This window comes from Stenotrophomonas sp. YJH_SMC_105-26, from assembly GCF_059368915.1.
This window is the reverse complement of record NZ_JCAFSD010000002.1, coordinates 108451-221191: the sequence shown is the minus strand read 5'-3', so window position 1 is coordinate 221191 and position 112741 is coordinate 108451. Positions and strand designations below refer to the sequence as shown.

Here is a 112741-nt window from a genome sequence, read left to right as displayed (position 1 = left end):
ATCTACGCGGGTGTACGGATCCTCGGCCAGCGGCCATACGGTCACCAGCACGTTGCGCTCGTCGCCCGGCAGGTCGTCGGCCAGGAAGGCGGCCACTGCTTCGACCTTCTTCGGCTGGATGCGGGTCCCCGGGCCCTTGCTTTCGACGCGATAGCCGACCAGCAGTTCGCCGCGGTTGCCGTTGGCGTCGATGGCATAGAGTTCGCCGGTGGGATTGGGTTGGTCGAGCGAGCCCCACTTCTGGGCCAGGCCGATCAACAGGCGCTCGTTGCTGACCCAATCGAATTCCTGCGCGTGGTTGCGGCTGGGCGGCCAGAAACTGCCGACCACCTCCTTGTCCTTCAGGCGCAGGATCGCGATCGCGGTGCTGTCCTCCCTCGGCACCGTTGCCGCTACGTACTCGCCCCCCGGCGAGATCTTGATGTCGGTGAAGGTCTCCCGGCGCAGGTACTGCGTCAGCTCCACCGCCCCCGCGCTGCCTGCGGCAACGCCCCCGATGACGGCCAGTGCGGCCGCCAGAATCGTCCTGTGCATCCTTCCCCTGCTCCTGTGGACACCTTGTCCTGGTCTCCGATTCTAGGCAGGGCAATGGGTTTCCCGCCAGAGCCGGAAAAGACGACGGCACCGTTGCCGGTGCCGTCGTTGCCACTACCTTGGAGAGAGAGTCAGGACGTGGGTTCGGGGGGCGTGCGCCGGGTCAGTGGACTCCGCGCACCGCCAACATGAGGGCCAGGATGCTGAGGATCACGGCGATGGTGCCGTCGAGCACGCGCCAGGTGCTGGGCTTGGTGAACAGCGGCGCCAGCAGGCGTGCACCGAGGCCCTGCGCGGTCAGCCACAGGCAGCTGGCCGTGACCACGCCCGCAGCGAAGGCCATGCGGGCGTTGCCGAAGTTCTCGGCGATGGAGCCGATCACCATCATGTCCAGCCAGAAGTGCGGGTTGATCAGCGAGAAGCCGACCGCGGCCATCAGCACCGCGCGGCGGCTGCCGTCGTCGCTGTCGGCCTCGCCCATGCCACCGCCGCCGGCGATCGCACGGCGTGCCGACTTCATCGCATACCAGGCCAGGAACGCGACACCGGTCCACAGCACGGCGGTGGTCAGCCACGGCAGCGCTGAAGTGAGCGTGCGCAGGCCGGCCACGCTGGCAAAGATGAAGATGGCATCGATGGCCGCGCAGGTGGCGACCACCGGCACGATGTGCTTGCGCAGGATGCCCTGGCGCAGAATGAAGGCGCTCTGGGCCCCGACCACGGCGAACAGGCCGATGCCGGTGGCTGCACCAGAGAACCAGGCACCGAGGCCGGTGCTGGCGGAGATGACCGAGAACATGGGATTCACTGCCTTGTATTGCTTGGGGGACGGTACCTCGCGAAGGCGGACAGCACCGGAACGGGCGCCATTGTCGCGCCGCAACATGGAAAAGACGAGCTAAACTTCCTAAACCAACATTAGCGGAGCTTAATTCGATGCGCATCGATCACGCCCAGCTGCGCGCCCTGGCCGCGGTGATCCGCGAAGGCAGCTTCGACCGCGCCGCGCAATCGCTGAATGTCACGCCCTCGGCCATCTCGCAGCGGGTCAAGGCACTGGAGGACCGGATCGGCCGCCTGCTGGTCAAGCGTGGCACCCCGGCCACCGCGACCGCCGAAGGCCAGCTGCTGGTGCAGCTGGCCGAGCAGACCGCCCTGCTGGAACACGATGCGCTGCACCGCATGGGCCTGGCGGATGAGGACCTGCCCCAGGCCAGCATCCCGGTGGCAGTGAACCACGACAGCCTGGAAACCTGGTTCCCGCAGGCCGCGGCGCAGTTCGCGCAGGGCACCGGGACCACCCTGGACCTGCGCGTGGAGGACCAGGACCACACCGCCGAACTGCTGCGCCAGGGCACGGTGCTGGGTGCGGTGACCACGCTGGACGAGCCGGTGCAGGGCTGCCAGATCCACGCGCTGGGCAGCATCCGTTACGCGGCGACCTGCACCCCCGAGTTCCGCGAACGCTACTTCGCCAAGGGCGTGACCGCGCAGGCACTGGCGCAGGCACCGGTTCTGGTGTTCAACCGCAAGGACGACATGCAGTCGCGCTTTGCCCGGCGCATGGCCGGCGATGACCTGCCCAGCACCGCACCGACCTGGTGGATTCCCTCCACCCGCGCCTTTGTGCAGGCCAACCTGGGCGGCATGGGCTGGACGATGAATCCGCTGCCGCTGGTCAAGCGGCACCTGGACGCCGGCCGCCTGGTCTACGTACGCCAGCGCGCGTGGGAAGACGTGCCGCTGTACTGGCAGCACTGGAAGGGCGACGTGCAGACCATGGCCCTGCTGACCCGCGCCGTGCTGGATGCATCCTCGGCATTGATCCGGCGCAAGCGCTGACGCACAGCGCAAAAAGGGGACGGAGGGGATTAAGTCGCTTAAGGCCAATACGACATCCAAGGCAAATACGGCTTAATCCCCTCCGTCCCCTTTTTCGGGGCTCCATCGGATCTCCATCAAGCCTACACACCGGGTCCATGCGCGATGCGGATACTGGCGGGCCGACCATTACAAGGATGTCCGGCATGCCCGTGTACCTGCGCGATGCCCGCCCCGAGGATGCCGCTGCCTGCGTCGACCTGCGTGGGCGCACCCGCGAGAACGCCTTCAGCGCCGAGCAGCTGGCCCAGCTGGGCATCACTGTGGACAGCTGGGCGGCCGGCATCGCCCAAGGCGATTCGATCGGCCGCGTCGCCTGGGAGGGCGAGCGCATGGCCGGCTACTGCTTCGCCGACCGCGACAGCGGCGAGGTGCTGGTGCTGGCCCTGCTGCCGGACTACGAGGGCCGCGGCATCGGCCGCCAGCTGCTGCAGGAAGTGGTCAGCCTGACCCGCGATGCCGGCCACCGGCGGCTGTTCCTGGCCTGCTCGGCCGACCCGCGTTCGCGCTCGCACGGCTTCTACCGCCGCCTGGGCTGGCGCCCGACCGGCGGGGTCGATGAGGCTGGCGACGAGATCCTTGAGCTGGTCTGATCCCACCGTCGCCGGGCATCGCCTGCCGCCCATGTGGCAGCACCGCGAAACGTCGGATGCTGCGTTGCATCAAAAAAGGACCGGATCCGGTTAGAATCACCGGTGGATGATGCAAGGCGTTGTTTCTTCACGCCCTTTCCCTGCCCCACGCGCATCCTGACCTCTTCCCCTCCGCCAACGATCCCGCCCCCATGAAGAAATTTGGCAAGGCTCTTCTCGCCCTGCTCGTGCTGCTGTTGCTGGCCGCCGCGCTGTTCCTGTACTGGCCGCTGACCCAGCGCTCGGTGCCCGCCGCCAGCAACGACAAGCCCGTCGATGTTGTGCTGGTCGGCGCCGGCATCATGAGCATCACCCTGGCCACCTACCTGCAGGAACTGCAGCCGGACTGGAACATCCAGGTCTACGAACGCCTCGACGGCGTCGCCGGTGAAAGCTCCGATGGCTGGAACAACGCCGGCACCGGCCACTCGGCGTTCGCCGAACTGAACTACACCCCGGAACTGCCCGACGGCAGCATCGAGACCAAGCGCGCGGTCGGCATCGCCGAATCGTTCGAGGTCTCGCGCCAGTTCTGGTCGCACCAGGTGAAGGAGGGCCGGCTGAGCCAGCCCAGCGACTTCATCAACCCGACCCCGCACATGAGCTTCGTCTGGGGCGATGACAACATCGCCTACCTGCACAAGCGCCAGCAGGCCCTGGTCAAGAACCCGCTGTTCTACGGCATGCAGTACTCCGAGGATCCGGCCCAGATCAAGCAGTGGGCCCCGCTGCTGATGGAAGGCCGTGACCCGAAGCAGAAGGTTGCCGCAACCTGGATGCCGCTGGGCACCGACGTCAACTTCGGCGTGATCACCCGCCAGCTGACCGCCGGCCTGCAGCGCAGCCCGAACTTCAGCCTGCACCTGAACCATGAAGTGAGCGCGCTGCGGCAGAACGCCGACAAGAGCTGGAACGTGACGGTGAAGGACCTCAAGGCCGGCACCGAATCCACCACCCACGCCCGCTTCGTGTTCATCGGTGCCGGTGGCGCCGCACTGAAGCTGCTGCAGATGTCGGGCATTCCGGAATCGAAGGACTACGCCGGCTTCCCGGTCGGCGGCCAGTTCCTCGCTTTCCAGGGCCAGGACGTGACCTCGCGCCATGGGGTGAAGGCTTACGGCATGGCTGAGACCGGCTCGCCGCCGATGTCGGTGCCGCACCTGGATGCGCGCAAGCTGGACGGCAAGCCGGTGGTCCTGTTCGGGCCGTTCGCGCTGTACAGCACCAAGTTCCTCAAGCACGGCTCGTGGTGGGACCTTTACTCGTCGGTGAACCACAACAACGTCGGCCCGATGCTGGAAGTGGGCAAGGACAACCTGGACCTGGTGCAGTACCTGATGGGACAGGCGCGCCTGAACGATGCCGACCGCCAGGCCGAACTGGTCAAGTACTTCCCCAATGCCAAGCCGGGTGACTGGAAGCTGGTCACCGCCGGCCAGCGCGTGCAGATCATCAAGCGCGATCCGCTGAAGGGCCCGGTGCTGCAGTTCGGTACCGAGATCGTGACCGACAAGGACCACACCCTCGCCGCCCTGCTCGGCGCGTCGCCGGGCGCGTCGACCTCGCCGCCGATCATGCTTGACCTGATGGCCAAGGCCTTCCCGGAGCAGATGAAGGCCGGCTGGGAAACCCGCCTGCGCGAGATCGTGCCGTCGTACGGGCGCAAGCTCAACGACAGCGCCGCGCTGGTCAACGAGATCCGCACGCTGACCAGCCAGACCCTGCAGCTGCCCTACCTGGAGGTGCCGGTGGACGCGAACGCGGCATCGCCCGCTCCGGCGGCGGTTCCGGCGCCGGCCAAGGAAAAGCGCAACGCCAACGAGGAACTGCAGGCGCTGTAAGCCCGCAGGTTCCTTTCGATGCAGACGGACGGCCACCTTCGGGTGGCCGTTTGCGTTTGTGCAGGCTACGCCTGTAGAGCCGAGCCCATGCTCGGCTCCGGCAAAAAGCAGCCGAGCATCGCTCGGCTCTACAGAAAGCGATGCCCCGTGCCGGGAACCCTGCGCACAATGACGCGAATTGTAATGTTGTTAAGAATTATTTACATTTGCGTCCTGCGCAGTGACCGCGCCTCGCCCCCAGACGGACCTGACCGTGCCCGAAGCCGCCGCCCCGGGTGCTGGACGACTGTTGCCGCCCCTCCCCGCCTCCACGCTTCGAGCCCACCATGTGCCTGACCTTCGATAACCGCCTGCCCCGCCGCGCGCTGCTGCCGGCCGCCCTGCTCTCGTCGTTGACCCTGCTGGCCACGCCCAGCGCGTTCGCCGCCACTGATGGCGCAGCCGACGCCAAGACCCTGGACCGGGTGAGCGTGCGTGCCGAACAGTCGGCGCCGCCGGCCAGTACCACGCGCCTGCCGATCACCCTGCAGGAAACCCCGCAGTCGGCCACCGCGATCAGCCTGCAGCGCCTGCAGGACGAATCGCTGTTCAGCATCAACGATGTGATGCGCAACGTGACCGGCGTCAGCGTGTCCTTCTATGACACGCAACGCCCGCTGTACTACGCGCGCGGCTTCGCCATCACCGACTTCCAGGTCGACGGCATTCCCACCTACAGCGGCTCGACCAACCAGGAGTACGACACCGCCTTCTACGACCGCATCGAAGTGATCCGCGGTGCCAACGGCCTGCTCAGCGGCGCCGGCGTGCCGTCGGCCACGGTCAACCTGCTGCGCAAGCGCCCCGGCAAGGAATTCGACGCGTCGTTCGCGGTCAGCGCCGGTAGCTGGGACTACCGCCGCATGGAAGCCGACGTAACCGCGCCGCTGACCGCCGACGGCCGCTTCCGCAGCCGCGTGGTCGCCGCCTACACCGATCGTGGCCTGTATTACGACCGCTACAAGGAAAACAAGATGGCCGGCATGGCGGTGCTGGAAGGCGATGTCACCGACAGCACCACGGTTACCGTCGGCTACCAGACCCAGGACAACAACCCGACCGGTTCGACCTGGGGCACCGTGGCGTTCTTCGACAACCAGGGCAACTTCGCCCATCTGGCGCGCTCGACCAACCTGTCGCCGAAGTGGAGCTACTGGAAGCGCGAAAGCAATACCGCCTTCGCCAACCTGGAACAGCGTTTCGGCGACCACTGGCTGCTGAAGATCAACACCGCCTACACCCGCGGCAACGTGCAGAACGTGCGCCTGTACGGCACCGGCAACCCGGACCCGGTGACCGGCGCGGGCATCTACCTGCGCGCGGCCGCCGGTGATTCGAAGGACACCCGCCGCAATGTCGATGCCTACCTGACCGGCAGCTTCCCGCTGTTCGGCCGCGACCACGACCTCACCGTCGGCGCGCAGTGGTCGGACCTGGAAGGCACCACCAATACCGTGGCGCTGAACTTCCCGGGCGACTGGGCGACCTGCGGGCGTGAGCGCTGCTACTACATCCCCAACGTGTTCAACTGGAACGGCGACATCTCCGAAGTGACCTACACCCGCACCGGCGCACGCCGCGTGGCCAAGACCACGCAGAGCGGCGTCTACCTGGCCACCCGCCTGCGCCTGGCCGAGCCGCTGTCGCTGATTGCCGGTGCGCGCCTGAGCCGCTGGGAAACGCTCAGCCGCTCGTACAACGCTGCCGGCGCCTATACCGGCACCAGCGGTGCATACAAGGTGAGCGATGAGGTCACTCCGTACGTGGGCCTGGTCTACGAGATCACCCCGAACGTGTCGGCCTATGCCAGCTACACCGAGATCTTCAATCCGCAAAACTACAAGGACCGCAACGAGAACCTGCTGGCACCGGTGCAGGGCTCGAACCTGGAAGCGGGCATCAAGACGCAGTGGTTCGATGGCCGCCTGACCGCCAATGCGGCGGTGTTCGAGGCCAAGCAGGACAACTACGCGGTGCGTGACATGAGCGTGCCGGAAGGTACGCTGAGCGACGGCAGCTCGGCCTATATCGGCATCAACGGCACCAAGGCGCGCGGTTGGGAGATGGACGTCAACGGCGAGATCCTGCCGGGCTGGACGGTCAATGCCGGCTACACCCGCGTCAAGGTGACCCGCGCCGCCACCGACCTGCTGTACGCCAATCCGCCCAAGGACCTGCTGCAGCTCAACACCCAGCTGCAGCTGCGTGGCGCACTGGAGCGACTGAGCATCGGCGGTGGTCTGCAGTGGCAGAGCCGGGTGCAGGGCTACAACATCGCCTACCCGCTCGGCGGCACGGTGACGGTGAACCAGCCGGCGTATTCGCTGGTGCAGTTCAACGCCAACTACCGCATCAGCGACAACTGGACCGCCACGCTGAGCGTGCGCAACGCGCTGGACAAGACCTACTGGGCCAACCTGGACTACAACAACTTCGGCGAGCCGCGCTTCGTGTCGGCCAGCCTGCGCTGGAAATTCTGAGGCAGGCGGGGTTGCCGGGCTATGCCCGGCACCTTGTAGCGTCGAGCCATGCTCGACTGCTTTTCGATCAGGCGTCGCGGCTGTGGAACGAAGGGCAGTCGAGCATGGCTCGACGCTACAGGGACCTCAATCGCCGCAGCTGCCGCCGTCCCCCCCACCACCATCACTGCTGCAGTCGGAGCTGCTGTAGCTGTGATGGCTGTGGCTGTCACCGGAATAGCCAACGGAGGTGTCATGGCTTGCACCGCCATCCCCCCGGCTGCCTGAGCCATCGGCCGTGGCCACTGCCAGGCACAGGATGGCGCCGACCAGCGGCAGCAGCCAGACCAGCAGCAGCTGCACCGCGCGGCCACCCGCCGACAGGCCATCACGCCTGACGATCACCACGGTAGCCGCCACGTTCAGGCCCAGCACCAGCAGGACCAGCAGAAGGGCAACGATCAACATTCGGCGGCTCCATGCCTGGACTGGAGGGCATTATGGGCCTGCCAGCCCGGCAATGGCCCTGCCCGTCATGAAGATGGGACAATGCAGGGCGCGCCGGCCTGCTTCCAGGCCGCCGGCGCCCCCCGCACCACACGGAAGAAGAAGAACAACAACATGCTGAAAGTCATTTTCGATACCGACCCGGGCGTCGACGACGCCCTGGCCCTGCTGTACCTGCACAAGCACGCCCAGATTGACCTGATCGGCGTCACCACCACCTTCGGCAATGCCTCGGTGGAGTCGACCACGCACAACGCGCTGTACCTGAAGCAGGCCTGGGGCTTCGCCGCCCCGGTCGCGCGCGGTGCCGGTGGCCCGCTGCAGCCGGAAGCCACCCCGGAAGCCTGGCCGGTGCACATCCACGGCCACAACGGCCTGGGCAACCACCCGGTGCCGACCGAACTGGACGTGGCCGCCGACGCGCGCCCCGCTCACCAGCTGATCATCGACCTGGTCCGCGCCCATCCGGGCGAAGTGACCCTGGTCGCGGTCGGCCGCATGACCAACCTCGCGCTGGCCCTGCAGCAGGCCCCGGACATCGCCGGCCTGGTGCGCGGCGTGGTGATCATGGGCGGCGCGTTCCACGTCAACGGCAACATCACCCCGGCCGCCGAGGCCAACATCTGGGGCGATGCCGAAGCGGCCGACGTGGTGTTCACCGCCAGCTGGCCGGTCACCGCCATCGGCCTGGACGTGACCACCCGCGTGGAAATGGACCGTGACGGTCTGGACAAGCTGGCCGCCATCGGCGGTGCCGATGCCGAACTGGTGCGTGCGCTGTCGCAGGATTACGTGGACTTCTACCTGCAGGCCGGCCACAAGGGCATGGTCGTGCACGACTGCTGCGCCTGCATCGCGCTGACCCGTCCGGAGCTGTTCCAGTTCGAGCGCGCCAGCGTGCGCGTGGCCACCGACGGTGTTGCCCGCGGCATGACCATCCCCAAGCCGGAAGGCCTGGCGTTCGGTCCCAGCGTGTGGGACGGCCACGTGGTGCAGTCGATCGCCATCGGCGTGGATGCGGCCGCGGTACTGGCCGACATCGAGCAGACCCTCAAGGTCTGACCCGCTAGCGCTTGGCCCTGCCCGGGACCGTCTCGGGCAGGGTCCACAGCACCGGCAGCACCAGCGCCGCCACCAGCGCGATCATCGCGCCTGGCGCTGCTCCCCAGCCGCTGCGCTCCACCCACCATTGCGCCAGCCATGGCGTTGCCCCGCCGAAGAAGGCCGTGGCCATGGTCACCCCCAGTGCCAGCCCACTCACCCGCCCTTCGCCGGGGAACTGCTCGGCCGTGGCCGGGGCCGCGACCGCGCTCACGCCGCCGGCCACGCAGGCCAGCAGCACCGCCGCCAGCGCAATGCCCAACGGCGGCGCCTGTGCCATCCAGGCGAACAGGGACAGCGGCAACAACGCTGCCAGCAGGGTCAGGCCCAGCAGCATCGGCCGCCGCCCGACGCGGTCGGACAATGCGCCACACAGCGGCGTGATCGCAATCACTGCGACCGCCGCAATTGTCGAAAGCCACAGTGCATCGCCCTCATCGTGGCCCTGCGCGTGCAGGAACGCAGGCACATAGGTGATGCCCACGTAGTAGGTGATCGATCCCAAGGCCGAGATCGCGAAGGTGCGCGCCACCGCCAGCGGGTGGTGCTGCAGCACATGCCGCAGCGGCGTGGCAGGAATGCTGCCTTCGCGGCGCTGGCGCTCGAACTCAGGCGATTCGTGCATGCCCGAGCGCGCGACCAGGATCACCAGTGCCAGCGCAGCGCCGACGAAGAACGGAATACGCCAGCCCCAGCTGTCCAGCTGCGCGGGCGCGAGCAGCGCCACGGTGACCGCCGAGATCGCGACCGCCAGCAGTGCGCCTACTTCACTGGCGGCCGAGGCCAGCGAGGTCACCAGGCCACGCCGCCGCGCCGGTGCGCTTTCCAGCAGGTACGCCACCACGCCGGTGTACTCACCGCCCACCGAAAACGCCATCACGCAGCGCAATACCAGCAGTAGCACGCCCGCCGTGGTACCTGCGGTGGCCGCGGTTGGCAGCAACGCAGTGGCCAGCATCGCCGCCGCCATCAACGCCATCGAAGCCAGCAGCATCCAGCGCCGGCCCAGGCGGTCGCCCAGGTGGCCGAAGCACAGCGCGCCCAGCGGGCGCATCAGGTAGGACACCGCGAAGCCGGCCAGGGTGACCAGCAGCGCCTGTTCGCCGCCGCCGAAGAACACCCGCGACAACACCGTGGCGAAATACAGGTACAGGGTGAAGTCGTACCACTCCACTACCGTGGACAGGCCCGCCACCCACATCGAGCGCTGCCGCGCCGCGGTCATTGCGTGTTCGCCTTCAACAGCCTCGGTCCCGGTTGCGCAGGTTCGGGGCAGGATGTCATGGCCCGGGTGAAATACCGGTCATCGGCCATCCGCTGCCTGCATGTACTGGGTTTCATGGCCGGTGAAGCGCTCACCGTCAAAACCGAAGCAGAAGCGCCCTTCCTCGAACACGCGGTAGACCAGCAACGCGCCATCGAGGCAGAACTGCTGCCGGTCCACGCCCGTCTCCAGTGTCCCGTAGCCGGTAGCATCACCGCCCTTTCCCGCCGGCCCGGTGAAGGCATCGAACGGCAGTGGCGTCGCCCTGCCCGTGCGGGTATCGACCAGCACCAGCGTGCGCTGGAAATACTCCGGACGATCATCGACCTGTACCAGCAGGTAGTGCCGGTTGAAATTGGGTTTCTGATGCTGGAGGGCATCTTCGATGGCTGCGCGGTGCCGCGCATCGCAGAAGTCGACCGGGCTGTAGCGGTAACTGCAACCGTCGTGGTCGTAGGGCAGGTTCATGCCGGAATAGCTGATGCTTCCCTCGCTGTCCACGTCGTGGCCCAGTTCCGGGGTGCTGCACAGCAGCCACGAACGCTGCGCATCTTCGGGATCGGCCATCAGCTTCGGCTCGCGGCCCTCGTCGTAAGCCGCATCACCCGGGAAGTCCTGGCCGAAACGCTGGCGGACGATGGGACGTGCCTTCTCCAGCGGCAGGCCGATCCTGGCCCCACGGAACGAAACGAATGTCATCGTCGGCAGGATCACCTCTTCCACCGGCAGCCCCTTCCACTGCCCCTGCACGCAGAACGTGGCGATCTCGTTCTCCACGTCTTCCTTGCAGGGCTTCGGCGCGTTCGCCGCCAACCAGGGATGGGCCGGGCGCCCGGTCTGCTGATCGATGTACCAGCCGTCCAGCGCGCAGGTCGGCAAGGCGTCGAGCAGCGGAGAGAGATCTGTTGCGGTGGCCGGGGCGGCAGGCGGTGTGCCCGCTGCGGGTGCGTCGGTCGGTGCGTCCGGTATGCGCTGGCAGGCCGCCAGCGCGAGCAGACCGACCAGCAGCGCGACGTGGCGCGGGCGCTGGATTGAATGCTGCGCTCCCTGCATTGCGTGCTTCCTGGTTTTGACACTCCCTGCAGATGATCGCCGATCCCAAGGCCGTGCAGGAACGTCACAGATCCCACATCGGGGTCAGAGCCCTTCGCTCCCGCAAAGGGATCCGACCCCGCCCGTTACCCCGGCAGCTGCAGCTCAGCCATCAGCCCGCCACCCTCGCGGTTGCGCAACCGCAGCGAGCCGCCCAGCGACTGCGCCAGTTGCACCGCAATGGCCAGTCCCAGGCCAGTGCCACCGGTATCGCGATTGCGCGAGCTTTCCAGCCGATGGAACGGCGCCAGCACTGCCTGCAGCTGGTCCTCGGGGATGCCCGGGCCACGGTCGGAAATTCCGATCCATACCCTTCCGGCCTCGTCACGGCCGGCCTCGATCTCGGCAGCGCCGGCGTAGCGGAGTGCATTGTCGACCAGATTGCCGACCACCCGTCGCAGCAGCTGCGGCCAGGTCTGCACGACCAGTCCAGCGGGCGCACCGCCACTGACCGGCTTGCCCATGTCCTCGTAATCGCCGACCACACTGGCCAGGAACGCGCCCAGGTCCATCGACACCGGCGCGCCACTGGCGACGTGGCTGCTGCGCGCATAGGCCACACCCTCGCGCACCAGTTGCCCAAGGTGATCGAGGTCGGCCAGCAGCCGCTGCTGGGTGCTGTCTTCAGGCAGGGTCTCCACCCGGAGCTTCATGCGCGTGATGGGGGTCTGCAGGTCATGCGAGATCGCGGCCAGGATCTGCAGGCGTTCACTGACATGGCCACGAATGCGTGCCTGCAGTGCGTTGAGCGCGGCTGCTGCGCCGCCCACTTCCGCCGGGCCATCTTCAGGCAGTGCAGGCCCGTCCTTGCCCGGCTGCAGATGCTCCACCGCATGCGACAACTGCTGCAGCGGGCGCATGGCCAGGCGCACCGCCAGCCACGCGCACACCAGCAGCAGCGCCAGCTGCACCAGCAGCACGGCGGGCAGCCAGCGCGCCAGCGGCAGGCCCGACGGAGTGACTTCAATGGTCAAGGGAGTGCCGTCGTGCAGGCGCAGTTCCACCTCGAACCGCTCCGGCAGGCGAGCCACCTGGCGCGCCTGCAACGGATAGCGGTGCTGCAGGCTGTCATCGATGATCGCCGTGACCTGGCGTGCACGATCGGTCTGCAGCCCCGGTCCGGCCGCGGCCGGGCGCAGCAGGTAACGGTAGGTGCGCCGCTCCAGCCGCGGCACCCAGGCATCGCGCTGGTCCGCGGGCAGGTGCTCCAGCAGCGCGACACTCACGGCCACGTCTTCGTCCAGGTTGCGCAGCATCATGCTGCGGGTGGACTGGTAGCGTTCGAAGAACAGCAGGCCGAAAGACAGTGCGTGGGCCAGCGCCAGTCCGCCCAGCAGCACCAGCAGCAGCCGCGCCGACAGCGTGCGCGGCCAGCGTGGGCGGCGTGCGGTGGTGTTCATTCGTCCGGCCCCAGCAACTGCACCGGCACGCTGAACACATAGCCTTCGCTGCGCACGGTCTTGATGTAGGTCGGCTCGCGTGCGTCGTCACCCAGGCGCTGCCGCACCCGGCTGACCAGCAGGTCGATCGAGCGGTCAAACAGTTCGGCATCGCGGCCCTGCGTGAGGCTGAGCAGCTGGTCGCGGCTGAGCACCCGATTGGCGTGATCGAGGAATACGCGCAACAGGCGGAATTCGGCGCCACTGAGTGGATACGCGGTGTCCTGTGCATCCAGCAGATGGCGTGCGGTGGTGTCCAGGCGCCACTCGCCGAAGGCCAGCTGGCGACCGGCTTCGCTCACCTGCAGGTTCGGCGGCAACATCCGGGTGCGGCGGATCACCGCATTGATGCGTGCCAGCAGTTCGCGCGAAGAGAAGGGCTTGGTCACGTAGTCATCAGCGCCCATTTCCAGGCCGATGATGCGGTCGGTTTCGTCGTCGCGGGCGGTCAGCAGCACCACCGGCACCGCACGATGCTTGCCGGCGCGCAGGTTGCGGCACAGGCTCAGTCCGTCCTCGCCCGGCATCATCACGTCCAGCACGACCAGATCCACGGCATGGGTATCCATCAGCGCGCGCATGGCCCGGCCACCGTCGGCCTGGCTCACGCGCAGGCCGTTGCGTTGCAGGTAATCGGCCAGCATCTGGCGGATCTCGCTGTCATCGTCGACGACCAGGATGTGCGGTACGTGGTTCATTGCGTTCTCGATGAGGACGAAGGTCAAGGCCGCGCGGTGCGGCCATGGTAGCGCGGCTCAGGGGTTGGCCAGCAGGCGCTGGATCTCGCTTTCGGTACGTGCGTAGTCGCCCTCGCCGTAATGGCGGTAGACCACCCGCCCCTGCCGGTCGAGCAGGTACAGTGCGGGCCAGAAGCGGTTGCCCCAGGCGTTCCAGATCCAGTACTGGTTGTCCTGCACCACCGGCCAGGCGATGTCCAACCGTGCGATGGCCTTGCGCACGTTGCCAGGCAGCCCTTCATAGGCGAACTCCGGCGTATGCACGCCGATCACCCTCAGGCCCTGCGACGCGTAGCGCGCATGCCACTGGTGGACATACGGCGCCACGTTGAGGCAGTTGCTGCAGGTGTAGGTCCAGAACTCGACCAGCACCACCTTTCCCCGCAACTGCTCCAGTGTGAGCGGCGGGCTGTTGTGCCAGGGCCCGCCACCGTCGAACCCGGCGGCGGGAACGGCCTGTGCCGGCTGCGCATCGGCCTCCGGGCTGGGCCAGGCCATCAACAGCGCAGCCCCACCCAGCACGCCCATCAGCAACGGCAGCACGTACGCACGCAGGCCGGCCATCGCTCAGCCCCCCTGCTCGGCCAGTGGCAGTTCCGCCGGCTTCACCCCCGCCGCTTCCAGGATACTGTCGGCCACCTGCGCCGGATGCGAAAGCAGCGAGACATGGCTGCTGCCGATCGATTGCAGCTGCGCGCCAATGCGCTTTGCGGTGGCGGCCTGCAGCTGCGGCGACAGCATGCGATCGTCACGGCTGAGCACGTACCAGCTCGGCTTGCTGCGCCACGCCGCAACGTTCACCACCTCGCCCAGCGCGCTGGCCTTCAACGGGACCTGCGTGCTGTACAGCAGTGCGACCGACTTCTTCATCACGTCCGGCGCGAAGTCCTGGGCGACAGCGTCAGCCGGCAACGTCAGGTAGCCGTCCCTTTCCTGCAGGCGGGCCAGGCCCGGACCGACCGGGAAGCCTTCGCCCTGTTGCGCCGAAGATTGCCCTGCATCCGGTGCGAACGCCGCCACGTACACCAGCGCCTGCACCTTCGGGTCATTGCCCGCTTCGGTGATGACCGTGCCACCCCAGCTGTGGCCGACCAGTACCACCTTGCCAGGCGCAGCGGCAATCGCACGACGGGTGGCGGCGACGTCGTCGGCCAACGAGGTGAGCGGATTCTGCACGGCCACCGCCGGCAGCTTCCAGTCATGCAGGGTGCTGATGACCTTGCTCCAGCTGGAGCCATCAGCGAACGCGCCGTGCACCAGGATGACGGTGGGCGGTGCAGCGGTATCGGCCCGGGCAGCGAAGGCAGGGGCGGCGGCGGCAAGGGCGAGAGCGGCGGCCAGCAAGCAGGTACGGATCATGGGGGGCACTCCGGAGTTGGGAGTGGCCATTTCCGCCTGCCGGTGTATCGGCGCTGTTTCTCCGCAGCGCGGAGTTGTACCGGACTGTAGGGCGCAGGCGGGTTTCTACAGTGGGATACATTCGCGCGCCGGTCCTGGCCGGGCGCTTTCGGGTGGATATCGCTGCCCGCACGCGGGCGCGCAACGCCCCGATGCGCATCAGCGCATCGTCTTTGTATCTGACTGTACGAAACCCCGGCCGCGGCCACAGTCGCTGACAAAACCCCGGGCAACGGCACACGTTGCCGATACCTGCTCCGCCTGGAATGGCTTCCATCGACCACTGGCCCGCAGGACACCACCATGATCAGCACCGCTTCTTCCGTGTATACGCCCCGCCTGGACGCCGTCGGCCGCTGGCTCTCGCCGTTGGCGCTGCGCACCCTGCTGGCCTGGGAGTTCTTTGAATCCGGCCGCGAGAAGCTGGGCGGCCAGAACTGGTTCGCCGACCTGGAAGGCCGCTTCCCGTTCCCGTTCTCCACACTGCCCGCGTCGCTGAACTGGCAGCTGGCCACGTGGCTGGAACTGGTGGGTGCAGTGATGCTGCTGCTCGGCCTGGCCACGCGCTCGGTGGCCTACGTGTTCTGGGTACTCACCATCGTTGCCATCGCCGCCGTGCACTGGCCCGACCAATGGAACGGCCTGGGTGAACTCTGGCAGGGCTATGCGATCACCGACCAGGGCTACGGCAACTTCAAGCTGCCGTTGCTGTTCCTGGCCATGCTGCTGCCACTGATCCTCAACGGCGGTGGCGCACTCAGCGTGGACCGGCTGCTGGCCGGGTCCGGCCGTGCCACGGCACGCAATGACGGCCTGGGTTGGGGCGTCAGCCTGATCGCCCTGCTGCTGCCGGTTGCCGCGCTGTTGCCCGGCATCGGCTTCGGCGGTGCCCTGCTCGGCGGTGTGCTGGTGCTGGGCCATCTGCTGCGCCGTCGCCGCGCCGCCTGAGCCGACTCCCCTGTTCCCGCGCGTTTCGCTTTCCGTCGCCTCTTCGGCGGCGTCCATCCCGCACGCCCCGCGTGCTTTCCCAAGGAGTCACCACCATGTCCATCTCGACCAAGAACACCTCTTCCTCCCGCCTGCCGCGCATCGGTGCCATCGGCATCGCCCTGGCCGGTGGCCTGCTGCTGGCCGGCCAGGCCGCGGCGATCCAGCCGCTGGCGATCAGCGCGGTGGCCATGAGCGCCGCCGCCGAAGGCAAGTGCGGTGAAGGCAAGTGCGGGGCCAACAAGGCCACCACCGGCACGCCCGCCGGCAAGGCCAAGGTGGCCGAGGGCCAGTGTGGCGAAGGCAAGTGCGGCGACGCCTCGTTTGCCCGCACTGATCGCGACCACGACGGCAAGGTCTCGCGTGCCGAATTCAACGCTGTGGCCGCCAAGCGTGCCGCCGAGTTCGACCGCATCGACACCGACCACGACGGTTACATCAGCGAGCAGGAAGCGCACGACTACCTGCGCAGCGTCTACACCGCCAACGGCAAGCCGATGCCGAAGGGCCTGTTCTCCCGCGTTGCCGATTGATCGACGTTCACCCGGCGCCGCCTTCAAGGCGGCGCTCTCTGTGGAGCATCCGCCATGTCCCTGCCCCTGCCCAACCATGCCGCCGGTCTTGGCCTGCGCCGTGGCCTGATCGACGAACTGCTGGCCATGCCGGCCGGTGCCATCGACTTCCTCGAAGTATCCCCCGACAACTGGATCGGCGTCGGCGGTGCACACGGCGACGCGCTGCGCCAACTCAGCGAGCGCCACCCCTTGACCTGCCACGGCCTGTCGCTGTCGCTTGGCGGTCCTGATCCGCTGGACCGCACCCTGCTGGCACAGACCCGTGCCTTCCTCGACCTGCACCAGGTGCAGCTGTACAGCGAACACCTGAGCTACTGCGCCGCCGGTGGCCATGTCTACGACCTGCTGCCACTGCCGTTCACCGCCGAGGCCGTTCACCATGTCGCCGGCCGTATCGCCCAGGTGCAGGACATGCTGGGCCGGCGCATCGCCGTGGAGAACATTTCCTACTACGCCGTTGCCGGCGCGGACATGAGCGAGATCGACTTCATCAACGCCGTGCTCGCCGAAGCCGACTGCGACCTGCTGCTGGACGTCAACAACGTCTTCGTCAATGCCTGCAACAACGGTTACGACGCCTTCGAATTCCTGGCCCACGTGCCGTCCCACCGTGTCGCCTCGCTGCACGTAGCGGGCCACTTCGATGAAGACGACGGCTTCAAGATCGATACCCATGGTGCGCCGGTGAAAGGCGTGGTCTGGGCGCTGTTGCGCGAGGCCTACATGCGGGTGGGCGTGCGTCCCACGCTGCTCGAGCGCGACTTCAACTTCCCGCCGCTGGCCGGGTTGCTGGCCGAGGTCGCGCAGATCCGCCAGGCACAGGCTGAGGCACGTTGGCCGGAGGTGGCCCATGGCTGAGCCGCTGGCTACCCTGCAACGGCGCTGGGCCGATCATGTGCGGGACCCTGCAAAGACCGCACCCGATGGCGTGGAGGCGCGCAGGCTGGCGGTATACCGCCGCCTGTGCATCGACAGCCTGGACACCCTGCTGGCCGGCAGCCTGCCGCGACTGCAACAGCAGTTGGGCACGCCGCGCTGGCGTGACACCGTGGCGCACTACTACGCCCACCACGCCTGCCAGACCCCGTTGTTCCCACGGATCGCCGGCGAGTTCGCGGCCTGGCTGGCAGTGCAGGACACGCTGGCACTGCCGGACTGGGCGGCGGAACTGGCGCACTACGAGAGCACGCAGCAGTCGCTGCACATTGAACCGCGTGGCGCTGGGTGTTTGCTGCAGCGCGTACCCGAGGACACTGATGTGCTGGCGGTTTCGCCGCTGGTGCGGGTGCTTGGGTACCGGTGGCCGGTGCATGAGGACGAGGAGCTGAAACCGGTGCTGGGCGCAGCTCCCACGCTGCTGGTGATCCAGCGCCGCGCCGATTTCAGCCTGAAGGTCGAGCAACCGTCACCGCTGGCCTACGCGCTGCTTTCGGTCTTCGGTGACGACGGCGCGCGTGTGGATGAGGCACTGCAGGCGCTGTCCGAAACACATGACGTGGCAACGGACGCATTGCGTGCTGCCTGCGTGCCCGTTCTGGGCGAGCTGTGCACGGCGGGGGTGCTGGTTGCATTGCCTGCTTTCTGAGGTGCCGGCCAGCGGCCGGCACTACCCGTTCATTGACCGGCAAGCGGCCGGCACTACCCGCCCCCTACTTCGAGGTCTCATCATGGCTGCTTCCAACATTTCCTTCCTGCACGGCTGGCGCCTGTTCGTAGCCATCGCCGTGGTCCTGATCGCGTTCGCACTGACCGCCTTCGCCCTGTATCCCGATGCAGCCGAAGGCAGCCGCGCGGCGATCCGGCTCAGCGCCCGCACATCGTTCCTGCTGTTCCTGGCGGCATTCACGGCATCCTCCTTCGCCACCCTGCTGCCCGACCCGTTCACCCGGTTCCTGCTGCGCGAACGGCGCATCATCGGTCTGTCCTTCGCGTTCTCGCACCTGCTGCACGCAGTCGCCATCACCAGTTTCGGCATCCTCAACCCGGCGTTCTGGCCAGCACGCTCCGCGCTGGCCAACCTCCCGGGTACGGTGGGCTACATCGCCATCCTGGCGCTGGCCATCACCTCGCACCGGGGGCTCGCCAGGCGCATGGGACCCACCGCCTGGCGTCGCCTGCACGTCACCGGCATGTGGATCATCGCGGCGGTGTTCACCTACTCGTACTTCAAGCGCGTGCCCGGCAACTTCTGGTATGCGGTGCCGTCGGCGCTGCTGTTCACCGCCTTCGTGGTGCGCTGGATCGCCAAGCGGGCGCAGGCCCTGCGTCGAAGTGCGCATGCGCGGCCGCCGCTGCGGGCGGCCTGACGGGCCGGGGTCAGATCCCTTTGCCAAAGGCAAAGGGATCTGACCCCACATCAGGTCAAGGCGCGCGGCGCAGCGTGATCAGGGTGATCTCCGAAGGCACGCCGATGCGCGCCGGGAAACCGGCCCAGAGGCCCGCGCCGTTGCCCACGTACAGCGTCATCCCCTCCACGTCGTAGCGGCCGGAGACAAAGCCACCATTGGCCCGCTTCACCAGCTGGTCCATGCCGATGATCTGCCCGCCGTGGGTATGCCCGGACAGCTGCAGCTTCACCCCACGCGCCGCCGCCTCGCGCGCATTGCGCGGGCGGTGGTCAAGCAGGATCACCGGTGCAGAGGGATCGGCACCGGCCAGTGCAGCGTCCAGATCCGGCAGCGGCAGGCCGTAGCGTGCGGCCACCGGATCGGTGACACCGGCGATGGTCAGCGCCGCGTCGCCGCGCCGCACCTGCAGGTGGCTGTTCTCAAGCACCTGCATACGCAGCGCGCGGAACGCCTGCATCCATTGCTGATACTGCGCGTAGTACTCATGGTTGCCGGTGATGGCAATGACGCCGTCCGGCGCCTGCAGATCGGCCAACGGGCGCGCGTCGTCACGGCGGGCCTCGACGCTGCCGTCGATCAGGTCGCCAGTGATCACGATCAGGTCCGGCTTCAGCGCGTTGCTCTCGTCCACCACCCTGCGCACCCAGTCGCCGGTCAGCAGGCGGCTGGCGTGGATGTCGGTCAGCTGCAGCACGCGATAGCCGTCGAACGCAGCAGGCAGATCCTTGATCGCCACGTCGATCTGCCTGGGCTGGGGCACGGCCATGCCCTGGCTGACGCCATAGCCACTCACAAGCAGCGCCAGCAGGCCAGCCAACGGCCGCAGCTTCGAGGCGCGCAGGGCCGATACGATGCGCGGCCAACGCAGCAGGCGCGAAAGCAGCAGGCCCACATCCAGCACCAGCATCAGCAACGCCAGCAGCAGCACCGCCGTGGAGCCGGTGGCCAGGACGGCGATGGCCATCTTCGGGATTTCCGGCGATGCCATCGTGCCCCAGAAGGTGGCCACGATGCGCAGCTGCACGGCCATGGCCACCACCAGCAGCGACAGCACGACCTTCAACCCGATGGGCATGCGCAGCGGCCAGAACAGGCGCCAGGCCACATACAGGCCCATCAACAAACCGATCGTACTCAGCACTGCAACCATCCATGACAGAAAGCGGGCCCGCCATGGTGACGGCTGCGGGTCGTGTTGTGTAGAGCCGGGCCCATGCTCGGCTTCTCAACACGCAGCCGGGCATGGGCCCGGCTCTACAACAACAGGCGGTCAGGCCATTCCGTCGAGGCGCTCCACCCGCAGGCGGGCGATACGGCGCTTCTCCATTGCCAGCACGGTGATGCGCACGCCGGCCACCTCCACCGCGTCGCCGACGTCCGGCAGGCGGCCCAGCTGCTCCAGCACCAGACCGGAGATGGTCATGTAGTCGGCACTGCGGGGCAGCGACACGCCCGCCAAACGCTGCAGGTCGTCCAGGGTCAGCGCACCATCGGCCTCCCATTGATCCTCGCCCTGCGCCACCACGCCATAGCGCTCGTCCTGGGTATCGACCAGGTCACCGGCAATCGCCGCCAGCAGGTCGTTGGCGGTCACCAGGCCCTCCACGCTGCCGTACTCGTCCACCGCCACCGCCAGCGGCACCGGATGCTGGCGGATCAGTTCCAGCGCCTGCAGCGCACTGGCAGTGGACAGAACGTACTGCGGTTCGCGCAGGTTGCCCTCCAGCTGCAGTGGCTTGCCCTGCAGCAGGTCGGCCAGCACGTCCCGGCTCTGCACCACGCCACGCAGGCTGTCCAGGTCACCGTCGCCGACCAGCAGGCGCGTATGCGGCGAGGCCACCAGGCGCGCCACCACATCCTCCTGACCACGCGCCAGGTCGATCCATTGCACGTCGGCACGCACAGTCATCACGCTGGACACCGGACGATCGGCCAGGCCCAGCACGCTGCGGATCATTTCGTGCTCCGCCGGCTGCAGGCGCTCGTCGGCGTCCACCTGCTCGTCCACGCCTTCGTCGTCGTGGCCGTTCGCTGGACGCGCGCCCAGCATCCTCAGCACGGCATCGGCGGTGCGCTGGCGGAACGGCTGGCGGCGCTCGTTGCGCTCACGGTTGAAACGCACCCACTGGTTGAACGCCTCGACCAGGATCGAGAAAGCGATCGCTGCGTACAGGTAGCCCTTCGGGATCTTGTAGCCCAGGCCTTCAGCCACCAGGCTGAAGCCGATCATCAGCAGGAAGCCCAGGCACAGCACCACCACGGTGGGATGCTTGTTGACGAAGCGGGTCAGCGGCTTGCTGGCCAGCAGCATCAGCGCCATGGCGATGGTCACGGCCGCATACATCACGCCCAGGTTGTCGACCATGCCGACGGCGGTGATCACCGAGTCCAGCGAGAACACCGCGTCGAGCACCACGATCTGTGCCACCACCATCGCGAAGCTGGCATAGACCTTCTTGCCATCCTCGTGATGCTCGCGGCCTTCCAGCCGTTCGTGCAGTTCCATGGTGCCCTTGAACAGCAGGAACAGGCCACCGCCCAGCAGGATCAGGTCGCGCCCGGAGAAGCTGTGGTCGAACAAGGTCACCAGCGGCTCGGTCAACTTCATGATCCAGGCCAGCGCCGCCAGCAGCACCAGCCGCATCAGCAGTGCCAGCGCCAGGCCGATCACCCGCGCGCGGTCGCGCTGGTGCGGCGGCAGCTTGTCGGCAAGGATCGCAATGAACACCAGGTTGTCGATGCCGAGAACGATCTCCAGCACGACCAGGGTTGCAAGGCCCATCCATATCGAGGGGTCAGCCAACCATTCCATTTCAGGTCCGTTTCGTCAGTGGGTAAGGGAAAAGGGCGTCCACTCAGTCGGCATCCTGCGCCTGCGCCGGGTCATGCCCAAGCAGGTCGCCGGGCGTGCACTGCAGCTCGCGGCAGATCGCATCCAGCGTGGAAAAGCGGATGGCTCGCGCCTTGCCGGTCTTCAGGATCGACAGGTTCGCCAGGGTGATGTCGATGCGCCCCGCCAGCTCGGACAGGGTCATGCCCCGTGCCTGCAGCATGCGGTCCAGGGTGATGACGATCGCCATCAGATGACACCATCAAGGTCATCGCGCATCGCCGCGCCCACGGCGAACACGCGTGCGAGCACGAACAGCATCAGCACCGCCACCAGCCCGGTGATCGACATGCCGCCGCCCACCTCCATCCAGGTGAAATCCGGGCCCATCCAGGCCGCGTAGGCACCGATCAGGATCGACAGCAGTTCCATTGCCAGCATCAGCCAGGCCATGCGCTGCAGGCGCTGTGCATTGGCATGGGTGAACGGCCGCTCGCGCGCCGCCGACTTCAGCAGCCTCAGCAGATGGCGCAGGAACAGCAGGCACAGCACCAGCAGCGCGACGATCGCGCCCAGGCCCAGGCAGAAGTGCAGGAACAGGTCGTTGCCATGCGCGGTGGCGGCCTCGGCGTCATGCACGCTGTCGAGCAGCCAGCGGCGGTCATGGGCGACCAGGGGCACCGCCAGCAGTGCGGCCAGGATGCCCAGCCAGCACATCGCCCGGACGGCCTGTACGGCGGCCTGGGCCAGGGTGAACAAGCCTCGCGCGGGTCTGGCGCGGGCGGGACGAGCGGTCAAGCGGCCTCCGGCATTGGGGTGGCCTCGCCGCCCCAGGGTGGATTTATCGATAAACGATATAACACATCCTGCGTGAAAGGCTGAATCGCGGGCATGGTCCACCGGCTGGGCGCGGGCCCCGGCAGGCGTTACGGGGTGGGAGCCGCGGGTTCGAGCATCGCGTCCCCCGGCGTCACCGAGGCCATCGCCTGTACGCCGGCCTCGGCCGCCTGCCGCGTCACCAGCCGGAAGCGCACCTGCAGCTTGGCCTGCCCCGGCGTGGCCCAGCCGTATTGGATCGCCACCTGGTCGGCCGACAGCGGACCACGGCCCGGCAGCGAGCGCGCCTGCAATGGCTTCGGTGCCGCCTGCACCAGCCGTGCGAAGCCCTTCTGCACCACCGCCGCATCGGCCTTTTCCGCATACACCGAGCAGGTGCCATCGTCGGCCCAGCTGACCGCATAACGGCCGCTGGCCAGCGACACCATCCAGGCCACGCCCGACTGTCCCTGCAGCAACGTTGCCGCTTCGGCAGGCTGCAGCGGTGACAGCCCGTTGGATTCCATCAGCGACTGCAACCGCGCCGGCGCACCGATGTGCTGCATGCAGGCGGTATCGAACAACTCGCTGAAGGGATCCTGCGCCGGGGCCTTGGCCTTGGGAGTACGCGCGGGTTGCGCCACCGCCAGGGTGGGCAGCAGGGCCAAAGCCAGCCAGAACGCAGGACGCATCGGGATTCCACGCTACGGAAAACAGCAGGGAGGATGGCAAAGCCCGGGCGCGCCGCGCAATGGGTCATGGCTTGACAGTCCTAAGTTGCGGGAGCAACATGAATTAACGAATTAGTTAACTAGCTCTCAATGGACCGCATCTTCGAAGCCCTTGCCTCCACCGCCCGCCGGCAGATCCTGGCCTATCTCAGCGCCGGCGAGCTCAGCGCGGGCGAGCTGGCCGAGCGCTTCGACTTCAGCAAGCCGGCGTTGTCCAGCCACCTGCGCATCCTCGAGGAAGCCGGACTGATCGAACGCGAGAAGCGCGGCCAGTTCGTGTACTTCAGGCAGGTACCCGACCGTTTGGCCAACACGTTGTTCTCGTGGGCGGCCGAAGTCTGCCCGGTCGGCGGCCCGCTCAAGCGTGAAGCCCGCGCCCGCCGCAAGTCCCCCGCCCGCTGATCCGCCCCGCCAAGGAGCATGACGATGCCTGGTTCGACCCGCGATCGCCGTTCGTTTCCAGCAGTGCAGCTTCCGGCACAGGACGGCGGCAGTCCGACCGAAGTCACCCTGATCGCGCAGCTCGGCATCGGTGCCGGCGACGCGCTGGTGAGTGACGCCGGCCAGCGTCAGCGCCACCACCCGGCGTTCATCGATGCGTTGGATGAACCTTCGGCGCGACTGGGTGGCATGCACCTGCAGCACGGGGATGCCTCCTCGCTGTACAGCTTCACCGTCGGTGCCGGTGGCCACCCGTTTCATCGCCATGCAGGCCCGCGCATGTTCACCGCCATCGCCGGCAGCGCGGGAGCCGAGCTGCGTTTCGCTACCGCCTCCGACGCGCAGCTGGCAGCAGGTCCTGGTGCCTTCGCGCGCACGCTCCGGCGCGTCCGCATCCCACCGGACTGCCTGTTTACCGTGCGCTTCGGCGGCGGCACCTGGCACCAGTTCGCGTCGAACCATCCTGCACATCCGGCGCTGTTTGCGCTGTCCTGCCACAGCGATGAACTGGCAGGCCGAATGAGCGAGCAGACCCGTGCGCAGGTGGAGCGCAATGCCGCCGATATCCCCAGCCTGACCGAGGTGCTTCCGGAATCGTACTGGCCTTCGTGCACCTCGCTTGCGGCGGCACCGCTGTTGCAGCTGTCGCTGCAGGCGGCACCTCCCAGCGTGTGCGCGCACCTGTGCGCGCGTACCCGTGCCCTGCTCGGCCCGCTGCGCCGCATCCCCATGCGGCCGCTGCGCGGGTTCGTCGAACGTGCCACACCGGCCTATCCCATCCATTCGCGGCCCGCGCCCACCGATGGCCTGCTGACCACAGCGCTGCCGCACAGCCACTACCAGGACCTGACCACCCTGTGCCTGGAACCCTCGCAGGTGGTCCACCGTTCCGCGTCGGCGCTGCTGGCCGACGTACTGGAGGGCTTCCTGCGCAATCCACCCAGCGGCGTAGGCCAGCTGATGGCGCTGCGAAACCGACTGGTGGCACCGTTGCGGTTGCGCACGTCGCCGCTGGGATGCCCGGTGTCGTCATTGCTGTCGACCGATCGCAGCCGGTTGTTCGCTGGTCGATTCCCGGTGCTGGATTCGCACATCGATACGCAGGACAACGACGCCGAAGTCCTGCTCGGCGCCGACGATCGGCACCTGCGTTTCCGCAGCAGCGTGCGCGTGCAGCGGCATCGCGATGGACATGTCGAGATCAGCCTGGGCTCACGCGTGCAGACCCTCAATGCGTTCGGCGGCATGTACATGGCCCTGATCGACGCCGGGCACCGGCACTATGTCGCACCGGCACTGCTGCGGCGTGCGGTGGAGCACGCCTTGGCACCGGAACTGGCCAACCTTGAGGATCCGGCAGCACACCCTGCGCACTGCTGACCGTGGAACGCGATGCGCCGGGCGCTGCGCGGTTCCGGTCAGATCACGATTTCGCCCTCGTCCTCGCCATCCCAGTAGTGGATGCGGCTGGCGCGCACGTGAATCAGCACCAGTCCCGGTGTATCCACGCCCTGTTCGAACCAGCGCTCCAGGTCCTTCACCCAGTGCTGGCTCATCGTGGCCCGGTCGCGCACCAGCACAGCCCTGCCCTGCACGTGCACGAACAGCGGCGGCTTGCCCAGCAGCGACTTGCTGCCGGAAAAACCCAGCGCAACGGCGGGGTCAGCTTCAATCTCGCGCACCATGTCGGTGTCTTCGGTGGTGAAGAACCAGCTGTCACCGTCATAGTCCACGTCGCCATTGTTGCTCATCGGACGGCCGGCAATCTCTCCACCGGCGTGGGTCTGCAGCAGGCTGAAATCAATGCCGGCCATTTTCCTGGCCAGTTCGGGCAGGGTGAGCTGGGTCATGGCGTCGTCCTTCATGGAATGGAATCCCAGCGTCTGCGCAGCGCGGTGACCTGGGCGTGGAGGGGTAGTTGCGGCCTCTTCACAGGAAACGAGATAGAGCGCATGGCGCGTACGTGACGCATTCCTCACCACCACACTGGCGTTAACGGCAGATGGAGGAACGGCCCTGCAAGCCGCGACACGCCCCTAACGGCGTGCTGCCCCAGAATCGCGCAACCCCGTGGCGCGACCGGCATGGCTGCCGGTACAAACGCGGCCTTTCCTCCGCAACCGCATGGCCTCCACATGGACCTGTCCGCCTGGCTCGCGTTCGGCTGCTACCTGTTGGCGTTCTTCATTGTCTGCCTGTTTGCTGCGGCCTATCTGAAACGCTCCGACTTCATGCCCTACCACGGCCAGGCCGTGGACAGGTCGTGGGCACAGATCGACCCCCGCATGCAGGTGCTGCTGATGGCACTCATCCGCGTGGTGGGCGCTGCCTGGATCGCACTGGCCGGTGCCGGCGTGATGCTGGCCTGGTTGATCTTCTTCGGAGGTCACTTCGCACTGCCGCAGCTGCTGGCGTTCCAGCTTTTCTGCCTGGTCGCCACCCTGCCGCCGGTCCTGGTCGCTTCCGGCGTGCGGCGACGCACCGGTGCGCGTACACCGGTGCCCGCCGGCGCCGCGGTGGTGCTGCTGTCGGTCATCGGATTCGTGCTGGCCCTGTTGTCGCTACCGCAGTGAGTTCTTTTTCTCCCCTCTCCCCCGCGAGGCTCCACGATGAATCCCGAATCGATCTTCTACAGCGTGGTCAACGGTGATCTTCCACGCTCCCAGGCCGGCACCCTGCTCGGCTGGCGCTTCGTCGGTTACGACGATGCACTGCGCCGCATCCAGGTCGAGTTCGAGGCCGGGCCGGTGCTCACCAACCCGATGGGCAACGTGCAGGGCGGTTTCCTGTCAGCGATGCTGGACGACTGCATGGGGCCAGCGATCTACGCCACCCTGCCTGCCAACCGCATCGCGGTCACGGTCGAATCCAAGACCAGTTTCGTCAGCCCCGCACGGCCCGGGCGGATCATCGGCTGGGGCGAAGTCGAGCACAGCAAGGGCAGCATCGCCTTCACCCGCGGCTGGCTGACCGACCCGGCCGGCAAGGTGCTGGCCACTGCCAGCGCCACCTTCCGCGTGGGTGCGCTGCGCTGGCGTGGACTCTCGGTGCCGCGTCCCATCGCGCGCCGGATGATTGCGCGCACGCTGCGGCGCGTGCACGCGCAGATCGGCTGATGGGTGCCGTCAACGTGCGTTGCGGCCGCCGCCAGCCACGCGCACGCGGTCGCGGCCCTGCGCCTTGGCCTGGTACATGGCCGCGTCGGCGGCACGCAGCAGGGTGCGCCAGCCCAGCGCGTCGGTGCCGCCCTCGGCCACACCGAAGCTGGCGGTGACGCGCAGCACCTTGCCACCGACCAGGGCGATGTCCAGCCGCTGCAGCGCCACCCGCAGCGACTCGGCCAGCTGGCGGCCACCGGCCAGATCACCGTCGGCCAGCAACACGAGAAACTCCTCGCCACCATAGCGGGCAATGCTGTCGCTGCGGCGCAGGTGGCGCTGCAGCAGCTGCGCCACCTGCACCAGCACCTCGTCACCGGCGTCATGCCCGTGGCCATCGTTGATCGCCTTGAAGCGGTCCACGTCCAGCAGGATCACCACCGCGCTGTTGCCACCGTCGGCATGACGCTGCTGCACCAACTCGTCCAGCGCGCGCCGGTTCAACAGCCCGGTCAGCTCATCGGTGCCGGCCAGCTGGCGCAGCTCGCTGGTCAATGCCGAGCGCTCGCGCGACTTCTCGCGCAGCACTTCGATGGCATCGAACAGGCGCTGCATCTCGGCCAGCGGGTGGGTCACATGCTGCTCCGGGCCGGGCGCTTCCGAGGCGATCTGGATGACCTGCTTCTGCGCCTGCAGCAGCGGCCGCAGGATCTGAAGATGCGCGATGCGCAGCGCCACGCCCAGCACCACCAGCGTGCCCAGCACCGTCGCCACCAGCACCACCAGGCGCGTCGCTTCGCGATTGCGGGTGCGCTCGAAACGGGCGATGGACACGCTCAGGTAGCCGTCCCGCAGCGCTTCCAGCGACCGCAGGGTCGGCACGTAGCGGGTGGTGAATTCGGCGGTGGTCCACGGCGGCGGCACGCCGCGCCGGCCATCCTCGATCAACTGTTCGATCATCGGCAGCGATTCGCCGAAGAACTGCCGGCGCGCCATGTCCCAATGCCAGGACAGCGCCGGATCACTGCGGAACACCGCTTCATGGCTGCCTGCCAGCCGCCACAGCTCCAGCAGGCGGCCTTCGGTCTGCAATGCCGCCCGCACCTGTTCGTCACGCCAGGCCCCCGGTACCGCCACCGGCGCCATCACGTTCGAGGCCAGGCGGCCGCCATGCTCGCGCAGGTCGATCAGCACCTGGCCCTGCATCGCCGGAATCGCCGCTTCGCGGTCGGCGCTGACCAGCACGTTGATCTGCGCCGAGGTCAGCACGTGCAGGCGATCAACCACGGCGAACATGCTGCTGATCGCGCGCTCCACGTCCTCCACCTGGCGCGCGCCATGCGGCTGTGCCGCCACCCGGTCCACCGCGGCCCGCGCCGATTGCAGGCGACGTTGCGCATCGGCCAGCAGCCCGTGTTCGTCGACCGCGCCCGGGTCAGCGTTGAACACGGTGTCCAGGCGTTGCAGGGCGGTATCGACCCGCTTGCGCGCGACTGCCAGCTCCGCCGCCAGCCGGGCCTGTTCGCCCGCATCGGCCGTGTCGGCCCCGAGCAGGCTGTTGGCGGGGCCGCGCTCGGCCGACACCAGGTTGGCCAGGTCGAAGGTCTGCCGCAGCTGGCGCAGGCTGACCAGGTTGTCCTCGGCGGCAGTGAAGCGCAGCGTGCCCTGCACCAGCGCGATGGCCATCAATGGCAGCGTACAGACTACGAACAGCCCGGCCAGGATCCAGACCCAGGTCCGCAATCCGATGGGCGACGCCTTGCGGGCCATGCACATTTCCCCTGTAGTGCACAACACTGTAGCGGCCGCCTGCACAGGCGCCAAGCCGCTATCGGATCAATCGTTGCCATGGGTATACCGCGCCCGCCGCGAACGCACCGACAAAGGCCGCACGGGTTGTCGAATCGGGGCAAATTACGTCATGCCCCGCCGCGTCAGATCCAGCGCTGGTCGACCAGTTCGCGCTTCACGTAGGCATAGAACACCGGTGCGGCGACCAGGCCCGGCAGGCCGAAGGCCGCCTCCATCACCAGCATGGCCAGCAGCAGCTCCCAGGCACGCGCCTGGATCTCGCCACCGACGATGCGCGCGTTGAGGAAGTACTCCAGCTTGTGGATCACGATCAGGTACAGCAGCGCCGCCACCGCCACATAGAACGAGACCGACAGCGCGACGATGGCGATGATCGTGTTGGAAATGATGTTGCCCACCACCGGCAGCAGGCCGGCCAGGAAGGTGATCAGCACCAGGGTCTTGGACAGCGGCAGGTGCACGCCGAACAACGGCAGCACGCCCAGCAGGAAGATGGCGGTGAACACGGTGTTCAGCAGCGAGATCTTCACCTGCGCGAACACCACCTGGCGGAACGCGGTGGCCAGGCGGCTGGTGCGCCCGACCAGCTCCTGCGCCAGCGGGCCCATCTTCGGCAGCGGCAGTTCGTCATACAGCGCGATCATCGCGCCCAGCACCATACCGATCAGTACGCGTACACCGACCTGTACCACCGAGGTACCGGCCACGCCCAGCTGCCGCTGGTGCTCGGCAGCCCAGTCGTTCAGCGCCGCGCGCAACGCCGGCATGTCTTCGGGAATGTAGGGTTGCAGCAGCGCCGGCACCTGGTGCCGCGAAGTGTTGAGGATCTCCATCAGGCGCGCCAGCAATGCGTCCGGGCCGCCGGTCTCGTTGCGGAAGAACGAGGCCACGCCGATGCCGGCCAGTACCAGCCCGCTGATGATGATCGCCGACAGCACGATCACTGCGATCGCCCGTGCCCGCCCCGGCGGCAGCTTGCCCTCCACGGTGGAGGCCAGCACGTGCGTCAGCTGGAACACCAGCAGGCCGGACAGCAGGGTCACCACCAGGCCCAGCTTCAGCGCCAGCCACATGCCCAGCAGCATCATCAGCCACGCCGCGATCCTTGGAATGGGGGGTTTGGGCTGGGCGACGAGAGCGTCTTGCATGGGAGCGCGTCCGGGCGGGGTGGCCCATGGTAGAGGATTGGCATGCCGATTCCGCGTGCAGGATGAACCGGCATTTCACCCTCGTTCGGCGGCGGCGGTGCCGCACTCACTCGCCGTAGCTGGCCGTGTTCTTGCCCTGCCGCTTGGCGTGGTACAGCGCGCGGTCGGCCAGTGCCAACCAGTCCTCGACACTGCCGCCACGCGGTGTGGCGGCAATGCCGATACTGACGCTGAACTCCACGCCCGGCGTGGCCTGCTGCGCGGCCTCCAGCAGGTGCAGGCGCACCCGCTCGGCCACGTGCATCGCATCGACGGGCGCGCAGTCGCGCAGCAGCACCACGAACTCATCGCCCCCCAGCCGCGCGGGCGTATCACCGGGCCGGGCAAAGGTGCGCAATGTCGCCGCGATATGCCGCAGTACCTCGTCACCGGCGCGGTGGCCATGCGAGTCATTGATGCGCTTGAAATCATCCACATCGAGCATCAGCAGGCAGGCAAAACCGCCCTGGCCCTGTGCCCGGTCCAGCGCCTGCTGCGCACGCAGGATCAGGAAGCCACGGTTGGCCAGCTCGACCAGCGGGTCCATCCGGCTGAGCCGCTGCAGCTGACGGTTCTGCGATTTGACCCGGCGCGCCAGCTGCCAGCTGAGAATGCTGAGGCCGATGCCATACACGAACAGGAACGGGACACTCAGCACGATCGTGCGCTGCGAGGTGACCGGCTGGAAAGGGAAGCCGAGCAGCCACCAGGCGAGAGCGAAACCCAGCAGCAGGGCCAGGGTGGCGCGCATCGCCAGGCGCACGCCACCGGCAGCGATCTTGTCGGCCACCAGCAGTGCGGCGAACAGTGCGCTGGGCACCGCGCTCAACGCCATGAAGGCGATCCAGCCACCGCCGAAGAAGGAGTCGGCCACCATGCAACGGAACTGGACGACCGCCGGCTGGGGGGAGCGCTGGGTCAGCCGCAGTGCCAGTGCCGGCCACGCCAGCGCGTTGAGCAGCAGCAGGACCCAGGCCAGCCCGCCGTCATGGCGTTCAAGCATGATCGAAGCGATGGGGATCGCCCCCAGCCCATTGCCGACGAAACGCATCCAGCCGATGCGACGTGCCGCGCCAATGCCTTCGACCGCGCCTTCCGCCGAATCGGTGAAGAATGGCATTGCCGACCCCCTTGCGCGATCGCACCTGGTGCTACGGCCCTTGCCGGGCTGCCTGCGATGAGTCTGACAGCTTTGCGTCAATTCGGGATCAAGGTTGCGCGATATCGCGCGGGCCGCTGCCGCTGCCCCTCCCGCTCCCCGTGGTTACCCGGGGCGGGGCGCAGCCGTCGAGCCACGCAGCTTGAAGCTGAACTCCAGCGTCTGCTGAAGCGGCACATCGACGTGCTCGATGATGGCGAGCAGCAGGTTGACCGCACGCTCGCCAATCTCCCGCATCGGCTGCCGGATGGTCGTCAGCGGGGGCGTGAGGTAGCGGGAGGACGCCAGATCATCGAAGCCGACCACGGACAGCTCGTCCGGCACGCGGATGCCCAGGTCCCGGCAAGCGGCCAGGGTACCCAGTGCCATCTGGTCACTGAAGCAGAACACCGCGGTCGGCGCGGCCGTGCCATCCAGCAGCGCCATCGCCGCTGCATGGCCGGATTCCACGGAAAAGTCACCCGGCACGATGCTCAGCTGGCGCAGGCGGCCACGCGCCTTGCCGGCCGCGCGGACCCCTTCCAGCCGTTGCTGGTGCAGGGGATTGTCAGGCGGCCCCCCGACCACCGCAATCCGTTCGTGTCCCAGCCCGTACAGATGCTCCATCACCGCGCGTGCGGCGGCGGCGTTGTCGATGTGGACGCTGGGGATGCCCAGCGCGGGGTCGAACTCGCAGCCGTTGACCACCGGTGCGGCGGCGCCGCGCTGCTCGACGATCTCGCGCGCGGTCGGTGGCAGGCGATGGCCCAGCACGATCATGCCGTCGGCCTCGTTGCGCCGGAGCATCTGCGCGTAGCGCTCCTCACGATCGGGTTGATGCTGGGTATCGCCCAGCAGGACCGCATAGCCCACCGCCTGCGCGGCCTCCTCCGCCCCCTGCAGGATCTGCGCGAAGAACGGATTGGCGATGTCCGGGACGGTGACCAGGATCTTGCCGCTGCGCTGGGTCTTGAGCGTGCGCGCCACCGTGTTGGGCACATAGCCCAGTGCGGCGGCGGCCTGCTCGATGCGCGCGCGGGTGGCCGGCAGCACTTTGTCCGGCCGGGAAAGCGCGCGCGACACCGTACCGGCGGACACGCCGACGTGTTTTGCGATGTCGTAGATGGTGGCCATGGCGTTAGTCCTCCTGCCCGCTGTGCACTGCACAACAGGTCCTGCGTAAGCCCCTGCTAGGATAATGCAATCGATTGCATCGAGGGCGAATCACGTTGAAGACGCTCAAGGGTCCAGCGCTGTTCCTGGCGCAGTTCATCGGCGACACAGCTCCTTTTGATCGGCTGGACACGCTGGCCGGATGGGCCGCGGGTCTGGGCTATTCTGGCGTACAAGTCCCCACCTCCGCGCCCCACCTGTTCGACCTGGCGGAGGCGGCGCGCAGCCAGGCGTACTGCGACGACATTGCCGGCATGCTGGCCGGGCACGGCCTGCAGATCACCGAACTGTCGACCCACCTGCAGGGGCAGTTGGTTGCCGTCCATCCTGCCTACGACAGCCTGTTCGACGGATTCGCGCCACCGGACAAGCGCGGCAACCCGGCCGCCCGCCAGGCCTGGGCGGTGGAGCAGCTGCGGCTGGCGGCGCAGGCCAGCCAGCGCCTGGGGCTGACCGCGCATGCCACGTTCTCCGGTGCATTGGCCTGGCCCTACTTCTACCCCTGGCCGCAGCGCCCGCCGGGACTGGTGGAAGAAGCCTTCGCCGAACTCGGCCGTCGCTGGCGCCCGATCCTGGATGCGTTCGATGCCTGCGGCGTTGACCTGTGCTTCGAGATCCACCCGGGCGAGGACCTGCACGATGGTGCGACCTTCGAGCGCTTCCTCGATGAGGTCGACCACCATCCCCGCGCGAAGATCCTGTACGACCCCAGCCACCTGCTGCTGCAGCAGATGGATTACCTCGGTTTCATCGACCGCTACCACGCGCGCATCGGCATCTTCCACGTCAAGGACGCGGAACATCGCCCCAGCGCAAGCAGCGGCGTGTACGGCGGCTATCAGGACTGGATCGACCGTCCGGGCCGGTTCCGTTCACCCGGTGACGGCCAGATCGACTTCAAGGCGATCTTCTCGAAGTTCGCGCAGTACGACTTCCCCGGCTGGGCGGTACTGGAATGGGAGTGCTGCCTGAAGCACCCGGAAGACGGCGCGCGCGAGGGTGCCGCCTTCATCCGCGACCACCTCATCCGCGTGACCGAACGCGCCTTCGATGACTTCGCCGACAGTGGCACCGACGCCGCATCACTGCACCGCATGCTGGGAATCTGAGCCAAGACCGCCCCGGGAGGGCAAGCCATGACGCACGCCATGTCGCGCCTGGGCGCGATGATGTTTCTGCAGTTCTTCATCTGGGGGGCGTGGTTCGTCACCCTGGGCACCTACCTGGTGCAGGGCCCGCTGCAGGCCAGCGCGAGCCAGGTGGCGACCGCGTTCCTCAGCCAGTCGATCGGCGCCATCGTGGCGCCGTTCCTGGTCGGGCTGATCGCGGATCGCTACTTCGCGGCGCAGCGCATTCTTGCGGTACTGCATCTGGCCGGTGCCGCGCTGATGTGGCTGGCGTCCACGGCAACCAGCTTCAGCATGTTCTCTGCGTGCGTCATGGGCTACATGTTGCTGTTCATGCCGACCCTGGCACTGGCCAACAGCGTGGCCATGCGGCACATGCAATCACCCGGGAAGCAGTTCCCGCTGGTCCGCGTGGCCGGCAGCATCGGCTGGATCGTGGCGGGCGTGCTGATCGGCTGGCTGGGCTGGGAACAGGCGCATCGGCTTGAGCTGACGTTCCGGATGGCGGCGGCGGCGTCGCTGGTGCTCGGGCTGTATGCGTTCACCCTGCCGCACACACCGCCACTGGCGCAGCAGCGCGATGCCGGGCTGGGGCAGATCCTGGGGCTGGATTCGCTGCGGCTGCTGAAGTCGCGCGCCTACCTGGTGTTCTTCCTGGCCTCCATCGCCATCTGCATCCCGCTGTCGTTCTACTACAACTTCACCAATCCCTATCTCAACGACCTCGGCGTGCGCGGCGCGGCGGGCCTGCAGTCGCTGGGCCAGGTTTCCGAAGTGCTGCTGATGCTGGCCATGCCGTTCCTGTTCGTTCGGCTGGGGGTGAAAACCATGCTGGCGGTCGGCATGGCCGCCTGGGTGGTGCGCTACGCGCTGTTCGCCTTCGGCGATGCAGGTGGCGGTTTCCCGCTGCTGGTGATCGGCATCGTGCTGCACGGCATCTGCTACGACTTCTTCTTCGTCACCGGCCAGATCTACACCGATGCACATGCCGGCCCTGCCGCGCGCAGCAGCGCACAGGGGTTCATCACCCTGGCCACCTATGGCGTGGGCATGTTGATCGGCACCTTCCTGTCCGGCGCGGTGGTGGAGCACTTCACCACCGAGGCCGGTCCCGACTGGCAGCAGATCTGGCTGTTCCCGGCCGCTGTTGCGCTGGTGGTGCTGGTCGCCTTCCTGCTGCTGTTCCGCGACCGGCCGGCGGCTGCGGCCGCGCCCTCCACACCCTGAGGATCCCCGTCGATGCCCAAGCTTGGAATCGCCATCGTCGGCACCGGCATGATCGGCGCCGTGCACCGCCGCGCGGCCTTGCTCGCCGGCGCCGAGGTACGCGGCGTGGCCGCCTCGTCACCGCAGCGCGCGCATGAGGCAGCGCACTCCTGGAATGTCCCGCGCGCCTACCGGGATATCGAGGCGGTGATCGCCGATCCGCAGGTACAGGTGGTGCACGTTTGCACGCCCAACCATCTGCACCGCGCCATGGCACAGGCTGCGCTGGAAGCCGGCAAGCACGTGATCTGCGAGAAGCCGCTGGCGACGACGCTGGACGATGCGCAGGCGCTGGCGGTACTGGCCGCCTCGACCGGATTGGTTGCCACCGTCCCCTTCGTCTACCGCTACCACCCGGTGGTGCGCGAGGCGCGTGCACGCATCGCCCAGGGTGACCTGGGGCCGCTGCACCTGATCCATGGCAGTTACCTGCAGGATTGGCTGCTGGACCCGGCCAGCAACAACTGGCGCGTGGACCCGGCGCTGGGCGGCACCTCGCGCGTGTTCGCCGACATTGGTTCGCACTGGTGCGACCTGGTCGAATGGGTCAGTGGCGAGCGCTTCACCGAAGTGAACGCGGCGTTTGCCACGGTGATCGCCGAACGCAGCGCCGTCACCGGCCAGAGCTTCAGCACACCGGCAGCGAACGGCGCGACGCAGGCGGTCGCGAGCGAGGACGTGGCAACGGCGATGTTCAGGACCGGCGCCGGTACGCTGGCGTCGTTGACGGTGAGCCAGGTTTCGGCCGGACGCCGCAACCGCCTCTGGTTCGAGATCGACGGCGCCAACGCCAGCATCGCCTTCGACCAGGAGGACGCCGAGCGGCTGTGGATCGGCCTGCCCGACCAGCGCGAGGAAATCTTCGTGCGCGGGCCCGGCGCGGGCACTGCCGAACAGCGCCGGCTGTCGGTGCTGCCGGCCGGGCACGCGCAGGGCTACGCCCAGTGCTTCGAGGCGTTTGTCGCCGACACCTATCGCGCCATCGACGGCGAGCAACCGGACGGCCTGCCCACCTTCGAGGACGGCATGCGTTCGGCGCGGATCGTTGATCGTGTCATTGCATCGGCCAGGTCACGCGCCTGGACCACCATCGGTTGAATCCCGGGAGGATCTGTTGATGAAAGCCCTTGTCCGTCGAAGTGCAAGCCTCGTCCTGCTGCTCGCGGCGCTGCCCGCCTTCGCAGTCGAAGCCGCCAGCGCGCAGAAGCCGATCGCGGTGCAGATGTACACCCTGCGCGATGCCGGCTCGCTCGAGCAACAGTTGAAGATCGTCCACGATGCCGGTGTGCACGCGGTGGAAACCGTCGGCACGCAGAACGTCAGTGCCGCGGAACTGAAGCAGCTGCTGGACCGGTATTCGATCAAGGCCATTTCATCGCATGTGCCGCTGGCCGAGCTGCGCAGCAACCTGGATGGGGTGGTGACCTTCAACCGGTCGATCGGCAACACTACGCTGGTGGTGCCGTACCTGGACAGGAGGGAACGCCCGAGCGATGCCGCCGGCTGGACTGCCCTGGGACAGGAACTGGGCCGGATCGCGAAACAGGTGCGCGGCAAGGGCATGCGCCTGGCCTATCACAACCACGACTTCGAGCTGGTCGACTTCGATGGCAGGACCGGGCTGGAACTGCTGTTCGCCGCCGCCGGCCCCGACCTGCAGACCGAGCTGGACCTGGCCTGGGTTGCGCGTGCGGGCCTGGACCCGGCGGTGATGCTGGGGAAGTTCCGCGGCCACGTATTCGCGGTACACGCCAAGGACAATGCGCCCAAGGGCCAGGCCGAAGACGAGGGCGGATTCGCTGCGGTCGGCCAGGGCGTACTGGACTGGAACGCGATCCTGCCTGCCGCGGCGGTCGCCGGCGTGCATTGGTACATCATCGAACACGACCAGCCACGCGAGCCGGCCAAGGTCGTCCAGGCCGGCGCCGACTATCTGCGTGAACACCTGACCACCAATACGCCTGCCCGTGCGCGGCGCTGACGCATCAAGGAGCCCCACATGAAAATGATCCTGGCAATGGCGGTGGCCCTGAGCGGCATGAGTGTTGCGACAGCCGCCTGGTGCAAGGGCGACCCGGCTGCGGGAGCAAAGCTCTACACCGCGAACTGCGTGGCCTGCCACGGCGCCGATCGCGCGGGCATGCCGGGCGCGTTCCCGGCACTCACCGACATCGGCAAGCGCATGGCACCTGCACAGATCAAGGAAAAGATCAGCAAGGGCGGCGGCCTGATGCCGCCCTTCTCCCAGCTGTCACAGCAGGAGATCGACGATATCGCCAGCTACCTGGCGAAGTAAGCGGCCGGCGACCACGCCGGCCGTGTGCGGCTACAGCTCGCGCACCCAGATGTTGCGGTAACTGATCCTGGAGTCATGCTCCTGCAGATAGAGCGGCGCACACGCATGGGGCGAATACGAGGGCGCCCCGATGTACTCGGTCTTGCCTGCCAGCACGGTGTCATCCTGCACCAGCACGCCGTTGTGCAGCACCGTGATGCGCGCGGGCGACACAAGCCCACCGCCCACCGAGAAGCGCGGTGCCTTCCAGATGATGTCGTAGGCCTGCCACTGGCCCGGCGCGCGCGAGGCATTCACCCGCGGCATGGCCTGCTTGTAGATGGAGCCCGCCTGGCCATTGGCATAGGTCGGGTTGTTGTAGCTGTCGAGCACCTGCAGTTCATACAGTTCCTGCAGGAAGATCCCGCTGTTGCCCCGGTTCTGGCCGTCGAAGCCCTTCGTGTCAGTGGGCGTGCGCCACTCCACATGCAGCTGGACATCGCAGAAGCGTTGCCGGGTGCGGATGCCCTTGCTGCCCGGAACGACGGTCATGGCGCCCCCGGCAACCTTCCAGGGCACGCGTCCGCCCTGCTCCGATTCCCACGCGGAGACATCCTTGCCATCGAACAGCACGATCGCGTCGGAGGGGGCCTTGCCTGGCGGCGTGGCCACGACAGCGGGCACGGGGGTCCACACTTCGGTCTTCTTCGGGTCGCGCGCAGCGTCGGCACTGTCCTGCGCGAATGCAGATGCAGCGGCCAGCAGGCCAACAGTGATCAACGCAGGGCGGATCATCAGGGTGGTGTCCATCAGCTGGTCCCCCACGCGGGCGTACCGGGGACATAGGCGAGGTCGCCGTCGTAGCGGCCGGGCACCGCGACGTACTGCAGCACGCCGGTCGCCCCGACCTTGGAGGTGAAGAAGCCGAAGATGGCCAGCTGCTTGATCATCGTGAAGTAATGCGGCATCGCCTCGCCCTCTTCAGGCGTACCGGTCTCGGTCACGTCGGCAGAGCGCGCCTTGGCTTCGGCGTCCAGCGTTCGCAGCAACTGGGTGCGGGCTTCCGGCGCAAGCGCCACAAACCGGCCGCCGGCGCGCTTGTCGATATCGACCAGGCCTGCCCGGAACGTTGCCTGCTGCCGGGCGGTGTAGCAATCGCTGACGAAGGTCGCCATGAACAGGCCAGCGCCGGCATCCTTCGCCCCTGGCGTCCGGGTCCGCGGCAGGATGGTCTCGGCGATCTCGTCCAGCGTGCCGATGTCGGCATCGGAGAACAGGGCCTTCACCGGTGCCGCAGCGGCGTTTCCCTGCGCGAGCGCAGGCAGGCCGACCATGGCCGCGCCGGTGGCGGCAACGATCATCTTCAACAGTTCGCGGCGATCCATCAGAGGTTCCCCGCTTTCAGTTCGCGTACCGCGTGGTCGGCCGCGCGCGCGGTCAGCGCCATATAGGTCAGCGAAGGATTCACGCAGGCGCTGGAGGTCATGCAGGCACCGTCGGTCACATAGACGTTGGGCGCATCCCAGACCTGGTTGTGCGCGTTCAATACCGAGCTCTTCCGGTCACGTCCCATGCGTGCGGTCCCCATCTCGTGGATGCCCTTGCCCGGGGCATAGTCGTGGTCGTGCATCTTCACGTCCTTGACGCCAGCCGCCTCCAGCATCTCGGCAGCATCGGCGGCCATGTCCTTGCGCATCGCCAGTTCGTTGGCGCGCATGGACACGTCCATCGCCAGCACCGGCAGCCCCCATTTGTCCTTGCGGTCGTGGTCCAGGCGGATCGTATTGTCGTGGTGCGGCAGCATTTCACCGAACCCGGTCATGCCGATGCGCCAGTCGCCCGGTACGGTCAGCGCCTCCTTCAGGTCGGCACCGATGTTGAGCTCGGCGATCTCGCGCGACCAGCCGGTGCGGCTGGCACCGCCCTGGTAACCGAACCCGCGCAGGTAGCCGCGCTTGTCGGCCGCGACGTTGCGGAAGCGCGGAATGTAGAAACCGCACGGACGGCGGCCGAAGTAGTACTTGTCTTCGTAGCCCTCGACCCGGCCCGAGGCGCCCGCACCGAAATGATGGTCCATCACGTTGTGCCCCAGCTCGCCCGACGAAGAACCCAGTCCCCCCTCCCACACATCGGTCGCCGAGTTCATCAGCAGCCAGGTCGAATTGAACGACGATGCATTGAGGAAGATGACCTTGGCGGTGTACTGGTAGGTCTGCCCGGTCTCGGCATCGATCACCTCCACGCCGCGCGCACGCTTGCGATCCTTGTCGTAGAGCACTTCCTTGACGATCGAGAACGGCCGCAAGGTCAGGTTGCCGGTCTTCATCGCCGCTGGCAGCGTCGCCGCCTGGGTCGAGAAATAGGCACCGAAGGGACAGCCCAGGATGCACTTGTTGCGGTACTGGCAGTTCACGCGCCCCTGCTCGGGCATCGGCTGGGTGATGTTGGCGGTGCGCGAGTGGATCATGTGCCGCGTTCCGCCGAAGGCCTTCTTGATCCGCGCGGCCACGTCCTTCTCGACGATGTTCAACGGGATCGGCGGCAGGAACTCGCCGTCCGGCAGCACGTCCAGTCCTTCGCGCGTGCCGGCGATGCCGGCGAACCTCTCTACATGGTCGTACCACGGCGCGATGTCGGCATAGCGGATCGGCCAGTCGGTGGCGATGCCATCCTTGAGGTTCGCTTCGAAGTCCAGGTCGGAAAACCGATAGCTCTGCCGGCCCCACATCAGCGAGCGCCCGCCCACGTGGTAGCCACGGAACCAGTCGAAGCGCTTGGTTTCGATGTAGGGTGAGTCCTGCTCGTTGGCCCACATTCCTTCCAGGTTCTCGGCCAGGCCGTAGTCGCGCATCAGCACCGGGAAGGCGGCCTTCATCGCCTGCGTCGGCCGGTTGCGATGCGGGAAGTCCCACGCTTCCTTCATCGCATTGACGTAGTCCTTGACGTGCTCGATGTTGCGCCCGCGTTCCAGCATCAGGACCTTCAGGCCCTTCTCGGTCAGCTCCTTCGCTGCCCAACCGCCACTGATTCCCGAGCCAACAACAATGGCGTCGTAGTGATTATCTGCCATGGTCTCTCACCTGGGTGGATATCGTTTCAGACGTCGCAGAGGCGGATCGCCTCGCGCAATGAGGCAACGGGATCGGGCGCTGCAGGCGTGAATTCCTGCGCCAGATACCCCTTGAAACCGGTGTCGCGGATCGCGCGACAGATGGCCGGATAGTGGAGCTCCTGCTGGTCTCCAATCTCGTTCCGGCCCGGCACGCCTGCAGTGTGGTAATGCTTGAAGCAGGCGTGATGCTTGCCGATGGTGGCGATGATGTCGCCCTCCATGATCTGCATGTGGTAGATGTCGTAGAGCAGGCCGAAGTTGTCCGAGCCGAGCCGCTGGCACAGCTCCACGCCCCAGGCCGAGTGATCGCACAGGTAGTCGTGGTGATCGACCCTGGAGTTCAGCAGCTCCATCACCAGCACCACGCCGCGCTTCTCGGCATGCCCGAGGATGCGCTTGAGGCCCGCCTCGGCATTGGCCATGCCGTCCTGCGGGTCCATGCCGTTGCGATTGCCGGAGAAGCAGATGAGGTTGCGGTAACCGGCATCGGCGACCAGGTCGATGTGCCGCGTGTAGCGCTCCACCAGCGGGTCGTGGAATTCGCGGCCGGCAAAGCCCTTGGTCAGGCCCAGCTCCGCGCCATTGCACATCGAGCTGTAGACGCCGTTCGCCTTCAGCGTGGGCCAGTCTTCCGGGCCGACCAGGTCGATGGCGGCGAAGCCGATGTCCTTCACCGTCGTGCAGAGCTGGGCGACCGACAGCTGCGGGAAGGTCCAGCGTGCGACGGAGTGCTTCAGGTTGCCCTTGAGCGCTGCGGTGGCGGCGAATGCAGGCAACGCTCCCGCAGTACCCAGGGCTACGCCTCCAGCAACCGCCATGCGCAACGCATCACGCCGCGTGAGGCCCGTCGCCAGAGCCGGTCTGATCGAATGGATGGACATCCACCTGCCGGCCTCCCAACCGACATCAAACACTGAGGATTCACTGCAATGCAATCGATTGCACCATAGGGGAGGAATTTGTGTGTTTGCAAGTCGCAGTGCACGAAAATCAATGCTGCGAGGCACAACTCCGCAACCGACCTGGAAAACAAAAGCCCCGCGTGAGCGGGGCTTTCCTTCTGGCGGTAGGAGCAGGACGACGCCTGTTGGCTACAGGGTCGAAACCGTGCCGCCGTCGATCCGATACTCCGTTCCGGCAATCGACGCCGACCGGGGAGACGCCAGGAACACAATCAGATCGGCCACCTCCTGCGGTGCCGCGGGCCGTCCCACCGGGATCCCGCCGAGCCAGTCCATGACCACCTTCTTGCCTCCTTCATAGTCGGTTCCCGCTTCCGCAGCGATCCGTTCTGCAAATTCCCTGGATGCTTCTGTCTCGATCCAGCCCGGCGCTACGCTCAGCACCCGCACGCCCTTGGGGGTGACCTCTCGTGAAAGCGACTTGCTGTAGGTCGTGAGTGCCGCTTTGGCGGCGGCGTAGGCGGTGGTGGACTCCGGCAGAGGCAGCATGCGCTGGATCGAACTGACGTGGATGATCACGCCAGCGCTCTGCGCGAGCATGGATGGCAGCAAGGCACGATCCAGGCGGACCGCCGGCATCAGATTCAGGTTCAGCTCGGCAAGCCAGTGCGCATCACTGATCGCTGCGAAGCCACCGGCAGGTGTCTTTGATCCCCCCAGCACATTGACCAGGATGTCTGCGCCGCCCCATGCCTGCAGCACGGCGTGGGCGAAAATGCCGGTGCCCTCGGCCGTCGACAGATCGGCGGCTACGTAGGCGACTCCTTCCACCGGGCGTGCCGGCAGGCTGCGCGCCGACGTCATTACCCTGGCCCCGGCCTCGGCGAGGGTCCTGACCACGGCCGCCCCCACACCGGCCGTGCCGCCGGTCACCACGGCCCGCAGGCCACCGAGTTGAAGATCGAAGCTCATGCCGTGATCTCCAGCGATGCGATCAGGCCCCGTTCCAGTTCGAAACGGTAGCTCAGCAGAATCGGACTGCCGGGGAAGTTACCGCTCACGATGGCACGGACAACGTGGTGTTTCTCCTGCCGTTCGATGGCGCTCGGCACGCTGGTGGCGCTGTATTTGGCCGATGCCTCGGCCAGGAAGGCTTTGATGGCGTCGACGCCGACGAGGGTGTGCCCGTCGTCCTTCAGCACAGCCTGGGCGGCAGAACAACGCGCCAGCAGTTCAGGGTCATGTTCGGCCGCGAAGTACGCGGCAATGGGTTCTGGGAGGGTCAACGCATTCATTCCTGGCTCCTGCAGTGGTCAGGCGCTCAGGATGTGCACGCTGGTCGGTTAAGTGAATGCCCTATAATCCGAATGGGTTATGTCAAGAATCTCACATAATGCGCGGATCCGAGTTCGCTGAACTGAAGGCCTTCGTGGCGGTAGTGGAACGTCAGAGCTTCGCGCGGGCGGCGGAACATCTGGGGGTATCGCCCTCGGCCCTGAGCCAGACCATCCGCCAACTGGAAGGCCGTCTCGGCACCCGCCTTCTCAATCGCACGACACGAAGCGTGGCGCCCTCGGCAAGCGGCGGGCGACTGTACGCGCGCATCGCGCCGCTGTTCCAGGAGTTGGCCGTCGCGGTCGCTGAAACCAGCGAAGCCAGCGGACGGATCAACGGGACCCTGCGAATCAATACGCCGGGCATCGCCGCGAGAACACTGATTGCCCCGCGGCTTGCCCGCTTCCACCAGGCCTACCCTGATGTCGTTGTCGACATCGTGGTCGACGACGCGCTCAGCGACATCGTCAGTGGCCGGTTTGATGCGGGCATCCGCGTGGGTGGTCAGCTCGAGAAGGACATGGTGGCCATCCGCCTCACCCCGGACCTGAACATGGTGGCCGTGGCGTCACCGGATTACCTGGCACGCCGCGGAACACCGCGAACTCCCGCGGAACTGCAGGATCACGCCTGCATCAACTGGCGGCTGCAGAGCGATGGCAGGCAGTACCGATGGGAGTTCAAGAAGCGAGGTCGCCACCTCGAGGTCGCCGTGGACGGTCCTGTCGTCACCAATCACGCTGACATCGGGATTGCGTCGGCCCTGGCCGGCCTTGGAATCGCCTATCACTTCGAACAGGATGGTGTGGGCGAACTGTTGGCACAGGGACTGCTGGTGCGGGTACTGGCGGATTGGTCGGTCTCGCGGCCCGGGCTTTTTCTCTACTACCCGAACAGGCGGCATCGCCCCGCCCTGCTGGGCGCGTTCATTGACTGCCTGCTGGACCAGGGAATGTTCGGCAATCGGTGACGAGGTCGACGAACGTCCGCATCCTGCCGCCGGGCAATGGGATCCTGCCACGTCGCCTGTAACGAGAAGGGCCCCGGGCACGCGTGCCAGGAGCCCTTGTCGGGATAAACGGAAGGTACGCTTAGAACGGAATATCGTCGTCAGCGAAGTCGTCCATCGGCGGCGCCTGCTGCGGCTGCGGGCGCTGGTTGCCGCCCTGGTTGCCGTAACCCCCGCCCTGGTTGCCGCCCTGGTTGCCATAGCCACCGCCCTGGCCGCCACGCTGGCCACCGCCGCCACCGCCATACTCCTGGCGCGGCGCCTGCTGGCGCTGCGGACGATCGCCGCCGTAGTTGCCACCACCACCGCCACCGCCTTCACCGCGGCCGCCCAGCATCTGCATTTCATCGGCGATGATGTCGGTGGAGTACTTCTCCACGCCGTCCTGGCCGGTGTACTTGTCGTAGCGCAGGCTGCCTTCGACGTAGACCGAGCTGCCCTTGCGCAGGTACTCGCCGGCGATCTCGCCGAGCTTGCCGAAGAACACCACGCGGTGCCATTCGGTGCGCTCCTGCTGGTTGCCATCCTTGTCCTTGCGGACGCTGGTGGTGGCCAGGCTGATGCGGGTGATCGCCATGCCGCCCTGGGTGTACTTCACGTCCGGGTCGTTGCCGAGATTGCCGACCAGGATGACTTTGTTGATGCCGCGCGCCATAGGTACCTTCGTCCGTTGTCCAGGGGCAGACCGCCAGTGATAGCACAGCCCCGGGCGGGGTGCAGTACGCTGAGCCGCCCCTGGTGAAATTTGGGGGAATGCGAGAACGACGCATCTTACCATTGCCGCCGCCTTCCGCCCGGTCAGGAGACCCCGACCGCACCGAAGGATCAGGCTGATTTCCTTGTCCGGCAATAACTTACCTGCGCCCAGGCCGACGCCCGGAGGGGCATTCGCGTCTGCGCATGGCATCATGCCCGGGCACCTCCCACATGCCCGCTCCGCCCGCCCATGACCATCAAAGGCAAAGCCACCTCCCTGGACATCGCCCACCTGGCCGGGGTCTCCCAGCCGACCGTGTCGCGGGCCCTGCGTGGCAGCCCGATGGTCAACGCCGAGACCCGCGAGCGCATCCTGCGCATCGCCCGCGAGCTGAACTACAAGGTCGACAAGAATGCCTCCAGCCTGCGCCTGCGCAATGCCGGCACGCTGGCCCTGCTGTTCTTCGAGGACCCGACCAACGACGACTCGCTGATCAACCCGTTCTTCCATTCGATGCTGGGCTCGATCACCCGCGCCTGCGCCCTGCACGGGCAGGACCTGCTGGTCTCGTTCCAGCAGCTGTCCACCGACTGGCAGGCCGATTACGAGGACAGCAACAAGGCCGACGGCATCATCCTGCTCGGCTACGGCGACTATCACGAATCGCGCGACCGCCTGCAGCGGCTGGTCGAACAGGGCACGCACTTCGTGCGCTGGGGCGCCGCCCTGCCCGGCCAGCCCGGTGTCTCGATCGGCAGCGACAACTTCCAGGGCGGGCATGACATCACCACCCACCTGCTGCAGCAGGGCTGCCGCCGCATCGCCTTCCTCGGCCATGCCTCCAGCCACTACCCCGAATTCCAGGAGCGCTACCGCGGCCACGTCGCGGCCCTGCAGGACCACGGCCTGGCCGCCGAACCGGCGCTGCAGCACGATGCGATCACCACTGAAGCCTCCGGCCAGGAAGCCTGCCAGGCCCTGTTGGCGCGCGGCGAGCCGATCGATGCGATCTGCGCGGCCAGCGACCTGATCGCCATCGGTGCGATGCGCGCCCTGCGCGAGGCCGGGCTGCGGGTGCCGCAGGACGTGGCGGTGACCGGCTTCGACGACATCCCGCTGGCCGCTTCGGTATCCCCCGCGCTGACCACGGTGCAGCAGGACACCAAGCAGGCCGGCCAGCTGCTGGTGGAACGCCTGCTGGCGCTGATCGGCCGGCAGCCGGTGGACAGCCAGAGCATCCCGGTGAAGCTGGTGGTGCGCGAATCATCCCTGCGCGGGTAAGGCGCCGCTGGGCCGGCGCGCTGGCCAACGCACGACGGCGGGATTCTCCCCCCATGACCAACGGCGGATGCGCACGGAGGCGGTTGCGCGGATAACGCGCAGACATTGCCCAGGGAAAGGTGTACGTCGCATGCTGAAGATCGATTCGCTGTCCAAGACGTACGCCAACGGCGTGCATGCCCTCAACAACGTCACCCTGGACATCCCGCGGGGCATGTTCGGCCTGCTCGGCCCGAACGGCGCCGGCAAGTCCTCGCTGATGCGCACGCTGTCCACCCTGCAGGAGGCCGACAGCGGCACGGTGACGCTCAGCGTTCCGGGCGAGGCGCCGATCGACGTGCTGCGCGACAAGGACGCCGTGCGCCGTCGGCTGGGCTACCTGCCGCAGGATTTCGGCGTGTACCCGAAAGTCAGCGCGCTGGACCTGCTGGAGCATTTCGCAGTGCTCAAGGGCCTGACCCAACGCGCGCAGCGCCGCGAGGTGGTCGATGGGCTGCTGCAGCAGGTGAACCTGTGGGATGCCCGCAAGCGCAAGCTGGGCACCTACTCCGGCGGCATGCGCCAGCGCTTCGGCATTGCCCAGGCGCTGCTGGGCGACCCAAGGCTGGTGATCGTCGACGAACCCACCGCCGGCCTCGACCCGGAGGAACGCAACCGCTTCCTCAACCTGCTGGCGGCGATCGGCGAGAACGTAGCGGTGATCCTGTCCACCCACATCGTCGAGGACGTGACCGACCTGTGCCCGACGATGGCGATCATGAACAAGGGCCAGGTGCTGCTGACCGGCCGCCCCAGCGAAGCGATCAACGCCCTGCAGCACCAGGTCTGGCGCAAGCAGGTCGATCCTTCGGAGCTGGCCGACCATGAAGCGCGCTACGTGGTGCTGTCGACCCGTCTGGTCGGTGGCCGCCCGGTGATCCATGTGCACAGCGCCAACGACCCCGGCGACGGCTTTGCGGCCGTGGCTCCCGACCTCGAAGACGTGTACTTCCAGCGCCTGCGCCTGCAGGCCCGTGCTCGCGCAGCAGCCTGAGCGGAGCACGCCATGATCCTCGATTTCTTCCGTTTCGAGCTGCGCGAGCAGCTGCGTTCCCCGCTGCTGTGGCTGCTGGCCGGGCTGTTCGCCCTGCTCGCCTTCGCCGCTGCGTCCAGCGACGCCGTACAGATCGGTGGTGGCAGCGGCAACGTGCACAGCAACGCGCCCACCGTGATCGCGCAGATGCTGGGCATCTTCACCCTGCTCGGCATGCTGGTCACCGCCCTGTTCGTCAGCAATGCGCTGCTGCGTGACTTCGAACTGGGCACCGCCGAGCTGATCTTCGCCAGCCCGGTGAAACGCCGCGATTACCTGGCCGGCCGCATCGCCGCCGCCCTGGCTACCGGCCTGCTGTTCTACCTGCTGGTCGCTTTCGGGCTCTGGCTGGCACCGTTCATGCCCTGGGTGGACGCCGAGCGCATGGGGCCGATCAGCTGGCAGGGCTATGCCTGGAGTTTTGCGGTCATCGTCATTCCCAACCTGTTGTTCACCACCGCGCTGCTGTCACTGCTGGCAGCGGTCACGCGTTCGATCCTGTGGGTCTACATCGGGCTGGTGGCCTACCTGGTCCTGTTCGGCGCCAGCGCGGCGGTGCTGCGCGACATCGACAACACCTGGCTGGCGGTGCTCAGCGAGCCTTTGGGCATGCGCGCCCTGTCACGCACCATCCGCTACTGGTCCACCGCCGAGCACAACAGCGGCGTTCCCGGCCTGGCGGGCTACCTGCTGGCCAACCGTGCCCTGTGGCTGGGTGTGACGGCGCTGCTGTTCGCCGCCACGTTCGCCCTGTTCCGCACCGAGCGCAGCGGCAGCGGCCGTCGTCGCTGGGGCCGCCGGCAGGCGCAGCCGGTTGCCGACGCCGCCGCCCTCCGGCCCAACCGCAACCGTTGCCGCGCGTGGTACCGGCATTCAGCGCGACCACCGCGTGGCAACAGTTCCTGCGCCAGGTGCGCTTCGACACGCGCGGCGTCCTGCGCAGCGTGCCGTTCATCGTGCTGCTGGTGCTGGGCCTGGCCAATTTCCTGCCCAACGCGCTGTTCCGGCAGACCCTGTACGGCACCTCGATCTGGCCGGTCACCTCGCAGATGATCATGGGCCTGCAGGGGGCCTTCAGCTGGCTGCTGGTGATCATCGTGCTGTTCTTCGCCGGTGAGCTGGTGTGGAAGGAACGCAGCGCGCGCATCAACGAAGTGACCGATGCCATGCCGGTGCCGAACTGGGTACCGCTGCTGGCCAAGTTCACCGCACTGCTGGCAGTGATCATCTGCTTCCAGGCCGCCGGTGCACTGGCGGCGATGGGCGTGCAGCTGGTCAAGGGCTACACCCACCTGGAGCCGCTGCTGTACCTGCGCAGCCTGGCGCTGGATTCGGTGATCTACATCCTGATGGGGGGCCTGGCACTGGTGCTGCAGGTGCTCACCAACAACAAGTTCGTCGGTTACGCGCTGCTGATCGTGGTGATGATCGGCCAGGGCGTGCTCGGCATGCTGGACTACACGCAGAACCTGTACACCTTCGGTGGCTGGCCCAACGCTCCCTATTCGGACATGAACGGCTACGGCCACTTCCTGCCGGGGCAGCTGGCGTTCCAGGGCTACTGGGCGCTGTTCCTGCTGACCCTGATGTGCCTGGCATCGGCGCTCTGGGTGCGCGGTGTCAGCCAGGGCCTGCGCCAGCGCCTGGCCCTGGCCGGCCGCCGCCTGCGCGGCCCGACCGGCGTCTTCGCCGGACTTGCGGCATTGGCCTTCGCCGGCGTGGGCAGCTGGCTGTACTGGAGCACCAATATCCGCAACGAGTTCATCTCGCCCGACCAGCAGCTGGACCTGCAGGCCCGCTACGAGCGCGAGCTGTCGAAGTACCGCACCCTGCCGCAGCCGCGCATCGTGGCGGTGGACAACCGCGTGGACCTGTTCCCGGAATCGCAGTCGATGGTGATCGATGCGAACTGGACGGTGCGCAATACCCATGCCACGCCGATCCAGGACGTGCATGTCTCGATGGGCGATGACAAGCAGCTGGTCGACGTCGACCTGGGTGGGCAGACGCTGTCGTTGCACGATGCCGATCTCGGCTACCGCATCTACCGCCTGCAGAAGCCGCTGCAGCCGGGCGAAACCCGCAGCGTGCATTTCCGGGTGGTGCAGAAACCCAACGGCATCACCGCCGGGCTGGCGCCGAGCAACATCGTGGACAACGGCACCTTCTTCAACAGCCGCGTGCTGCCCTCGTTCGGCTACAACGAGGGCGCCGAGATCAGCGACCGCAACGAGCGGCGCAAGCGCGGCCTGGGTGAGCCGCGGCGCATGCCCAGGCTGGAGGACGACGCCGCGCGTGCCAACACGTACATTGCCAACGATGCCGACTGGCTCGACTTCCGCACCACGGTCTGCACCGCACCGGACCAGGTGGCGCTGGCCCCGGGCTACCTGCAGCGCGAGACCACGGTCAACGGCCGGCGCTGCTTCAGCTACGCCATGGACCGGCCGATGCTGAACTTCTATGCCTATCTATCGGCACGCTGGGAGGTGCGCAAGGCGAAGTACAAGGACATCCCGATCGAGGTCTACTTCGACCCGGCGCACGGCTACAACGTGGACCGGATGATCGAGGCGGTGCAGAAGTCGCTGGCCTATTACGAGGCGAACTTCACCCCGTACCAGCACCGCCAGGTACGCATCATCGAATTCCCGGGCTATGCCCGCTTCGCGCAGTCGTTCGCCAACACCATCCCCTATTCCGAGGCCATCGGTTTCATCGCCGACCTGCGCGACCCGGACAAGGTGGACTACGTGTTCTACGTGACCGCGCACGAGATCGCGCACCAGTGGTGGGCGCACCAGGTGATCGGCGCCAACGTGCAGGGTGCGACCGTGCTGTCCGAATCGCTGTCGCAGTACTCGGCCTTGATGGTGATGGAGCAGGAATACGGCCGCCAGCACATGCGCCAGTTCCTCAAGCGCGAACTGGACGGCTACCTGTCCGGCCGCGGTGGCGAAGCCATCGAGGAACAGCCGCTGGAACGCGTGGAAAACCAGCAGTACATCCACTACCAGAAGGGTTCGCTGGTGTTCTACCGCCTGCGCGAGGAAATCGGCGAGCAGGCGCTGAACCGTGCGTTGAAGCGCTTCCTGCAGGACAAGGGCTACCAGCAGCCGCCGTACACCACCTCACGCGAGCTGCTGGGCTACATCCGCGCCGAGACCCCGGCCGACCGCCAGCAGCTGGTCACCGACCTGTTCGAGAAGATCAGCTTCTACGACAACCGGGTGATGGCCGCCAGCGCCCGCAAACGTGCTGACGGCCGCTACGACGTGACCCTGGACCTGCATGCCGCCAAGCAGTACGCCGATGGCAAGGGCAGGGAGAGCGACGCGAAGATGGATGACTGGGTCGAGATCGGCGTGTTCACCACCGGACCGTCGGGCAAGGAGCGCGACCAGAAGGTGCTGTACCTGCAGCGCCACCACATCACCAGCGCCGCGCCGAAGATCACGGTGACGGTGGATGAAAAGCCGGACGAAGCAGGCTTCGATCCCTACAACAAGCTGATCGACCGGGTGAGCGATGACAACCGGCGCAAGGTGACGATGTGAAGCAACGGGGCGCCGGCCGATGTGCCGGTGCTCCGCGCGACGCGTGCGGGCTTGGCTTGGCCTTGCTGTAGTGCCGAGCCCTGCCCCGCACACCGTCCACGACAACCGCGAAAGTTCAGCGCACCGGGGCCTTCGGCCCCAGCAACGCCAGCAGCACGAAGACCACGATCGAGGCGACGGTGCCAAGCACCGCCGGCAACCCGAATGCCCACGCCGGACGGCCCTGCTGGCGCGCCCACTGGCCCAGATGCCAGGCCGCCCCCAGGTTGATCAGCCAGGCAATGGCGAACACCGGCCACAGCACCATGCCCACCGCACGCAGAACAGGCATGGACACCAGTGCGGCGACGATGGCCGCGAACAGGAAGACCAGTGCGGAGCGGGAATGGCGTGATCGTGCCGGTGCGTCGGCGGGTGATTCGCTGAATTCCATGGAGAGTGCCTCGATCCCGATGTAGTCCAAAGGGGATCACGTACGGTGCCCGAAGGGAAGCTCTCTGTAGTATCGAGCCGTGCTCGACTGATCCGGCATTGCGCGAACGGCAGCCGAGCATGGGCTTGGCTCTACATGACAATCAACCCTGGGCGAAGTCCTTCAGGATCTCGCCGACGCCACTGGGCGAGATCTCGAAGCCCAGCGAAGTGCCCGGGTTGATCACCACGCCGTAGCCACCCGGCACGCGGCGCAGCACGTCCAGCATCCGCCAGCGGATCTGGTGTTCGGCCTGCTGGCTGTAGATGCCCACCCGCGACGGATCGGTGAACACGGCCACGTGCAGGGTGCCCTGCTTGTCGAACAGCAGCGGGTCGAAGCCGCTGCCATCGGGGGTCACCAGGCTGCCGGTCAGCAGTACCACCTCGGAGGCGACGAAGGCCTCCATGAAGGCGCGGATCGGCACCGACCCGTCCATCGCCGCCTTCAGCAGGGTTTCGATCGGGGTCTGCGGGGCGAGGTCGGTCATGGCGATACGGCGGGGCGTGAGGGGGGCCTATTGTGCCGGATATGGTCACCCCGGTAGTGCCGGCCGCTGGCCGGCACCTGAAGGTGCCATGGATTCATGGGTTGCCGGCCAGCGGCCGGCACTACCGCCCCAGCCGCACGTCCCGCGCCCGCTGGTCGGCCATCGCCTTGTCCAGCTCGGCCTGCAGCGCCGGCTGCTGCACGGCGGCATCGAGCACGTACACCTTCACCCCGTGCGCCGGCACTTCGGCCTTCAGGGAAGCATCCACCTGCAACGAACCGCCGTCCAGCGCATCACGCCAGCGGCCCGCCTGGACGTACCGCGCCACGGTGAAGGTCTTCGCACTGTCGCCCTTGTTCAGCAGCACCAGCGCGGTCTGCGCCACCTCGCCATGCTGCAGCACGCGGAAGAACACCGCCTCATCACCCTGCAGGCGCTCATTCACCTGCAGGCCGCGCTGCAGCGCCGGAGTGGCTGCGCGCAGCCGGGCGATACGCTGCAGCGGCGCGAAGATCGGACTCTTCGGCGCAGCATCCACACGCGGCTGGCCGAAGTAAGCGCGATTGCCGGCATGCTCGGCACGGCCACGCATGAAGCCCGTCTCCGAGCCGTAATAGACCACCGGAATGCCGCGCGCGGTGAACAGCCAGTTGTGCGCATCGATGAAGCCGTTGTCACTGGCCTGCAGGCGCGGCATGTCGTGGTTGTCGTAGAAGCTCATCAGCTCGTACGGGTTGGCATACGGCCCACCGCTCAGGTGCAGCGACTCGGCCAGGGTTTCAAAGCCCTTGCCGGCGGTGCCGAACGCCTGCTCCAGCGCACCGCGCAACGGGAAGTCGAGCACGCTGACGTTGGCGTTGGCCGGCCAGGTGTGCTCTGCAATGCGCGCGGCATCGTAATCGAACGCTTCGCCGAACATGAACATGCCCGGGTGCTCGGCGCGGATGCGCTTGACGAAGGCATGCCACCACGGGTGCGGCAACCAGCCGATGGTGTCGATGCGCAGCGCATCCACTCCCTGCGCGGTCCATTGCAGGTAAGCACCGACCAGGTAGTCCATCACCGCCGGATTGTCCTGGTTGAAGTCGGACAGCTCGGCCAGGTTGCCATCGAAGATCGAGCCGTCCTTGCTGTCGACCGGTCCAATGCTGTTGTAGAACGCGTGCAGCGGGTTGTGCTTCGGATCCAGTTCCTGCGGCGGCAGGTTCTGGTGGTCGGCGATCAGTTTTCCGTCCTTGTCGAAGATCTGCCCGAACTGCGGCTGCCGTGTCGGCATGGTCCAGGCCGGCGAACCGTGGTTGCCTACGATGTCCAGCACCACCTTCAAGCCGGCACCGTGCAGGCCCTTGGTCAGCCCGGCGAAATCCAGGTCTTTGCTGGGCAGGTGCTCATCGAGCTTGTAGAAGTTGATGCCCCAGTACCCGTGGTAGCCGGTCTTGCCGCGGTCGGTCAGCGTGCTGGTGCAGCTGATCGGCTTGCTGCCGGTAAAGGCCTCGTCCGGGTTGTCGACGATGGGCGTGATCCACACCGCGCCGAAGCCGAGGTTGCGGATGTACTGCGCATTGTCGAGCACGCCGCGGAAGTCGCCGCCGAGATAGCCGATGTTGCCGTCCACCTTGTCAGGGCATGGCACCGGAATATCGAAGGTGCGGTGCACGCCGCCCTGGTCACGGTGATCGTTGGACGGATCACCGTTGACGAAGCGGTCGGTGACCACGAAGTACACCGCATCGCTGGCGAACGGTTCGGTGGTGCCCACATAGTCCGGGCGCGGCGCGGCCGCCGCATGGCCGGCCAGCAGCATCAAGGAAACAGCAACAGACAACGCAGCACGCATCACACCACCTCCGGACGGGACGGAACCCACAACACGCACAGGCCGGCAATGAACAGGCTGCAGCCGCCCAGCACCAGCACATGCATCGGCTGGCCGCCCAGCAACGTGCGCAGGGCGAAGCCGAGTGCACTGGCCGCCACCAGCTGCGGGATCACGATGAAGAAATTGAAGATGCCCATGTACACGCCCATCTTCGACGCCGGCACGCTGTCGGACAGCAGTGCATACGGCAGCGAGAGGATGGACGCCCAGGCGAAGCCGACGCCGACCATCGACAGCAGCAGCCAGTGCGGGTCGCGGATGAACATCAGCGAGACCAGGCCGGCACCGCCCAGCCACAGGTTGACCAGGTGGCTCCAGCGCAGGCCGATCGCACGCACCATGAGTGGAATCAGCACCGCCGCCAACGCGGCGAACCCGTTGTAGGCGCCAAACAGCACGCCCACCCAGTTGGCGCCCTCGTTGTAGGCCGCCGACTCTGGTTCAGTCGAACCGAAATGGGCGCCAGCCACCGCGGCGGTGGTGTAGATCCACATCGCAAACAGCGCGAACCACGAGAAGAACTGTACCCACGCCAGGCGACGCATGGTGACCGGCATCGCGCGCAGGTCGCCGACGATGGCGGCCAGCATGTGCGTGGCCGGCAGCGTACGCGCGAGCGCCAGCAGCAGGCCATAGCCGGCACACAGGCCGGCCAGCACGTACAGCATCCGGTCGCCCTGCCGCCAGGTGATCAGCAGCGCCAGCAGTACGCCCAGCCCCAGCCATGCAGCCACCTGCACCCAGGGCGCCGGGCCGCTGATCGGCGCCGCTGCGTGATGTGCCGGAGGTTCGGCGTCATCGAAACCGGCCAGCTCCGCCGGTGAGTATTCGCGGGTGCTGACCACCGTCCAGGTGATTGCCGCCAACAGCACCACCGCGCCGAAGTAGAACGCATAGCGCACGGTATCAGGCACCTCACCTGCGGCGGCCGTATTGGCGACCCCGAAGTGGGCCAGGATGAACGGCAGGAAGCTGGCGACGATGGCGCCCACGCCGATGAAGAAGCTCTGCATGGCATAGCCGGCCGGACGCTGGCGCGGCGCCAGCTGGTCGCCGACGAAGGCGCGGAACGGCTCCATCGACACGTTGATCGAGGCATCGAGTACCCACAGCGTGCCGGCGGCGATCCACAACGTCGGCGAGTTCGGCATCACCAGCAGCGCCAGCGTGGTCAGCACCGCTCCGATCATGAAATAAGGACGGCGGCGCCCCCAGCGCGTCCAGGTGCGGTCGGACAGGTAACCGATCACCGGCTGCACCAGCAGGCCGGTCAGCGGCGCGGCGATCCACAGCCCGGGCACCGCGTCGATGTCCGCGCCCAGCGTCTCGAAGATGCGGCTGGCATTGGCGTTCTGCAGGGCGAAGCCGAACTGGATGCCCAGGAAGCCGAAACACATGTTCCAGATCTGCCAGAACGACAGCTGCGGCTTGGCGGTACGATTCATCGTGCGCCCTCTGCCGCGGCCACCGGCGCCACCATCAGCGCCTGCACCTGGGCCTGGTTGAGCACGCCATCGCGTCCGCCCTTGCCCCCGGTGTAGTGCGCGAAGTGCTGCAGCGCGCTCATGTTGAAGCTTTCTTCAAGCGTGACCGTGCATCGGCCCTTGGGCACCGTGAATGTCGCCGAGGTCGAGTCCTGCACGGCCACGCTGTGCGGCAGGGTGACGGTGTGCCGCTGCAACGGCTGGCCCGGGCACTGCAGCACCAGCTGCTTCACCGCAGCGGTGACGCCGGTGTTGATCGGCCCGTTCGGATTGCGGTACTGCAGGCGCAGGCGCACCTGCCCGGCCCTGGCGGAGGTGAACTGCCAGCGCTGCGTACCCTTCAGTCGCTGCTGCGGACCGACGCAGACCATCGGGCTGTGCAGCGATTCAATTGCACCGTCGCGCCGGGTCAGGCTGAGGCAATGCTGCAGGCCATCGTCACCGATGCGTGCCAGGCCATTGCTGGCGGCGAGCGCCCGGCCGTCCTGCCACAGCACCTGGCCGGCAGCGACCACGACATTCCAGCCCATGCCCTTGCGTTGCACCTGCGGTGCGGCCGGCGTGGCCGGTGCGCGCGCATCTGCGTCGGCCGTCGTCGCCGCGCTGCGTGGCGCGGCTGCGGCGGGCACCAGCTGCACGGTGGTGGTGGCGCCACGGGTCTTCACCTTGCCCGCCACCAGCAGGCCATCACCCACCTGCTTCGGTCGCTCCAGCACATAACGCCTGCCATCGGCCTCCAGGGAGATGCGGCGCTGATTGCCGAACAGTTCGGGCACCAGCACGGCCGGCAGCTTGGGCTGCACGCGGCCATCGTCCTGCACGCCGAACACGCCCTCGACCACCATCGACAGATAGCCGGCCACCGACCACAGCTGGCGTTCGGAGTTGACCACCGGGCCGCTCAGCACGCCCTCGTCAACATGCACCGCCTGGCTGACCAGCTCGTAGTTCTCCATGTTGGAACCGGCCAGCGCGGCGCCCTGCATCAGCGAGCGGATCTCGGCGGCGATGCGCGGTGCATCGTCCAGCTGGCGCGCCGCGCGCAGCGAATAGGCACTGACGAACGGCCAGATCGCGCGGTTGTGGTAGATCGGCTGCTGCGCCTCCTGCGGCCACACCACCGGGCTGCCGGCCGGGCCCATCGGATACGCCGCCAGCGCACGCCGCGCGCGCTCGGGCGGCAGCACCTCGGCCAGGATGCCCAGCGACAGGCCGAGCAGATCGACCTTGGCGTACGGCACCGGGTGCGCGGCCTCGCCGATGTAGCTCATGTACTGGCCGATATCCTCGCGCCAGAAGCGTGCATCGATCTGCTGCGCCAACGCATCGGCCCAGGCCCTGTAGTCGGTCGCGCGGGCATCGCCGTGCTGCCCGGCCAAGCGTTCGGCCAGGCGCAGTGCCTGGTAGTGCAGCACGTTGGTGGACAGTGCGTAGGAATCACCGATGAAACGCACGTCCTCGCGGGTCCAGTCTGGATAGGTCTGCTCGCGCCAGTCCAGGAAGGAGGTCTCGCCGCGGTACAGACCCATCTGCGCGTCGAACACCATCGCGCGGTCCTGCGCCAGCGTGCCCTGCAGCGCCTGCCAGACCTGATCGGCAAACGCTCGGTCCTCCAGCAGGTGGCGTGCCGCCAGGAACCACACCACGCGATCACTGCTGATCGGCCAGCTGCCGCCGGAACCGGTGTCCTGCGCCACGAACAGGCCGGGCGTACGTCCGTCACGGGCTGCCGACAGCTTGAACTGCAGCGACTGCCGGGTGCGCTGCGGGTCCAGCCGCGCCAGCGCCAGGTCGGCGGCGAAGCTGACATCACGGGTCCACACATAGGGCCAGCGTGCACCGGTCTGGAAGCACTCGCACGGGACCGGCCGGCCCTCGTCGAACGCCGGATCACGGATCGCGTCCACGCGGTCCTGGGACATCTCCTGCTGGGCGAGCGCGAACAGGGCATCGAACATCACGCTGCCGGTCTGGCTGCGCATCGGTGCGGCTGCGATCTGCACTGCGCCCTTCGGCGCATGCAGCACGAAGCTGCCCTTGGCAGCGGCTTCGGCGCGCGCATGGCGACCGTCGAATTGCAGGTCGGCCGCCTGCGCGGTCGATCCCAGCGCTGCCCCCAGGGCAGCGGTCAGGCAAATGATCTTCAGCATCGAAGCGGCGGACCGGCTTGCGCCCGTCGGCCTCCCTCCCTCTCTGCACGCGTTGTAGGTCCGCACCGTCGTTGCCGGCGGGCGGGCGCGGCCCCTCCCTCAAGGTGCCTGGGCCCCATGGTAGACGCGGGGCTGTCGGCTGCGTCCAGTTGCATACGTATTCATGGCATCGCGCGGTGGCGCGCCCGCCGCGCTGGCTTATGGTCCGGGTCTGCCAACGGCGCCTTGGGAGGGGAATTGCCGATGTCATCCACTGCTGTACGCGCGGTGTTCGCGCACATGCTCGGGCTGGCCCTGATCGGGTGGTCCACGCTGGTACAGGCCACGCCGCAGGTGGCCAGCGTCGAATCGCCGGGCAAGGTATTGAAGGTCAGTCTGCTGCTGGACGGCGGCACCGCCCGCTACCGTGTCGAGCGCCTGGGCGACACCGTGGTGGAGGATTCGAAGCTTGGCTTTGCCCTGCGCGACGGTCGCCTGGACCGCGATTTCGCCCTGCTGGGCCAGCAGCGGCGCAGCGTCGACGACACCTGGGAGCAGCCGTGGGGCGAGCGCCGGCTCACCCGCGACCACTTCAACGAGCTGACCGTGCAGCTGGCTGAAACCACCGGCCGCAAGCGGCGGCTGGATGTGGTGTTCCGCGTCTACGATGATGGCCTTGGCTTCCGCTATGTGTTCCCTGAGCAACCGAACCTGCGCGAAGCCATCATCGATGACGAACTGACCGAATTCGCCATCGCGCCCGAATCAACCGCCTGGTGGATTCCCGCCGGCGAACCGATCCACTACGAATACCTGTATCAGCACACGCCGCTGCGCGAAGTGCCGCTGGTGCATACGCCGATGACCCTGCGCAGCCGCGATGGCCTGCACGTGGCGATCCACGAGGCCGCGCTGGTGGACTATGCCGGCATGTGGCTGCGGCGCACCGAGGGGCAGCGCCTGCGCGCGCAGCTGTCGCCCTCGGCCGAAGGCTGGAAGGTACGCCGCACCCTGCCCTTCGCCACGCCGTGGCGCACGCTGCAGATCGCCGATCGTGCCGGTGGCCTGGTCGAATCGGACCTGATCCTCAACCTCAATGAACCCAACGCGCTGGGCGATGTGAGCTGGGTGAAGCCGGCCAAGTACCTGGGCGTGTGGTGGTCGATGCACCTGGACAACGAGAGCTGGGCAACCGGACCGAAGCACGCGGCCACCACCGCCAAGACCAGGAAGGTGATCGACTTCGCGGCCGCGCACGGCTTCCGCGGCGTGCTGGTGGAAGGCTGGAACCCGGGCTGGGATGGCATGTGGGTGGGCAATGGCTACGACTTCGATTTCACCCGCGCCACGCCTGATTTCGACATTGAAGCGCTTACGGCGTATGGCCTGAAGAAGGGCGTGCACCTGATCGGCCATCATGAAACCGGCTGCGCCATCGAGCACTACGAGGACCAGCTGGGTGCCGCGCTGGACCTGTATGCACGGCTGGGCGTGGACCAGTTCAAGACCGGCTACGTCTGCGACGACGGCCAGGTCGACCGCCGCAATCCGGCCGGGGGCCCACTGTGGCGCGAGTGGCACGACGGGCAGTTCATGGCCCGCCACCACCTGAAGGTGGTGCAGGAAGCCGCGCGCCGGCACCTGTCGGTCAACCCGCATGAGCCGATAAAGGATACCGGCCTGCGCCGCACCTATCCCAACTGGATCTCACGCGAAGGCGCGCGCGGCATGGAGTACAACGCCTGGGGCCAGCCACCGAACCCGCCCGGGCACGAGGTCAACCTGGTGTTCACCCGCATGCTGGCCGGGCCGATGGATTACACCCCCGGCATCCTCAGCCTGAAGGGCCGCCACGGCCAGGCCATTCCCAGCACGCTGGCCCGCCAGCTTGCCCTGTACGTGGTGCTGTACAGCCCGATCCAGATGGCCGCGGACCTGCCCGAACACTACCTGCAGCATCGCGAGGCGTTCCGTTTCATCGAGGACGTGGCGGTGGACTGGGAGCAGAGCCGCGTGCTCGATGGCGAAGTGGGTGACTACGTGACGATCGTGCGCCGCGACCGCAACAGCCGCGACTGGTTCCTCGGCAGCATCACCGACGAACACGGCCGCGTGCTGCCGGTACCGCTGGGCTTCCTGGAGCCAGGCCTGCGCTATCGCGCCGAGATCTACCGCGATGGTGAAGGCGCTGATTTCCGCAGCAACCCGTTCGCGTTCGCACGCGAAACCCGCGAGGTGACCAGTGCCGATGCACTGACGCTGGTGCTGGCACCGGGCGGTGGGCAGGCCATTCGCTTCACGCCCATCCACTGAACGTTTTCCTACCTGCGCTCCCGTAGCGCCCGAGCCCATGCTCGGGCGGCGGTGCGTAGCACCGAAACGCAGCCGAGCATGGGCCCGGCTCTACCGAACAAGGCACCTGAAAGCGATTACAACCCTGCAGACGCCATTGAATACGTATGCAGGGTGATTCCCGCGAAGAACGCGCTGCCTACCATAGCGGCGACGACAGCGGCCACCGCGTCGCACGTTCACGGCCCCGCCGGAACGCTCACAAATCGATCTGCAACATTGCCTGGGAGGGGAAAATGTTGAACCACAAGCGCAGCGCGCTGAGCATCGCGCTGGCCGTTGTCCTGGCGCCGACGCTGGCGTCGGCACAGTCCACGCAGAACACCACCACGCCGGCCGGCACCGCCGCCACCAACCTGGATACGGTGCAGGTCACCGGCATCCGCCGCGGCATCGAGAGCGCGATCGCGGTCAAGCAGGACGCCACCTCGGTGGTCGAGGCAATCTCCGCTGAAGACATCGGCAAGCTGCCCGACGTCAGCATCGCCGAATCCATCTCGCGCCTGCCCGGCCTGGCCGCCCAGCGCGTGGCCGGGCGTGCGCAGGTGATCAGCGTGCGCGGCCTGTCGCCGGACTTCGCCACCACCCTGCTCAATGGTCGCGAAGTGGTCAGCACCGGCGACAACCGCGGCGTCGAGTTCGACCAGTACCCGTCCGAGCTGGTCAACGGCGTGACGGTGTACAAGACCCCGGACGCGGCGCTGGTCGGCCAGGGCCTGTCAGGCACCATCGACATGCAGACCGCGCGCCCGCTCAGCTTCGGCGAGCGCGTGATCGCGGTCAGTGGCCGCTACCAGAAGAGCTCGCTGGGCCGCGCCGCCAACACCGATCCGTACGGCAACCGCTTCAGCGCCAGCTACATCGACCAGTTCCTGGACAAGACCCTGGGCATCGCCATCGGCTATGCGCACAGCGACATGCCGATCCAGGAGAACCAGGTCGGCCTGTACGAGCCGTGGACCACCGAGCACACCGACAAGGGCGACCGCCCGGGCGTGGGCGCCGGCACCTACTTCTCCGATGGCATCAAGGCGCTGCGCCGCACCGGCAACAACAAGCGCGACGGCGTGATGGCCACGATCCAGTTCCGCCCGAACAACAGCTGGACCAGCACCTTCGATGCCTTCCACACCGAAGCCGAGCAGATCGACACCGCCAACCAGTTCGAGCTGAACCTCAGCAACTACAACGGCAACTACACCCCGGGCCTGCTGGTCAGCAACCCGCAGGTCAACGCCAACGGCTCGTTCACCGGCGGCACCGCCAGCGGCGTGTATCCGCTGGTGCGCGGCATGTACAACAAGCGCAAGGACAAGATCGATGCGTTCGGCTGGAACAACGAGTTCAACTTCGGCGGCGTCAAGCTGGTCGCCGACCTGAACTACTCCAAGGCCACGCGCGACGAGCTGAACCTGGAAAACAACCTGCAGCTGACCCCGATGCCGCAACTGGATACGGTCGGCGTGTCGATCCGCCAGGACGGCTTCTCGCAGATCACCCCGGGGCTGAACTACTCCAACCCCGATGCGCTGTTCCTGACCAACACGATCTACGGCTCCGGCTACGGCAAGGTGCCGCAGGTGGAAGACCGCCTGAAGGGCGGCAAGCTGGCTGCCACCATCGCCCTCCCTGATGCCATCGCCTCGTGGGCACCGGATATCGACATCGGCGTGAACTATGCCGACCGCCGCAAGGTGAAGACCCAGTCCGAAGGCAACATCCTGCTCGGCGCACAGGGCGATGCCAACATCGCCTCGGACCTGCAGTACCGTCCGGTGGACCTGGGCTTCGCCGGCCTCGGCACCATCCCGGCCTGGAACGTACCGGCCGCTGTGGGTCGTTACATGACCTTCAACCCGGTCGACAACCTGGACTACCTGATCCCCAAGTCGTGGACGGTCGAAGAGAAGATCACCACCGCCTGGGCGCGCCTGAACATCAACACCGACATCGGTGAAGTGGGCGTGCGCGGCAACATCGGCGTGCAGATGCAGCACACCGACCAGAGCTCGGATTCGCGCTACTGGGACAGCTCGCAGTCAGCCGGCAACAACGTGCAGCCGTATTCGAACGGCCGCACTTACAACGACTGGCTGCCGAGCTTGAACCTGGCCTTCATGTTCCCCCACCAGCAGACGCTGCGCTTCGCCGCCGCCAAGCAGGTCGCGCGCCCGCGCGTGGACCAGATGCGCGCCGGCCTGGAGTTCGGCGTGGATACCGGCACCGGCCGGCCGGGCGGCAGTGGTGGCAATCCGCTGCTGGATCCGTGGCGCGCCACCGCGCTGGACCTGTCCTATGAGAAGTACTTCGGCGAGAAGGCCTACGTGGCTGCCGCGATCTTCTACAAGGACCTGAAGAGCTACGTCTATACCCAATCGGTGGACAACTACGACTTCACCGCGCTGCTGGGCAGCTACGTGCCGCCGCCGGGCATGACCGCGCCGGTGCTGACCACCGGCACCTTCTCCGCGCCGCAGAACGGCAAGGGCGGCACGTTGAAGGGCCTGGAACTGACCGCATCGTTCCCGCTGGACATGCTGACCGACAGCCTGCGTGGCTTCGGCCTGCAGGCCAGCGCGACCTTCAACAAGAGCGACATCACCATCCTGGATCCGGAGAGCGCCTCCAGCGTGGGCAGTGACCCGATCAGCCTGCCGGGCCTGTCCAAGCGCGTGTACAACTTCACTGCCTATTACGAGCGCAGCGGTTTTGAAGCACGCGTCAGCCAGCGCCGCCGGTCGGACTTCATCGGTGAGATCGGCAACTTCAACGGCAACCGCAGCCTGCGCTATGTCGTCGGCGAAAACGTGACCGATGCGCAGGTCAGCTACACCTTCAGCGACAGCAGCGCCCTGCGTGGCCTGACCCTGCTGCTGCAGGGCAGCAACCTGACCAACGAGCCGTACCGCACCTACGCCGGCAGCAAGGACCGCCCGCTGGAGTACATCGAATGGGGCCGCACCTACATGCTGGGCGTGAACTACAAGTTCTGAGGCAGCGCCGGGCCCTGCCCGGCAGCCCGGACCCGGTAGTGCCGGCCGCTGGCCGGCAACAGGAAACAGGGAGCAGGACCGGAAACCCGCTGCGCAGGCAGCGGGTTTTCCTTTGCGCGGATGCCGGCCGCTGGTCGGCAAGGCCCAGCCACAAAAAAGGGACGGGGCGCTTCGGCCCCGTCCCCGCAAGTACCGCCACCGGAGAAAACGGTCAGCTGCGTCGGGCGCAATACACCGCGCGTGGCGGCAGCTGGAGTTCATTGCCCTGCACCGTGCCCGCATCCGGGCCCGGTACCACCACCTGCTGCCAGTTGCCCGGCGGCAGCGGATGGCTCACCGCTTCGGCCGACAGGTTGAAGGCCAGCAGGAGGGTTTCATCTGCAAGCATACGCTCGAACAGCAGCACGGGCTCGGCGCTTTCAAGAAATCTGATGCTGCCATGCAGGAGGGCCGGCTGGGTATGCCGCCAGGCCAGAAACGCGCGGAACGCCGCCAGCACCGAATGCGGGTCGCGCTCCTGCACGGCGACCGCCGCGGCCCGGTGTTCGGCCGGGATCGGCAGCCAGGGCTGGCCGGTGGTGAAGCCGGCCAGCGGTGCATCGGTCCACGGCAGCGGGGTACGGCAGCCGTCACGGCCCTTGAAATTCGGCCAGAAGGTGATGCCATAGGGGTCCTGCAGGGCCTCGAACGGCACCTCGGCCTCGGCCAGGCCCAGCTCCTCGCCCTGGTACAGGCAGACCGAACCGCGCAGCGAGCACAGCATCGCCACCAGCATCCGCGCCAGGCGCGGGTCGGCGGGGTGGCCGCCCCAGCGGCTGACCGCGCGCTCCACATCGTGGTTGGACACCGCCCAGCACGGCCAGCCTTCGGTCATCGCTGCTTCCAGGCGCGAGACCGTATCGCGGATGTAGGCCGCACTGTAGTCGTCCACCAGCAGCTCGAAGCTGTAGCCCATGTGCAGGCGGCCATCGCGGGTGTACTCGGCCGTGGTGGCCAGCGAGTCTTCCGAAGAAATCTCGCCCAGGCTGACCGCCCCCGGGTATTCGTCCAGCAGCGCGCGCAGGCGCTCCAGGAACGGCAGGTTCTCCGGCTGCGTGTTGTTGTAGTAGTGGTACTGGTAGGCGTACGGGTTGTCCGGGCTGAAGCCGCGCCCCACCCGCTTGTCGGCGGGCTTGGCCGGGTTGTCACGCAACTGTGCGTCGTGGAAGCAGAAGTTGATCGCATCCAGGCGGAAGCCATCCACGCCGCGGTCGAGCCAGAAGCGCACGTTGTCCAGGGTCGCCTGCTGCACGTCCGGGTGATGGAAATTCAGGTCCGGCTGGTCGACCAGGAAGTTGTGCAGGTAGTACTGCTCACGGCGCGGCTCCCACTGCCAGGCGCAGCCGCCGAACAGCGACAGCCAGTTGTTGGGCGGGGTGCCATCCTCGCGCGGGTCGGCCCAGACGTACCAGTCGGCCTTCGGATTGCTGCGGTCCTGGCGGCTCTCACGGAACCACGCATGCTCGATCGAAGTGTGGCTCAGCACCTGGTCGATCATCACCTTCAGGCCCAGGCCGTGGGCCTTGGCCAACAGGCGGTCAAAGTCGTCCAGGCTGCCGAACAGCGGGTCGACATCGCGGTAATCGGCGATGTCGTAGCCGAAGTCGGCCATCGGCGACCTGAAGAACGGCGAGATCCAGATCGCATCCACGCCCAGCGCGGCAATGTGGTCCAGGCGCTGGATGATGCCGGGCAGATCGCCCACGCCATCGCCGTTGGCATCGAGGTAACTGCGCGGGTAGATCTGGTAGATGACGGCTCCGCGCCACCATGGATAGTGCGACATCGACAGCCCCCCTCCGGGCATGCGGGACCCGCCGGCAGCGGGCCGAAATCCTGATCCGGCAAGCTTAGCGGCGGGCTCCCAGGCATGGCGCAACCTGCATACGTATTCACGCGGAGGGCCGCGCAGGCCGGGCTGGAATTGCCGCTCGGGCCGGTTTGCGCCCGAATTCACGGCCAGCGCCTATAATCGGTGGTGAGCCTGAAAGCCTGATCGCATGACCATCACCGAAGACACCCGTCCCGCCCTGGGCCTGCCCCAGATCCAGTCGCTTGCCGCGGCCGACATGGCCGCCGTCGACGCCCTGATCCGGCGCCGGCTGTCCTCGGACGTCGTGCTGATCAACCAGATCGCTGACCACATCATTTCCGCCGGCGGCAAACGCCTGCGCCCGATGCTGGTGATGCTGGCCGGCCATGCGGTCGGCCAGGCCGGCCCGGAGCACCACCAGCTGGCGGCGATCATCGAGTTCATCCACACCTCCACCCTGCTGCACGACGACGTGGTGGACGAATCCAGCCTGCGCCGTGGCCGCAGCACCGCCAACGCACTGTGGGGCAACGCGCCCAGCGTGCTGGTCGGCGACTTCCTGTACTCGCGCAGCTTCCAGCTGATGGTCGAGCTGGAGCGCATGCCGGTGATGCAGATCCTGGCCGACGCCACCAACCGCATCGCCGAGGGTGAAGTGCTGCAGCTGCTGCACGTACACAACCCGGACACCGACGAAGCCGCCTACCTGCGCGTGATCGAGCGCAAGACCGCGGTGCTGTTCGCCGCCGGCACCCGCCTGGGCGCGCTGGCCAGCGGCGTGGATGAAGCGACCCAGCAGGCCCTGTTCGACTACGGCATGCACCTGGGCTACGCGTTCCAGATCGCCGACGACGTGCTGGACTACTCGGCCAACGCCGAGGAGCTGGGCAAGAACCTGGGCGACGACCTCGCCGAGGGCAAGGCCACGCTGCCGCTGATCCACGCGATGGCCCACTCCGACGACATCACCCGCGAGCGCCTGCGCACCATCGTGCAGGACGGTGACGCCTCGGCGATGCCGGAAGTGCTGGCCGCGATCCGTGCCACCGGCGGCCTGGAGTACAGCCGCGCGCGTGCAGAGGAATATGCCGAAGCCGCCGAGCGCGCGCTCGACGGCCTGGGCGACAACGATGCCGTGGCCGCCCTGCGCGGCCTGGCCCGCTACGCGGTGCAGCGCTCGCATTGACCGGCTGAGGTGTGCCGACCAACGGTCGGCACCCACCAAACCGGCATTCCGGTGGGTGCCGACCGTTGGTCGGCACTGAAGCATCGGTAGTGCCGGCCGCTGGCCGGCATTCCCGATGACATCCGCAGCATCATGAGGTTGCCGGCCAGCGGCCGGCACTACCACTGCACGAATCAACGTTTCTCGAAGCGTTCCTCGAAGAACTCATCCAGCGCCTTCCACGCGCGCTTCGCCGCCCGCTCGTTGTACTGGCACCCCGGCGGACTGTTGGCATCGCGCTCGGCGAAGCAGTGCACCGCACCGCTGTAGTTGGTGAACTCCCAATCGACCTTGGCCGCGTCCATTTCCTTCTGGAAGCCAGCGATGTCCTCGGCAGTCACGCTCCTGTCGTCTGCGCCGTTGAGCACCAGCACCGACGGATGGCCGCCACCAGCCTGCGCCGGCAGCGGTGAACCCAACCCACCGTGCAGGCTGACCACACCGGCCAGCGGCGCACCGGCACGGGCCAGTTCCAGCACCGTGGTGCCGCCGAAACAGAAGCCCACCGCGCCGATCCGGCCGGCATCGAGCGGCACCTTGCCCGCCTGCGCCCTGAGCACGTTCACCGCCTCCAGCGCACGTGCGCGCAGCAGCGGCCTGTCATTGCGCAGCTTGGTTGCCACCGGCCCGGCCTCGGCATCGGTCTTCGGCCGCACGCCCTTTCCGTAGACATCGGCCACCAGCACCACGTAATCATCGCCGGCCAGCTGCTTGGCCTTTTCGACCGCCGATTCGTTCACGCCCTTCCAGTTCGGCACCATCACCAGACCCGGGCGCTTGTCGTTGTCGCCGTCGTCATAGACCAGCACGCCACTGAAGGTCGTGCCCTGGTGTTTCCATCCCACCGGCTGGGTCTTCATCGCCGCCCACGCCGGCATCGCCGCCAGCCCCAGGATCACCGCCACACCGCATCGCCAACGATTCATGCGCCTGCTCCACCGAGAGGGAACCCGGAGTGTACGGGGCCGGCGTGAAGCCGAAGCACGCAATGCAGCCCCCACTTCAGATCCAGACGAACAGGCCGATAGCTAGTGTCCAGCTGTGTGCCCCCCCCCCCTTCCCCAACAAGGATGTCCCGTTTCGTGAAAAACCTGGGTTCCACTTCGCTTGCCTCGCTTGCCCTTCTGCTGCCTGCTGCCCAGCTGAGCGCCAGTCCGCTGGACGAGACTTTCACCGCGTTCAGCCGCTGCGACGCCAGCTTCTTCTCCAGCCTGCACACGCACGCAGATGCATGGGCCGCGCACGCATCGTTGGGTGGGACAGGCACGATCAACTGGATCGAGACCAAGGATCGTTCCGAGACCACCAACGAGGTCCAGCTCCGTGGCGGACCCCGCATCGGCGGCCTGCCGGTCGCCACCTACTTCGACAACACGTCGGACCTGGGCGTCCTGGGTCGTTATATGAGCTGGGGGTTCACCTTCGATGCGCCACTGGACACGGTTGTCAAGCAGCTGTCGCCCTTGATCGAACATGCCGAGCGCCTGCAGGGCGATCGCGGAATGCATGCCCGTAGCGAGGTCCGCGCAGGCGATCAGTGGCTGCCCACTTCCAATCGTGGCGGCATTGCCTCCGGACGCATGCTTCTGGAACGGGTGCTGATGGTGGAATCCAGCGGCGGCAGGACCATGGTGGGATGTTCGCTGCAAGGGGCGGTAGATGCCGATGTCATGGCCCAGCTCCGCCCCGACGTACCCGCTGCCGATCGCCCGCAGCCGCAGGCGGCCGGCCGGCGACTGGAAGATGTGCCGGTTATCAAGGCTGTTGTTGATGGCGTGGACAACCCGTTGCTGGCCCCCCGGTTCACATCGCTGACCTACCGCTACCGGATCAAGGGAAGGGCCCCCTCCACTACTCCGACCACCATTACGATGGTGGCCGACAACGGCCTGTTGAAGATCACCGAGGACTACACCTCGTTCACCATGCATCGGCTGTCAAAGGCAAATCTCTTCCAGCTGGCATCCATGCGCGACGCTGCGATGACCCTGCAGACCCGGTCGCTGAAGCAGGATCTTCCCGCAGCGTGGACACCCGGCAGCCGGTTCCGCGCAGAGACGACGATGGTCTTCTATCCGGAACGCAGCACTTCCAAGCCACTCGCCACCACGCTGTCCTGCGTGATCGGAGAACGCTTCCCGGCACGCGATGTATCAGCCTCGCTTTCTGGCGATGCGATCCGGCTGGAGTGCAAGGTCGACGGCGATCGCAGTGTTCGTGCCTTCATCGAGGACCTCGGCATCGCGATCTCCCTGGAATCGCATGGCAAGTACGGCTCATCGGTCTACGACATCATCGATTTCCAGGTGGTACGCTGACACGCCGCGCCGCACGGCCGGCCTCGATGCGCGAAGCCGGCTGTGCCTGCCCTGCTCTTGGCATCTTCCGATGACCCTTGTTGATCGCTTTCTGTCTGGCCTGATTCCGCGCTTGCCCGCCGAGGATGCTCCGCAATGGGCGCGGGTACAGGGTGCCACTGTCGAAGACCTACAGCGCCTGCGGGCGCAGTGGCCACAGGTCCCTGACAGCCTGATGGAACTGTTGTCGCGCGTGGATGGCACCCATTTCCGCGAGTATCCAGGCGGCGAGGTGTGCGTGCTGATGCTCGGCTCCGATGTCGGCGACTATCCGTACTACCTGCGCTCGGTCGCACAGATCTTCGAAGACCAGCAGCAGTGGGACGACAGCATCCGTTCGATCTACGAAGAGTGGCTGGATGACGAACCGGAGATCCTGGGTGAGGGCATCGACGCCGATCTGCCGATGAACCGCCGCCTGTGCTTCTCGCACTGCATGAACAACGGCGGCACGTCGATGCTGTACCTGGATTTCGACCCGGGGTCGGGCGGCACGGTCGGCCAGGTGGTGCGCTACCTGCACGATCCGGACAGCTACGCGGTGATCGCGCCCAGCTTCGACGCCTACCTGCAACAAATGATTGGTCGCGATTACGCGTTCATCGACCAGGACGAGGATTGAAACCCAGCCGAGCATGGGCTCGACTCTACAGTAGATCCACGCCATGCGTGGATGGCGCTCTCACCCGCGTTCGATCCAGTGCAACGTGCCGGGCGCGAACGCCAACAGATCCGCCGCGGCGAGCTGATCCCGCGACCAATGATGTTCCGGCGGCTTCGGCTGCCGGGCCCCCACCGAGCCGTCGTAAACACGCACCAGAAGTCCGATACGCGCCGCACCCACACCCAGCAGGGCATCAATGCGCTGCAGCCATTGGCCGGCGTCGGCAAGAGCTCTATCGCGGCACACCTGCTGATCCTGTTCATGCCGCGCCAACTGCTCGGACAGCGCGCGAGCGATCCTGGCCTCACTCCAGCCCTTCTTCCGCCAACGTTCGGCATCGCCCTTCCATTCCGGCTGCACACTCGTCGAGGCCAGCGCGGTGCCGCAATCGCAGTACGCGGCACTCAGCCACGGCTGCCAATCCGGGCCCACCGCCGCCTGCAGGCTCGGTGATGCCTGCGCGAACAGGCGCCGGCCGCTACGGGTGAAGGCCGCGGCGGCCGCGTCGTGCGGCAATGACGTGGGCAGGAACACGGTGATGAAGGTGCACATGCGGGCATCCGGGTCCGTCCGGGGATGCCTGCATGATAAATGCACGATGGGGTCAGAGCCCTTTCCTGCGGAAAAGGATCCGACCCCTTACCCGATGCCCAACCCCGGAATCGCGCTGATGCTGTCCGGATCGAACCCGGCCAGCGCGGCGAAATGACGGCCACGCGCCACGTAGTCGCGGTACGCACCAAAGCTCGGTGCACCCGGCGACAGCAGCACCACCCCGCCCTGTTCGCCCAGCGCGGCGCGCGCCAAGGCCATCGCCTCGGCGAGATCGCCCGCCGCATGCAGGCCGAAGCGACCGGCGTCGGCCAACGGCTCCAGCATCGCGTGGATGCGCGGGCCGTTGCTGCCCATGGTCACGATCTCCACCGGCGGCACATCGTGCGCCATGTGCTGCATGAAATCGGTCCAGTCCAGGCCACGGTCATGCCCCCCCACCAGCAGCGCGATGCGCTGCCCGGCGAAGCACTCCAGCGCGGCCAGGCTGGCATGCGGCGTGGTGCTGATCGAATCGTTGACGTAGGTCAGGCCATCGGCCACGCCGATGCGCTGCAGGCGGTTCGGCAGCGGACGGAAGTCCTGCACCGCCGGTGCCAGCGCTACGGCATCCAGCCCCAGCGCTTCCAGCGCGGCCAGCACCGCGCACAGGTTGCCGCGGTTGTGGCGGCCTGGCAGCGGCGTGTTGCAGGTATCAAACACGGCCTGCTCACCGCGATGCACGATGTCGCCGCGCATGTGCCAGCCCTGCGGCTGGTTGAACCAGACCACTTCGCTGTCGGGCAGCGACAGCGCGGCCAGGTGCGGATCGGCGGCGTTGAGCACAGCGATGCGCGGTGCGGCTTCAGTCACCAGCCGCAGCTTGTCTTCGATGTAACGCTGTTCGCTGCCGTGCCAGTCCAGGTGTTCCGGGAACAGGTTAAGCACCACCGCCACCTGCGGGCGGGCGCCACTGCGTGCCACCTCACCGGTCTGGTAGCTGGACAGTTCCACCGCCCAGTACTCGGGCGCGGGCTGGGGATCCAGCACTTCCAGCAGCGGCAGGCCGATGTTGCCGACCAGGCCGGTGCGATGGCCGGCGGCACGCAGCAGGTGCGCAACCAGCGCGGTGGTGGTGCTCTTGCCCTTGGTACCGGTCACGCACACGGTGTCGTGCACGATGCCATCGTCGGCCGCGTGTTCGGCGAACCACAGCGCGGTGCCACCGATGAAGCTGGTGCCCTGCCCTGCAGCCGCCAGCGCGATCGGCTGGTACGGGCTGATGCCGGGCGATTTGATCACCACGTCGAACGCGGCCAGCGCTTCAGCGGAAGGCTCGCCACGCACGTCCAGCGCGCCCTCCGTTTCCGCACGCGCCGCCTCGACCTCGGACACCGGGCAGAACAGGCTCAATGCCAGCGTGGGCAGGCGCGCGCGCAGCACCGCAAACGCGGCGCGGCCCTCACGGCCCCAGCCCCACAGCGCGACGCGCTTTCCTTCAAGCTTCGAAATCTTCACGCACCCGTTCCCACAGCGCAGCTGGAACACGGTGCTCGCCCTGCAGCTGCAGCAGCGGTGCCAGTTCCAGTTCGGCGGCATCCAGCTGCGGCTGGATCTCGTTGCAGAAGCGCTTCACCAGCACGTCTTCCTTCCACTCCGGGCGCTGTGCCAGGGTCGCCATCGCCGCACGCGATTCGCGGCCTTCGCCCACGCACTCGAACGGCTTGTGGTCCTGGAATTCCAGCAGCGCATCGAAGCCACCGGCCTGCTCGGCATCGTCCAGCAGGTTGCGGCCGAAGATGCGCACCAGGCGCGTCTTGGGCATGAACGGGGCCAGCGCCAGGAACACGAAATGGCATTTCGGGCAGACGCCGCACCAGCGGTTCACCGGGCGCTCGCCGAGGATGTGGAAGTTGCGGTTGCAACTGGAGAAATGCGCGTCGTAGAAGTCACTCTTGGCGAACTGGCGGGCCACCGCCAGCTCGGACATCGGGCGCAGCAGCGAGTAGTACTGCAGGTCCGCCGCCACGTACTTCTGCACATGGCTACCGAAGGCCTGCTCGCAGGCCCACCCCTTGGACCACTGGTGGTTCACTTCGCCGGTGCCTGGAATCTGGCTGCCGTAGCTGGCCGAGCGCTCGTTGGAGAACACGACCTGGTCCACGCCGTGCAGCAACGCGGCCAGCACCATGATCGCCGAGTTCACCACCGTCACCGGGATATGGCCGTTCCAGGCGCCCTGGCGGTTCAACTCGAACAGTTCCGGTGCCAGCGTGCGGCCCAGGTTCAAGGTCGGCAGGCCAGTGCGCTCGGCGCACGCACGGATCAGCTGCGAGCCACCGATCCAGGTCACGGTCTCGTCCACGCCGGCACGGCGCAGCGCTTCGATGCTGACCAGCGAATCCTTGCCGCCGCCGATGGCCACCAGCGCATGCGGCTGCAGGCCCAGCGCCGGCGCCTGCACGGCCTCGCCCTGCACCGGCAACCGGAAGCGGCCGCGCAGGTTCAGGCCGTTGCGGTAGGCGAATTCGCCCAGGCCGTTGAGGTAAATGGTCTCCACCAGCGCGGCGGTATCGGCATCGATGCTGTAGCTGTCGATGCTGACCGTATCCGGTACGCCGGCCTTGTAGTAGCTGACACCGGCGATCAGGTGCAGCAGCTGCAGCGCGCGCTGCACGGCGGCGCTACGCGCTTCGTCCAGCACGAACGGGGCGCCGGGCACGGTGATGGTTTCCACCATCTCCGGGCCGTCATCAAAGGCGTAGACCAGCCTGGCCACGCCGGTATCCGCGGCGAATTCGCAGCGGACGAAGCGGAAGCGGGAAACCTGGTGTTTGTCGAAAGCAGTCATGGTGTATCCGGTCAGGCACGGGCCCGTGCGATGGCGCGGGGCGTGTCGGTGGGCGGGTGCAGGGCGCGCGCGGTGGTCATTCGATCACGTCTTCGCGCGGCAGCATCCGCTGGTTGTAGGTGTTGGCCATCACATAGCCGTACGCGCCGGCGTCGGCGATCAGCATCACGTCGTCCGGCGCAGTTGACACCGGCAGCTTGCGGCGCTTGCCGAACACATCGCTGGATTCGCAGATCGGGCCGACCACATCGAACGCCGCTTCGGCATAACCACCCTGGCGGCTGAGGTTCTCGATGTCGTGCCAGGCGTCGTACAGGGCCGGGCGCATCAGCGTGTTCATGCCGGCATCCAGGCCCACGCGGCGCACGCCGTCCTTTTCCACCACCTGGGTGGCATGGGTCAGCAGCACGCCCGATTCGGCCACCAGGTAGCGGCCCGGCTCGATCGCCAGGCGGAATGCCGGGTGCAGCGCCTTGACCTCGGCCAGGCCCTCGGCCCAGGCGTCCAGGTCGAACGGCTCGTCTTCGTCGCTGTACGGAATCGGCAGGCCGCCACCGATGTCGATGGTGTGCACGCTGCCGATGCGGCGGGCGAAGCCGGCCAGCTCATCGCACATCAGGCGCCAGTGCTGCGCGGTTTCCACGCCACTGCCCAGGTGCGCATGCAGGCCGACCACGCGGCTGCCCAGCTCGGAGGCCGCGCGCACGAACTCGTCCACGCGGGCGATCGGCAGGCCGAACTTGGACTCCTTGCCGCCGGTGCGGACCTTGGCATGGTGGCCTTCGCCACGCCCCAGGTCGACGCGCAGCCACAGCTCGCGGTTGCGGAACAGGTCCGGCCAGCGTTGCAGCGCTTCGACGTTGTCGACGGTGACGGTCACGCCAAGGGCGAACGCCGCCTCGTACTCGCTGCGCGGGCAGAAGCTGGGAGTGAACAGCACGCGCCGCGGCGACAGCTCCGGCAGGTGCTGGAACACATGCTTCAGCTCGCCGTACGAGACGCACTCCAGCCCGAAGCCCTCGGCTTCCAGCAGCTGCAGGATGGCCGGGTGGCTGTTGGCCTTGATCGCGTAGTAACGCTGGTCGATCGGCTTGATCGCGGCCAGCGCGCGGGCGCGGGCGCGCACCGTCGGCAGGTGGTAGACATAGCGCGGCGTACCGGCATCGGCCAGCTGCAGCAGGTGCGCACGCTGGCCGCGCCACCACGGCGTGCCGCGCGGGCGCACGGTGCCGGCAATCTCGCGCCAGCGCGGGCCGAACACTTCGGTTTCTTCCACCGGCATCGCACCGCTGTCGATCAGCTCGGCATGCAGGATCGGCAGCAGGCCATCGGCATCGGCCTCGTCGATGACGAAGGTCAGGTTCAGGTCGTTGGACGACTGCGAAATCATGTGCACGCGCTCGCGGCCGAAGGTGGCCCACACGTCCGACAGCTTGTGCAGCAGAGAACGCATGCCACGGCCGACCAGGGTGATCGCCGCGCACGGCACGATCACCTTCACCTTGCAGATCTGCGACAGGTCGGCCGACAGCGCGGCCAGCACATCGGTGTTGACCAGGTTCTCGGACGGGTCCAGCGACACGGTGACGTTGGTCTCGGCCGAACCGATCAGGTCCACCGACAGGCCATGCTTCTTGAACAGGTTGAACACATCGGCCAGGAAGCCGACCTGCTGCCACATGCCGATGCCTTCCATCGACACCAGCACGATGCCGTTGCGGCGGCTGATCGCCTTGACGCCTGGTACCGGTGCAGCACTGCCGTCAATGCTGGTGCCCGGCAGTTCCGGACGCTCGGTATCGAGGATGGCCATCGGCACGCCTGCATCGCGGCACGGCTTGATCGAGCGCGGATGCAGCACCTTGGCACCAGTGGTGGCGATTTCCTGCGCCTCGTAGTAGTCCAGGCGGGTCAGCAGGCGCGCGTCCGGCACATCCTTCGGGTTGGCACTGAACATGCCCGGCACATCGGTCCAGATTTCCACGCGGCTGGCGCCGAGCAGCGCGCCGAAGTACGCCGCCGAGGTATCCGAGCCACCACGGCCGAGGATGGCGGTACCGCCATCGGCATGCCGCGAGATGAAACCCTGGGTGATCAGCAGGCGGGTCGGCTGCGCGCGGAAGCGCTGCATCCACTCCGCGTCGGCACGCCACTGGCAGTTCACCGACAGGCGCTGTGACCAGTCGCTCTGGTTCGGCTGCGGCGGCATCGCGTCCAGCCACTGGCGGGCATCCATCCAGCCCATGTCCAGTCCCGAGGCGTGCAGGTAGGCCGCGCCCAGCGTGGACGACAACAGTTCGCCCTGGCCCAGCACTTCGGCCTGCCACTGCAGCGGACGGGTGGCCGCACGCGGGTCGTCGAGCAGGCCCTGCAGTGCCGCCAGGCGCTCGGCCAGTACTTCGCGGCCCAGGCCCAGTTCGGCCAGGAAGCCTTCATGGCGTTCGACCAGCGCGGCCACGCGATCACGGCTGTCCGGCGCGCCATCGGCGATCGCGGTCAGTTCGTTGGTGACCCCGGACAGCGCCGACACCACCACCAGCACGCGCGAGCCGGTCTCTTCCGCGCGTTTTTTCGCCAGCTTCCCGATCGTGTCCCAGCGGTGACGACGCGACACCGAAGTGCCGCCGAACTTCAGTACGATCCAACGATCGACAAGGGGGGAAGCTGACATGGATTGGCTATGTAGAATGTGGGGAAGCCGCCCTTGGGGGCGGAACCTTTGATTCTAAGCGCAATATCCCCGTAGATGGCCCTCCTCCGTTACCTGCAGCTCGATGTCTTCGCCTCCCGCCCCGGAACCGGGAATCCACTGGGTGCCCTCCTGGACGCCGATGCGCTCTCCGGCGAGCAGATGCAGGCCCTGGCCGCCTGGCTGAACCTGTCCGAGACGGTGTTCTTCCTGCGCCCCAGCGCGCCCGGCGCCGACTACCACATCCGCATCTTCACCCCGACCCGTGAGCTGGCCTTCGCCGGCCACCCGAGCGTCGGCGCGGCCTGGGCGGCGGTGAGCTGCGGCCTGGCCCAGCCTCGCGACGGCGCCCTGCTGCAGCAGTGCGCGGCGGGGGTGCTGCCCGTGCGGGTGAGCGGCCCGGCCGAAGCACTCCAGATCCAGCTGGCCAGCCCACCGGCGCGGCAACTGGCGACTGGCGCAGATGCGGCACCCGAAACACTGCTGGCCCTCGCCGCCAACGGGCACGTGCCCGAACTCTGGGACAACGGCGCGCGCTGGTGGCTGCTGCCGCTGCGCGATGCCGCCGCTGTGCGCGGCCTGGCGCCGGACATGGCCGCCCTGCGCGACTGGAGCCTTGCCACCGAGGCCACCGGCGTGGCCGTATTCGCCGACGAAGCCGGTACCGACCACACCCGTGTGGTGCGCGCATTCTGCCCCGCCGATGCGGCCAGCGTGCCGGAAGATCCGGTCACCGGCAGCGCCAATGCCCTGATCGCTGCCTGGCTGCGGCAGCGCAACGCCCTGCCCGGCCGCGAGGGCCATTACGTGGCCAGCCAGGGCCGCGAAGTCGGCCGCGATGGCCGCGTACACGTCGAGGTGGATGCGCAGGGCACGGTCTGGATCGGCGGCCAGGTGCAGCCGGTCATCGACGGCCACCTTCGCTGGTAGCGCACGAAAAAAGGGGACGGAGGGAATTAAGTCGCTTATGGCACTTGGGGCACAAGCGACTTAATTCCCTCCGTCCCCTTTTTTGTGCCCCGCGCTACGCTATGCCGCCTGTTTACTGGAGTCCTGCCTGATGTCCACCCGCCGTTTCCTGCAGCTGGATGTGTTCTCCCCGCGCGCCGGTGCCGGCAATCCGCTGGCCGTGGTGCTTGATGCCGAAGGCCTGGACGATGCCAGCATGCAGGCCATTGCGCGCTGGACGCGCCTGCCCGAGACCACCTTCGTGTTCCCGCCGCAGGTCGCAGGCGCCAGCTACCGGCTGCGCATGTTCAGCCCGCAGAAGGAGGTCCCGTTCGCCGGCCATCCCAGCGTCGGCACCGCGCATGCGGTGCTGCAGGCGGGCCTGGCCGCGCCAGTCGACGGCGTGCTCGTGCAGGACGGCATCGCCGGTGCGCTGCCGCTGCGCGTGAGCGGCGAGGGCGCGCAGCAGCGCATTGCCATCCGCACCCCGCGCGCGCAGCTGGCGGAGATCGCCGAGGCCACCGACCCGCGCCTGCAGGCGGCGCTGAAGGATTGGCCGCTGGGCTCGCTGCCGCCGGCGCGCATGCAGGGCGGGCGCAGCTGGTGGGTGGTGCAGGTGGCCGATGAAGCGGCACTGCGCGCACTGCGCCCGGACTGGGACGCGGTCGCGGCTCTGGCCGAATCCACCGACAGCATGGGCGTGTTTGCCTACGCCTTCAGCGATGGCGGCGAAGGCTTCGATCTTGCAGTACGTGCCTTCGTCGGCAATGGCCGCCGCTTCGAGGACGCCGCCTCCGGCGCGGCTAATGCCGTGCTGGCCGCGTGGCTGGACCTGCGCGATGCGCTGCCCCGAGGCCGTGCACCGTTCGAAGTCAGCCAGGGCCGCGAAGTCGGCCATGACGCGCGCCTGACCCTGCGCGTCGATGAAGACGGCGAGGTCTGGTCGGGCGGGCAGGTGCAGACGGTGATTACCGGCACCCTTGATTGGTGATCGCGCTGGCGGGTGGTAGAGCCGAAGGCAGCGGCAGGAGCCGCTGCCAACGTCGGACGCGACGGCCCGGAGGGTGGGGACCAGGAAGGCCGCCATAACGCTGGCCGGCTGCTACATGGACCCCGGCATCATGCGGTTGCCGGCCCGCGGCCGGCACTACCGTGGCTCAGCCCAGTTCGGCTTCCAGGCTGATCGGCACCGCGCTCAGCGCCTTGGACACCGGGCAGTTCTGCTTGGCGTCATCGGCAATGGCACGGAACTGTGCGGCGTCGATGCCCGGCACCACGGCCTTCACCTTCAGCCGGATCTGCGACAGCTGCGGGCCGCCCTCCAGGGACAGATCGACCTTGGCCTCGGTGTCCAGCGAGGTCGGGGTGAAGCCGGCCTCACCAAGCTTGGCCGACAGCGCCATGGTGAAACAGCCGGCGTGCGCGGCGGCGATCAGCTCCTCCGGATTGGTGCCCTTCTCGTCGCCGAAGCGGCTGTTGAAACCGTAGCGGGTCTTGTCCAGCAGCCCGCTCTGCGGCGTGCTCAGCTGTCCCTTGCCCGACTTCAGATCGCCTTCCCAGTGCGCGGTGGCGTGTCGCGAGATTCCCATGTGCTGCTCCTGCGTGGCGGTGATGAACGGCCACTCTCGCACGGGACGCGTTAGCCCTGCGTCGCTCCGCCGCATGCCGCACGTCCGCCGGACATCGGACAGCTGGTCACTTCTTCGCCAGACCGACGTGGACTTTTCCCTTGTTTTCAGTGGTTTCGCACATTCCAGCAACGGGCAGGCAGCAGCCATCGCGCACGCTGCAGCGCCCCCGTCCCCCACCGCCGGCCATGTACTGAATCGGCCTGGATATGAAAAAACATGCACTTTCCGCGCTTCGGGCTATTGGCGGCGCCCGAGAGTTGCCCTACATTGCGCTTGCCGACGGGGTTCGGCGCCGACCACACAACCAACCGTTCACGGAACAGGAAACCATGGCAAAGACCGCTAAGAAGGCTGCCCCGAAGAAGGCAGTGAAGAAAGTCGCGACGAAGGCAGCCGCCAAGCCGGCCGCTCCGAAGCCGATCAAGGAAGTGCTGACCAAGTCCGGCCTGGTTGCACACATCGCTGAAGCCTCCGGCGTCATCGCCAAGGACGTCCGCGCTGTGCTGGCCTCGCTGGAAAGCGCCGTCGCCTCCTCGGTGCACAAGAAGGGCGCTGGCTCGTTCACCCTGCCGGGCCTGCTGAAGATCACCACCGTCAATGTGCCGGCCAAGCCGAAGCGCAAGGGCATCAACCCGTTCACCAAGGAAGAGCAGTGGTTCGCTGCCAAGCCGGCCACCACCAAGCTGAAGGTGCGTCCGCTGAAGAAGCTGAAGGACGCCGCGCTGTAAGCGCGCGCCCCAACGCGGATTCCGACGGGACGGCTCTGGCCGTCCCGTTTTTTTTTGTCCGCACCACACCCCGCAACACAGCGTTGCCGCGGCCCCGGCAATCCCCGTACAGGCCCGCCAGCATTGGCTGCCGGTGCTCCGCAAAGGGCGCGGAACGTACCGGGTGGAACACTGCGTGCAGCGCCGGCCGTCGCCGCCAGCCGTGGCCTTGCCTATGGTGGGCACATCCTCCACAGCTACGGCGAGCACACCCTCATGGCCAGCCCCTCCACCCGCTACCGGATCTCGGTAACCCCGATCGAAAAGGACGGGCTGCAGTGCACCGGGCGCTGCACCATCGAACTGGAACACCGCGCCGGCCGCGACCTGATGCGCCTGCTGGAAGCGGCCCCGCGTACCGCCGGCATCAGTGGCGACGAGCGCGCGACCCTGGTGATCGCCACCCAGCTGCTGCGCGACATCGTACAGCGCCACGCCGAGACCGACGGCCACGCACTGGCCGCCATCGCCGGCCAGGTCCTGCCGGCGCTGGACGCGCTGGAGCAGCTGCCCTCCTCCCGCTGATAGCGGCGCAACCGATACACTGCCGCCCTCCAGGTTGCCTCGGGGAGGAGGCGGGCATGCGCAGGATCCTGTTCCTGATCGCACCACTGGTGCTGCTGGGTTGTTCACGCCCGGCGGCACAGACGAATGATCACATCACGGCAGCGTCCGCTCCCGTCGCCGCAGCAGCGGACACCGGTACCGGCCCCGGTCCCGGTCCCGCAGCATTGCAGGCGAGCGATATGACGCTGCTGTCCGCCGTCGACGACGGCGCAGAGCCGCCGTCGACGATGCTCAACCGCTACGTCGCCGCACTGCTCAACCGCGACCGCGCCGCCAGCGATGCTGCCTGGACGATCCCACCCGGCGACCCGCGGCATGCAGACGACGCCGCGCTGCGGCAGCTGCAGGACCTGCGCACGCTGCGCCTGCACAGCGATACCCCGATCGCCCGAGATGACCGGCAGCCACCGCGGCTGCTTGAAGTCCCTGTGCAGATCCGTGCGGTCACCGCCAATGGCACGTTCCGCTTCGGCGGCTGGTACCGCGTGCAGCCCAGCAGCGACGGCAGCGCCTGGCAGATCCAGTCGGCACAGCTGCGTCCAACGCTGGACTGAACCGTTGCAGCGGCATGCACGCGCGATTCAGCCTGCGCGGCTACTCTTTGATCCATCCATCTGCTTCCCACCGGTCACCGACATGCGCCTGCGTTCCCTGATGACCCGCCTCGCGGCCTCCACCGTGCTGATCGCCGCTGCGATCGGTGCACAGGCGGCTCCCTCCATTTCCGGCCGCGAACTGTCGGTGGGCGCCAGCGACGTGCAGCAGTACCTCGATGGCAGCTTCCCGCGCACCCAGGACGCCCTCGGCGGCCTGATCGCCCTGACCATGAGCCATCCGCAGCTGAGCCTTCCGGCCGGCGAACGGTTGAACCTGGGCATGGACGTCGCGCTGGCCACCGCCGGCGGCAACCCGGCCCGACTGGGCACGGTGAAGCTCAGCAGCGGCCTGCGCTACGACGCGCAGACCCAGGGCTTTCACCTGCAGCAGCCGAGCGTGGATGACTTCACCCCGGCCAACCAGGGCGGCCGCCTCGACTCGCGCACCCGTGGCCTGCTCAATGCGTGGCTGAGCGACTACGCCCAGCGCGAACCGATCTACAAGCTGGACCCGGCCGTGGCCGGGGTGCTCGGCGCCCTGCAGGTGCAGTCGGCACAGGTGAAGAACGGCAAGCTGGTGGTCACTTTCAACCAGAACCTGGGCAACCTGGTACCGGCAGGCCTGCTGGGCAAATGAGGTGGTGCCGACCGCTGGCCGGCAGCACGTCACTGCATCTGCCGGCCAGCGGCCGGCACTACCGGTAGCGCATCAGGCGGCAAGCGCTTTTACCACCGCCTCGCTGAAAGCCGGAATGTCATCCGGCTTGCGGCTGGTGATGACGTTGCCGTCGACCACCACCTCGGCATCGCGCCATGTCGCACCCGCGTTCGCCAGATCCTGCTGCAGGGAAGGCCAGGAGGTCAGCTCGCGGCCATCGGCCAGGCCGCTGTTGATCAGCAGCCACGGGCCATGGCAGATCGCCGCCACGGGCTTGCCGGCTTCATCCACTGAACGGATGAAGGCCAGTACGGCATCATCGGTGCGCAGTGTGTCCGGATTGATGACCCCGCCGGGCAGAACCACCGCATCGAAGCGTGCAGGATCGGCCTCATCCAACGGGATATCCACCGCGACGGCGTCGCCCCAGTTCTTCTCCTTCCAGCCCTTGATCGTCGCTTCCTTTGCGGGCGAGACCACGCTGACGCGCGCCCCTTCCGCTTCCAGCAAACGCTTGGGTTCGATCAGTTCAGACTGTTCGAAGCCGTGGGTGGCAAGGATGGCAATCTGCTTGCCCTTCAATCGCTCTGCCATGGAGGCACTCCGGTTGGGGGAGCCCACAGAATGGAAGAACGGCCCTTGCGCGGCGGTGACCCTGTCGTGCACGGCAGGTGGAGAGCCGCCGGGTGGTGCCGGCCGCTGGCCGGCACCTGGATTGCGCCTTGCCGGCCAGCGGCCGGCACTACCCGGTACCGATCAGCGCTTGGGCTGCAGCATCGTGCCGGTGCACTTGGGCGAGCCGCAACGGCACTCCCAGATCTTCTTCAGCTTGGCGGTGTGGCGCTCGGCCAGGGTGATGCCGTAGTTGTAGGTCAGCTCCTCGCCGGCCTTGATATCACGCAGTGCCTCGATGAACACCTTGTCGCCCCGGCTGTCGCCGTCCTCGTCCTCCTCGATCACCGCCTCGCAGTTCGGGTCGCAGCTGTGGTTTATCCAGCGCGCGTCGTTGCCCTTGTAGTTGGCGTCGATCACCCAGTCATCGTTGAGGGTGAACAGGAAGGTATGGCCACTTTCGACGTCGCCGCTGTCATCGGCATCGACATCACCGTGGCTGCGCAGCAGGCCCTTGTACTGGATCACGCGCTCGCCCTGCTTGATCGGGGCCACGGCGAACACGCCGTTGCCATGGATGGCGGACTTGCGGGCTTGGATCTTCTTCGGCATCGGCGCGGGCTGTTTGCAGCGAATGGAATGGGGATTCTCGCCCATTCCGGGTGATTGCGAAAATCACCCCGTTGGCGCAGCATTGCGCCCCGGCAACGGCCGCGGTGTGTCCTCCCGGCCTGGCCCAAGCGCCGGCTGAATGCCCGGCTTGGATGGTGGCGAATAAAAGCGTACAATTTCAGTCCGCTTTAAGAACCACTCGCATCCCCATGTTGCGCGTCACCAAACTCACCGATTACGCCACCGTCGTGCTGACCGTGCTGGCCGCCCGTCCGGGCGAAGTGCTCAGTGCCACCGAGCTGGCCGAATTCACCGGTCTGGAGCCGCCCACCGTCAGCAAGGTGCTCAAGCCACTGGCCCAGGCCGGCCTGGTCGAAGGCCTGCGTGGCGTCCGTGGCGGCTACCGCCTGACCCGCCCGGCCATCGAGATCTCGCTGTTCGAAGTGGTCGAAGCGATGGAAGGGCCACTGGCCCTGACCGAATGCAGCCACGACCACCACCAGTGCGGCATGGCGCCCAAGTGCGGCGCGCGCAGCAGCTGGCGGCTGATCAACGACGTGGTCTCCGAGGCCCTGCGCGATGTCACCCTCGCGCAGATCCTGCCCCCTCTCCCCCTTGCCGATGACGAACAGCGCCGCACCATCGCTGTCGACGTCGTCTCCTGATCCGTAGGCAGCCCCCCATGGCCACCGAAACCATCGAAAACGTCGCCCACGGCGACACCCCCAACCGCGAGATCCACGAGCAGCTCGGCCGCAAGTATTCGGCCGGCTTCATCACCGAGATCGAGTCGGACTCCCTGCCGCCGGGCCTGGACGAGGACACCATCCGTGCCCTGTCGGCCAAGAAGGACGAGCCGGAGTGGATGACGCAGTGGCGCCTGGATGCCTACCGCCACTTCCTGACCCTGCCGATGCCGGACTGGGCCAAGCTGGAGATCGCGCCGATCGACCTGCAGGCGCTCAGCTACTACTCCGCGCCGAAGGGCCCGAAGTACGCCTCGCTGGATGATGTGCCGAAGGAACTGCTCGACACCTACGACAAGCTGGGCGTGCCGCTGCACGAGCGCGCCAAGCTGGCCGGCGTGGCGGTGGATGCGGTGTTCGACTCGGTATCCGTGGGCACCACCTTCCGCAAGGAACTGGCCGAGAAGGGCGTGATCTTCTGCTCGATGTCCGAGGCCATCAAGGAACACCCGGCGCTGGTGCGCCAGTACCTGGGCACCGTGGTGCCGGTCGGTGACAACTACTTCGCCGCGCTCAACTCGGCGGTGTTCTCCGACGGCAGCTTCGTGTTCATTCCCAAGGGCGTGCGCTGCCCGATGGAACTGAGCACCTATTTCCGCATCAACGCCGGCCACACCGGCCAGTTCGAGCGCACCCTGATCGTGTGCGAGGACAAGGCCTACGTCTCCTACCTGGAAGGCTGCACCGCGCCGATGCGCGATGAGAACCAGCTGCACGCCGCGGTGGTCGAGCTGGTCGCGCTGGAAGATGCGGAGATCAAGTACTCCACGGTGCAGAACTGGTACCCGGGCGACGAGAACGGCGTCGGTGGCATCTACAACTTCGTGACCAAGCGTGCCGAATGCCGTGGCGCGCGCAGCAAGGTCACCTGGACCCAGGTCGAGACCGGCTCGGCGATCACCTGGAAGTACCCGTCCTGCGTGCTGCTGGGCGACGATTCGGTCGGTGAGTTCCACTCGGTCGCGCTGACCCATCACCGCCAGCAGGCCGACACCGGCACCAAGATGATCCATGTCGGCAAGCGCACCAAGAGCAAGATCGTCAGCAAGGGCATCAGCGCCGGCCGTGGCCAGAACACCTACCGCGGCCTGGTGCGGGTGGACCGCAATGCTGATGGCGCGCGCAACTACACCCAGTGCGACTCGCTGCTGATCGGCAAGCAGTGCGGCGCGCACACCTTCCCCTACATCGAGGTGAAGAACCCAGGCGCCACCGTCGAGCACGAGGCGACCACTTCCAAGATCTCCGATGACCAGCTGTTCTACTGCCGCGCCCGTGGCATCAGCCAGGAAGACGCGGTGTCGATGATCGTCGACGGCTTCTGCAAGCAGGTGTTCCGCGAACTGCCGATGGAGTTCGCGGTGGAAGCCAAGAAGCTGCTGGAAGTCTCGCTGGAAGGTTCGGTGGGCTGACCGCCCGCCCCTGCCCCTCGCAAACGCATTCTCTTTACCGGCGGGCCCTGGCCCGCCCCACGGAAACCCCCACCATGCTGAAGATCGAAAACCTCCACGCCCGCATCGGCGACAAGGAAATCCTCAAGGGCCTGTCGCTGGATGTGAAGCCCGGCCAGGTGCACGCCATCATGGGCCCGAACGGCGCCGGCAAGTCCACCCTGGGCAACGTCCTGGCCGGCCGCGACGGCTACGAAGTGACCGAAGGCAGCGTGCAGTTCGACGGCGTCGACCTGCTGGAGCAGGACCCGGAAGCACGTGCCGCCGCCGGCCTGTTCCTGGCGTTCCAGTACCCGGTGGAAATCCCGGGCGTGAACAACACCTACTTCCTGCGCGCGGCACTGAACGCCCAGCGCAAGGCGCGCGGCGAAGAAGAACTCGATTCCATGCAGTTCCTCAAGCTGGTGCGGCAGAAGCTGGCCGTGCTGCACCTGAAGGACGAACTGCTGCACCGTGGCGTCAACGAAGGCTTCTCCGGCGGCGAGAAGAAGCGCAACGAGATCTTCCAGCTGGCCGTGCTGGAACCGAAGCTGGCGATCCTGGACGAGACCGACTCGGGCCTGGACATCGACGCGCTGAAGAGCGTGGCCGACGGCGTCAACGCACTGCGCGGCGCCGACCGTTCGTTCCTGGTCATCACCCACTACCAGCGCCTGCTGGACTACATCAAGCCGGACGTCGTGCACGTGCTGGCCGATGGTCGCATCGTCAAGAGCGGCGGCCCCGAGCTGGCGCTGGAGCTGGAAGCGCACGGCTATGATTTCCTGAAGGACCGGGTCGTGCCCGAGGCGGCGGTCTGATGAGCGCCCTGCTTGACTCCATGGCCCAGGCCTTCTGTGGCAGCGATGCGCGCCGCGAAGTGCTGGATGCGGCCCTGCGCGACGGCCTGCCCGCCGCCCGCAATGAAGCCTGGAAGTACACCTCGCTGCGCCAGCTGGAACGCCGTGCGTTCGCTGCAGCGCCGCTGCAGGGCCCGGCGCTGGACGCCGCGCTGCTGGACGACATCCCGGCGCCGCGCCTGGTGTTCGTCAACGGCCGCCTGGATGCCACGCTGAGCGATGTGCAGGCCCTGCCGTCCGGCGTGCAGCTGCAGCCGCTGTCGGCCGCGCTGGCCGCTGGCGAAGACGCCGTGCGTTTCCTTGGCCGTCGCTACGAGCGCAGCGAAGAGATCTTCGCCCGGCTCAACGCCGCACTGGCCGATGAAGGCGTCGTGCTGCGCGTGGATGAAGGCGTGCAGGTCGAAACGCCGCTGCAGCTGGTATTCGCCAGCGTCGCCGGCGAAGCCGACCTGGCCTGGCACCATCGCCACCTGATCGAACTGCGCGCCGGCGCCAGCCTGGGCGTGGTCGAGCACCGCTTCAGCGTGGGTGACTCCGCCCACCTGGACAACACCGTGCTGCATGCCCACGTCGCCCGCGATGGCGTACTCAAGCACGCCCGCGTGCAGGCCGGCAGCGCCCGCCAGACCAGCTTCCTGCGTACCGATGCGGTGCTGGCCCGCGACGCGCAGTACCACCGCGTGGACCTGGAACTGGGCGCCGCGCTCAGCCGCCACGAACTGAACGTGCGCCTGGAAGGCGACAACGCCCGGCTGACCGCCAACGGCGTGCTGCTCGGCAATGGCCGCCGCCACGTCGAGACCCGCCTGGGCATCGACCACATCGCGCGCGATACCGCCTGCGAGCTGCTGTGGCGCGGCGTTGCCGCCAACCGCAGCCGCGTGGTGTTCCATGGCGGCATCCAGATCCGCGAAGGCGCCGACGGCACCGACGCGAACCTGTCCAACAAGAACCTGCTGCTGTCGGCCGATGCCGAGATCGACACCCAGCCGACGCTGGTGATCGACGCCGATGAAGTGAAGGCCGCGCACGGCGCGACCGTCGGCCAGCTCGATGCCAATGCGCTGTTCTACCTGCGCTCGCGTGGCCTGCCCCAGGTCCAGGCGCAGGCACTGCTGAGCGCTGCGTTCTGCCATGAACCGCTGAAGATCCTGCCGGACGCGTTGCGCGAGCAGCTGGCACGCCGCCTGGACAAGGCCCTGGCCGAGGCGGGTGTGGCATGAACCTGTCCACGCCACGCCCGATCGAAGAACGCACCGGCGCCCCGGACTGGGATCGCGTCCGCCTCGACTTCCCGCTGCTGATGCGTGAAGTGCACGGCAAGCCGCTGGTCTATTTCGACAACGCCAACACCGGCCAGAAGCCGGTACAGGTGATCGGCGCGGTGGATGAGTTCTACCGCCGCTACAACGCCAACGTCAGCCGCGCGGTGCATGCACTGGGCAGCGAAGCGACCGACGCCTACGAAGGCGCACGCAACAAGCTGGCACGCTTCCTCAACGTGCGCGCCAGCGACCTGGTGCTGTGCAGCGGCACCACCTTCGCCATCAACCTGGTGGCCTACTCGTGGGCGCTGCCGCGATTGAAGGCCGGCGACGTGATCCTGATCACGCGCATGGAACACCATGCCAACATCGTGCCGTGGCAGCTGGTCGCGCAACGTACCGGCGCCACCATCCGCGTGGCCGAGATCACGCCCGATGGCGCGCTGGACCTGGATGCGCTGCGCGCGGCGATGACCCCGGAGGTCAAGCTGCTGGCGGTCACCCATGTCTCCAACGTGCTGGGCACGGTCAATCCGGTGCGCGAGATCTGCCGTGAAGCGCGCAAGCGCGGCATCATCACCGTGGTCGATGGCTCGCAGGCGGTGCCGCACCGCAAGGTCGACGTCGCCGCGATCGGCTGCGACTTCTACGCCATCACCGGCCACAAGATGTGCGGTCCGACCGGCACTGGTGCGCTGTGGGCGCGCCGCGAGCACCTGGACGCGATGCCGCCGTTCCTCGGCGGCGGCGAGATGATCAAGGAAGTCAGCTTCGACGGCACCGTGTTCAACGATGCCCCGCACAAGTTCGAAGCCGGCACCCCGAACATCGCCGGTTTCATCGGCCTGGGCGTGGCCGCCGACTACCTGCAGCAGCTTGGGCAGGAGAACGTGGAAGCCCGCGAAGCCGAACTGCTGGCGCACTTCACCGAGGAGCTGCGCCGCGTCGACGGCCTGCGCATCATCGGCGAAGCGCCGGAGAAGGCCGCCGTGGTCTCGTTCCTGATCGATGGCGCGCATGCGCACGATCTGGCCACCCTGCTCGACCTGGAAGGGGTGGCCGTGCGCTCGGGGCAGCACTGTGCACATCCGCTGCTGCAGTACTTCGGCGTCGCCGCCACCTGCCGTGCCTCGCTGGCGTTCTACAACACGCACGCCGAGATCGAGCGCTTCATGACCGCGCTGACCAAGGTACGCAAGCTTCTGGGCTGAGCCGGCACACCGGGGTCAGATCCCTTTCGCGACGCGAAAGGGATCTGACCCCACCAGTATTCCCGACAGCCGCCGCTGCGACCGCAATGCCCGCCGGATCGCGACCAGATGAACGCGGCATACCGCCCGCAGCGCACCGGGGTCAGATTCCTTTCGCCACGCGAAAGGGCTCTGACCCCACCAGCATTCCCAACAGCCGCCGTTGCAACTGCAATGTCCGCCGGATCGCGACCAGATGAACGCGGCATACTGCCCGCAGCACAGCGGGGTCAGATCCCTTTCGCCACGCGAAAGGGATCTGACCCCGCCAGCATTCCCGACAACCGCCGTTGCGACCGCAATGCCCGCCGGATCGCGACCAGATGAACGCGGCATACCGCCCGCAGCACACCGGGATCAGATCCCTTTCGCCACGCGAAAGGGATCTGGCCCCACCAGCATTCCCGACAGCCGCCGTTGCGACTGCAATGCCCGCCGGATCGCCAGCAGATCCCCCGCCGGAATACCCGCCTCGATGAACTCCACATAGCGCCTGCACCGTTCATCCGCATCAGAACCCATCAGCTCAAATGCCGAATGCGGCTCGAGCAGCGCATTGGGCCTGCCACGCGCATTGGCACGATAGCTCGACCAGCGATAGTCACCGGGATGCGCCACCCTCCCCGCCCGCACCGGATTGAGCTCGATGTAGCGCTGGCAGGCCAGCAGATAGCGATCCGTATCCACCACCGTGGAGTGGAAGCGCCCTTCCCATAACGTGCCGGTGCGGCCCTGCCGATCATTCACCCGACGTACGTAGGTCCGGTTCACGGCCTGCATCATCCGCGACAGCCCGCCGCAGAGATCAGGCGTTGCCAGAAGATGGACGTGATTGTCCATCAGCACATAGGCGTGGACCCGGCACTGCTGCTGACCTGCGTGATGACACAGCAGGCGCAGGTAGGCGACGCGGTCGCCATCCGCAAAGAACACGCGCTGACGATTGTTGCCGCGCTGGACGACATGTTGCGGGTATCCGGGCGCATCGATGCGCCGTGGCCTTGGCATGGGCTGCTCCTGGTAGCAGGGGGTCAGGGCCCTTCGCTGCGCAAAGGGATCTGACCCCGAGCATCTGCCGATTCCGGGCCCGTGCCAGTCGGTCCATGGCCTGCCGTTGAGTCAGTAGATGCCGGGGTCAGATCCCTTTCGCGTTGCGAAAGGGATCTGCCCCCACTCCCCCATTTGCGCCCGCCCACGCCCCACCTAGAATGGGGCCATGAGCACCCTGACCTTCCGCGCCGCCACGCCGGCCGACATCCCCGCCCTGATCGCCCTCGTCACCTCGGCCTACCGTGGCGACGCCAGCCGCGTTGGCTGGACCACCGAAGCCGACCTGCTGGATGGCGCCCGCATCGACGCCGAAGGCATCCAGGCCGACCTCGACCGCCCGCGCTCCACGATCCTGCTGGCCGAGCGCGAGGGCCAGCTGGTGGCCTGCGCCCACGTCGCCGATGTCGACGGCAAGGGCTACTTCGGCATGTTCTCGGTCGATCCGGCCCAGCAGGGCGGCGGGGTCGGCAAGCAGCTGATGGGCGCCGCCGAAGCGCACGCCGCACGCGAATGGAAGGTGCCGGTGATGCAGATGACGGTGATCGACGTACGCGACGAACTGATCGCCTTCTACGAGCGCCGCGGCTACCAGCGTACCGGCATCAAGAAGCCGTTCCCATATGGCGACGAACGCTTCGGAATCCCCAAGCGCGACGACCTGCGCTTCGAGGTCCTGGAAAAGCCACTGGCCGGAGCCGCCGCGTGAGCGATACCTGGACCTTCGTGTGTGCCGGCAACGAGCTGCTGCCCGGTGAAATGAAGAGCGTGTTCGACGAAGTGACCGGCACGCCGATCGTGGTGTTCAACCTCGACGGCGAGCTGTACGCGCTGGAAGACCAGTGCACGCATGAGGAGTTCGAGCTGTCCTCGGGCGAGTTCAACACCGACGAAGGCAGCGTGGAATGCGTGCTGCACGGCGCGCGCTTCGACGTGCGCGATGGCCGCGCCCTGTGCGCCCCGGCCTATACGCCGGTACCCAAGTTCCCGGTGAAGCGCGAACACGACGCCGTCTGGACCCGCGACGACCGCGATTGAAGCGCCCCTGGCCGCCGGCGACTCCGCCCAGGGGTGGAAGCCAGCGGAGCGCGCTGAGAGGCGTTCAGGGGCCTCCCCGGGCCTCCAGACTGCTCGTTCGCCCGCGCATATGCGAATCATTATCGTTGATGTTATCCTACGTAACATCTTCGTAACGACTCCGTCCCCTGCGCCATGGCTTTGCCCGCGCCCGCCGCCACGCTGTGCCAGCTTGCCCGCCATGGGTGGCCGTTGGCTGTGGCCCTGCTGCTGACGCTGCTGCTGGGCTGGTCGGCCCTGCACGAAGGGCGCGATGGACCCGCCACCTACGGCTGGCAGGCACACGCTGAAGATCTTCAGCAGGCCATGCCGATGCCGGCCCCGCCGGCGGACGAGTGCCCGCGCCATGCGGTGCCAGCACCGGAGCCGCCGCTGGATGGCGAGGGCACAACGCCCTGTACCGGACTGGCTCCCCCGCGCGCCGCCCTGGTCGCGCATGTTCCGCTGTGGCGCTCTGATGCCCTGCACTGGCAGCTGCACGATCCCGCACTGCGGTTGAACCCCGGCCACGCACCGCCCGCACCGCACGCCAGCTGAGGCGCCCTGCGGCCATTGCCGTGCGCCTGGAGTCGTCCGCTGCGCAGCCGAGCATCGGCTCGGCTCTACAGAAAACGCCCTCTACATGCCGTCGCGCTGTCTGCGCTTCGGCCCTCGCCCCTTTCCGATCCCAGCCACTACCACCCAAGCCATGACCCACATCACGTCCCGCAAGCGCGCCCCGCGCGTTTCCCTGCTCGCCACCGCCACCCTGGCCGCCGGCTTCGCGCCGTTGGCCGCACAGGCGGCCGACAGCGCTGACGCAGCCTCCTCCCGCAAGGCCACCGAGCTGGACAAGGTGCAGGTGCGCGGCAGCTGGTTCAATCCGTCCTCGCCGAAGTTCACCGCTGAACTGCTGGACACCCCGAAGTCGGTGTCGATCGTCTCGGAGAAGCTGATCGCCGAAACCGGTGCGACCAACCTGCAGGATGCGCTGCGCATGGTGCCGGGCATCACCTTCGGTGCCGGCGAAGGCGGCAACCCCACCGGTGATCGCCCCTTCATCCGTGGCTTCGATTCGCAGAGCAACGTCTTCGTCGATGGCCTGCGCGACGTCGGCTCGCAGACCCGCGAGATCTTCGACCTGGAGCAGGTGGAAGTAGTCAAGGGCCCGAGCTCGGCCTACGGCGGCCGTGATTCCGGCGGTGGCAGCCTGAACCTGGTCAGCAAGACGCCGAAGCTGAAGAACGAGACCAGCGCCAGCATGGGCATCGGCACCGACAGCTACGCGCGCGGCACCGTGGACGCCAACTACGTGCTGGGCGATGGCATCGCCGCGCGCCTGAACCTGATGAAGCACGAATCGGACATCGCTGGCCGTGACGCCGCCAATGTCAGCCGCTGGGGTATCGCGCCGTCGATCGCGTTCGGCCTGAACGGCCCGGCGCAGCTGATCGCCAGCCACTACCACATGCAGAGCGATGATCTGCCCGATGCGGGTGGTTTCCCGTATGGCAACCCGAACGGTGCGCCGGCCTCGAAGTGGGTCGACGGCCGCCCGATGGTGCCGGACCGCAACAACTACTACGGCCTGGTCGACCGTGACTTCCAGCGTACCCGCGCCGACATCAGCACCCTGGATGCCAGCTACGACTTCGGCGGCCACAAGCTGCGCAACATCGCGCGCCTGGGCAACACCAGCAACGACTACCTGTGGACCCAGCCGGACGACAGCCAGGGCAACCCGAACAACTACGGCACCCTGTGGCGCCGGACCAACAGCCGTGCCGTCGACGTCAAGAGCTTCGCCGACCAGCTGGGCCTGACGGGTGCCTTCCAGACCGGTGCGCTCAAGCACAGCTACAGCGCGGGCGTGGAATACAGCGACGAGAAGATGACCCGCGGCAGCTATCTGATGACCCCGGGCACCAGCAACCCGCTCACCGGCAACAGCAAGTGCCCGACCACCGGCGCGGCCACCGGCTACAACTGCACCGATTTCGCCAATCCGAACCCGCGCGATCCGTGGGCGGCCACCCATTCGGTGTACCGCAGCGACAAGGCACTGGACGTAGAGCAGCGCACCAGGACCACCTCGGCCTACGTGTTCGACACCATCGAGCTCAATGAGCAGTGGATGATCAACCTCGGCCTGCGCTACGACGACTTCCGCACTACCCTGACCACCCCGGTGGCCGGCAAGGCACCGACCCGCGTGCGCAACAGCAACGACTTCCTGAACTACCAGGCCGGCGTGGTGTTCAAGCCGGCCGCCAACGGCAGCATCTACCTGTCGTGGGGCACCTCCTCGACTCCGCCGGGCATGGACGGTGGTGATGGTTCGGACGGCCTGAGCGCCGCCGTGGCCGACCTCAAGCCGCAGGATACGAAGAACCTCGAGCTGGGCACCAAGTGGGACCTGTTCGACCAGCGCCTGAACCTCACCGCGGCGATCTTCCACACGGTGATGAACAACGCGCGCGTGACGGTCGACAACGGCACAAGCCAGAATGCCGGCAAGAAGGAAATCAACGGCTTCGAGCTGGGCTTCACCGGCCAGCTGACCGACGCCTGGAGCCTGTACGGCGGCTACACCTACCTGGACTCGGAACTGAAGGACAACGGCTTCGTCTGTGGTGCACCGGTCGGCCGCACCTGCCCGTCCAACGTCTACGTGCCCTCGCCGTACAACGGCAACGTATTCCCGAACACCGCCAAGCACAGTGCCAACCTGTGGACCACCTACCGCTTCCCGATCGGCCTGACCGTCGGTGCCGGTGCGTTCTACTCGGACAAGCAGTACGGTGATGTTGCCAACACCAAGTGGATCGCCAGCTACACCCGCTTCGACGCAATGGCCAGCTATGCGATCCAGGACAACATCAGCCTGCAGCTCAACGTGCAGAACCTGACCGACAAGACCTACTTCACCAAGGCCTATGCCTCGCACTACGCGAGCATCGCCCCGGGTCGCTCGACCACCCTGGCACTGAACGTGAAGTTCTGATGTAGCTTCGCTCCACCACGGCGGCAGGGTCTCCTGCCGCCGTTTTTGTTTCCGGCGATACTCATCCCATGGCAACCCGTACCCCCATCGACAGCGACGCCCTGGCCGAGCTGCTGCAGCACGATCCGCAGGCCGCGTTCGCACGCGTGCGCGACGCCGCACAGGCCGGACAGGTCGAGGCACAACTGCTGCTCGCGCAGATGCACATGGAAGGCAAAGGCACCGCGCAGGACGCCTCGGCGGCGCTGCTCTGGTACGAAACCGCCGCCAACAACGGCGCGCCGATGGCGATGAACATGCTCGGCCGCTGCCATGAGCTGGGCCACGGCACGGCGGTTAACCTGGCGCTGGCGGCGGTGTGGTACCGGCGCGCGGCCGATACCGGCCTGGACTGGGGCCTGTACAACCTGGCCAACCTGCTGGCCACCGGCCGCGGCATTGCGCAGGACCGCGCGCAGGCACTGGCCCTGTACACCCGTGCCGCGCACCTGGGCCACGCCAAATCGATGAACCTGCTGGCCCGCCACCTCGAAGACGGGCTGGATACCGCACCCGATCCGCAGGCGGCGCTGGCCTGGTACCAGCGCGCGGCCGAGGCCGGTGATTTCCGCGGCCAGGCCAACTACGCCTCGATCCTGCTGCAGGCCGGCCAGGTCGAGCAGGCCGTGCACTGGCTGCGGCTCGCACTGGCGCACGGCAGCCCGGCGTTCATGGCGCACATCGTGCCGGAGCTGGCCGCGTCACCGCATCCACAGGTGCGCGCCCTGGTCGCACCGCCGTCCCTCTGAGGAGTCCCGCATGCTGCTGCACATCCCCGACATTCTCAGCGCCGACCAGGTCGCCGACTTCCGCCGCCGCCTCGACGCCGCCGACTGGACCGATGGCCGCGAAACCGTGGGGCATCTGGGCGCACAGGCCAAGCACAACCAGCAGCTGCCCGAGGCTTCGCCGCTGCGCCGCGAACTGGGCGAGATCATCCTCGTCGCGCTGGCCCGGCACCCGCTGTTCTTCAGTGCCGCGCTGCCGCTGAAGTACCTGCCACCACGCTTCAACCGCTACAGCGGTGGCGGCACCTATGGCTACCACGTCGATGGCGCGGTGATGAACCTGGCCAATGGCGAACAGCTGCGTTCGGACATCTCCTGCACCCTGTTCCTGTCGGCGCCGGACGAATACGAAGGCGGCGAGCTGATCATCAGCGATACCTACGGCGAGCACGAAGTGAAGCTGCCGGCCGGCGACCTGGTCGTGTATCCGTCCAGCAGCCTGCACCAGGTGCGGCCGGTCACCCGCGGCGCGCGCGTGGCCTCGTTCTTCTGGGTGCAGAGCATGATCCGCGACGATGTGCAGCGCCGCCTGCTGTGGGAAATGGATGGCGCGATCGAGCGCCTGCGGCAGACCGGCGGCGACGCCGAGGCGATCCTGCAGCTGACCGGCGTGTACCACAACCTGTTGCGGCGCTGGAGCGAAGTCTGAGCCTTGCCGGGCCGGCCTGCGACATTTTGGCAATCATTCTCATTTGCAACAGCTAACAGCTCTCATTACAATCACGCCCCGTTGATGCCGGCCGCTGCCGGCAGCCCCAGGGAACCCCCGCTTGCTGCGCCCGCTTCGCCCTCGCCCACTCATCCATCGCAAGATGGGCACCGCCATGCGCGGCCAGCGTCCTGCGCTGGCCAGCCTGCTGGCGTGGGTGGCAATGCTGGCGTTGCTGCTGGGCACCCTGCCGCTGCTGCCACAGGCCCAGGCCGGAATGGCCGTGCAGATGCCACTGGAAGAACGTGGCGGCGAAACACCCCTGCAGGAAGAGGCGCCGGCCAAGCTGCGCCGCTGCGCCTCCGCTCCGGTGAAGGCGGCCGAGAAGGCACGCCCGCCGTTGCTGCTGGCCAGCCACTGGCTGCGCACTGAGCTCGACCTCGTACCCGCCATGCCGGCCATGCCCGGCGTGCGCCCGGACTGGCCGCTGGCCGCTCCGGACACGCCCTGGGCCGATGCGCCCGGGCGCCGTCAGCAACGCGGCCAGGCGCCGCCGCTCGCCTGATCCACGGCCCGACGTGACCGCCTGCGCGGTCGCGCCTGCACGCCGCTGCCTGCTTCATCCCTGCCGCCCCTGACCGGCCCTTCCGTGCCTGCCGCGCCCTTCGCGCACGGCACCGCGCCACCCTGCATCCTTCGAGGTAACTGCCATGGCCCAGCGCCATCGTGTCCGTTCGTCCCTGTCCCGTACCCTGCTGACCAGCGCCGTGCTGGCGGCTTGCGCCAGCCCCGCCTTCGCCCACGGTGACGCCGCAGGCGCGCCGCAGACGCTGGACAAGGTGGTGGTCACCGCCGCCGGCTTCGAGCAGAAGGTGATCGATGCCCCGGCCAGCATCAGCGTGGTCAGCCGCGAGGAACTGAGCAAGCGCCCGTACACCAGCCTGGTCGATGCGCTGCGCGACGTCGAAGGCATCGACGTCGGCCTGGAAGCGACCGACAAGAACGGCCGCGCCACCGTGTCGATGCGCGGCCTGCCGTCCGAGTACACCCTGGTGCTGATCGACGGCCGCCGCCAGAGCAATGTCGGCCAGATCTATCCGAACAACTTCGGTGGCGGCCAGTTCGCCTACCTGCCCCCGCTGGACGCGATCGAACGCATCGAAGTCGTGCGCGGGCCGATGTCCACGCTGTACGGTTCGGACGCGATGGGCGGTGTCATCAACATCATCACCCGCCGCAACCAGGACAGCTGGCACGGTTCGGTCAGCCAGGGCTTCACCGTGCAGCAGGACGACCAGTTCGGCGATGCACGCACCACCGACCTCTACCTCAGCGGCCCTTTGCTGAAGGAGCGCCTCAGCCTGGCAGTACGCGGCAGCTACTACGACGCGAAGGCTTCCAACCCGGAATGGGATGCGTTGTCCCTGCCCGACGGCACCCTGTGGGAGCGCAGCATCGGCTTCGGCGGTGGTGGAAAGTCGGTGGCCAACACCAACTGGAACAGCGGCGTGCGGTTGGACGTCCGCATCAACGACGATCACGAACTGTGGCTGGACTACGACGTGTCGCGGCAGAAGTTCGACAACAGCGAAGGCCAGACCGGCACCCTCGACAGCCTGGCCAGCCTGTGGCGCGTCGGCAATGCCGTCATTCCCAACCCGAACGGCAGCGGTACCGTCACCCGTCGCGTGGTGCAGCCGCGCGTGGGCTACACCGCCTACCAGCGCTACGAACGCGACCAGTTGTCGCTGACCCATCAGGGCCGCTACAGCTTCGGTACCTGGCAGACCTCGCTGACCCACAGCAAGAGCAGCAACCTGGGCCGTTCGCTGCCGCTGATCCTGGAAGAGCGCGCCAACCTGCAGACGCTATGGAATGACGTCTGCCGCCGCACCGGTGCTGCCAACAACTGTGCGGCCGGCCGCGGCAACGCCCTGGCTGCCCTCAACCCGAGCGAGATGGCGCGCCTGCAGGCGTTCCTGCCGCGCCCGCTGCGCACCATGGAACTGGAAGGCTACGTGCTCGACACGATGCTCGACCTGGACTTCGGCGCGCACACGCTGACCGTGGGCGGCCAGTACAACGACACTGACATGGTCGACGGTGTGTTCGGCATGGATGGCGCCGGCTACCGCAGCAACGTCAAGCAGACGCACCGCATGTGGGCGCTGTTCGCCGAGGACAACTGGGCTCTGACCGACACCCTCACCGCCACCTTCGGCCTGCGCTACGACGACCACAACGTATTCGGCAGCCATGTCAGTCCGCGTGGCTACCTGGTGTGGAATGCCAGCGATGCGTGGACCTTCAAGGGCGGCGTCAGCACCGGCTACAAGACCCCGCGTCCGGACCAGCTGTTCCCGGGCATCACCGGCTTCGGTGGCCAGGGCGTGCTGCCACTGGTCGGTTCGCCGAACCTCAAGCCGGAAACCAGCACCAACTACGAGCTGGCCGCTTACTACGAAGGCCAGCGCTGGGGCTTCAACCTCACCGGCTTCTTCAACACGTTCGAGGACAAGATCGCCAGCGGCGGCACCTTTGCGAACTGCGAAGTGGCCCGCGCCGGCAGCGGCTACTGCGTGGACATCGGCCCGGGCTGGGCGGCACTGGGCTACAGCACGTTCACCCAGAGCGTGAACATCGACAAGGCCGAGACCCGCGGTGCCGAACTGGCCGCGCATGTCGACCTGCTCGACACCCTGCAGCTGCGCGGCAACTACACCTGGACCAGGAGCGAGCAGACCAGCGGCGCGCAGAAGGGCCTGCCGATCAGCGGCACGATGCCGGCCAGGCACATGGCCAATGCCAGCCTCAACTGGCAGGTCAACGAAGCGATCAGCCTGTCGCTGATCGGCGAAGGCCGCTACGACCGCTACCGCGACACGCTGCTGGACGCCAACGGCGCCAGCCACACCCGCTACTACCAGGACTACACCATCTTCCATCTCGGTGGCAGCTGGAAGGCCACGCCATGGCTGACGGTGAACGCGCGGGTCAACAACCTGTTCGACAAGGACTTCGTTTCGCAGTCGTGCCTCCTGATCAGCCAGAGCGAGTTCAACTGCGCGGACGACTACGCGACCAAGGACCAGCGCCGCAGCTACTGGATCTCGTTGAACGCGAAGTTCTGATCGCCGCGCCCGGCCCCGGTGGGTGCCGACCTTGGTCGGCACCGCTTCATCCACGCGTGGCGTGGATCTACCGATCGGTAGTGCCGGCCGCTGGCCGGCAATCGCCCTCCAGCGATACAGAACGACACGCAATTGCGAGCTATTCTCATCAATGATGTAATGGGCAGTCCCCGTCCGCCTCGAACCGTGCCGTGAGCCGTCCTGCCTCTTCCACCGTGGCGCAGCAACAGAACCGTGGCTTCTGGCTGCGGACGCTGCACCAGTGGCACTGGATCAGCTCGGCGGTGTGCCTGATCGGCATGCTGCTGTTCGCGGTGACCGGCCTGACCCTCAACCACGCCGCGAAGATCGAAGCCAAACCCCAGGTGCAGAACCAGCATCTGGAACTGCCGGCCGATCTGCTCGGCCAGCTCGGCACGCGCGAAAACGGCAATGCACCGATTCCGCGCCCGGCCCGGCACTGGCTGGACACGCAGCTGGGCATCGCCATCGGCGGGCGCCCGGCAGAGTGGTCGGCCGAGGAGATCTACCTGTCGCTGCCGCGCCCCGGCGGCGACGCCTGGCTGAGCATCGATCGCGGGACCGGCGCGGTGGAGTACGAATCAACCTCGCGCGGCGCGGTGTCCTACCTCAACGACCTGCACAAGGGCCGCAACGCGGGCCCGGCGTGGGGCTGGTTCCTGGACCTGTTCGCCGTGGCCTGCCTGGTGTTCTGCATCACCGGCCTGTTCCTGCTGCACCTGCATGCACGCCAGCGGCGCATGACCTGGCCGCTGGTCGGCCTCGGCCTGATGATTCCGCTGCTGATCGCCCTGCTGCTGATCCACTGACTTTCCTTCGTTTCCGGAGCCGCCCCATGCGCGTCACCCTGACCATCGCCCTCAGCGGCCTGCTGGCCACCTCGCCGGCGTACGCCACCACCCTCGACATCAACGTCGAAGTGCCCAAGCTCAACGTGGCCGAGTACCACCGCCCGTACGTGGCGGTGTGGCTGGAAGGCGCCGACCAGAAGGTCGCGGCCAACCTGTCGGTCTGGTACCAGCAGACCAGCAACAGCGAAGGCCACGGCACCAAATGGCTGCCGGACCTGCGCCAGTGGTGGCGCAAGAGCGGCCGCACCCTGCAGGTGCCGGTGGACGGCGTGACCGGCCCGACCCGCCCGGCCGGCAAGCACGCGCTGTCGTTCAACGACAGGCAGCTGGCACTGAAGCAACTGGCCCCGGGCAACTACACCCTGGTGGTGGAAGCGGTGCGCGAAGTCGGTGGCCGCGAACTGCTGAAGATCCCCTTCACCTGGCCGGCCACCGCCGCGCAGAACGGCAAGGCGCAGGGCGCCACCGAACTGGGCCAGGTCACCCTCGCCGTCAAACCATAACCGCCTGAGCCGGGGTCGGATCCCTTCCGCAGGAAGGGCTCTGACCCCATCGCCCTATCCCTCGGGGTCAGAGCCCTTTCCGCTGGAAAGGGATCCGACCCCTTCCAACTGGAGTCTTCCGCATGAAGCGCACGCTCGTCCTCGCCGCCGCCCTGGCCGCTGCCCTTCCCTTCTCCGCCCTGGCCCACAAGGCCTGGCTGCTGCCCTCGCAGACCGTGATCGCCGGCAACGCGCCGTGGATCACCGTCGACGGTGCGGTCTCCAACGATCTGTTCTACTTCAACCACGTGCCGCTGCGCCTGGAATCGCTGGTGATCACCGCGCCGGACGGCAGCACCGTGCAGCCGCAGAACGCGTCGACCGGCAAGTACCGCAGCGTGTTCGACATCGAACTGAAGCAGCCGGGCACTTACCGCATCGCGTCGGTCAATGACGGCCTGTTCGCCACGTACGAGCAGAACGGCGAGCGCAAGCGCTGGCGCGGCAGCGCGGCTACCTTCGGTGAATTGCCGAAGGACGCGAAGAAGCTGGAAGTGAGCCAGTCGATCGGCCGCGTGGAGACCTTTGTCACCAACGGTGCGCCGAACGACACCGCGCTGAAGCCGACCAACCGTGGCATCGAGCTGGTCGCCGTCGGCCACCCGAATGACCTGTTCGCCGGCGAGGAAGCCACCTTCCGCGTGCTGGTCGATGGCAAGCCGACCGCCGGCCTGCAGTTCGAGATCGTGCGTGGCGCCACCCGCTACCGCAACGCGCAGGACGAGCTGAAGCTGACCAGCGATGCCAAGGGCGAGATCAAGGTAACCTGGCCGGAAGCCGGCATGTACTGGCTGGAGACCGGCACCGAGGACAACAAGACGTCGGTGAAGCAGGCCGCCAAGCGCCGCCTGAGCTACGTCGCCACGCTGGAAGTGCTGCCGCAGTAATGTGGACCGCGATGCCGGGCATTCCCCGGCATCGCCACCGCAACGCATCACCATGACCGATTCCCATCTCGACATCGCCCGCCTCGGTGGCACCACCATGGGCACCACCTGGAGCGTGTCGCTGGTCGCGTCGCGCCAGCGCGACCTGCACCCGCTGCACGCCGGCATCCAGGCGCGGTTGGACGACGTGGTCGCGCAGATGAGCACCTGGGAGCCCGGCTCGGATCTGAGCCGCTACAACCGCGCCGACGCTGGCCAATGGTGCGTGCTGCCGGCGGAGACCCGCCACGTTGTGACCTGCGCACAGGCCATCGCTGCCGCCAGTGACGGCGCCTTCGATCCCACCATCGGTCCGCTGGTTGTACTGTGGGGCTTCGGTGCACATGCCGGTGAACGCCGCCAGCCCGACGCCGCTACCCTGCAGGCCACCCGTGAGCGTTGCGGTTGGCAGCGCCTGCAGTGGCAGGATGATGCGCTGCTGCAACCGGGCCGGCTGGAACTGGATCTCTCTGCGATCGCCAAGGGCTTCGGCGTCGATCACGTAGCCGCCTGGTTGCGTGGACAAGGCATTGCTGCAGCGCTGATCGAAGTGGGTGGCGAACTGGCCGGCTACGGCAGAAAACCGGACGGCCAACCGTGGCGCGTGCTGGTGGAATCCGCACCGGAAGAGGATGTGCACACCGAAACCCCGCCACGGGTGCTGGCGCTGGACGGCAAGGCGGTGGCCACTTCGGGCGATCGCTGGCACCAGTACCAGGCCGATGGCGAGGCCTACAGCCACAGCCTCGACCCGCGTACGGGCAGGCCGGTGCAGCAGGTCGCCGCAGCGGTCACCGTCGTGGCCGACGACGCCATGCACGCCGATGCCTGGGCTACCGCACTGACCGTGCTGGGTCGCGAACAGGGCATGGCGCTGGCCGAGCGCGAAGGACTGGCCGCGCGCTACCTGCAACGCACCGCAGACGCCCCGCAGGAATTTCTCAGCAGCGCCTTCCAGCGCCTGCTCGACGGGCAGGACGCATGAGCACTCGGCCATCGCGTGCGTGGCTCGGCAACACACTTGTACTGATCGTACTGGCGCTGATCGCCTGGGCGCTGCTGCGCCTGCACCTCGGCGAAGCCTGGTGGCAGGGCGCACCGCCGGCACGGCAATCGCAGATCGCCATCATCGCCACCGCGCTGTACGCGCTGGCCTGCGCAGCCCTGTGGTGGCGCACTCGTCCGCGCGATGATGCGGCGTCCGCCGATACCGCACCGCTCCTGCTGGTCTGGTCCAGCCAGACCGGCTTTGCCCGCGAACTGGCCGAACGCAGTGCCGAGGCCCTGCGTGGTGCCGGCGTGCCGGTGCGTGTGCGCGGGCTGCATGAGGTCGACGCCGCATTGCTGGCCGACAGCCAGCGCGCGCTGTTCATTGCCAGCACCACCGGCGAAGGCGATCCGCCCGACCACGCCCTGCCGTTCCTGCGCGGGGTGATGGCCGCGCCGCCTCCGTTGCAGCATCTGCAGTACGGCGTGCTAGCGCTGGGCGACCGCAGCTATGGCCACTTCTGCGGATTCGGCCACCAGCTGGACCAGTGGCTGCGCCAGCACGGCGCGCACCCGCTGTTCGATGCGATCGAGGTCGACAATGCCGATCCGGCGGCGCTGCGACATTGGCAGCAGCTGCTGGGACAACTTGGCGGAGGCGCCACCGAACTGCCCGACTGGAGCCCGGCCGAGTATCAGCCGTGGACGTTGCTGCAACGCCAGCATCTGAATCCGGGCAGCCCCGGCGGCCCGGTGTACCGGGTGCGCCTGCAGCCACCGCCTGGCGTCGATGTGCAGTGGCAGGCCGGCGACATCGCCGAGATCGGCCCGCAGCACCCACGCCACAGCGCGCGCGCCTGGCTCGATGCACAGGGCTTCAATGCAGACACCGTGCTGGATGACGGGCAGGCGTTACTGGCCCGTATCGAGCGCTCGCATCTGCCCTCGCTGGTTCCCCCGGGTGATCTGCCCGCACTGCTGGCAACCCTGCAACCGCTGCCGCATCGCGAGTACTCGATCGCCTCGGTGATGGCCGACGGCGCGATGGAGCTGCTGGTGCGCCGCCAACTGCGCGCCGACGGTACACCCGGCATCGGCAGCGGCTGGCTGTGCGACCACGCGGCCATCGGCGAACCGGTGCAACTGCGGCTGCGCCGCAACGACAATTTCCATGGCGTGCCCGCCGATGTACCGCTGCTGCTGATCGGCAACGGCACCGGCATCGCCGGCCTGCGCGCGCACCTGCACGAACGTGCCCAGCGTGGCGCGCGCCGCACCTGGCTGCTGTTCGGCGAGCGCACCGCCGCGCACGACTTCCATTTCGGCGAAGAACTGCAGGCGATGCTGGCCAGCGGCACGCTGGCACGGCTGGATGCAGTGTTCAGCCGCGACGGCGGCGCGCATCGCTATGTGCAGGACCGGCTGCAGGCCGAAGCGGCGACGCTGCGGCAGTGGGTCGATGAAGGCGCGACGATCCTGGTCTGCGGCAGCCTGCAGGGCATGGCCCCGGGCGTGGATGCAGTGATCGAGCGGGTGCTGGGTACCGCAGGCAGGGAAGCGATGCTGCTGGCCGGTCGTTACCGGCGCGATGTGTATTGAACGAACCGTCGGGGTCGGTTCCCTTTCCGCAGGAAAGGGCTCTGACCCCAACCACAGCCGCACCATGACGGCGTGCCCAGGCATGGTGGCAACGGCACAGCAGTAGATCCACGCCATGCGTGGATGGCGCCCACCGGCGCCCAGGAATCATGCCCCCGCCGCGCTCACCCGTATCGCCAACAACTCGCCACCACCGCTGAGCGCATGCCGTTGCCTCTCGCCCGCCGCCAACCACGCGGTGTCTCCCGCCTGCAGCGCCGGCAGGCCACTATCGGCACCGAACTGCGCCTGTCCGGCCAGCAGATGCAGCGCCCACGCAACGCCCGGTTCGCAGAAGAAGAACATCGATCCCACCAGCGGCCGGTGCAGCAGTTCGGCCTGCAGCAGCTCGCGCTTCCACATCAGGTTGAAGTCGTGGGTGGTGCCATCGACCAGTTCACCGTGCAGCGCTTCTTCACCGGCAAAGCGCACCCGCCCGTGCGGCGGCAGCACCTGGGCCACGCGGCCATCCTCGAAACGCAGGCGCACGCCATTGCCCTGCAGCAGCACCAGTTCTCGCTCCACGCCGGGGAAGGTGGAGAACGCAGCGTCCTGCTCGATCTCGGCCACCGACAGGCGCAGCGCCCAGTCATCACCCTGTGCGGGCAGGCGCAGGATCTCGCGGGTCCAGCCAAGTCCATTCCGCCAGCGTTCGCGACGATAGTCCAGGCTGGAAATGACCTGGCTCGGAGTGTGCAACAGGGAGTCGACGTTCATCGGCGCATTGCATCACGCCACGCGCCATCATGCATCACCGCGTAGCGAGCGTGCCCTGGCCACCGCATCCGCCGGCCAGCAGCTGCGAGTGCTTCAGCCAATCCTGGTCAGGGTAGTAAGCAAACACCATCGTGCCGCCACGCAACGCATCGATCAGCGGCTTGGCCACCGAAAGGCGCACCGCCGGGCAACCCAGGCTGCGACCCAAGCGCCCCTGTAGCTGCGCGGTGGCCGGGTTCACGTACGGCGCACCGTGGATGACGATCGCGCGTTCGCGCGCACGGTCGTTGAAGCCCGGCTCCAGCCCGGCCAGGCGCAGCGAATATCCATTACCGCCCATGTAGGTCTCCTGCGCGGTAAACGCGCCGAGGCTGGACATGAAACTCCCATCGCGGTTGGAGAAGTGCTGGGTGCGGTTCTCGCCGCTGTTGCGGCCATGCGCCACCCATTCCTCGAACAGCAGGCGCTGGTGGGCCAGGTCGAACACCCACAGGCGCGGCTCGGTGGAGGGCCGCGAATAATCGATCACGCTGAGACGATCACCGTTGATGCCCAGCTCCGGACGCTGCAACGCACAGCGCATGGCGTGCGCCGCCAGCTGCAACACGTGGCGGTCAGCCTTGGGCGCACTGCGCGACAGCAAGGCAGCCAGATCATCAGCGCTGGTGGCAAGGGCGGGCGTCTGTGCCAGCGCCGGGGCGCTGGCCGAGGTCGCCAGCAGGCCGAACGCGGCCAGCCGGCACAGGCGGGATGCAGTCATGGGCACAACGAGGGGACTCAGTTGCCCTTGAGGGTGGACCCTGGCGGCTCGGATTCCAAGACCGGCTGCATTCCGGATTCAGCCGGGCTTGGGCGGACCGCCGGCAACGAGGTCACCAGCAGGGTCGTGCCCGGCACCAGCACCTGGTACAGCTGGCGGGCAAAATCGGCCGGCAGCGCCATTGGCAACGAGGGCGTGGCCAGCAGGTCCGGGGTGGCCTGGGCACGATCCTGGCCCAGCAGCGGATAGGCCGTCCACTGGTGCAGGCGCTGGTTCACGTCCAGCGGGCTGGGCGTATCGCTGTAGCCCTGCCCCATCACGAACAGCGTGGTGCCCTGGAATGCGGGCAGGGCGTCGGCCTTCAGCGGCGACTCGCCGATCATCACGCCATCGCGCAGCACGTACAGGCGCTGGTCATGCAGGCTGACCAGGATGCCGACCTGCCCGGCCGGGGCTGCGCTGTCGTCCCACCAGGCCTGCGCCGGGGCCCCGCCCTCGGTTTCCGGCAAAGCCTGGCCGCGCGCGTTGACCGGGGCCAGCACCGAAGGATAGGCCAGGGTCATCGGCGAACTCTTGGCGTCGGCCACCACCACCGTATCGCCGCGCTGGGTTTCGCTGAACAGCTTCTGCGCGAACGCCTGCGGCAGGCGCACGCAGCCATGCGAGGCCGGATGCCCGGGCAGGCTGCCGCCATGCAGGGCGATGCCATCCCAGGTCAGCCGCTGCATGTAGGGCATCGGCGCGCTGTTGTAGAGGTTGGACTTGTGGTCCTTGTCCTTCTGCAGGATGGTGAATACGCCGGTCGGCGTCTCGTGCCCGGCCTTGCCCGAGCTGATCGTGGTCAGGCCGATGGCGATGCCGTTGCGGTACACGTAGGCACGCTGCTCATCGAGGCTGACCACCAGCACGATCGGGCCGGTCGGCGAGATTTCCGGATGCCACAGGTACTCGCCCGGTTTCAGGTCGGTCGGCCCGCGCACGTCGGCGGTGCTGGCTTCGGCCGCAGGCTTGACTGTCGGCGTCGGCGCAGCGGCATGGGCCAGCAGTGGCAGGGTCAGTGCCAGGGCGAGCATCAGGGTCGTGGGGCGGTGCACAAGCATCCAGCGGGGTCCTTTCCATGCGGAGCGGCCACCGTACACCATCGGCCCGTGGTGGCCACGGCAAAACCAGGCGCCGGAAATGAAATTGCCCGGCGACACAGCCATGTGTCGTACCGGGCAATCGTTACGTCCTTGTCGGCCTGCTGCCGCCCCCTCGCATCCTGCGCTGTGGGGGTAGCGTTGCATCCTGCACGCGGCCGCGTCTGTCCTGTTTGTATCTCAGCCCCTTCCACAGGTCTGTGATGCCACCATCCTGGTGATTGGTGCCGCGTCCTGCGGCGGTCGGTGGTCACGGCCTTCCTGTCCGTGACCGGTGAACCAGCCTCCTGCTGGTTCCGACGATTCCTGCTGTCAGCGCCTGGGTACGGTCCGCACCGGTACCGATCCGGGTACCGGATCCGCCGGCAACAACCTGTTGCCTACGGTGATCCGCTGTCGATTCCGCTCGACGATCGCTTTCCCTATTCCCTTCACCTGCGTCAGGTCCTCGACGCGATGAAACGGGCCGTGTCTGCGCCGGTGCTCGACGATCGCCTCGGCCTTGGCGGCTCCGACCATCGTCAATCCCTGCTGCAGCGCCTGGGCATCGGCGCGGTTGATGTCGATCGGTTCGGCGGCATGCGCCCCAGCGATCCCCACTACCAGCACCAGCGCCCTCAACACGACAAACCAAGGCACGACGTGTATCTCCCTGTGATTCTGGCCGCCCCGACCGGCAATCCCGTCGGCAGGAACAGTGTCCGTCACCACATGTGCACAGCCTATCGGTTTCCCGGATTTCCGTAAGCCAGCCAAATACCCGACGTGATGTAGGAAAAACCCTACCCGCGGCACAGGCGTAGAATGGCCGGATCAGCCCATGCAACCGGAGTTTCAGATGGACAGCGCCAAGCTCGGCCAATTCGTCAATGACAAGTGGGACAGCGAAATCGTCCCGCAGTTGGTCGACTACATCCGCATTCCTAACAAGTCGCCGATGTTCGACGCCAATTGGGTGCAGAACGGCTACATGGAACAGGCGGTCACCCTGATGGAGAACTGGGCCAAGGCCCAGCAGCTGCCCGGCCTGAAGGTTGAAGTGGTGCGCCTGGAAGGCCGTACCCCGCTGATCTTCCTGGAAATTCCGGCTACCGGCGCCGAAACCGGCGACGACACCATCCTGCTCTATGGCCACCTGGACAAGCAGCCGGAAATGACCGGCTGGGACGACGACCTCGGCCCGTGGACCCCGGTCCTGCGCGGCGACAAGCTGTATGGCCGCGGCGGTGCGGACGACGGCTACGCGATCTTCGGCTCGCTGGCTGCGGTACTGGCACTGCAGGCCCAGGGCCTGCCGCACGCCCGCTGCGTGGTGCTGATCGAAGCGTGTGAAGAGTCCGGCAGCTATGACCTGCCGGCCTACGTCGACCACCTGGCCGACCGCATCGGCAAGCCGTCGCTGGTGGTCTGCCTGGATTCGGGCTGCGCCAACTACGACCAGCTGTGGTGCACCACCTCGCTGCGCGGCCTGACCGGCGGCAATTTCACCGTGAAGGTGCTCAACGAAGGCGTGCATTCCGGCGATGCCTCCGGCGTGATCCCGTCCAGCTTCCGCCTGCTGCGCCAGATCCTTTCGCGCATCGAGGACCAGGACACCGGCCGCATCCTGATCGACGGCATGAACGTGGAGATCCCGGCCGAGCGCCTGGAACAGGCCAAGCGTGCCGCCGAAGTGGTGGATACCGAGATCTTCGAGAAGTTCCCGATGGTCGACGGCCTGCGCCCCATGAACGAGGACCTGACCGAGCTGGTGCTCAACCGCACCTGGCGCCCGGCGCTGTCGGTCACCGGCGTCGGTGGCATGCCGCCGCTGGAATCGGCCGGCAACGTGCTGCGTCCGCAGACCTCGGTGAAGCTGTCGCTGCGCCTGCCGCCGACCGCCGATGGCAAGACCTGCGGCGAGCTGCTGAAGGAAGCACTGCTGCGCGACCCGCCGAACGGCGCGCAGGTCACCCTGGACCTGGAAAAGGCCTCCACCGGCTGGAATGCCCCGGCGATGGCGCCGTGGCTGACCCAGGCCATCGACGACGCCAGCCAGGCCTTCTTCGGCAAGCCGGCGATGTACATGGGCGAAGGCGGCTCGATCCCGTTCATGGGCATGCTGGGCGAGAAGTTCCCGGGCGCGCAGTTCATGATCACCGGCGTGCTCGGCCCGCACTCCAATGCGCATGGCCCGAACGAGTTCCTGCACATCCCGATGGGCAAGAAGGTCACCGCCTGCGTGTCCAAGGTGATCAGCGAGCACTACGCCGCCAGCCTGCGCGGCGAGACCAGCGGCTCGCCGGTGGCTGCCGACAGCGGCACCCGCCACGGCGACCACGGCTGCTGCTGATCCGGCACTCGTGACGGACGCAGCCTGGCCTTGCTAGGCTGCGTCCACACTCAAGCGGAATCCGCGCGCATGAATGGTCTGTTCGGCAGCAGCAGCTGGCTGTACATCCTGCTGGTCGGCTTCTTCGTCGGCCTGCTCGGGCGTTTCTTCATGCCCGGCAACAACCGCATGGGCTGCCTGCTGACCATCGTGCTGGGCATCCTTGGTGCCCTGCTGGCCGGTTGGTTCGGCCAGTACATGGGCTGGTACGCCCCCGGCGAACCGGCCGGTTTCCTCGGCGCGGTGGTGGGCGCGGTGGCCGTGCTGGCCGTCCTGCGCCTGTTCAGCGGTCGCCGCTGACGCCGCTCCCCCTTCCCTTCCTGTTGCCGACGTTGGCGCGCCCGGCGCGCCCGGATATGCCCGCATGACCGAACCCGCCTCCGATCCCCAGCGCAGCGCGCAGCGCCTGCAGTGGGCCCGTACCCAGCTCGATGATGCCAACGCGGTGGTCGAACGCGCTTCGGTTGACGCCGGCATGCGCAGCTACTGGCGCGCCACCAGCACGCGCGGCAGCCACATCGTGATGGACGCCCCGCCGGGGCTGGAAGATCCGCGGCCGTGGCTGCGCATGCGCGGCCTGCTGCACGACAACGGTCTGCGCGTGCCCATGCTGCTCGCGCAGGACCTGGATGCCGGCTTCCTGCTGCTGGAAGATCTCGGCGGCCCGACCCTGGCCAGGATCCTCGACGAGCGCAACGCTGACGAATGGTTCGGTCGTTCGATCGAGCAGCTGCTGCGCCTGCAGGCGATCCCGGTGCCGGCCGACTTCGGCCAGTTCGGCGAAGCACTGCTGCAGCGCGATGCCGGCCTGTTCGACGAATGGTTCCTGCAGCGCCACCTGAACCTTGAACTGGACTGCGGCGAGATCGAAGGCCTGCAGCTGGTGCATCGCCGCCTGATGGACAACGCGCTGGGCCAGGCCCAGCTGATGACCCACCGCGACTACATGCCGCGCAACCTGATGCCGGTCGACGACGGCCCCGCGGTCCTGGATTTCCAGGACCTGGTGCGCGGCCCGATCGCCTACGATGCGGTGAGCCTGTTCAAGGACGCCTTCCTGAGCTGGCCACTGCAACGCGTGGACGAATGGCTGGCGCAGTATCACGAGCGCGCCCGCGACACCGGCCTGCCGGTGCCCGACCGCGCCACCTTCCTGCGCGATGCCGACTGGATGGGCATCCAGCGCCACGTGAAGATCCTGGGCCTGTTCTGCCGGCTGCGTTACCGCGACAACAAGGGCCATTACCTCGACGACGCACCGCGCTTCATCACCTATCTGGATGAAGTGCTGCCGCGCTACCGCGAGCTGGCACCGCTGCAGCAGCTGCTGGACGACCGCATCAAGCCGGCGCTGGCCGAGCTGGGTGCACCGATGCGCGTGGCCCGATGAAGGCACTGGTCTTTGCCGCCGGCCTCGGCGAGCGCATGCGCCCTTTGACCCTGCACACGCCCAAGCCGCTGCTGGAAGTGGCTGGCAAGCCGTTGATCGTCTGGCACCTGGAACGCCTGGCCGCACTCGGCGTGCGCGAGGTGGTGGTCAACACCGCATGGTTGGCCGAACAGTTCCCGGCGACGCTTGGCGATGGCAGCCAGTGGGGCCTGCGCCTGCATTTCCTCTACGAAGGGCAGACCCCGCTGGAAACCGGCGGCGGCATCCTCAACGCCCTGCCGGTGCTGGGCGATGCCCCGTTCCTGGTAGTGAACGGCGACATCTGGACCGATTTCGATTTCGCCACGCTGCCGCGCGAGCCGCAGGGCCAGGCGCACCTGGTGCTGGTCGACAATCCGGTTCAGCACCCGAATGGTGACTACCGCCTGGATGCACAGGGGTTCCTGCACCACGATCGCGAAGGACCGTGCCTGACCTATGCCGGCATCGGCCTGTACCGTCCTTCGATCGTGGCCGACTGGCGCGCGGTGATCGGCGATGCGCCGGGCAGCGAGCGGCTGCCACCGAAGTTCTCGGTGGTGCCGCTGCAGAAGCACTTCATGGCGCAGGGGTTGATGACCGGGCAGCACCATCGCGGGCGCTGGACCGACGTCGGCACCGTGGATCGCCTGCGCGCGCTGGATGCGGAGTTGGCGGCGAACGGCTGAGCCCCTCGTGGCTGGACGTTTTGAGAGCAGTAGCCTTGCTTGGCCGGGCGGGGTGGATTCGCGGGGGACGCCGTGAACCCGTCCCTGGGGGCTTGGCCGCGGCATCCATGCCGCGGACACCCCCGCGAACCCACCCCGCCCGGCCTCTGACAGTTTCCGTGCGCGTCCAGCAACGGAAGAAAGAAAGAAAAGCAGAAGCGGGTCGCTTCGCTCTGGTGACGACCAACGGTCGTCACCCACCACAAGCAAGACACGTATCGACCAAGGTCGACACCCACCAACAGCAGTGCAGTACAGAGACCAGGCAGATCGCGGGAACCTGTCGAAGGCGGGGCGCTGTGGGCTTGCGGGGTGTGAGCCGCATGGATGCGGCGACCAAGCCCCCAGGGACGGGTTTACGGCGGCCCCGCAAGCCCACAGCGCCCCGCCTCCCCTCAGGAAGCCACTTCTGCCGTTGACGTTGCTTCTGCGGGTGCAGGGCGCAGCCCTGCCGAACAACATCCCTCAGTAACGAGGCCGGCCTTCTTCCAGCACCTGGCGCAGGAACGGCACGGTGATCCGCCGCTTCGCCGCCAGCGATTCGCGGTCCAGCCAGTCCAGCAGGGTGATCAATCCACCCAGCTCACGGCCGGTGTGCGACAGCAGCCACTCGATGGCCGCTTCGTCGATGGCCAGGCCGCGTCGCAGTGCACGCTCGCGCAGCACGGCCGCCCGCCCTTCCTCATCCAGCGGCTGCAGCAGCACGCGCACGCACTGGCCCAGCCGCGAGCGCAGGTCCGGCAGCACCAGGCCCAGTTCGCCCGGCGCCTTCTGTGCCGTGTACAGCACGGTCACGCCCGCAGCGCGCGCACGGTTGTGGAAATCGAACAGCGCGATCTCATCCTCGCGGTTGCCGGCAACCTCGTCCAGGCCGTCCAGCGCCACCAGTTCGCGCGCTTCCAGCCCATCAAGCGCCGCACGGACACGGCCGGCGGCGCTGGCCAGCGGCACGTACGTCGGCAACCGTCCGGCCTGCTCGGCGCTGGAGCACATCGCCAGCGCCTGGTGGGTCTTGCCGGTTCCCGCCGCACCTTCCAGGTAGACCCAGTCGTGGCTGGCGCCAACCGCGATCGCGCGCAGCTGCGCCAGCGCGCCATCCGGCGCGCCGATGAAGGTCTCCAGGCGCTGGTCCCGCGGGTAATGCAGGGCCAGCGGCAGTTGCGGCACACCCATCACTTCAGGTCGGGGCCCTTGTCGTCCGGAACGATGATATGGGGCGCGTCGACCACGCCATCAAGCACGATCGCCGGCTTCTCGCCCACGTACAGTTCGCTCTGCCGATAGCGCTGGTGGGCATAGCGCAGCAGCACGTTGGTCACCGCCGCTACCGGCAGCGCCAGCAGCATGCCGAGGAAGCCGAACAGCTGGCCGCCGGCCATCACCGCGAAGATCACCGCCACCGGGTGCAGGCCGATCTTGTCGCCGACGATGCGCGGGGTCAGCACGTAGCTTTCCAGCAGCTGGCCCACGGTGAACACCACGCCGACCAGGATCAGCAGCTTCAGGTCGAAGCCCTGCGCCTGCACCAGCGCGGCGATCACCGCCATCAGCACGCCGGTGGTCGCGCCCAGGTACGGGATGAAGCTGATCAGGCCGGCAATCAGGCCGATCAGCAGGCCCAGCTTGAGGCCGACCAGCGACAGGCCACCGGCGTAGATCACGCCCAGCGCCAGCATCACCAGGAACTGGCCACGGATGAACGCACCCAGCACCTCGTTGGATTCACGCGCCAGCGCGCTGATGGTGCCGATCTGGTTGCGCGGAATCACCGAGGCCACCCGCTCGACCAGCTTGTCCCAGTCGCGCAGGAAGTAGAACGCCAGGATCGGCAGCAGCAGGATGTTGACCACCCAGGTCACCATCGCAAAGCCCGAACGCGAGACGTAGCCCATGAACGTGGTGGCGAAGCCGCCGGCCTGCTGCCAATGGCTGCGCACCCATTCGATCAGGCGGTCCGGATCCAGCCACTGCATCACTTCCAGGCCGGTCTTGTGCTCGAACCAGGGGATGCCGGTCTGCATCAGCCACGCCTGCGCCTGCGGCGCGGCCGCGATCAGGGTGGTGATCTGGCGCTCGATCATCGGCACCAGCACCAGCAGCAGTGCCACGATCACCAGCACCATCGCTGCGAACACCAGCACCACGCCGGTCATGCGCGAGCGGCCGGTGGCCTCGATGCGGTCCACCAGGGGGTCACCCAGCCAGGCCAGCGCCAGTGCCAGCACGAACGGGGTCAGGATCGGCGCCAGCAGCCACACCACCCAGCCGATCAGGCCGGCGAACAGGATGTACTTCAGCCGGCGCAGGAACTGCGCGATTTCAGCTTCCGGGCTCAGGATCATCGCAGGCGGTACTCGTTGCTGACCGGCGCGGCCACCGGGGCACCGGTGGTGTCATCGATCGGGGTCGGCAGGGCCGGCAGCGGCGCGCTTGGCACCAGCACGCCGTTGTCGCCAAGCATGCGGTTGAAGCCGGCCAGGCCGGTGGTCATCTCCACGCTCAGCTCCAGTTGGCCGGCCGAGGCGTGCAGCGGGGTGACGCTGCGCACCACCGGCACCTCGCGCAGGCCAGCGGCCAGCCGCAGGTAGTCATCGGCGCTGTTGATGCCGGTCACCACCAGGCGGTAGGTGCCGGCCTGGCCGACGGCAACGCCGGCCTTGGCATAGCGCTTGACCAGCGCATCGGCGGCACCGTCGGCACCGGCGGCCATCGCGCGCATGGCGTTGGCGTCCTTGCTGGTCCACTTGTTCAGTTCGCGGCCGTTGTCGACGAACACCCAGTCCGCCTGCCAGCCACCGTTGGCGCGGTAAAGCTTGCCGATCAGCTGCATCGGCGGTGAGTAGCGCGAGGAGGCACGGGCCACGGCGGCGCTGTCCTGGCGCCAGATGGCACCGGCCAGGGCCTGTTCGGCAGCACCGCCGCTGGGCAGGCCCAGCTTGTAACCCCGCTCGATGGCGCGGTTCAGCAGCGGGCGGGCGGCATTGGCCTGCTGCACGCTGACCAGGCGCGGGCCACTGCCGTCGTCGACGGCCAGCCACAGCACCGGCTTCGGTCGCGGCTGCGGCCACAGCGGCAGGCCCAGCGCCGAGACCAGCGAATCGACGTCATCATCGCGGAAGCGGGCCACCAGCAGGGTCCGGAAGCTCGGTGCGCCGCTGGCACCCACGCTCTGGTCCTGCTTGTAGTCGTAGCTGGCCACGTAGTCCTTGGCATTGCGCAGCGCCTGCACCACGCCGGGGCGTGACATCACGTTGCGGTCGCCGGACAGCTTGCCCAGCACCACGCTCAGGGCACGGGCCAGGGCACCGTTGCGATCGGCCTCGGCCTGGCTGTTGACGGGCACTTCGGCCTCGTAGGCCCCCGAAGCGGTGGCGACATCTCCCTCGGTGCGCAGGCCGCTCTGGGCCATCGTGGCCACCGGCAGGCTCAGTGCAAGGAGCAGGGTCAGAATCAGGCTGCGGCGCATCAGGACATCCATTGGCTCGACGAATCCGGGGGAATTGTTGCCCGAATACGGCCTTTGCGCCAATGCGGCCTGTTAAAATCGCTCATTCAACCCCTGCCAGCGCCGACGCCCGTGACCAACACCCCGTCTTCCGCCCCTTCCCCCCTCACCTACCGTGACGCGGGTGTCGACATCGACGCCGGCAACGCGCTGGTCGAGCGGATCAAGCCCCTGGTCAAGCGCAGCTTCCGCCCGGAAGTGATGGGCGGCCTGGGCGGCTTCGGCGCCCTGTTCGACCTGTCCAACAAGTACCGCGAGCCGGTGCTGGTGTCGGGTACCGATGGCGTGGGCACCAAGCTGAAGCTGGCCCACCAGCTGAACCGCCACGATACGATCGGTATCGACCTGGTCGCCATGTGCGTGAACGACGTGCTGGTGCAGGGTGCCGAGCCGCTGTTCTTCCTGGACTACTTCGCCACCGGCAAGCTGGACATCGACACCGCCGCAGCGGTCGTGGGCGGCATCGCCAACGGCTGCACCGAGGCCGGCTGCGCGCTGATCGGCGGCGAAACCGCTGAAATGCCCGACATGTATGCCCCGGGCGAGTACGACCTGGCCGGCTTCACGGTCGCCGCAGTCGAGAAGAGCGAGCTGAAGGACGGCGCCAGCGTGGCCGCCGGCGACGTGCTGATCGGCATCGCCTCGTCCGGTCCGCACTCCAACGGCTACTCGCTGGTGCGCCGCATCTACGACCGCGCCGGCCGCCCGGCCGACCTGGAGCTGGAGGGCGGCGTGAAGCTGGTCGACGCGCTGATGGCACCGACCCGCCTGTACGTGAAGCCGATCCTGGCACTGCTGAAGTCGCACGGCGAGGCCATCCACGGCATGGCCCACATCACCGGTGGCGGCCTGACCGAGAACATCATCCGCGTGGTGCCCGACGGCCTCGGCCTGGACATCCAGGCATCGTCCTGGACCCTGCCGCCGGTGTTCCAGTGGCTGCAGAAGGAAGGCGCCGTGGCCGACAGCGAGATGTGGCGCACCTTCAACTGCGGCATCGGCTTCGTGCTGATCGTGGCAGCCGACCAGGTCGCCGCCGTGTCCGAGGCGGTCAAGGCGCAGGGCCTGGACCACTGGACCATCGGCCAGGTGGTCACTGCTGAAGGCGCCGAGCGCGTCCACATCGGCTGAACCCGGCCCCGAGGAGCCCGCATGGACGCAATGCCCCCGCTGCCCCCTACCCCCGTGCCGCCGCCAACGACGGCGGTACCGGCGTTCAGCCCCCAGGACGCCGACCACCTGCGCATGCTGTCAATCGCGCACTACGTGGTCGGCGGCCTGATCGCGCTGTTCTCGCTGATCTTCATCGTCCACATCGTGCTCGGCGTCACCGCGCTCACCGGCAACCTGCCGATGAACTCCGGCGGCCAGCCCTCGTCGCCGGCCGAACAGCGCGTGTTCGGCTGGATGTTCGTCGTGATCGGCTGTGTCATCGTGTTCGGTGGCGTCACCCTGGGCGCGTTCGTGGCCTACGCCGGCCGTTGCCTGGCCCGCCGCCGCCGCTACCTGCTGTGCCTGATCGTGGCCGGGCTGGCCTGTCTGTTCACGCCGATCGGTACCGTGCTGGGAGTACTCAGCCTGATCACGCTGCTGCGTCCGCAGGTCAAGGCCGCGTTCGACACAGCGGGCACGGCGGCATGACGAGCCCGGGCGCACCGCCGCCGCTGCCGCAGCAGACCCTGGCGCACCTTCAGCTGGGCAGCCACCTGCAGACGCTGAAGGTGCTGTTCTACGCGCTGGCGGTTTTCCACTGGATGGCCGCGCTGGCCTTCCTCGGTTTCATCGGCTTGGTTGCCAGCTCGCGCGGGCTGGACGATGGCGCGGTACTGGC

Annotated in this window: 106 protein-coding genes and 1 pseudogene (2 of these 107 running past the window's edge); 59 read left to right on the top strand and 48 right to left on the bottom strand. The window is 67.4% G+C overall.

Annotated elements, in window-relative coordinates:
• A protein-coding gene (locus AC5P7F_RS07970; protein WP_134966952.1) for an alpha/beta hydrolase family protein crosses the window boundary here: on the bottom strand, nt 1–534 show its 5' end (the start). 1455 nt of this gene lie to the left of the window's left edge; 534 of the gene's 1989 nt are visible here — the first part of the coding sequence; the start codon lies at nt 532–534; its stop codon lies beyond the left edge, outside the window.
• A 163-nt stretch (nt 535–697) separates the two neighbouring features.
• Complete coding sequence (locus AC5P7F_RS07965; protein ID WP_005415673.1) at nt 698–1333, bottom strand: LysE/ArgO family amino acid transporter; 636 nt, start codon at nt 1331–1333, stop codon at nt 698–700.
• 137 nt (nt 1334–1470) lie between these two features.
• Here AC5P7F_RS07965 and AC5P7F_RS07960 point away from each other — a divergent pair, with 137 nt between their 5' ends.
• From AC5P7F_RS07960 to AC5P7F_RS07945, 4 genes are all read left to right on the top strand, one after another.
• Entirely contained in the window at nt 1471–2376 is a 906-nt protein-coding gene (locus AC5P7F_RS07960; RefSeq protein ID WP_164077053.1) for an ArgP/LysG family DNA-binding transcriptional regulator, read from the top strand.
• A 185-nt stretch (nt 2377–2561) separates the two neighbouring features.
• Nucleotides 2562–3008 (top strand): GNAT family N-acetyltransferase, encoded by a 447-nt coding sequence (locus tag AC5P7F_RS07955; protein ID WP_075076126.1) that lies wholly within the window; start codon nt 2562–2564, stop codon nt 3006–3008.
• Nucleotides 3009–3199: 191 nt separating this feature from the next.
• Nucleotides 3200–4888, top strand: coding sequence for a malate dehydrogenase (quinone) (gene mqo, locus AC5P7F_RS07950; protein WP_164077052.1), 1689 nt, complete (start codon nt 3200–3202; stop codon nt 4886–4888).
• Nucleotides 4889–5214: 326 nt separating this feature from the next.
• A complete protein-coding gene (locus AC5P7F_RS07945) occupies nt 5215–7407 on the top strand; it encodes a TonB-dependent siderophore receptor (protein ID WP_049406405.1) in 2193 nt (730 codons plus the stop codon).
• Nucleotides 7408–7533: 126 nt separating this feature from the next.
• Here AC5P7F_RS07945 and AC5P7F_RS07940 read toward each other — a convergent pair whose 3' ends face one another.
• On the bottom strand, nt 7534–7854 hold the full coding sequence (locus AC5P7F_RS07940; RefSeq protein ID WP_032960776.1) for a hypothetical protein: 321 nt from the start codon (nt 7852–7854) through the stop codon (nt 7534–7536).
• A gap of 153 nt (nt 7855–8007) precedes the next feature.
• On the opposite strand from AC5P7F_RS07940, the gene AC5P7F_RS07935 reads away from it, so the two are divergent.
• Nucleotides 8008–8955 carry a nucleoside hydrolase gene (locus AC5P7F_RS07935; protein ID WP_049441242.1) on the top strand — a complete coding sequence of 316 codons (948 nt, stop codon included), beginning with the start codon at nt 8008–8010 and terminating at the stop codon, nt 8953–8955.
• Between the two features lie 4 nt (nt 8956–8959).
• Here the strand turns inward: AC5P7F_RS07935 and AC5P7F_RS07930 are convergent, their stop codons facing one another.
• From AC5P7F_RS07930 to AC5P7F_RS07905, 6 genes are all read right to left on the bottom strand, one after another.
• Complete coding sequence (locus AC5P7F_RS07930; RefSeq protein WP_164077050.1) at nt 8960–10219, bottom strand: MFS transporter; 1260 nt, start codon at nt 10217–10219, stop codon at nt 8960–8962.
• A gap of 78 nt (nt 10220–10297) precedes the next feature.
• The gene (locus AC5P7F_RS07925; RefSeq protein ID WP_164077049.1) at nt 10298–11311 is read right to left on the bottom strand and encodes a hypothetical protein; all 1014 of its coding nucleotides are present in this window, start codon (nt 11309–11311) and stop codon (nt 10298–10300) included.
• A 125-nt stretch (nt 11312–11436) separates the two neighbouring features.
• On the bottom strand, nt 11437–12750 hold the full coding sequence (locus AC5P7F_RS07920; protein WP_100449601.1) for a sensor histidine kinase: 1314 nt from the start codon (nt 12748–12750) through the stop codon (nt 11437–11439).
• A complete protein-coding gene (locus AC5P7F_RS07915) occupies nt 12747–13487 on the bottom strand; it encodes a response regulator (RefSeq protein ID WP_032960784.1) in 741 nt (246 codons plus the stop codon). Before AC5P7F_RS07915 ends, AC5P7F_RS07920 begins: the two co-directional genes overlap by 4 nt.
• A gap of 57 nt (nt 13488–13544) precedes the next feature.
• The gene (locus AC5P7F_RS07910; protein ID WP_164077048.1) at nt 13545–14090 is read right to left on the bottom strand and encodes a redoxin family protein; all 546 of its coding nucleotides are present in this window, start codon (nt 14088–14090) and stop codon (nt 13545–13547) included.
• 3 nt (nt 14091–14093) lie between these two features.
• Complete coding sequence (locus AC5P7F_RS07905; RefSeq protein WP_164077047.1) at nt 14094–14885, bottom strand: alpha/beta fold hydrolase; 792 nt, start codon at nt 14883–14885, stop codon at nt 14094–14096.
• Nucleotides 14886–15227: 342 nt separating this feature from the next.
• Here AC5P7F_RS07905 and AC5P7F_RS07900 point away from each other — a divergent pair, with 342 nt between their 5' ends.
• From AC5P7F_RS07900 to AC5P7F_RS07880, 5 genes are all read left to right on the top strand, one after another.
• A complete protein-coding gene (locus AC5P7F_RS07900; RefSeq protein WP_014646323.1) occupies nt 15228–15872 on the top strand; it encodes an HvfX family Cu-binding RiPP maturation protein in 645 nt (214 codons plus the stop codon).
• Between the two features lie 95 nt (nt 15873–15967).
• A complete protein-coding gene (locus AC5P7F_RS07895) occupies nt 15968–16444 on the top strand; it encodes an HvfA family oxazolone/thioamide-modified RiPP metallophore (protein ID WP_142234403.1) in 477 nt (158 codons plus the stop codon).
• Nucleotides 16445–16498: 54 nt separating this feature from the next.
• The gene (locus tag AC5P7F_RS07890; RefSeq protein ID WP_164077045.1) at nt 16499–17344 is read left to right on the top strand and encodes an HvfB family MNIO-type RiPP peptide maturase; all 846 of its coding nucleotides are present in this window, start codon (nt 16499–16501) and stop codon (nt 17342–17344) included.
• Entirely contained in the window at nt 17337–18071 is a 735-nt protein-coding gene (locus tag AC5P7F_RS07885) for an HvfC family RiPP maturation protein (RefSeq protein WP_164077044.1), read from the top strand. The genes AC5P7F_RS07890 and AC5P7F_RS07885 overlap by 8 nt, the downstream gene beginning before the upstream one ends.
• Nucleotides 18072–18153: 82 nt before the next feature.
• Complete coding sequence (locus AC5P7F_RS07880; RefSeq protein ID WP_164077043.1) at nt 18154–18792, top strand: ferric reductase-like transmembrane domain-containing protein; 639 nt, start codon at nt 18154–18156, stop codon at nt 18790–18792.
• Between the two features lie 55 nt (nt 18793–18847).
• On the opposite strand, the gene AC5P7F_RS07875 is transcribed toward AC5P7F_RS07880, so the two are convergent.
• From AC5P7F_RS07875 to AC5P7F_RS07855, 5 genes are all read right to left on the bottom strand, one after another.
• Nucleotides 18848–19984, bottom strand: a complete 1137-nt coding sequence (locus AC5P7F_RS07875; RefSeq protein WP_164077042.1) for a metallophosphoesterase — start codon at nt 19982–19984, stop codon at nt 18848–18850.
• A 120-nt stretch (nt 19985–20104) separates the two neighbouring features.
• Nucleotides 20105–21646: a TerC family protein gene (locus tag AC5P7F_RS07870; RefSeq protein ID WP_046429432.1), complete on the bottom strand. Its 1542-nt coding sequence runs from the start codon at nt 21644–21646 to the stop codon at nt 20105–20107.
• Between the two features lie 43 nt (nt 21647–21689).
• On the bottom strand, nt 21690–21914 hold the full coding sequence (locus tag AC5P7F_RS07865; protein ID WP_012479411.1) for a helix-turn-helix domain-containing protein: 225 nt from the start codon (nt 21912–21914) through the stop codon (nt 21690–21692).
• The gene (locus AC5P7F_RS07860) at nt 21914–22381 is read right to left on the bottom strand and encodes a DUF2975 domain-containing protein (RefSeq protein WP_164077061.1); all 468 of its coding nucleotides are present in this window, start codon (nt 22379–22381) and stop codon (nt 21914–21916) included. The genes AC5P7F_RS07865 and AC5P7F_RS07860 overlap by 1 nt, the downstream gene beginning before the upstream one ends.
• 209 nt (nt 22382–22590) lie before the next feature.
• A complete protein-coding gene (locus AC5P7F_RS07855; protein ID WP_164077041.1) occupies nt 22591–23172 on the bottom strand; it encodes an NMCC_0638 family (lipo)protein in 582 nt (193 codons plus the stop codon).
• Nucleotides 23173–23301: 129 nt separating this feature from the next.
• On the opposite strand from AC5P7F_RS07855, the gene AC5P7F_RS07850 reads away from it, so the two are divergent.
• Together AC5P7F_RS07850 and AC5P7F_RS07845 are read left to right on the top strand one after the other, a co-directional pair.
• Entirely contained in the window at nt 23302–23613 is a 312-nt protein-coding gene (locus tag AC5P7F_RS07850; RefSeq protein WP_004147836.1) for a metalloregulator ArsR/SmtB family transcription factor, read from the top strand.
• Between the two features lie 24 nt (nt 23614–23637).
• Nucleotides 23638–25032, top strand: a complete 1395-nt coding sequence (locus AC5P7F_RS07845) for a DUF2867 domain-containing protein (RefSeq protein WP_111205841.1) — start codon at nt 23638–23640, stop codon at nt 25030–25032.
• Nucleotides 25033–25070: 38 nt separating this feature from the next.
• Here AC5P7F_RS07845 and AC5P7F_RS07840 read toward each other — a convergent pair whose 3' ends face one another.
• Nucleotides 25071–25502 carry a pyridoxamine 5'-phosphate oxidase family protein gene (locus AC5P7F_RS07840; protein WP_046429427.1) on the bottom strand — a complete coding sequence of 144 codons (432 nt, stop codon included), beginning with the start codon at nt 25500–25502 and terminating at the stop codon, nt 25071–25073.
• A gap of 285 nt (nt 25503–25787) precedes the next feature.
• On the opposite strand from AC5P7F_RS07840, the gene AC5P7F_RS07835 reads away from it, so the two are divergent.
• On the top strand, nt 25788–26225 hold the full coding sequence (locus tag AC5P7F_RS07835; protein WP_164077040.1) for a hypothetical protein: 438 nt from the start codon (nt 25788–25790) through the stop codon (nt 26223–26225).
• A 36-nt stretch (nt 26226–26261) separates the two neighbouring features.
• Nucleotides 26262–26768, top strand: coding sequence for a PaaI family thioesterase (locus AC5P7F_RS07830; RefSeq protein ID WP_046429424.1), 507 nt, complete (start codon nt 26262–26264; stop codon nt 26766–26768).
• 9 nt (nt 26769–26777) lie between these two features.
• Here the strand turns inward: AC5P7F_RS07830 and AC5P7F_RS07825 are convergent, their stop codons facing one another.
• From AC5P7F_RS07825 to AC5P7F_RS07810, 4 genes are all read right to left on the bottom strand, one after another.
• Nucleotides 26778–28520 (bottom strand): GGDEF domain-containing protein, encoded by a 1743-nt coding sequence (locus AC5P7F_RS07825; RefSeq protein WP_126411822.1) that lies wholly within the window; start codon nt 28518–28520, stop codon nt 26778–26780.
• Nucleotides 28521–28684: 164 nt separating this feature from the next.
• Nucleotides 28685–29710, bottom strand: coding sequence for an AI-2E family transporter (locus AC5P7F_RS07820; RefSeq protein WP_032961540.1), 1026 nt, complete (start codon nt 29708–29710; stop codon nt 28685–28687).
• A gap of 106 nt (nt 29711–29816) precedes the next feature.
• Nucleotides 29817–30869, bottom strand: a complete 1053-nt coding sequence (locus AC5P7F_RS07815; protein ID WP_164077039.1) for a diguanylate cyclase — start codon at nt 30867–30869, stop codon at nt 29817–29819.
• A 144-nt stretch (nt 30870–31013) separates the two neighbouring features.
• Complete coding sequence (locus AC5P7F_RS07810; protein ID WP_046429416.1) at nt 31014–32021, bottom strand: LacI family DNA-binding transcriptional regulator; 1008 nt, start codon at nt 32019–32021, stop codon at nt 31014–31016.
• 95 nt (nt 32022–32116) lie between these two features.
• On the opposite strand from AC5P7F_RS07810, the gene AC5P7F_RS07805 reads away from it, so the two are divergent.
• The 5 genes from AC5P7F_RS07805 to AC5P7F_RS07785 are packed head-to-tail and all read left to right on the top strand — an operon-like array spanning nt 32117 to nt 36749.
• A complete protein-coding gene (locus AC5P7F_RS07805) occupies nt 32117–33169 on the top strand; it encodes a sugar phosphate isomerase/epimerase family protein (protein ID WP_049441133.1) in 1053 nt (350 codons plus the stop codon).
• A 27-nt stretch (nt 33170–33196) separates the two neighbouring features.
• The gene (locus AC5P7F_RS07800; protein WP_164077038.1) at nt 33197–34414 is read left to right on the top strand and encodes an MFS transporter; all 1218 of its coding nucleotides are present in this window, start codon (nt 33197–33199) and stop codon (nt 34412–34414) included.
• Between the two features lie 12 nt (nt 34415–34426).
• Nucleotides 34427–35551, top strand: coding sequence for a Gfo/Idh/MocA family oxidoreductase (locus tag AC5P7F_RS07795; RefSeq protein ID WP_164077037.1), 1125 nt, complete (start codon nt 34427–34429; stop codon nt 35549–35551).
• A gap of 19 nt (nt 35552–35570) precedes the next feature.
• Nucleotides 35571–36434 (top strand): TIM barrel protein, encoded by an 864-nt coding sequence (locus AC5P7F_RS07790; protein WP_164077036.1) that lies wholly within the window; start codon nt 35571–35573, stop codon nt 36432–36434.
• A gap of 18 nt (nt 36435–36452) precedes the next feature.
• Nucleotides 36453–36749, top strand: coding sequence for a c-type cytochrome (locus tag AC5P7F_RS07785; RefSeq protein ID WP_014646302.1), 297 nt, complete (start codon nt 36453–36455; stop codon nt 36747–36749).
• Between the two features lie 30 nt (nt 36750–36779).
• On the opposite strand, the gene AC5P7F_RS07780 is transcribed toward AC5P7F_RS07785, so the two are convergent.
• The 6 genes from AC5P7F_RS07780 to AC5P7F_RS07755 all read right to left on the bottom strand — a co-directional run bounded on the left by AC5P7F_RS07780 (nt 36780) and on the right by AC5P7F_RS07755 (nt 42037).
• Nucleotides 36780–37538, bottom strand: coding sequence for a 3-keto-alpha-glucoside-1,2-lyase-like domain-containing protein (locus tag AC5P7F_RS07780; RefSeq protein ID WP_164077035.1), 759 nt, complete (start codon nt 37536–37538; stop codon nt 36780–36782).
• Nucleotides 37538–38113, bottom strand: a complete 576-nt coding sequence (locus AC5P7F_RS07775) for a gluconate 2-dehydrogenase subunit 3 family protein (RefSeq protein ID WP_046429410.1) — start codon at nt 38111–38113, stop codon at nt 37538–37540. The genes AC5P7F_RS07780 and AC5P7F_RS07775 overlap by 1 nt, the downstream gene beginning before the upstream one ends.
• Nucleotides 38113–39798 (bottom strand): GMC oxidoreductase, encoded by a 1686-nt coding sequence (locus AC5P7F_RS07770; RefSeq protein ID WP_046429409.1) that lies wholly within the window; start codon nt 39796–39798, stop codon nt 38113–38115. The genes AC5P7F_RS07775 and AC5P7F_RS07770 overlap by 1 nt, the downstream gene beginning before the upstream one ends.
• Before the next feature lie 26 nt (nt 39799–39824).
• Nucleotides 39825–40721: a hydroxypyruvate isomerase family protein gene (locus AC5P7F_RS07765; RefSeq protein ID WP_164077034.1), complete on the bottom strand. Its 897-nt coding sequence runs from the start codon at nt 40719–40721 to the stop codon at nt 39825–39827.
• Between the two features lie 210 nt (nt 40722–40931).
• Entirely contained in the window at nt 40932–41714 is a 783-nt protein-coding gene (locus AC5P7F_RS07760) for an SDR family oxidoreductase (protein ID WP_075076561.1), read from the bottom strand.
• Entirely contained in the window at nt 41711–42037 is a 327-nt protein-coding gene (locus tag AC5P7F_RS07755) for a nuclear transport factor 2 family protein (protein WP_164077033.1), read from the bottom strand. The genes AC5P7F_RS07760 and AC5P7F_RS07755 overlap by 4 nt, the downstream gene beginning before the upstream one ends.
• A 98-nt stretch (nt 42038–42135) precedes the next feature.
• On the opposite strand from AC5P7F_RS07755, the gene AC5P7F_RS07750 reads away from it, so the two are divergent.
• Entirely contained in the window at nt 42136–43047 is a 912-nt protein-coding gene (locus AC5P7F_RS07750) for a LysR substrate-binding domain-containing protein (protein WP_197637131.1), read from the top strand.
• Between the two features lie 121 nt (nt 43048–43168).
• On the opposite strand, the gene AC5P7F_RS07745 is transcribed toward AC5P7F_RS07750, so the two are convergent.
• Nucleotides 43169–43741 (bottom strand): single-stranded DNA-binding protein, encoded by a 573-nt coding sequence (locus tag AC5P7F_RS07745; RefSeq protein WP_043034165.1) that lies wholly within the window; start codon nt 43739–43741, stop codon nt 43169–43171.
• Nucleotides 43742–44032: 291 nt separating this feature from the next.
• On the opposite strand from AC5P7F_RS07745, the gene AC5P7F_RS07740 reads away from it, so the two are divergent.
• The 3 genes and pseudogenes from AC5P7F_RS07740 to AC5P7F_RS07730 all read left to right on the top strand — a co-directional run bounded on the left by AC5P7F_RS07740 (nt 44033) and on the right by AC5P7F_RS07730 (nt 49693).
• Nucleotides 44033–45064, top strand: coding sequence for a LacI family DNA-binding transcriptional regulator (locus AC5P7F_RS07740; protein WP_014646297.1), 1032 nt, complete (start codon nt 44033–44035; stop codon nt 45062–45064).
• A gap of 130 nt (nt 45065–45194) precedes the next feature.
• Nucleotides 45195–46097, top strand: coding sequence for an ABC transporter ATP-binding protein (locus AC5P7F_RS07735; protein ID WP_075076563.1), 903 nt, complete (start codon nt 45195–45197; stop codon nt 46095–46097).
• A gap of 12 nt (nt 46098–46109) precedes the next feature.
• Nucleotides 46110–49693 (top strand): annotated as a pseudogene (locus AC5P7F_RS07730) (ABC transporter permease/M1 family aminopeptidase).
• 115 nt (nt 49694–49808) lie between these two features.
• Here the strand turns inward: AC5P7F_RS07730 and AC5P7F_RS07725 are convergent.
• From AC5P7F_RS07725 to AC5P7F_RS07705, 5 genes are all read right to left on the bottom strand, one after another.
• Nucleotides 49809–50126 (bottom strand): hypothetical protein, encoded by a 318-nt coding sequence (locus tag AC5P7F_RS07725; protein WP_032960678.1) that lies wholly within the window; start codon nt 50124–50126, stop codon nt 49809–49811.
• A gap of 142 nt (nt 50127–50268) precedes the next feature.
• Nucleotides 50269–50655 (bottom strand): SseB family protein, encoded by a 387-nt coding sequence (locus AC5P7F_RS07720; protein ID WP_032960680.1) that lies wholly within the window; start codon nt 50653–50655, stop codon nt 50269–50271.
• Nucleotides 50656–50776: 121 nt separating this feature from the next.
• The gene (locus tag AC5P7F_RS07715) at nt 50777–52492 is read right to left on the bottom strand and encodes an alpha-amylase family glycosyl hydrolase (RefSeq protein ID WP_164077029.1); all 1716 of its coding nucleotides are present in this window, start codon (nt 52490–52492) and stop codon (nt 50777–50779) included.
• Nucleotides 52492–53979 (bottom strand): MFS transporter, encoded by a 1488-nt coding sequence (locus AC5P7F_RS07710; RefSeq protein ID WP_049404963.1) that lies wholly within the window; start codon nt 53977–53979, stop codon nt 52492–52494. The genes AC5P7F_RS07715 and AC5P7F_RS07710 overlap by 1 nt, the downstream gene beginning before the upstream one ends.
• Complete coding sequence (locus AC5P7F_RS07705) at nt 53976–56168, bottom strand: glucosidase family protein (RefSeq protein WP_164077028.1); 2193 nt, start codon at nt 56166–56168, stop codon at nt 53976–53978. Before AC5P7F_RS07705 ends, AC5P7F_RS07710 begins: the two co-directional genes overlap by 4 nt.
• Nucleotides 56169–56405: 237 nt before the next feature.
• Between AC5P7F_RS07705 and AC5P7F_RS07700 the strand changes: the two genes are divergently transcribed.
• Nucleotides 56406–58460, top strand: coding sequence for a glycoside hydrolase family 97 N-terminal domain-containing protein (locus AC5P7F_RS07700; protein ID WP_197602816.1), 2055 nt, complete (start codon nt 56406–56408; stop codon nt 58458–58460).
• 275 nt (nt 58461–58735) lie between these two features.
• Nucleotides 58736–61492, top strand: a complete 2757-nt coding sequence (locus AC5P7F_RS07695; RefSeq protein ID WP_053494617.1) for a TonB-dependent receptor — start codon at nt 58736–58738, stop codon at nt 61490–61492.
• A gap of 211 nt (nt 61493–61703) precedes the next feature.
• Here AC5P7F_RS07695 and AC5P7F_RS07690 read toward each other — a convergent pair whose 3' ends face one another.
• Nucleotides 61704–63317, bottom strand: coding sequence for an alpha-glucosidase family protein (locus AC5P7F_RS07690; protein WP_032957799.1), 1614 nt, complete (start codon nt 63315–63317; stop codon nt 61704–61706).
• A 214-nt stretch (nt 63318–63531) separates the two neighbouring features.
• On the opposite strand from AC5P7F_RS07690, the gene AC5P7F_RS07685 reads away from it, so the two are divergent.
• Nucleotides 63532–64530 carry a polyprenyl synthetase family protein gene (locus AC5P7F_RS07685; protein WP_126411812.1) on the top strand — a complete coding sequence of 333 codons (999 nt, stop codon included), beginning with the start codon at nt 63532–63534 and terminating at the stop codon, nt 64528–64530.
• A gap of 173 nt (nt 64531–64703) precedes the next feature.
• Here the strand turns inward: AC5P7F_RS07685 and AC5P7F_RS07680 are convergent, their stop codons facing one another.
• Nucleotides 64704–65495 carry a dienelactone hydrolase family protein gene (locus AC5P7F_RS07680; protein WP_164077026.1) on the bottom strand — a complete coding sequence of 264 codons (792 nt, stop codon included), beginning with the start codon at nt 65493–65495 and terminating at the stop codon, nt 64704–64706.
• A 156-nt stretch (nt 65496–65651) separates the two neighbouring features.
• Here AC5P7F_RS07680 and AC5P7F_RS07675 point away from each other — a divergent pair, with 156 nt between their 5' ends.
• Entirely contained in the window at nt 65652–66887 is a 1236-nt protein-coding gene (locus AC5P7F_RS07675; protein ID WP_239510474.1) for a hypothetical protein, read from the top strand.
• 70 nt (nt 66888–66957) lie between these two features.
• Complete coding sequence (locus AC5P7F_RS07670; protein ID WP_164077024.1) at nt 66958–67548, top strand: SMI1/KNR4 family protein; 591 nt, start codon at nt 66958–66960, stop codon at nt 67546–67548.
• 60 nt (nt 67549–67608) lie between these two features.
• Here the strand turns inward: AC5P7F_RS07670 and AC5P7F_RS07665 are convergent, their stop codons facing one another.
• The 4 genes from AC5P7F_RS07665 to AC5P7F_RS07650 all read right to left on the bottom strand — a co-directional run bounded on the left by AC5P7F_RS07665 (nt 67609) and on the right by AC5P7F_RS07650 (nt 73643).
• The gene (locus tag AC5P7F_RS07665) at nt 67609–68142 is read right to left on the bottom strand and encodes a hypothetical protein (RefSeq protein WP_164077023.1); all 534 of its coding nucleotides are present in this window, start codon (nt 68140–68142) and stop codon (nt 67609–67611) included.
• 87 nt (nt 68143–68229) lie between these two features.
• Entirely contained in the window at nt 68230–69639 is a 1410-nt protein-coding gene (gene murD / locus AC5P7F_RS07660; protein ID WP_164077022.1) for a UDP-N-acetylmuramoyl-L-alanine--D-glutamate ligase, read from the bottom strand.
• Nucleotides 69620–70972 (bottom strand): UDP-N-acetyl-alpha-D-muramoyl-L-alanyl-L-glutamate epimerase, encoded by a 1353-nt coding sequence (murL, locus tag AC5P7F_RS07655; protein ID WP_049441093.1) that lies wholly within the window; start codon nt 70970–70972, stop codon nt 69620–69622. Before murL ends, murD begins: the two co-directional genes overlap by 20 nt.
• Before the next feature lie 76 nt (nt 70973–71048).
• Nucleotides 71049–73643 (bottom strand): bifunctional aspartate kinase/diaminopimelate decarboxylase, encoded by a 2595-nt coding sequence (locus AC5P7F_RS07650; protein WP_164077021.1) that lies wholly within the window; start codon nt 73641–73643, stop codon nt 71049–71051.
• Nucleotides 73644–73718: 75 nt separating this feature from the next.
• Here AC5P7F_RS07650 and AC5P7F_RS07645 point away from each other — a divergent pair, with 75 nt between their 5' ends.
• Together AC5P7F_RS07645 and AC5P7F_RS07640 are read left to right on the top strand one after the other, a co-directional pair.
• Complete coding sequence (locus AC5P7F_RS07645; protein ID WP_164077020.1) at nt 73719–74591, top strand: PhzF family phenazine biosynthesis isomerase; 873 nt, start codon at nt 73719–73721, stop codon at nt 74589–74591.
• A gap of 130 nt (nt 74592–74721) precedes the next feature.
• A complete protein-coding gene (locus AC5P7F_RS07640) occupies nt 74722–75600 on the top strand; it encodes a PhzF family phenazine biosynthesis protein (RefSeq protein WP_053496181.1) in 879 nt (292 codons plus the stop codon).
• Between the two features lie 166 nt (nt 75601–75766).
• Here AC5P7F_RS07640 and AC5P7F_RS07635 read toward each other — a convergent pair whose 3' ends face one another.
• A complete protein-coding gene (locus AC5P7F_RS07635; RefSeq protein ID WP_014646276.1) occupies nt 75767–76198 on the bottom strand; it encodes an OsmC family protein in 432 nt (143 codons plus the stop codon).
• 371 nt (nt 76199–76569) lie between these two features.
• On the opposite strand from AC5P7F_RS07635, the gene AC5P7F_RS07630 reads away from it, so the two are divergent.
• The 4 genes from AC5P7F_RS07630 to AC5P7F_RS07615 all read left to right on the top strand — a co-directional run bounded on the left by AC5P7F_RS07630 (nt 76570) and on the right by AC5P7F_RS07615 (nt 78807).
• Complete coding sequence (locus AC5P7F_RS07630) at nt 76570–76968, top strand: HU family DNA-binding protein (RefSeq protein WP_010483539.1); 399 nt, start codon at nt 76570–76572, stop codon at nt 76966–76968.
• A gap of 255 nt (nt 76969–77223) precedes the next feature.
• The gene (locus AC5P7F_RS07625) at nt 77224–77532 is read left to right on the top strand and encodes a DUF3861 family protein (RefSeq protein ID WP_014646275.1); all 309 of its coding nucleotides are present in this window, start codon (nt 77224–77226) and stop codon (nt 77530–77532) included.
• Between the two features lie 56 nt (nt 77533–77588).
• The gene (locus tag AC5P7F_RS07620) at nt 77589–78128 is read left to right on the top strand and encodes a hypothetical protein (protein WP_134808588.1); all 540 of its coding nucleotides are present in this window, start codon (nt 77589–77591) and stop codon (nt 78126–78128) included.
• An 82-nt stretch (nt 78129–78210) separates the two neighbouring features.
• Nucleotides 78211–78807 carry a YceB family lipoprotein gene (locus AC5P7F_RS07615; protein ID WP_014646273.1) on the top strand — a complete coding sequence of 199 codons (597 nt, stop codon included), beginning with the start codon at nt 78211–78213 and terminating at the stop codon, nt 78805–78807.
• A gap of 72 nt (nt 78808–78879) precedes the next feature.
• On the opposite strand, the gene AC5P7F_RS07610 is transcribed toward AC5P7F_RS07615, so the two are convergent.
• Both AC5P7F_RS07610 and AC5P7F_RS07605 read right to left on the bottom strand, forming a co-directional pair.
• The gene (locus AC5P7F_RS07610; RefSeq protein ID WP_032957815.1) at nt 78880–79422 is read right to left on the bottom strand and encodes a type 1 glutamine amidotransferase domain-containing protein; all 543 of its coding nucleotides are present in this window, start codon (nt 79420–79422) and stop codon (nt 78880–78882) included.
• Between the two features lie 162 nt (nt 79423–79584).
• Nucleotides 79585–80052 (bottom strand): SET domain-containing protein, encoded by a 468-nt coding sequence (locus tag AC5P7F_RS07605; RefSeq protein ID WP_012479369.1) that lies wholly within the window; start codon nt 80050–80052, stop codon nt 79585–79587.
• Between the two features lie 209 nt (nt 80053–80261).
• Here AC5P7F_RS07605 and AC5P7F_RS07600 point away from each other — a divergent pair, with 209 nt between their 5' ends.
• The 5 genes from AC5P7F_RS07600 to AC5P7F_RS07580 all read left to right on the top strand — a co-directional run bounded on the left by AC5P7F_RS07600 (nt 80262) and on the right by AC5P7F_RS07580 (nt 85564).
• Complete coding sequence (locus AC5P7F_RS07600; protein ID WP_005408436.1) at nt 80262–80717, top strand: SUF system Fe-S cluster assembly regulator; 456 nt, start codon at nt 80262–80264, stop codon at nt 80715–80717.
• Between the two features lie 17 nt (nt 80718–80734).
• The gene (sufB, locus tag AC5P7F_RS07595) at nt 80735–82210 is read left to right on the top strand and encodes a Fe-S cluster assembly protein SufB (protein ID WP_134808589.1); all 1476 of its coding nucleotides are present in this window, start codon (nt 80735–80737) and stop codon (nt 82208–82210) included.
• Nucleotides 82211–82284: 74 nt separating this feature from the next.
• Complete coding sequence (gene sufC / locus AC5P7F_RS07590; protein ID WP_032957818.1) at nt 82285–83049, top strand: Fe-S cluster assembly ATPase SufC; 765 nt, start codon at nt 82285–82287, stop codon at nt 83047–83049.
• On the top strand, nt 83049–84311 hold the full coding sequence (gene sufD / locus AC5P7F_RS07585; RefSeq protein ID WP_049441083.1) for a Fe-S cluster assembly protein SufD: 1263 nt from the start codon (nt 83049–83051) through the stop codon (nt 84309–84311). The genes sufC and sufD overlap by 1 nt, the downstream gene beginning before the upstream one ends.
• Entirely contained in the window at nt 84308–85564 is a 1257-nt protein-coding gene (locus AC5P7F_RS07580) for a cysteine desulfurase (RefSeq protein WP_032957821.1), read from the top strand. The genes sufD and AC5P7F_RS07580 overlap by 4 nt, the downstream gene beginning before the upstream one ends.
• Before the next feature lie 396 nt (nt 85565–85960).
• Here the strand turns inward: AC5P7F_RS07580 and AC5P7F_RS07575 are convergent, their stop codons facing one another.
• A complete protein-coding gene (locus AC5P7F_RS07575; protein ID WP_164077019.1) occupies nt 85961–86611 on the bottom strand; it encodes a transposase in 651 nt (216 codons plus the stop codon).
• Nucleotides 86612–86819: 208 nt separating this feature from the next.
• Here AC5P7F_RS07575 and AC5P7F_RS07570 point away from each other — a divergent pair, with 208 nt between their 5' ends.
• The 13 genes from AC5P7F_RS07570 to AC5P7F_RS07510 all read left to right on the top strand — a co-directional run bounded on the left by AC5P7F_RS07570 (nt 86820) and on the right by AC5P7F_RS07510 (nt 100243).
• Nucleotides 86820–87359 (top strand): GNAT family N-acetyltransferase, encoded by a 540-nt coding sequence (locus AC5P7F_RS07570; RefSeq protein WP_164077018.1) that lies wholly within the window; start codon nt 86820–86822, stop codon nt 87357–87359.
• A complete protein-coding gene (locus tag AC5P7F_RS07565) occupies nt 87356–87688 on the top strand; it encodes a non-heme iron oxygenase ferredoxin subunit (protein WP_014646265.1) in 333 nt (110 codons plus the stop codon). The genes AC5P7F_RS07570 and AC5P7F_RS07565 overlap by 4 nt, the downstream gene beginning before the upstream one ends.
• 174 nt (nt 87689–87862) lie before the next feature.
• Nucleotides 87863–88264 carry a hypothetical protein gene (locus tag AC5P7F_RS07560; protein ID WP_041863144.1) on the top strand — a complete coding sequence of 134 codons (402 nt, stop codon included), beginning with the start codon at nt 87863–87865 and terminating at the stop codon, nt 88262–88264.
• Nucleotides 88265–88415: 151 nt separating this feature from the next.
• Complete coding sequence (locus AC5P7F_RS07555; protein WP_014646263.1) at nt 88416–90710, top strand: TonB-dependent receptor; 2295 nt, start codon at nt 88416–88418, stop codon at nt 90708–90710.
• Between the two features lie 68 nt (nt 90711–90778).
• Nucleotides 90779–91498, top strand: a complete 720-nt coding sequence (locus AC5P7F_RS07550; protein ID WP_053495681.1) for a tetratricopeptide repeat protein — start codon at nt 90779–90781, stop codon at nt 91496–91498.
• A 10-nt stretch (nt 91499–91508) separates the two neighbouring features.
• Nucleotides 91509–92186 carry a Fe2+-dependent dioxygenase gene (locus tag AC5P7F_RS07545; protein WP_164077017.1) on the top strand — a complete coding sequence of 226 codons (678 nt, stop codon included), beginning with the start codon at nt 91509–91511 and terminating at the stop codon, nt 92184–92186.
• A gap of 163 nt (nt 92187–92349) precedes the next feature.
• A complete protein-coding gene (locus tag AC5P7F_RS07540; protein WP_075077025.1) occupies nt 92350–92751 on the top strand; it encodes a hypothetical protein in 402 nt (133 codons plus the stop codon).
• 145 nt (nt 92752–92896) lie between these two features.
• A complete protein-coding gene (locus AC5P7F_RS07535) occupies nt 92897–95317 on the top strand; it encodes a TonB-dependent receptor domain-containing protein (protein WP_495204145.1) in 2421 nt (806 codons plus the stop codon).
• Between the two features lie 191 nt (nt 95318–95508).
• A complete protein-coding gene (locus AC5P7F_RS07530; RefSeq protein ID WP_014646258.1) occupies nt 95509–96147 on the top strand; it encodes a PepSY-associated TM helix domain-containing protein in 639 nt (212 codons plus the stop codon).
• A 26-nt stretch (nt 96148–96173) separates the two neighbouring features.
• Nucleotides 96174–96692, top strand: coding sequence for a DUF2271 domain-containing protein (locus AC5P7F_RS07525; RefSeq protein ID WP_164077015.1), 519 nt, complete (start codon nt 96174–96176; stop codon nt 96690–96692).
• Nucleotides 96693–96814: 122 nt separating this feature from the next.
• Nucleotides 96815–97618: a DUF4198 domain-containing protein gene (locus tag AC5P7F_RS07520; protein WP_046429341.1), complete on the top strand. Its 804-nt coding sequence runs from the start codon at nt 96815–96817 to the stop codon at nt 97616–97618.
• Between the two features lie 52 nt (nt 97619–97670).
• Nucleotides 97671–98642: an FAD:protein FMN transferase gene (locus AC5P7F_RS07515; RefSeq protein WP_481462434.1), complete on the top strand. Its 972-nt coding sequence runs from the start codon at nt 97671–97673 to the stop codon at nt 98640–98642.
• Nucleotides 98639–100243: a flavodoxin domain-containing protein gene (locus AC5P7F_RS07510; protein WP_164077013.1), complete on the top strand. Its 1605-nt coding sequence runs from the start codon at nt 98639–98641 to the stop codon at nt 100241–100243. Before AC5P7F_RS07515 ends, AC5P7F_RS07510 begins: the two co-directional genes overlap by 4 nt.
• A 147-nt stretch (nt 100244–100390) precedes the next feature.
• On the opposite strand, the gene AC5P7F_RS07505 is transcribed toward AC5P7F_RS07510, so the two are convergent.
• The 4 genes from AC5P7F_RS07505 to AC5P7F_RS07490 all read right to left on the bottom strand — a co-directional run bounded on the left by AC5P7F_RS07505 (nt 100391) and on the right by AC5P7F_RS07490 (nt 103537).
• Complete coding sequence (locus tag AC5P7F_RS07505) at nt 100391–100999, bottom strand: HutD/Ves family protein (protein ID WP_049441065.1); 609 nt, start codon at nt 100997–100999, stop codon at nt 100391–100393.
• Nucleotides 101000–101033: 34 nt separating this feature from the next.
• Nucleotides 101034–101759: a murein L,D-transpeptidase catalytic domain family protein gene (locus tag AC5P7F_RS07500; RefSeq protein WP_032957373.1), complete on the bottom strand. Its 726-nt coding sequence runs from the start codon at nt 101757–101759 to the stop codon at nt 101034–101036.
• A 17-nt stretch (nt 101760–101776) separates the two neighbouring features.
• Nucleotides 101777–102859, bottom strand: a complete 1083-nt coding sequence (locus AC5P7F_RS07495) for a L,D-transpeptidase (protein ID WP_111205815.1) — start codon at nt 102857–102859, stop codon at nt 101777–101779.
• 351 nt (nt 102860–103210) lie between these two features.
• Complete coding sequence (locus tag AC5P7F_RS07490; protein WP_014036262.1) at nt 103211–103537, bottom strand: ComEA family DNA-binding protein; 327 nt, start codon at nt 103535–103537, stop codon at nt 103211–103213.
• A 199-nt stretch (nt 103538–103736) separates the two neighbouring features.
• Here AC5P7F_RS07490 and AC5P7F_RS07485 point away from each other — a divergent pair, with 199 nt between their 5' ends.
• The 4 genes from AC5P7F_RS07485 (at nt 103737) to murU (ending at nt 107366) form a co-directional block, all read left to right on the top strand.
• A complete protein-coding gene (locus AC5P7F_RS07485; protein ID WP_032957377.1) occupies nt 103737–105230 on the top strand; it encodes a M20 family metallopeptidase in 1494 nt (497 codons plus the stop codon).
• Nucleotides 105231–105299: 69 nt separating this feature from the next.
• Nucleotides 105300–105569 carry a GlsB/YeaQ/YmgE family stress response membrane protein gene (locus AC5P7F_RS07480; protein ID WP_005415577.1) on the top strand — a complete coding sequence of 90 codons (270 nt, stop codon included), beginning with the start codon at nt 105300–105302 and terminating at the stop codon, nt 105567–105569.
• Between the two features lie 64 nt (nt 105570–105633).
• Complete coding sequence (locus tag AC5P7F_RS07475; RefSeq protein WP_111205814.1) at nt 105634–106659, top strand: aminoglycoside phosphotransferase family protein; 1026 nt, start codon at nt 105634–105636, stop codon at nt 106657–106659.
• Entirely contained in the window at nt 106656–107366 is a 711-nt protein-coding gene (murU, locus tag AC5P7F_RS07470; protein WP_164077012.1) for an N-acetylmuramate alpha-1-phosphate uridylyltransferase MurU, read from the top strand. Before AC5P7F_RS07475 ends, murU begins: the two co-directional genes overlap by 4 nt.
• Nucleotides 107367–107870: 504 nt before the next feature.
• Here murU and hda read toward each other — a convergent pair.
• From hda to AC5P7F_RS07455, 3 genes are read right to left on the bottom strand one after another with little or no spacing between them, the layout of a single operon-like run.
• Nucleotides 107871–108578: a DnaA regulatory inactivator Hda gene (gene hda, locus AC5P7F_RS07465; RefSeq protein ID WP_014646247.1), complete on the bottom strand. Its 708-nt coding sequence runs from the start codon at nt 108576–108578 to the stop codon at nt 107871–107873.
• Nucleotides 108578–109747, bottom strand: coding sequence for an AI-2E family transporter (locus AC5P7F_RS07460; RefSeq protein WP_014646246.1), 1170 nt, complete (start codon nt 109745–109747; stop codon nt 108578–108580). The genes hda and AC5P7F_RS07460 overlap by 1 nt, the downstream gene beginning before the upstream one ends.
• Nucleotides 109744–110883 (bottom strand): DUF8605 domain-containing protein, encoded by a 1140-nt coding sequence (locus tag AC5P7F_RS07455; RefSeq protein WP_164077930.1) that lies wholly within the window; start codon nt 110881–110883, stop codon nt 109744–109746. The genes AC5P7F_RS07460 and AC5P7F_RS07455 overlap by 4 nt, the downstream gene beginning before the upstream one ends.
• A 99-nt stretch (nt 110884–110982) precedes the next feature.
• On the opposite strand from AC5P7F_RS07455, the gene purM reads away from it, so the two are divergent.
• The 3 genes in view from purM to AC5P7F_RS07440 are tightly spaced (at most 21 nt apart) and all read left to right on the top strand, a layout consistent with a single transcriptional unit that may run on beyond the window.
• A complete protein-coding gene (purM, locus tag AC5P7F_RS07450) occupies nt 110983–112041 on the top strand; it encodes a phosphoribosylformylglycinamidine cyclo-ligase (RefSeq protein ID WP_014646244.1) in 1059 nt (352 codons plus the stop codon).
• A 21-nt stretch (nt 112042–112062) separates the two neighbouring features.
• Complete coding sequence (locus AC5P7F_RS07445; protein WP_032957615.1) at nt 112063–112551, top strand: hypothetical protein; 489 nt, start codon at nt 112063–112065, stop codon at nt 112549–112551.
• Nucleotides 112548–112741: the start of a hypothetical protein gene (locus AC5P7F_RS07440; RefSeq protein WP_014646242.1), read on the top strand. The gene runs 229 nt beyond the window's last position; only the first 194 of its 423 coding nucleotides appear in the window; it begins with the start codon at nt 112548–112550; its stop codon lies off the right edge, out of view. Before AC5P7F_RS07445 ends, AC5P7F_RS07440 begins: the two co-directional genes overlap by 4 nt.

Coding starts and splice junctions, on each gene's coding strand:
- AC5P7F_RS07725 (WP_032960678.1), bottom strand. CDS start 50,126: ATGGAATTCAGCGAATCACCCGCCGACGCACCGGCACGATCACGCCAT.
- AC5P7F_RS07900 (WP_014646323.1), top strand. CDS start 15,228: ATGATCAGCACCGCTTCTTCCGTGTATACGCCCCGCCTGGACGCCGTC.
- AC5P7F_RS07605 (WP_012479369.1), bottom strand. CDS start 80,052: ATGCCGAAGAAGATCCAAGCCCGCAAGTCCGCCATCCATGGCAACGGC.
- AC5P7F_RS07715 (WP_164077029.1), bottom strand. CDS start 52,492: ATGCGTGCTGCGTTGTCTGTTGCTGTTTCCTTGATGCTGCTGGCCGGC.
- AC5P7F_RS07845 (WP_111205841.1), top strand. CDS start 23,638: ATGCCTGGTTCGACCCGCGATCGCCGTTCGTTTCCAGCAGTGCAGCTT.
- AC5P7F_RS07620 (WP_134808588.1), top strand. CDS start 77,589: ATGCGCAGGATCCTGTTCCTGATCGCACCACTGGTGCTGCTGGGTTGT.
- sufD (WP_049441083.1), top strand. CDS start 83,049: ATGAGCGCCCTGCTTGACTCCATGGCCCAGGCCTTCTGTGGCAGCGAT.
- AC5P7F_RS07895 (WP_142234403.1), top strand. CDS start 15,968: ATGTCCATCTCGACCAAGAACACCTCTTCCTCCCGCCTGCCGCGCATC.
- AC5P7F_RS07860 (WP_164077061.1), bottom strand. CDS start 22,381: ATGTGCTGGCTGGGCATCCTGGCCGCACTGCTGGCGGTGCCCCTGGTC.
- AC5P7F_RS07835 (WP_164077040.1), top strand. CDS start 25,788: ATGGACCTGTCCGCCTGGCTCGCGTTCGGCTGCTACCTGTTGGCGTTC.
- AC5P7F_RS07925 (WP_164077049.1), bottom strand. CDS start 11,311: ATGCAGGGAGCGCAGCATTCAATCCAGCGCCCGCGCCACGTCGCGCTG.
- AC5P7F_RS07795 (WP_164077037.1), top strand. CDS start 34,427: ATGCCCAAGCTTGGAATCGCCATCGTCGGCACCGGCATGATCGGCGCC.
- AC5P7F_RS07455 (WP_164077930.1), bottom strand. CDS start 110,883: ATGGATGTCCTGATGCGCCGCAGCCTGATTCTGACCCTGCTCCTTGCA.
- AC5P7F_RS07670 (WP_164077024.1), top strand. CDS start 66,958: ATGACCCTTGTTGATCGCTTTCTGTCTGGCCTGATTCCGCGCTTGCCC.
- AC5P7F_RS07495 (WP_111205815.1), bottom strand. CDS start 102,859: ATGCTTGTGCACCGCCCCACGACCCTGATGCTCGCCCTGGCACTGACC.
- AC5P7F_RS07610 (WP_032957815.1), bottom strand. CDS start 79,422: ATGGCAGAGCGATTGAAGGGCAAGCAGATTGCCATCCTTGCCACCCAC.
- AC5P7F_RS07690 (WP_032957799.1), bottom strand. CDS start 63,317: ATGTCGCACTATCCATGGTGGCGCGGAGCCGTCATCTACCAGATCTAC.
- AC5P7F_RS07865 (WP_012479411.1), bottom strand. CDS start 21,914: ATGGCGATCGTCATCACCCTGGACCGCATGCTGCAGGCACGGGGCATG.
- AC5P7F_RS07945 (WP_049406405.1), top strand. CDS start 5,215: ATGTGCCTGACCTTCGATAACCGCCTGCCCCGCCGCGCGCTGCTGCCG.
- AC5P7F_RS07930 (WP_164077050.1), bottom strand. CDS start 10,219: ATGACCGCGGCGCGGCAGCGCTCGATGTGGGTGGCGGGCCTGTCCACG.
- AC5P7F_RS07525 (WP_164077015.1), top strand. CDS start 96,174: ATGCGCGTCACCCTGACCATCGCCCTCAGCGGCCTGCTGGCCACCTCG.
- AC5P7F_RS07720 (WP_032960680.1), bottom strand. CDS start 50,655: ATGACCGACCTCGCCCCGCAGACCCCGATCGAAACCCTGCTGAAGGCG.
- AC5P7F_RS07820 (WP_032961540.1), bottom strand. CDS start 29,710: ATGCAAGACGCTCTCGTCGCCCAGCCCAAACCCCCCATTCCAAGGATC.
- murU (WP_164077012.1), top strand. CDS start 106,656: ATGAAGGCACTGGTCTTTGCCGCCGGCCTCGGCGAGCGCATGCGCCCT.
- AC5P7F_RS07460 (WP_014646246.1), bottom strand. CDS start 109,747: ATGATCCTGAGCCCGGAAGCTGAAATCGCGCAGTTCCTGCGCCGGCTG.
- AC5P7F_RS07650 (WP_164077021.1), bottom strand. CDS start 73,643: ATGTCAGCTTCCCCCCTTGTCGATCGTTGGATCGTACTGAAGTTCGGC.
- AC5P7F_RS07915 (WP_032960784.1), bottom strand. CDS start 13,487: ATGAACCACGTACCGCACATCCTGGTCGTCGACGATGACAGCGAGATC.
- AC5P7F_RS07940 (WP_032960776.1), bottom strand. CDS start 7,854: ATGTTGATCGTTGCCCTTCTGCTGGTCCTGCTGGTGCTGGGCCTGAAC.
- AC5P7F_RS07965 (WP_005415673.1), bottom strand. CDS start 1,333: ATGTTCTCGGTCATCTCCGCCAGCACCGGCCTCGGTGCCTGGTTCTCT.
- AC5P7F_RS07645 (WP_164077020.1), top strand. CDS start 73,719: ATGGCCCTCCTCCGTTACCTGCAGCTCGATGTCTTCGCCTCCCGCCCC.
- AC5P7F_RS07910 (WP_164077048.1), bottom strand. CDS start 14,090: ATGGCCGGCCTGCGTGCGTACGTGCTGCCGTTGCTGATGGGCGTGCTG.
- AC5P7F_RS07745 (WP_043034165.1), bottom strand. CDS start 43,741: ATGGCGCGCGGCATCAACAAAGTCATCCTGGTCGGCAATCTCGGCAAC.
- AC5P7F_RS07680 (WP_164077026.1), bottom strand. CDS start 65,495: ATGAATCGTTGGCGATGCGGTGTGGCGGTGATCCTGGGGCTGGCGGCG.
- AC5P7F_RS07685 (WP_126411812.1), top strand. CDS start 63,532: ATGACCATCACCGAAGACACCCGTCCCGCCCTGGGCCTGCCCCAGATC.
- AC5P7F_RS07830 (WP_046429424.1), top strand. CDS start 26,262: ATGAATCCCGAATCGATCTTCTACAGCGTGGTCAACGGTGATCTTCCA.
- AC5P7F_RS07870 (WP_046429432.1), bottom strand. CDS start 21,646: ATGGAATGGTTGGCTGACCCCTCGATATGGATGGGCCTTGCAACCCTG.
- AC5P7F_RS07560 (WP_041863144.1), top strand. CDS start 87,863: ATGGCTTTGCCCGCGCCCGCCGCCACGCTGTGCCAGCTTGCCCGCCAT.
- AC5P7F_RS07575 (WP_164077019.1), bottom strand. CDS start 86,611: ATGCCAAGGCCACGGCGCATCGATGCGCCCGGATACCCGCAACATGTC.
- AC5P7F_RS07890 (WP_164077045.1), top strand. CDS start 16,499: ATGTCCCTGCCCCTGCCCAACCATGCCGCCGGTCTTGGCCTGCGCCGT.
- AC5P7F_RS07800 (WP_164077038.1), top strand. CDS start 33,197: ATGACGCACGCCATGTCGCGCCTGGGCGCGATGATGTTTCTGCAGTTC.
- sufB (WP_134808589.1), top strand. CDS start 80,735: ATGGCCACCGAAACCATCGAAAACGTCGCCCACGGCGACACCCCCAAC.
- AC5P7F_RS07825 (WP_126411822.1), bottom strand. CDS start 28,520: ATGGCCCGCAAGGCGTCGCCCATCGGATTGCGGACCTGGGTCTGGATC.
- AC5P7F_RS07520 (WP_046429341.1), top strand. CDS start 96,815: ATGAAGCGCACGCTCGTCCTCGCCGCCGCCCTGGCCGCTGCCCTTCCC.
- sufC (WP_032957818.1), top strand. CDS start 82,285: ATGCTGAAGATCGAAAACCTCCACGCCCGCATCGGCGACAAGGAAATC.
- AC5P7F_RS07515 (WP_481462434.1), top strand. CDS start 97,671: ATGACCGATTCCCATCTCGACATCGCCCGCCTCGGTGGCACCACCATG.
- AC5P7F_RS07810 (WP_046429416.1), bottom strand. CDS start 32,021: ATGGCCACCATCTACGACATCGCAAAACACGTCGGCGTGTCCGCCGGT.
- AC5P7F_RS07935 (WP_049441242.1), top strand. CDS start 8,008: ATGCTGAAAGTCATTTTCGATACCGACCCGGGCGTCGACGACGCCCTG.
- AC5P7F_RS07790 (WP_164077036.1), top strand. CDS start 35,571: ATGAAAGCCCTTGTCCGTCGAAGTGCAAGCCTCGTCCTGCTGCTCGCG.
- AC5P7F_RS07695 (WP_053494617.1), top strand. CDS start 58,736: ATGTTGAACCACAAGCGCAGCGCGCTGAGCATCGCGCTGGCCGTTGTC.
- AC5P7F_RS07500 (WP_032957373.1), bottom strand. CDS start 101,759: ATGACTGCATCCCGCCTGTGCCGGCTGGCCGCGTTCGGCCTGCTGGCG.
- AC5P7F_RS07905 (WP_164077047.1), bottom strand. CDS start 14,885: ATGATCCGTACCTGCTTGCTGGCCGCCGCTCTCGCCCTTGCCGCCGCC.
- AC5P7F_RS07850 (WP_004147836.1), top strand. CDS start 23,302: ATGGACCGCATCTTCGAAGCCCTTGCCTCCACCGCCCGCCGGCAGATC.
- AC5P7F_RS07485 (WP_032957377.1), top strand. CDS start 103,737: ATGGACAGCGCCAAGCTCGGCCAATTCGTCAATGACAAGTGGGACAGC.
- AC5P7F_RS07960 (WP_164077053.1), top strand. CDS start 1,471: ATGCGCATCGATCACGCCCAGCTGCGCGCCCTGGCCGCGGTGATCCGC.
- AC5P7F_RS07540 (WP_075077025.1), top strand. CDS start 92,350: ATGGGCACCGCCATGCGCGGCCAGCGTCCTGCGCTGGCCAGCCTGCTG.
- AC5P7F_RS07875 (WP_164077042.1), bottom strand. CDS start 19,984: ATGGTTGCAGTGCTGAGTACGATCGGTTTGTTGATGGGCCTGTATGTG.
- AC5P7F_RS07600 (WP_005408436.1), top strand. CDS start 80,262: ATGTTGCGCGTCACCAAACTCACCGATTACGCCACCGTCGTGCTGACC.
- mqo (WP_164077052.1), top strand. CDS start 3,200: ATGAAGAAATTTGGCAAGGCTCTTCTCGCCCTGCTCGTGCTGCTGTTG.
- AC5P7F_RS07735 (WP_075076563.1), top strand. CDS start 45,195: ATGCTGAAGATCGATTCGCTGTCCAAGACGTACGCCAACGGCGTGCAT.
- AC5P7F_RS07555 (WP_014646263.1), top strand. CDS start 88,416: ATGACCCACATCACGTCCCGCAAGCGCGCCCCGCGCGTTTCCCTGCTC.
- AC5P7F_RS07765 (WP_164077034.1), bottom strand. CDS start 40,721: ATGTCCATCCATTCGATCAGACCGGCTCTGGCGACGGGCCTCACGCGG.
- AC5P7F_RS07505 (WP_049441065.1), bottom strand. CDS start 100,999: ATGAACGTCGACTCCCTGTTGCACACTCCGAGCCAGGTCATTTCCAGC.
- AC5P7F_RS07580 (WP_032957821.1), top strand. CDS start 84,308: ATGAACCTGTCCACGCCACGCCCGATCGAAGAACGCACCGGCGCCCCG.
- murL (WP_049441093.1), bottom strand. CDS start 70,972: ATGACTGCTTTCGACAAACACCAGGTTTCCCGCTTCCGCTTCGTCCGC.
- AC5P7F_RS07785 (WP_014646302.1), top strand. CDS start 36,453: ATGAAAATGATCCTGGCAATGGCGGTGGCCCTGAGCGGCATGAGTGTT.
- AC5P7F_RS07615 (WP_014646273.1), top strand. CDS start 78,211: ATGCGCCTGCGTTCCCTGATGACCCGCCTCGCGGCCTCCACCGTGCTG.
- AC5P7F_RS07535 (WP_495204145.1), top strand. CDS start 92,897: ATGGCCCAGCGCCATCGTGTCCGTTCGTCCCTGTCCCGTACCCTGCTG.
- AC5P7F_RS07815 (WP_164077039.1), bottom strand. CDS start 30,869: ATGCCATTCTTCACCGATTCGGCGGAAGGCGCGGTCGAAGGCATTGGC.
- AC5P7F_RS07570 (WP_164077018.1), top strand. CDS start 86,820: ATGAGCACCCTGACCTTCCGCGCCGCCACGCCGGCCGACATCCCCGCC.
- AC5P7F_RS07510 (WP_164077013.1), top strand. CDS start 98,639: ATGAGCACTCGGCCATCGCGTGCGTGGCTCGGCAACACACTTGTACTG.
- AC5P7F_RS07755 (WP_164077033.1), bottom strand. CDS start 42,037: ATGAATGCGTTGACCCTCCCAGAACCCATTGCCGCGTACTTCGCGGCC.
- AC5P7F_RS07775 (WP_046429410.1), bottom strand. CDS start 38,113: ATGGATCGCCGCGAACTGTTGAAGATGATCGTTGCCGCCACCGGCGCG.
- AC5P7F_RS07545 (WP_164077017.1), top strand. CDS start 91,509: ATGCTGCTGCACATCCCCGACATTCTCAGCGCCGACCAGGTCGCCGAC.
- AC5P7F_RS07630 (WP_010483539.1), top strand. CDS start 76,570: ATGGCAAAGACCGCTAAGAAGGCTGCCCCGAAGAAGGCAGTGAAGAAA.
- AC5P7F_RS07475 (WP_111205814.1), top strand. CDS start 105,634: ATGACCGAACCCGCCTCCGATCCCCAGCGCAGCGCGCAGCGCCTGCAG.
- AC5P7F_RS07445 (WP_032957615.1), top strand. CDS start 112,063: ATGGACGCAATGCCCCCGCTGCCCCCTACCCCCGTGCCGCCGCCAACG.
- AC5P7F_RS07550 (WP_053495681.1), top strand. CDS start 90,779: ATGGCAACCCGTACCCCCATCGACAGCGACGCCCTGGCCGAGCTGCTG.
- AC5P7F_RS07880 (WP_164077043.1), top strand. CDS start 18,154: ATGGCTGCTTCCAACATTTCCTTCCTGCACGGCTGGCGCCTGTTCGTA.
- AC5P7F_RS07885 (WP_164077044.1), top strand. CDS start 17,337: ATGGCTGAGCCGCTGGCTACCCTGCAACGGCGCTGGGCCGATCATGTG.
- AC5P7F_RS07780 (WP_164077035.1), bottom strand. CDS start 37,538: ATGGACACCACCCTGATGATCCGCCCTGCGTTGATCACTGTTGGCCTG.
- AC5P7F_RS07665 (WP_164077023.1), bottom strand. CDS start 68,142: ATGTGCACCTTCATCACCGTGTTCCTGCCCACGTCATTGCCGCACGAC.
- AC5P7F_RS07920 (WP_100449601.1), bottom strand. CDS start 12,750: ATGAACACCACCGCACGCCGCCCACGCTGGCCGCGCACGCTGTCGGCG.
- AC5P7F_RS07625 (WP_014646275.1), top strand. CDS start 77,224: ATGGCCAGCCCCTCCACCCGCTACCGGATCTCGGTAACCCCGATCGAA.
- AC5P7F_RS07955 (WP_075076126.1), top strand. CDS start 2,562: ATGCCCGTGTACCTGCGCGATGCCCGCCCCGAGGATGCCGCTGCCTGC.
- AC5P7F_RS07840 (WP_046429427.1), bottom strand. CDS start 25,502: ATGACCCAGCTCACCCTGCCCGAACTGGCCAGGAAAATGGCCGGCATT.
- hda (WP_014646247.1), bottom strand. CDS start 108,578: ATGGGTGTGCCGCAACTGCCGCTGGCCCTGCATTACCCGCGGGACCAG.
- AC5P7F_RS07750 (WP_197637131.1), top strand. CDS start 42,136: ATGCGCGGATCCGAGTTCGCTGAACTGAAGGCCTTCGTGGCGGTAGTG.
- AC5P7F_RS07770 (WP_046429409.1), bottom strand. CDS start 39,798: ATGGCAGATAATCACTACGACGCCATTGTTGTTGGCTCGGGAATCAGT.
- AC5P7F_RS07760 (WP_075076561.1), bottom strand. CDS start 41,714: ATGAGCTTCGATCTTCAACTCGGTGGCCTGCGGGCCGTGGTGACCGGC.
- AC5P7F_RS07740 (WP_014646297.1), top strand. CDS start 44,033: ATGACCATCAAAGGCAAAGCCACCTCCCTGGACATCGCCCACCTGGCC.
- AC5P7F_RS07705 (WP_164077028.1), bottom strand. CDS start 56,168: ATGCTGAAGATCATTTGCCTGACCGCTGCCCTGGGGGCAGCGCTGGGA.
- AC5P7F_RS07480 (WP_005415577.1), top strand. CDS start 105,300: ATGAATGGTCTGTTCGGCAGCAGCAGCTGGCTGTACATCCTGCTGGTC.
- AC5P7F_RS07710 (WP_049404963.1), bottom strand. CDS start 53,979: ATGAATCGTACCGCCAAGCCGCAGCTGTCGTTCTGGCAGATCTGGAAC.
- AC5P7F_RS07855 (WP_164077041.1), bottom strand. CDS start 23,172: ATGCGTCCTGCGTTCTGGCTGGCTTTGGCCCTGCTGCCCACCCTGGCG.
- AC5P7F_RS07635 (WP_014646276.1), bottom strand. CDS start 76,198: ATGGGAATCTCGCGACACGCCACCGCGCACTGGGAAGGCGATCTGAAG.
- AC5P7F_RS07640 (WP_053496181.1), top strand. CDS start 74,722: ATGTCCACCCGCCGTTTCCTGCAGCTGGATGTGTTCTCCCCGCGCGCC.